The sequence below is a fragment of the Pseudomonas sp. Leaf15 genome, assembly GCF_001421425.1.
GTDB lineage: Bacteria > Pseudomonadota > Gammaproteobacteria > Pseudomonadales > Pseudomonadaceae > Aquipseudomonas > Aquipseudomonas salomonii.
In genome coordinates this window covers 1-107,831 of record NZ_LMKI01000036.1, presented here as the reverse complement: position 1 = coordinate 107,831, position 107,831 = coordinate 1, and the positions used below count along the sequence as shown (strand labels likewise).

The window sequence follows — 107,831 nt, the reverse complement described above, 5'->3', positions numbered from 1 at the left end:
GGCGTCAGGCTTGCCGGTGCCGTCCTCGATGATGAGTGTCATGCGTCAACTCGCTGGGATGGTTTGAAGACTGGCCGCCGGATCATCGACAGCCAGCATTATCACGCCTTGGGCAGATCAGCGACGATCTTTTCCAAGGATTCTTTCGAGGCGTTGGCCCGGTATGGCACCTTCGCTTCATCGAGCTTTGCTTTCAGTGCCTCAATTTCACCAGTCTCATCAGCAGGCGGCGCGATTGCGCCCTTCTTTAGCGCTTCGATCTCTCCCCGCAGCGCGGCGACCGTCTGGACCAGCCCATCGCGCTCGGTGGTCAACGCGCCAACCGAGTTATGGATGGTGCCCAGCACTTCAAACAAGCGCAACGCCAGGTCGCCGGACTCTGGACGATGGACTTCGCCAGCTTCCAGGCCGTCAACAAAGATCTGGATCGATCCATGCTCAGCACGCAAAGCCGCGACCACCTTTTCCAGTTCGGCTTCGTTGCCCGCACCAACAATCTGCGCCCACTTGGCTTCCTTCACCGACACATCGATGCCGGCTGCTTCGTACGCATTGACCACACTCGGCCAATCGCCAATCACCAGCACGCTGGTCACACCCGCTTCGGGCTTATCGAAGTGCTCCGGATTGCGGTAACGCTTCTCCGGGTCGAAGCCGTCGAGCTGGTTGCTATAAGTCAGTTCCATGTGTTTCTCCAAGGCGGCCATCGCTGACCGCGCGCTGAGTTTGAGGCTTAACCGCCAGTAACAGGAGGCGTTGCAGTGAGCGTGATCATCACGCCGGCGGTGACCTTGTTGCTGCCCGCGTGCTTGACCCAGTTGGCAGCGGAGCCAACGGCAGCCAGAGTCGGGTTGGAACCGCCAGTGGTGGCTTTCCAGCTGTAACCCAGCACATCGATATTGACGGTGCCTTCAGCGCGGTAGCCGATGCTCAGGTTCTCTTCGTCGTTCACTTCGTAGGAACGGAAGCCCGGTGCCTGCGACTCGGTGATGGTTACTGCGTTTGGCAGCAGACCGAAGATCACATCCGCCGGCGCGGTATCGGTCACCAGTACCGGCTTGCCCAACGTGCCCGGCAGGCCGCCGTAGATCACGACACCAGCTTCTTCGTAGATCTTGTTGGTGATGGCTTCGTCGACGATGTCGAAGTAGGCGCTGGAGTGCATGACCCACAACGCAATACGGCCGAACTTGTCGCCGAACTTTCGCATGCCACGGGTCAGCGTCTTCTTACCGTCGGTTTCGATGTTGGCCGAAACCACCATGTCAGCATTGGAGCCGATGGCGGCACGCAGGCCAGCAGTTGCGTACTGGATGAAGCCTTCCAGGGTCGCGTCAGCAACGTCGGCGCCGACGATCTGGGAGAACTCCTCGACCGGACGACCACGGCGCTTGAACGCCTCTTCGGTGGTCTGGTACGGGCCGTACTTCCAGGGAGCTTTGACGCCAACAGCTTCGCCGGCGCTGATCTTCTTGGCAGTTACCTTGCCGTCAGAGTTGACGTCGCGGTGCTCCAGAGAGCCGTTCAGCTTGTAGAGAGCGCGCTTGCGGAAGTCGCCTTCGATCAGTTCATTGTCCAGCACTATCGCGCCGTTGGACGATGCGTTGAACACATCCAGGTTGTCCTGGACACGCTCCAGGTATGCGGTTTGCGCCTCATCGTTGTAGATGATCAGGTCGCTGTTAACGGTTGTAGCCATGGGTCAATCCCCTTACTTGGGCAATGCGAGATATGCGGTTTGGCCGTGCTTGCGCTGAAAGTCGCGCTTCTGCTCGGAGGTCATTTCGGAGCGCTTGAATGCAGCCTTGCCGCCACCCCCGCCCGGGGCAAATGTCCCTGAAGCCCTTGGCCACAGATGAGGTGCGCTCTCGCGCAGAGATTCCGCCCATTCGAGCGGAGTCAGAGGGGTCTTGCCGTCTTTACCGAGGATGACCTGGCCGGATTCATCAACGGCGACTGCATCGCCATCTTCGTTAAGGGTGAACACGCCTTTGGCGCGCAGGATGATGTCGTCGGTTGCTTCAGGTAGAGCGCCAGCTTTCAGTGCTGCTCCGCGCACGGAGTCGCCCAGGACTTTGCCCTGGAACTTGGCCGCGAAGGACTCAGCCTTCTCGGCGCGCTCGCTGATGGTCTTCAACTGTTTGTCGTAGTCACCACGCAGACGCTCAGTGCGGCGGTTGAAGACCTCATCAACCTTCCCCTCGGTCAGCAGCTTGGTTTCTTCGTCCTGGCCGGCGCGACTGAGCAGCCCTTTCACGGCGTCGATGTCGATGCCTTCAAACTGTGTTTCGAACTGGGTCAGCTTGCCGGAGGTTTCCTTCAGCTTGCCCAGCAGCTCCGAGTTCTTGGTTTTCAAACCAGAAACGGATGCTTCAACGGCAGTCGCGATAGCGGCCTTGATTGCCGGATTTTCCAGGTCGATTTCGTTTTCTTCTGCCACGTTAATGCACCCCTTGGGTATGTTTAGCCCGCTTTGCAGGCATAAAAAAACCCGAAAAATCGGGTTAGAAATTCTTACTACTCATCTTGAATATCTGGTAAAAACGCCAGCCAACCAAAAGGAACTTGATAATGACTACGCCCACAACTCCAAATACGCCATCGACGCCAAACCATGCATCATCGAATAACCTGCAAAGCGGTAGCACCAACGTAGTTCCACCTGGAGGCGGACTACCGCCAAGCAACCATCATCACTCGCCTGCTCCCCCCCCTCCTCCTAACCCTGAACGAAATGCGCTCCGGAACGCGCTGATTATTGCCATATTGTCCTCTACGATGACTTTGGTCGGAGTTTTCGGCACTGGCTTGCTAGGATTGGAGTCCGCAAAACAAGCTACAGTTTCGGCTGAACGGACAAGTTGCAGGGTCGCTGTGGACACCCAGGTGAGCGCAATCCGCGATAAAGCTGATTCGTTCTATAAAGCGCTAGGCAGCATTGTTGCATCTGGCACTGAATCAAAATTTAACAGAGAACAGTTTTCACTGAGACTTGGCAGAGCTATTGAATCTGGATACTCCTTAGGAATATCTGCTTCGAAGGAGTTCGGCGATAAGACACTTACAATGACTAAACTGCTTCGCACGTCATTACAGCTCAAAGATAATGGCGAATTTGAATCCTCCGAGAAAGAGTTCGAGGATGCCAAAGACGCATGGACAAAAGCTTACTTCGAATACATTTCGGAGCTAGAGCAAAAGAAAACTAAATGCTAGATAAAATATTTGCTCGCTCAAAAGCTAGTGGCTCCAGCCTTCTCATTTGATTGAGGGAAAGCGGCGCAAAGTTGCGATCAAGCTGCAGTTCGGTGAAGCGCTCGACGGTAAGCCCGCCCTCCCGGAACAGCTTTGCCCGGACGGGGCCTATAGCTACGTCCTGAAAGGATGGCGGCTGCTGCTGGAGCCAGTGGTAGTAATCGAGACCAGCGCTGACCTGCTGTCCACCATTCGCCCCCACTGAAGCCCGCGTAGCGCCTTTGACGAACATAGCGCTGAGCTTGGTCAGCAGAATGAAGGTGGTTCGGCAATTCGGGTGAAACGGCGGCCTAGGGCCGGAATCCACCGGAAACTTACGCTTATCCATCGAGCGGCATTGCTGGCTGGTCTTGCTGTCCAGGGTCGCCACCATCTGGATCTCTTCGACGATGTCCGTATTGGCCTTGGCCACCTCCATCCTTGCCTGGGACGACACATGCTGAATAGCGGTGTGCACGACCGTGCTGGCATTACGGTTCGTGGTGGCCAGGATGCCGTCCTTGTAGCCGACTGCCTTGGTGCCGCGAATATTGCGGATGATCTGGAAGTTCGTCTGCCCCTCGAAGAAGCCCTGCCGGATCGTGCCGGCGATGCGCTCACGCTCTGCACCTGTCCAGCCCTTGATGAAGGCCTTTAGCAGCTTCCCGCCACCGGTGCCGCGCACGCTGAGCGGGTTGGTCAGTACTGCAGTACGGATTGCAGCTGCAGTCGGCGCGACCACATCGAGCGACACGCCAACCGGTGCCGACCTGGCAAGACTGGTCGCCTCAAACTCGGCCTCGTAGTTGGCAATGTCCACCAAGTCGAGATTCAGTTGCGCGCTGTAGCGGTCGAAGATGCCCAGCAGCAGGCTATCCACCTCCTTCAGCAGCGCTTCCAAGCGCTTCGTGTTGTACTCGGTCAGGTCTGACTGGGTGAGCCGTTCGCGGATCGAGCGGTCGATCTCCTTGAGAAAGGGAGCAAACTTACCCACCTCCCCGGCCTTCAGCTTTTCGAGGAAGACTGCGTGCCGGATCGTGGCGTCAAGGATTGCTTGGTTTGCCGCCATTTGGTTTGTCCTCGTCGTCCAGGTCCAGGCCGTCGCCCTGCTCTTCCAGCTCGCCGTCAATCTGCAGGTCGGTGCGCTCTGGCGCGATCAGACCCAGCTTGCGCAGGTAGGCCCGTAGATCAGCCTTGGCGAAGCCGCCTTGCTGCCACAAGCCAACCAAAGCCGTGATCATCTGCGGATCTGCCGTGAGTTCGACGAACTCCTGATTCACCTGGTAGGCGACCTTCTTGTCTGCAACGCCCATGTAGGCGCAGCACCACATGATTGCCCGGGTGTAGGCCTCGCTGACGTTTGCCACGCAGCCGGCCAGCACTGATGTGGACGCCGACTGATCGCCCCGGGCCTCGGTCGCCGTCTTGGACGACAGAGACGCAACCACCATCCGGGCGCCCAGTTCGATCATCATCTGGTTCTTGTCGGCCATCGCCTCTTTGACCAGCGTGTTCGGCAAGGGCTGCGCGTAACCAAACTGGCCGCCGGCAGGCAGCATCATCGGCGCCCTGGAGCCAACATAAACGCCGTTCTTCTCCATCCAGTCGCGCCACTGCTCATCAAGGCCGCTGATCCACGGCTGAGCCTGACCACACCAGAAGACACTGTCTTCGTAGTCGGCACTGTTCCGGTAATGGCCCAGGTTGATCATGGCGATGTCGTAGAGCGGCGATTCGTCGATGCTTGGGTCGTTGTTCTGCGCGCCCACGAAGGTGAACGGGATCTCCTTGAGGCGACCGGTTACGCCTTCGGGCTTGAACTCGTCGATGACTGCCAGCGGCCCTCCGCCTTTCGGCCCGGACCGACGCCAGACACGGCAGACAAAACCGTCACTCTCGAGCGCCAATTCGCGGTACTGCTCAGCTGTCTTGTAGCCGAAGCCGTCAGGAATCTCCGGAGACTCCCGCAGCACCACCAGCGTCAGCACGCTGTGACCGTTCACCATGCCCGTGCGCCAGTTGATGATGTCCTCGGCGCAGTACGACAGGATCACCGAGTGACCGCCGATGCCGTCATCCTGGTGATAGTCGACGTATAGGCCGTGACGGCCAGCCTCAAGCACCTTCTCAAGCGTGCCTTGTGAGTGCTGGTAAATACTCACCCCGGAGCCGTTGGCGTTGTCCTGCAGGTATTCCAGTTTCTTCGGCACCGTGAGTGTCGGATCCTTATGGAAGGCCAGGCCCAGCAGCCCGTTACGGGTGTGCCCGGTGGCGTTCTTGAACACCGCCCGCTCGCGGTAAGCCCGGTTCCGATCTTCGTTCTCCGGCGACTTGTCGTGCGCGTTGATGTACGGCAGCCGATCGACTACCCGGTGCTGGCCCGCGCAGACGTCGCGAACGGTCGCCCAGCGGTCCAGCACTGCCGTGTATTCCGCCCGCTTGAAGGAGACGTCGTTGCTCATCGGGCGTATCCCATTTTGATAGAAGTGACGATCGCTTTGATCGGATAGCGCTTGGCGATGAAGTAGCCGGCGGCGTCGTTCATATGGTCGTGACCCTTTTTCGGATCTTTGTCCGGCTCGCCCTTGTCGGTGTAGGTCTGTCGCTCCAGGCACAAGGTGAGCTGAGGGCACTGATCGATGTTGACCACCAGTCGTCGCTCGCCGTAGGCGTTCAGGAACATGGCGTTCACCGAGTTCACGCGGTCTTTCACGCCTGGGTTTGTGGAGTCGACGATCACCGTGAATTTTGCTTTCTTCAGCAGCGACAAGTCGGACTCGCTCGCGTTTTTGCTGCTGGTGTTCTGCCCGCTGGCGTCGGGATAGACCGCCACCGAGTGCCCAGGGAACCGTGTCTGGATCTTCTCGATCATCTCCGGTGTATCCCGAACACCGTGAAACTCATCCAGGGCCATTGGCAGATCGTTACGCACGACATAGACCACGGCCGCCATCTTCATGACGTTGAAGTCCATACCGATGTGCAACGCCTCGCCCGGCCTGATTCGCTCGCTGGTTCGGCACTCGTCGCGATTGAACGTGTAGTAGACAACGCCCGCGTAGTTCTCGAAGCCGGCCTCGTACTCTTGCCGGAAGGTGCGCGGATCCATTTTTCGGCGAGCCGCTTCAAGCTCTTCAGGAGGAACGTTGCCACCCTGTAATGACGTGTACTGCCAGCTCTTGTGATCAGGCTCGCCACCTGGCTTGCCGTCCAGGTACGTGTCGTAGCAGTGGTTGAAGCCCTTCGGAGTACCAATTCGAAGCGCATGGCCGCCCTTGCGCACGCCGACGCCCGGAATCGTGTACTGACAGGTAGACAGCATCGGCCTCAGCACTTCTTCCCATGCAGCCCACGGGCAGTCCGCCCATTCATCCACCAGGACGAAGAACAGACCGGAGCCGCGCAGGTTGTCGTAGTTGTCGAGCCCCACCACGCGCATGACGTGGCCGGACTTGAGCGTGATCGAGCATTCCGTCTCGTTCGGGCGGTGTGCACGCCACGCTTCGGGGATGGCCTGCTTCAGCCGACGCCAGAACACGCGCTTGGCCTGCTTGAAGGTCGGTGCGCCGTACCATATCTCGTCCTCGACGCTCACACCCCACTCGGCAGCCAGTCGTGCCGCGCGGCGCATCTCGGCCTTGCCCAGGAACGTCTTGCCGAACCGCCGGCCGCACACCGCATCACGGAAGCGGGCCTCTGGCTGGAACCCCCAGCAGTAAATGTTCGCCTGCTTGGGCGTCAGCTTTACCGGCGGGTCAAAGGTACGGGGTAGCGGGGACATTCTCATCAGGCTCCAAGGTGTACTCAGCAACGGCGTGCGGCTGGTCCGCTTGGGAGCCCAGAGGTTTTTCAGATTCGAGGCGACGATTCACGTAAACATCGCCCACCTCTTTGGCGGCCTGCTCCAGTAGCTGGGCAGTCAGCGCCATGTTCTTCATGTTCTCGGCCTTCTCGGCCATGCGTCCAAGCGCGCGCAGTCGATAGGCACGGTTGGCGATCGGGATCTCAGCGGTTTGTTCGCGAAACCGAGCTCGGGTGTCTTCGAAAAGGGTTCGCCACTTCAGGTGAAGGTTCCGCCCGACGTACTTGGTCGGGTCGTACGCCTCACACTGCTGGCGGGTAACATCGAGGCCATATTCCACTTTGACAGCCGTCACCACCTGGGATGGCGTGTCAAAGCAGGCTAGAGCCTGTACTACAAAGGCTTTCACCTCGTCTCTGAGTGCGGCCATAGATGGGCATCCGTCAAAGTACTGTCAAAGTCAGGCCGACTTGAGCAGACAGGTTCCGCAGGCCCTCGATATATTCAATTTCCCCACCTCAGCAGGACTGTTTGCAGCATCCACCAGAACCTGTACGTTAGGGCTTGCACCGTAGCGGCGGACAACGCCGACGAACTCTTCTACGTCGTGGCCCTGCAGCTTGATCTTCGGTGCACCGTCTTGGGTGAATGCTGGTTGACCATACTTGTCGGTCGCGTGAGCCAGGTGATACAGCTCGTGTTCCAGGAGCGCGCAGAACTCGAGGTCGCTGCACTGGGCGCAGTAGTCGGCAGCCAAGGTGATGATGTAGGCCGGTACCTCGCCGAACCAATCACGCATCTGTTGTTCCATCCGGGCTTTCTGCCAACCGCCGGCGCGGAACGCCACCTGCTCGGCCTGTCCCAGTACTGTCCTGCCCTGCTTCTCGAAGCTCGACGACGCCCACATGACCCGGATGTCTGCATCCAGTAGGTGGGCATGGTCTTCGTTTTGAATGCTGCCTGTGTCGGTGAGTATCTCGCGTTGTATCCACTCCCAGACTTCATGAGCTGGCGCCAAGGTCAGGAAAACTGAATCCAATAGACTGGAAGGCGGGATTGGTCGAATCACGGCCGTGCACTCAAGGTTGAAATTTTAAGGGTTAGCCCCATCTAGAGTTCCTCTACCCAAAACAGGAACCGCTGTGATGATCGATGAAGATGTGCAGGGATTGATCGTGTCGTATGTTGCGGCGAAGCTGGCAGTTGACCAAGAAAGCAAAATCTCAGAATCCAAACTTGAACTCGCAAAAAATGATCAAGCAACGGCATGGGTTGAATTGAGCAAGGCGGGCTTCTCGGGCAAAGCCAAGATTGGAACTGCAGTGGCCCTTTCCCCGAAAGACTTCCGCCCACTTTTGAGTGGCGGCCCGTCAGACTCGCTGATCATGATTAATGCCGATCAGAGCAAGTCTGTTGAAGTTCCTTGCTCGAAGGTTCTTGATCGATACTTATCCCGCTTCCAGTAACGTTCCACCGCCCCAAGCCGCAAACGCGTCGTACCCGTTCAGCGATCCTGAACCCGTTGAGCGGCTGACGCGCCATCAGTCAGCCTGAACAACCGTATCTCTCCGCCGGTGTAGATGTCTCGTTTCATGGCGGCGCGCACAGCGCCCTCTGCGCTTGCCCCCATATCCATTGCCGCCAGGGCATATGCAGCGCCGCTCCCAATGGCATCAGGATTGGTTAGCTCAAGCTCCTGTTTCCAGATACCAGTTTTGTCGTCGTGCCCGACCATCAAAAGCTTACCGCCATCGACGACATAGCCTGCGCACTCCACAGGAACTACCGATGGGGTGCCGAAATAGGCAGCGATCAAAGCCTTCTCGTCGCATACAGCGCCCGACAGGAAGAAGCTGACGCCATCTATCACCTGATACTTTGCCGCGCTGTCGGAAACGATGCGGTCGTTCCTGGTCTGGCGGCCGTCATAGGCGATCACGCCGTCTTTGTAGGCAATGGTCGTCATCGGTGTGCTGCTCCGGCTTGAACTGGTGAAAGGTTAACGGTATTGATAGTGGTAAAATCACAAGGAAGTCCACATGAGTGAAATGAAACAAGCGGTTCCTCTCCGCCCTAAACTCACAATCGCATTTTGGTCTTTTGCTCTTGGAGTGGGATCAACAATCGCGACAGTAGGGATTCACTACGGCCGCCAAGACAGCGACCTCATTAATGCCAGAGAACGAGTAGAAGACTTTAAAAAGACAAACGACGGCCTCAATACTTCACTAAACCAATGGATAGGGGCGTACAACAAGCAGTCAGCAACACTCGCCGCTTCAGAGGAGCGAGTGCGTCAGTTGGAAAACGATCGGTGTACGCCCATCAAATTGGATGTCGACGATATAAGGTCAGATATCAGCTCGGCAATGAAGTACTACCCCGAGAGGGTTGGTTCCCTTGAGGTAATGATGGAGCAATATCAACAGACCTTGCGCGCTTGCTACGCCGCAGCAACCAGTCCCACTCGCACGCCGTAGTAATCCCGCGCCACGATTTGGCACATTAGAAATGTGGCGCGGATTACTTGCTCCGTCGCTCGACACCGCCAAGTACCTTGTCACAGTTCAGGCAGTGCTCGCAGTTCAGCGTGCGGCACAGCCAAGCCTTGACTCGCTGCCAGTACGTGACCATGAAGATGTGCCGGGCACCGGCCATGGCCAGCGCGACATGCAGTGTCAGGCCAGCAGTGGTCGGGCCGAAGAAGATGTTCTGGCTACGTACCGACACAACAAACCCCGTGATGGCGATCGTGGTGTAGATCAGCTTCCCAAGGATGCCGTCTCTCACCTTCCCGCTCAGTACGCACCAGGCTGCCCACAGCGCGATAAGGCCGCAGGCTATGGAGTTGATCAGGTCAAGATTCATGGTGGATTGCCTCCCCCGAACCGCTGGCGAATAAGCGCCCAGAGGTCAGCGGATTTAATGGCTCGATTGATGGCCGCGAGGAGCGAGCCGCCGAAGGCACCCAGCAGGAAGCCGATACCGGCGACGATCTTCGGCTCTGTGACGCCGAGGTAGGTGCTGACCATGCTCGTCAGGTAGATCGAGCAGGCCATGCCAGTGATGAGGAAGATCATCCAGGCACGCCAGTCGTTCAAGTCGTCCTTGTGCCACCAACTGGCGATCACAGCGCCAACAAGGCCCGCAATCAGTAATTCGAACCTGTCGATCTTGTCGAGCAGGCGCTGTAGATACTCCATGCGCTCGACTCCGTGGGGCATGCTTGAAATAGGTCAGCCCCGGCGGCACTCCCTGCTTGGAGCGAAGGGTGTGGCGGGGCCGAAAATGAAAAAGCCCCGGCGAATGCCGAGGCTCTTGGTCGAGTTAAAAAGCGTTGTTCCAGTGATACGTGTAGAAAGTCGGGAGATCACCAGTACCGTGATCTGGATAGAAAACACCACGTGTCGGAACTGCGGTCGGGGTGAAGCCAAATCGAGCCCACCGAGGAACTCCATCTACAACGACAACGTTGCCGTCATCTTGCACCTGCAGGTAAGCGCGATCCGCAGCCCCGTTGATCCAATCACCCTGGGTTGCCCAGGTGCGACTACCTACACGGTCTACCAAAAAGGCAGAGCCTTGCATGTAGAAGCAAGTGACCAAATCTGTATTTGGACGGTTGTCTACATACGTGTAGGGAACGCTGCTATCAGCCACCCAGATTGGAACGCCGTTATCGTAGAGCCGTAGATTTCCATCAGCCTCTAGGATCAGCTTGTATCGTTTGCTTGGAGATTCGAGATACTGCCCCGCCACCAGACAGTTACGCGGAGGTAGGATAGCGGTGCCATTATTGGCGCTGTTAAAAAGGATAATACGAAAGCCACTATGGGACATTTTTTCACCTATTGAATCGAATGATTGATAGCGGAGGATTCCGCATTCATGTCGCTCAAAGGCGATTGCTCGAGGCTCGCGGCCTTCACATGATTCAGCGTTCCACATCGGGAACATTTGATCTGGAGCTCTGTAAACCCACCCGTACGGGCGAGAAGTCTTTTGCAATTACCGCATCTGATTTCTTTCAACATCTGCAAATTCCTTTTGCAATGTCTTTCTCGCGATCAAAAAAAGCCCTGCTGTAGCAGGGCGATTTTCAAAACACGTGGGATAAAACATCGAATCTCTTACCGGTAGCTAATGCTCCCAAATAGTCTGATCATGTTGGGCCGGGGAACGTCATCGGCTGAAGCAGCGGAGTCTTGCACACTGCTATTGCGTGTGCTGCGGCACCTAGTCTGTCGTTCTCCCCAAGGGTAATGTTGTAAGCCTTTGCCATATCAGCACGCACTTCAGTTGCCAGAGCATTCAGAGCAAGAACATCATGTGATCCACTCAAACCACTTGAGTCCAAATTTTTAACGGTAATTGCTGAAGCACCGGCCGCACCGCTGAACGCCGCAATCCAAGTCGCGTTCGCAGCAGCGTTTGCTGCGATCAACGCCGGGGCGACCACTGAGCCCGCGACTAGCCCGCCTATCGCGATCATATTCGTATTCCACGCCCGATCTTCTGCCTTCTTGCTTTTCACTCCTAAGATCTCAAAGCAAGGCTGAAGCATCTCGTCGACTTTTTTGGTCACCTCGAGAATCGTGTAACGGTCATCATTTTTAGCTTTGGCACCTAAACTCGCAGAATCCGGCTCGACTGGTTGACAACCAGAGGTCATGAAAAGAAAAACAGCAATAGAGCTTTTTTTCATCGGGGCAGCCCAACCATTCCGTTGAAAACTCTTAGTCCATTTTCGAAGATGATCAAAAGTGGAAGCCTCGGGGCTTCACCAGCCCAAAGTGCCATCATTACAATAGACAATTTATTGGGTCTTGCACTTCAAATAAAAACCCGGCGCAGCAGCCGGGCTTCTTAAGACATACAGAATCAATTGTCGGGATGCTCGCTCGCTACTGAATCAGCGGCGTCCACATCCGACATATCCTCTTCGAGAGGTGCATCGTCGTCCGGCGGCAGCGGGATCTTGTCCTCATCACGCCTAGGATCGTGCCCTGTCTCGTTATCAGTGCCGCGTGTGACTTCCTGTTGAGAAATGTTGCCTGGCGCACTCTTATCAATGTCCATGCTTGCTCTCCGCTCGTATGCTCGGGATATCCGGGCTTAAACATGTGAGCAAACAGACCGAAGCGAGTGCCGAGCAATGGACGAACGGAGGAAACAAAAAAGCCCAACACTGTGGTTGGGCTTTCTATCCAATCCCCGATAATCGCAGGAATGACAGGATGGGTAGATAATGGATCAATGGTTCATCCGCAGTCAAGCGACTTTTGTCCCAATTAGTCCCTCAGCATCCAAGACGGCCTGTACAGATACCAAGGCTTCATCTACCTCCCGTTCCAGCAACTTTCGAATATCTCTTCTCCACCGCTCCTGGGTCTTGATCGGGTGCGGCTCATCAGACCAGTTGTCCATCTCGTACCAGCCGGACGGGAGCACATTGGTGGAACGCTTGCCGTCTACTCCGGGAAGCTTTGGCAGCGCCCAAGTCACCACGGCGCAGTGCAGGAACCGTTCAGGCGCTGGCGATCGCACAGACCGGGTCAACTCTGCAATTGCGTCGTGCTTGCGCTCCTGGTGCGTCGAGTACTTCGCCACAAGTGCCCGCCAGTGCGCCGGCGTCAGCGCCCTGTGCAGCCGACCGAAAACCCAGCAGTCCTGGAGAAACGCCGCCTCCTTGCCGACGATCTCCCCCTTCTGCTTGGCGCACTGCACTTTGGGCTCGAAGTCGCAGCCGCCGGCGGAACTGATGGTCTCGGCCGCAAGGGCGCGAACTACTGCTGAAACAACGTTGCGATAGGTCATGCTGCAGCCCTCTTCAGTTCTTTGGTCTTTGCCCGGTAGTCGGCGGTCATCGCCTTCAACTCATCCACGGTGTACTTCTTGGCCTCATGAGGGCCTTCCAGCCAGTCGACAGCCTCGGCGCCGATACGCTTCACCAGCTCAATGCGGTAATTCACGATGTTCCCGGAAAGCCGGGTGTTGCATGGCGAACACTGGCGGTGGCAGTTCATCGGCTCGAAGCGCAATGCAGGATTGCTCCCCACGGTCCGATAGTGGCCAGCGTCATACTTGCCCTGGTGGTGCCGGCCGCAGCTGACGCACGGCAGTGCCGCGTCGCGGGCGCGCACCCAGGCGTTAAAGGCCTGCTGTGTGTCTTTGAGGTGATCCGCCCTGCTCTTCAGCCTCTCCTTACGGACCTTGATCTCGCGGCGCTCAACCAGGGCAAGCGACTTACGCGCCTTCGCCTGGTTCACATCCTTAATGGCCAGGCCACACTTGGGGCTGCATACGGCCTGGCCCAGTCGCTGCGGCCGGAAGCTGATGGCGCATGCCGGGTTCTTGCACTTCTTCGGTTTGGGTTGCTTGGCGATCATGCAGCCTCCTTGCTGAGTAGATCAGTGAAAACCACACCTTGGCCTGTGAAATAGGCGGCGATGCGGTCGGTGTAATTGATGCCCTGAGCGCGGTTGAACAGGCTGGTCACAGGGAAGCCATCCGGCCCGAACAAGTGGCACTCGCCCATCATGGCCAGCTTCGTTTCGTAAGGCAGATGACGCATGACCCGGTACCACTCGGCCTGAAAACCGGCATCCTCGTTCAGCAGGATCTGCACGCCGAAGTGCAGCTTGCAGTAACGCCGGGCGTCAGCCGCGTCACCGATCTGGGTCATTTCAGCGATGCGCTTGTACATCCCAAACCACAACCGGTTCTGGTCAAGCGTGCGGTCCTTGCCCGGGCGCAGTGTCACCACGACAAACTTCTTGTCTTTGTACATGGCGCTGATTTTGGTGATGACCTCGGAGAGCTTGGCCTGGCAGTTGACGCTGATTTTGTCGGACATCAGAAACCCTCCTTACCGCGCTGCGATTCCCACTCAAACGGAATGACGATCACCCCGCCCTCTCGAAGGCGATCAATGCAGCGCTCGCCGATGGCGGCCGGCAGCGACTGGCCGTCCAGGTTGGAAACGATGACCGTCGGGCGAAGTTCTTCGTAGCGGCCGTTGATGATTGCGAACAGCGTGGTCAGCTCGAAGTCGCTGGGCTTCTCCTTGCTGACGCCGATCTCGTCCAAGATGAGCAGCGAGGGGCTGATCAGGCTGGCCAGGATCTGGCTTTCGCTCTGGTCGCTGGAGTGGTCGTAGGTCGCACGGATGGCCTGCAGCACGGCGCCGATGGTGCGGTACACCGCCGTTGCACTGGACTTGGCCATGATCTCGTTGGCGATCGCCACGGACAGGTGCGTCTTGCCGGTACCGGGCTTGCCCAGCAGCAACAGGCAGCGGCCAGTCTCGGCGATCTGCGCGAACTCAGCGGCATACCGGCGGCTGGTGTTCAGCGCCTTGCGTTGCTCCGTGGTGGTGGCGACGTAGCCGTCCAGGGTCTTGCTGGCGAAGCGCTTGGGGATCAGCGCGGCACCGAGCTTGCGCTCCATGGACATGCGCAACTCCATCGCCTTGTTGGCCAACTCCGCAGCTTCAGCCTTCTCGCGAATGATCCGGCCGCACTCAGGGCAACCGCTTTTCAGCTCCTTGCCCAGCACCGGAAAAATCTTCTGGTCGTAGTGCCCGTGGGTCTCGCACTCGGCGGGCTGGATGCGGGTGCCCGGCGGCAGTTCAGGGGTTTGCTGGACCGGCTCAGATCGCATAGGAACCGTCCTCACGCTGAATCAGGCCATCGGTGTAGTTGCGCTCGGCAAACCCGGTGTGGCGTGACTGAGGGGCTGGTGCCGGTGCGGACTCAGCCAGGCGCTTGATCACCCACGAAGCCTTGAAACCCTGCCAGCCGGAATTCAGCGCTTCGGTGATTGCGTCCTCTGCAGTAATCCCGGCCTCGGCGCACTTATCCAGCTCGGTGTTCACGGTCGACCAGACGGTGGCGGTCACTGCAGCGCGCTTGGCCTTGCGCTGGGTCAGCCAGTCGGCCAGCAGTTGCTCAGGGACGTTGTGCGGGTTGTCGGCCAACAACTGCGCCATGCCGAACGGAGCCTTACGATCAGGCTTCGGAGGTTCGACTGGCTCCTGGGGCGGATTAATCTCTTTCGAAGAAAGAGTTAATAGGGGTTCTTTCTTTGTATAAAGAAGGGAGTGAGCAGTTTTGGTCTCACTCGCAGATGGTCTCAGTGAGACGATATTGGCTGAGTGAGACGTTTTGGTCTCAGTGAGACGTTGTTGTTTTTCTTCGAAGAAAGACCACTCACGGACTGGCGCGATGCCGATATCCCCACGGCTCCCGCCAACGCGGAAAATTATTCGGCGCTCAAGAAGATGGCTGATCGCCTTCGACGTAACGTCGCGGCGCAAGTTAGTCTGTTTGCCGATATCGTCGGCAGTCAGGCGTTTGGTTTCCAGTTGATAGCCGATGGTCTGGCGTGCAATGGCCATGAGAACGCGCAGTTCACGCGCTGGCAGATCAACCGTAGCCAAAGCCTCCATAAGGCTATTGTCCATACGGGTGAATCCCCGAGGGTTGTGTAACGCAACAATGTTTGGCATGATTTCTCTCGCATAAAGTTGTTGAAGAAGCCGACCTCGTACGTCGGCTTTTTTTTGCCTGGAATTCGGTGCGAAAGCGCCAACCTCCCCGCCCTGCTCCCCATTTCGCCCCTCTCAAACCCCACTGGATAAAACTCCAGCAACTTCAGGTTTCTTACTTCGCAGACCGTCTGGGCCGATACTGGCTACACCGATCAAGTGAGCGCGGGAGTCAGGCGACCGACTGGATGCCTCTTTGGCGCATACACAGCTCGCGAGCCGTTATCTGTCCGCCGGTTAACTCTTCAGCCTTAAATGCTTTTTCAGCGCCCATCGGATGAATCCCGGAAACCCAGTACGAAACCGCGGCCTGCGAGACGTCGAGCGCCAAAGCTGTTTTGGTTTGCCCGCCGAAGAAGTCGACGAGCCTTTCGATAGGGGTCATGAGAGCGCCCTCCTGATAAGTCTGCTTATATCCTAAGTAGAAGGACACTTATTTGCAAGGCAATAAGGGAACTTATAAATTTCAGTTCATGAGCACACTCGCCGAACGAATCAAAACCGCACGCAACCACGCCAAGCTGACGCAGAAGGCTCTCGCCTTAAAAGTGGGTGTTGAGCAGCCGGTAATCTCCCAGCTGGAGACCGGAAAAAACCTTCAAAGCGCACACCTCCCGAAGATCGCGCACGTGTGCGGTGTGAACGCTATTTGGCTCTCGGAAAACACCGGTCCAATGACTGGAGTGAGCGCCTCGGAATCGAACATTTCAGTTGCCGCCCAGCCCACCAAATCATTCCGCTACCCAGTAGTCAGCTGGGTTGCCGCCGGTGCCTGGTCGGAAGCCGTTGAGCCCTACCCGACCGGAATCTCGGACTCGTATGAGTTTTCGGAGTACGACGCCAAAGGCCCCGCTTTCTGGTTGACAGTCAAAGGCGACTCGATGACGGCGCCCGCCGGCCAGAGCATTACCGAGGGCACGCTAATCCTTGTGGACACCGAGGCTGAAGTCGCACCAGGTAAGCTGGTGGTGGCCAAGCTTCCGGACAGCAATGAAGCCACATTCAAGAAGCTGGTCAGCGATGGCGGCAGGCTGTTCCTGAAGCCACTGAACCCGAGCTACCCAATTGAGGCGGTAGACGAGAACTGCCGGATCGTGGGCGTGGTTGTGCAAGCGCTGCAGAAGTTTTACTGATCAAGAGATTTAACTCAATTTTGCAGGACATCTGAAAAGGAAATCGAGATGCGCATGCCCGTAGTTCTAATCTTGGTCGCGGCGCTTTCTGGCTGTGCCGACTCCCATCAGTGGCTACCAAATCAGTCTGGCTCTACTCAGCAGCTCAATCGAACGGACAAGATATACATAGCTACTCCGGTTGATGGTGAATACGGCAACCAGGTGTACAAAGGCTCCGGTCGTAATACAGCGCAAATCCTCTACGCGGCGTTCGCGCGAAGATCGGCAGCAGTAACGGTAGATCCAGAAGCCTCTAGCTATGATCTGGCCTTAGAAAAAGCGAAGCGCAGCGGGCAAGATATCTTGGTTCTTCCGGCTATCCTGCATTGGGAAGATCGCGCAACTGAATGGTCGATGATCCCTGACAAGGTAGAGGTCAAAATAAGCGTAATTCGGGTTTCTTCAGGGGCTGTAATCAGCTCCGGGATCGCGTCAGGTGAAAGCGGTATTGCAACATTTGGCGGGGATCACCCACAGGACTTGCTGCCCGAGCCGGTTGAGACATTCGTCTCATCTTTATACTGAGCCGGCGCCAGCGCCTATCGATTCGGAGAAAGTCCCGTGCCCCTCACCAAGCCAAACCAAGATCTCAAGCGCGACCTGCAAGGCGTCGCCTCCGACCTCAAGTGGTCAGCCGTAGAGCTCATGAGGATTGCGGAGCAGCTGAGCCTGGCGGGGAATGAGGCGGACGCCCAGGCCGTGCTGAAGATGTGCACGGTGCTTCATGCGGACGAGGATCGGCTGGCTGGGTATGCGGACGAGGTGAAGGCGGGGCAGATAAATCGAAGCAAGCCTGAATAGGCGCATAGTTTGGCGCGGAGGGATGCTGTAGCCTCTCGCTTTCGGACGGGCAGCCATAGTCTTAAATAGACAGAATCACGCACGGAAGCAACAATGGAAGACATGAGCAAAGCATCGCTACAAGTCGTTTATGACGGGCCCGCGCTTCAATCGCACGAGATGGAAGTGCGTGATCTTGCGCCCGCCCTTCTGGCTCTCGGGGAGCTTTTCGAAGAGGCAAACGCCACGCTCAACGATGGCCGAACCAAGCTCTCCGTCAGCGTCAAAGGATCATTTAAAACTGGCAGTTTTGGAATTGATCTTGGCGTAACGCAGAGTCTGATTCAGCAAGCCCAGGATCTTTTTGCCGGTAGCCCGGTTACCGCAGCGGCGAATCTGATCGCCCTGCTCGGCTTTACGAGCCTAACAACGAGGGGTGTTTTTCAGCTCATCAAGTGGGTTCGCAATCGAGATATCACAAAAGTTGAAATCCTTAGCGATGGCGTTGTCAGGGTTTTCTGCGATCAGGAGCATTTCGACACCGAGGAAAAGGTGTTAGCGCTGTTCCGAAATTGGAAGCTACGCAAGGCTTTCCAAGACGTAGTGCACAAACCGCTCCAGCGGCCGGGAGTTGATTACTTCGCCGTTCGCGAGCCTGATGGCGATTTCGTAGCGGCATCAGAAACGGAAGCCGAAAACTTCATCGCTCCCGAGCAGGAAGAGGAGCGACTTGATGAGAGTGAGCGAGTGGCCAGCCTTCAGTTGGTGAACATCGCCTTTCGCGACGAAAATAAATGGAGATTCCACGATGGCGCGTCCACGTTCTACGCGTCAATTGTTGATCCAAGTTTCCTTTCGATGATTGAGAGTGGCGATCTGCGATTTGGCAAGGGAGATATCTTAAGGGTTCGCCTAAAGGAAATTAAAACCCTTGTGGGCGATCAGTTGAAGGCCGAGCACCAAGTTTTGGAAGTGCTTGACCATCGCCGCTCTGGCACTCAGCTAAAGCTTCCAATTCAACACCCCGATTGAATCAAGCCCGGCCCAGCGCCGGGCTTCTTGTTTCTGCCCTCCCCGATCTGAATCCCTAGCCCGCCACCGAGCGGGCTTTTCTTCGCCTGCTAAAACCCCTTCTCGTAGCTCATGGTCTACATTAACCAGCGTCGAGTGACCACTCTCCCTTTGAAGCCCGACATTGGCCCGCGGATGCGGGCTTTTTATTTGTTGCGATCTGCACTGGCCCGACGGCCAATTCGGGCATGGTGCATGAGCGCGAATAGCCATCATGGCGCGTAACGGACTGATTTAGAGGAGATTCGCGATTTCCTGATTCTGGCACGCCGTATGCGATATCCATCCAGAAGTCGCCGACGCAGATCGGCAAAAAACACTCCGTGATAGCGAGATTAAAAGATGAACGCCATAGACCTGCTCAAAGCCGACCACGAAAAAGTCAAAGCCATTCTGACTCAGTTAAGCGAATCGACAGATCGCGCGGTGAAGAAGCGCACTGATCTTCTTGATAAATTGGAAATGGAAATCTCAATCCACACTCAGTTGGAAGAGCAAATCCTTTATCCAGCCTTCAAGGCAGCGGGTGGCAAGGAAGAAGCCGAGATGTACTACGAAGCAAAGGAAGAGCACCGCACAGTCGACTCACTGGTTCTGCCCGACCTTAAAGCTACAGACCCTACGACACCGGAATTTGCTGGTCGGGTCAAAGTGGTCAAGGAGCTGCTCGAGCATCACATAGAGGAAGAGGAAACTGACATGTTTCCAAAAGCCAAAAAACTCCTCGGCAAGTCCAAGCTCGATCAGCTCGGCGATCAAATGTTAGAGCTGAAGGCATCATTGAAAAAGAGCCTAAGCGCTTCCAAGCTCGCTGCATGACCTGTGCGTAGTCAGGCGTCCCGGCGCCAGAAAAAAGCCCGGCCCAGTGCCGGGTTTCTTGTATCCAACCCAGCTCCTGGAGAACCCTTTAAGCCCGCTACTCCCCGTCGCGGGCATTTCTTTTTCTGCGATTTGAGTTTCATTATTGCGTTCCGATTAGAGCTAGATCGCTTCAACCTTTCTACATTGAGAAATTTCGGGCAATGCTTGATCGGCAGAGACTTGATTCAGTTGCCATTTCAGCTCAACCGCAACCGCATTGAAGCGGTTTGCCTCCACTCTCCTGCCGCTGGATGTGAGGCTGACGTAAGACGCATTTGAGCTTTTAACGTCAACGACAGCTGTGGTGGTACCGCCCTCAAGATCGGTATTTCCTAAGATGCCAGCTTTCCATTTTTGAGTAATCGTGTGCTCACCTGGTGCTACAGGCACGGCTATGTAGCCACCGTTCTCTAGAGAGGCTACTTGCTTTCCATCCAAGGAAATCAAGGCGGACATTAGGCCCATATCGTAGTTACTGGGCCGGTATACGTAGAGAACACCACGTTGAGAATCCACGTTTTCAAGTGGCGTGAATTTTGGCCCTGTCATAGTGCAGGAGCTGAGGAGCCCCAACCAGAGAAATGCTGAAACCTTCCATACCCGTGTCATAACCGCTCCATTCTGATTAAGCGCTTTATGATCAGCAATGCAGGTCACTCAATCAAACCTTTTATGGTGATTTTGCACACGCCACACTCCCGTCAGGCTTCCCGCCAATGGTGGCTGTACGCCACGAATGGTAAAGTGCGCGCACAATTATGGGAGGGATCCAATGAAAAGATTTGGGACGTTTGCACTCATCGTCGGCGTCTGCTGGCTGATCTTCGCGGTGAGCATGGATGTGTCTGTGCCGACTGGCGCCGGCGGACGGGTGAACAACCTGGGCCTCATGGCGGACCGCCAGGTGCACACGATTGTCGGCGGAGTGATTGCACTGGCCGGCCTGCTCATGATTCTGCTTGGCGGGAAAAGCCAGCCTCTTGTCTCATCGGCAGAGAAAGACACGCGGCCCTGCCCTATGTGTGCCGAGAGCATCAAGACTGCTGCGATCAAGTGCAAGCACTGCGGGGCAGACGTTGAGCCCGCCGCAGCACCAAGGCTGAAAAACGGCTGGGTAGCATCCACGGCGTGCCGTGACGTGGAAGAGCAACAGCAAACAATGGAAGCCATCACCAGCGCCGGACTTCCAGTTGTTTCAATGATTGGCCTGGCCGTGGGCGCAGGTCCATTTGAAACTAAGGAGGAAGCCAAGCAGGCTCTGGCCACTATGCGCGACGGCCCCAGGCTATTCAGCGAAATCGTCTACAGGGATTCGGTCAGCGGAAAGTATCCACCGATTACCGACTGACCCTTCCAACTCCAGAATGCCCGCCATGTGCGGGCTTTTTCATGCCAAACAGAAAGCACGTAGCAAGCCAATATGCATTTATGCATGAAACTTCTTGTCGCCCTATTGCCAACATATGTCAGCGCCAATACTGTACGCACATACAGTATTCGCAAGGAGCGAGGCATGAACCAGGCACCCTACCCCACACCTAAACCGAGAAACTCCTACGAGCTTGTGGGCCACCGCCTGCAACGCTTGATCGCTTCTCCCCAGGTCCAGAGGATTCAGTTGGTGGAGGTATCCAGGCGCGACGATGAAAGCCCTGAAGCCTGGCACCAGGTAATCCAGGATATCGGCGACACCGCAGGCATAAGGATCGAGCATTTGGATGACGGCGCCGTCCGCATCGGCTGGCGCGAGTACTGCGATTCCTAAATGAGCCCGCCAGTGAGCGGGCTTTTTATCGCCCCCAGGAAAATATATAAGCCTGCTTATTGACGCTAAAAATAAGTTGGCTTATATTTCATCTCAAGCCAGCAACGAACATCGCCGGCCAGCAGCGAGAGCTGCGCCGCTCTTTAACAGTCAGCGCAATACAGAAATACCAACAGACCGCATTGCCTCTACCGGCGACCGGCGATCAGACGGGTCAGATAGCCCGCCCACGACAGGAACATCCTGTACGGCTGATCGAGAGCAAAACGCTCGAACCGTGCGAATGACCTGGCAAGCAATGCGCCCCGCGAATCCCAGCGGTAGAAGGGAGACTCAACTGAACAGAATTAGCGGTCCCGATAGCCTCGGCTGGGAACGCCGGACCTCATGCACCCTGCCCCACTCAGCCAGGGCATTCAGAGCTGTAGCGTGCATGTTGTAAGGACCTGTGATCCATGGCGAACAGATGCTGTTTGACGCTGTGAGTAGGAAGCTCGAAGCCCACACCGATGACGACCGGCCTGCCCTGCAATCAGCAGCGGGCAACGGGCCACACCGCTGCCGCAACAACCCCAGCCTGACGCCAGTAGCGAGGTCGGGGGTTTCACCGATAGTCCTTGGCAGCAGGGACTAACGGGAAACCAAACGAGGGTCACCACGATGGAAGCAACAATCATCAACGGTTCATGGAAAGGCCACCTCGGACGTGGCCTAGCGCCGCGAGAACTTCAGTTCCTTCTGTGGATTGCCCAGGGCTTCACCTCGAAAGAGATCGCCCGGGAAGCAGGCATTGAAGCTGGCACCGTCAAAAAGCGCCTAACCAATGCGATGTTCAAGCTGGGCGTTACGAAGCGTACTGCTTTGGTGGCTGAGGCCATGAAGCGCCAGATCATCACGCCGGTTTGTATTGTGCTGGCGGCGCTGATCGCAATGCACTCGATGATCAGTGACGACTCACTGCGTCGTGATCGCCGGGCGCCGGAAAGGCGAATGGCTCAGATGCGGACGGTGCGCAGGGCGGAATGCGCCGAGCTGTTCTCCTGATAGGTACGCAACAAACCCAGGCCGTCGCCAGTAGCGTGCCTGGGCACCCTTCCCCACCTCTATTACGTCAGCACTCCTCCCCCGCGCCCATCGGCAACCAGCGGGAGGCATGAGTGTTGACGAATACAGGTGAACAACCCGCCACCTTGGAGGCGACCATGAACGCAGCATTGAATATTTGCCAGGAGCGTTACGACGCTCAGTTGCCTCCAGAGGTCAGCGAGAGCGACGAGGTGACTGACTGGCTTGAGCATTCGGCGGAGCGCCTGGTTTGCGGCGTCGACATCAAGTGGAAGCGCCGCTACGGCCAGCCGCAGGTCGTGACGTTCGACCGGTTCTGCACGGTCCTGCAAGGCCACTTGAACCAGCGCCAGATAGACGGCCTGGATCAGCGCGATTCGTTTGCCCGCCTGCTGCTGTCGGCGATGCTCGGCAGCCAGAGCGATGCCCGGTCCCACGCCGCGGACCTGCTGGGCCAGCAACGCCCGATTGAAGCGGTCGAGAAGATCGCTGTAGCGCTGCTGCGGCCCTACGCCGAAGACGCTGTAGCAGCGGAACGGGAAGATCGCGAAGACGACGTGGATGCCGATGTATGAGCCCGCACATCCTGATCGATGAGGCGCTTGAATGCCTTGAGCACCCTGCCAGCGAGCCGGGCGCCCAGGTGGTCGTGCAACGAATGATCACGAACATGCTCACCGGCGATGCAATCACCGTCGAAGAATTCAACCACTACTGCCAGCGCCTGCTGAAGATCACCAGGCAGCGCAAGGAGGCCGCATGACCACCGCACCGGTTAAATCGCTTATCGACGAGCAGCTCGAAGACATCAGCGCTCACAACCTGCGTGAAGCCTACAGCCTTGCCGAGCGCCGTGGCTTCTACGGTGCACCGGTAGAGCAATACGCAGAACCTGGCTACGGCGGTCGCGTCCTCCAGGTCCTGCGCTACCGAGTTGAGCGGCAGAGCTGATCAGCCTTTGCCTTTGTTCTTGTTCTTCGCACTGCCCTGCCGCGCTTTGAATTTCGGATTGGATTTACAGATCACGTAGATTCGGCCACGGCGCATAACGATCTGACAGTCGCGGTGACGGTTTTTCGCTTCTTTGAGTGAGGACAGCACTTTCATAGGTGAGGCTCCTTGCGTTGAGTTGATATGTTATTACGTATCTTTAATACGAATAAGAACGTTTATCAACTCTTATTTCCCCTACCCTTTACATCGCTGCGAGCATCGCGGCAAGGATTCCCCATGTCCGCAGTAATGAAGCAGGACGACAACACGCCTGCGATGTCGGAGGCCGCGCTCGTTGAAGTGCTGAGCAGCAGCCTCTACCCCGGTGCAGAAAAGAACTCAGTCGTGATGGTGTTGGCTTACTGCCAGGCCGCGCACCTGGACCCAATGTTGAAGCCGGTGCACATCGTCCCAATCTGGAACTCGAAGACTAAAAAGATGCAGGACACGGTGATGCCTGGCATCGGTCTGTACCGCATCCAGGCGGCGCGCACCGGCCAGTACGCCGGAATCAGCGAGCCGGAATATGGCCCTCCAGTAACGGCGAAGCTGAGCGGCGTAGAAGTCACGTATCCCGAATGGTGCCGCGTGACCGTCAAGCGGCAGATGAGCAACGGCCTGGTTGCCGAATACACGGCCAATGAACGCTGGCTCGAAAACTACGCGACGTCGAGCAAGGACACTGCGGCGCCCAACGCCATGTGGAAGCGCCGGGCATTTGCCCAACTGGCCAAGTGCGCCGAGGCGCAGGCACTGCGCAAAGCATTCCCCGAAGTCGGATCTGCTCCAACGGCAGACGAGATGGAAGGAAAGACATTCGAGGAAGCCGCCAAAGACGTCTCGCCGGCGCGGCAGCCCCCACCGGAATCGGACGCCAAGCCTGCCTATCCCGACGAGCTGCTGGCTGAAAACATCGAGAAGTGGCAGCCACTGATCGACGCCGGTCGTACCAGTCCGGAACACATTATTTCCAACGTCATCAGCAAGTACTCATTGCGCGATGACCAGATCGAAACCATCACCAACCTCAAAGCCCTCGATGGAGATGCAGCATGAAAATTCACAACGTAGCTCAAGGCTCCGCCGAGTGGCTTGCCCTCCGCGCCAAATACCGCACCGCCTCCGAAGCCCCGGCAATGATGGGCGCCTCGAAGTACCAAACCCGCACAGACCTGCTGGCAGCCAAAAAGACCGGCATCACGCCCGATGTCACGCCGTCTCAGCAGTTCATCTTCGACAAGGGCCACGCTACTGAAGCCCTGGCCCGCCCACTGACTGAAGCGTTGATCGGCGAAGAGCTGTATCCGATCGTCGCGACCGAGGGCAACCTGCTGGCTTCCATGGACGGCGCCACGATGCTCGGCGAGACCCTGTTCGAACACAAGCTGTGGAATGAGTCGGTCGTGGCCCAGGTGAAAGCCGGCGATCTGGCTCCGCACTACTACTGGCAGCTTGAGCAGCAACTGCTGGTGAGCGGCGCTGAGCGGGTCATCTTTGTTTGCTCGGACGGCACGCCGGAGAACTTCGTGCACATGGAGTACCGGCCCGTCGCCGGCCGCGCGGCCCAGTTGATCGAAGGATGGAAGCAGTTCGAGGCAGACCTGGCCAACTTCGAGATGGCCGACGCTCCTTCAATCGTCGTCGGCAAGGCACCTGATGAGCTGCCAGCCCTACGCATCGAGCTGACCGGCATGGTGACTGCCAGCAACCTGAAGGTATTTGAAGACTCGGCCCTGGCCGTCATCGATTCGGTGAAAACCACACTCTCCACCGACCAGGACTTCGCTGATGCGAAGAAGGCAGTCAAATGGTGCGGCGATGTTGAAGAGGCTGTTGCCGTCGCCAAGAAGCAGGCCCTGTCGCAGACCCAAAGCATCGACGAGCTGTTTTCGTCATTGGATCGCATCAGTGCCCATGCTCGCGAGACTCGCCTGAAAGTCGACAAGCTGGTGAAGGCTCAAGAGCTGCTGGTGAAAACCTACATCAAGCAAAAAGCCGAGCTGGTGTTGGCGGATCACATCGCCGCAATCAACAAGACCCTTGGCAAAGTCACGCTGCCCCATGTCGTTTCGGACTTCGCCGGCGCCATGAAGAACAAGCGCACCATCGCCAGCCTCCAGGACGCAGTTGATACCGAACTGGCCCGGGCGAAGATCGATGCAAGTCAGGCTGCTGACGGCATCCGCTTGAACCTGACCAGCCTGGCGGAGCTCGCCGTTGATTACGCCTTCCTGTTCAACGACGTGCAGCAGCTGGTCACCAAGGCCAATGATGACCTGGTGACGCTGATCAAATTCCGAATATCCGAACACCAGAAGGCGGAGCAGGCAAAGGCCGACGCGAAGCGCATCGCCGAAGAGCAGGAAGCCGAGCGCTTAGCGGCCATCAAGCCAGAGCCGGTCGTGGAGAAAGTGGCGACACCAGAGCCTATCCGAACCAATCCGGTCCAGGCGGCGGCCACCGTCGGCCAGGCCACCAAGCCTGTGACGAGCCACACGGTGGAGCAGGTAGCGCTGCAGGCCAACGTGACGGACTTCGAGGCACTGATCAAGGCAGTGGCATATGGTCAGGCGCCGATCACGCTACTCCTGGTCAACTGGGAAGCGCTCGACGCAATGGTCGCAGCCCAGGGTTCAGCCTTCAGCATGGCCGGGGTGACACTCAGCAAGGCGACAGCATGAGATGGGACGCCCACAAGGCTGCTGAGCCGGAGGTAGCCGCCGCCCTTCCCCGTTACGTCGATGCAGGCATTCTTGCCGCATCGAAGGCTCTCGGAAGGTCCACGCGCTCACTTAACCGGATCGCGGCAGAGCATGGCATCGAGTTCGCAACCTGCACCGCCAAGACGATGGAGTCGCGACGGCGGGCCCGGGCTTCATTGATCGCTCAGGTCAAAGCGTTGGCTGAGTCACACTCCCACCAGGCAGAGATCTGTTCTGCCTTGGGTATCACCCGTGCGGCACTGCGCGAGATCGCTGAGATTAATCACATCAACATCGACAATCGTTCAAGAGGTGCCCGGAATGCATCCGACACTTGAAGTACACAATCAGGAACAGGCGAATCTGGAGACGGCGAAGGCTGCCTTCTTCGCTTCTGGCGGAACGGCCCAGTTCATCCGGCCAGGTGTTGGCAAGGACAGCCCAGGGATATCGCACGAGCCGAAGCGGCCATACGGCTACGCGCGCATTGCCCCGAAATCGAAGCGCGGCCGAGTCATCAACACGGACCACGAAGTGATGATCTGTGCCCAGCTCGTGGAGTGCAGAAAGGCTGGTATGACCCGGTACAAGGCAAGTAAGCACGTCGGCATCAGTGAGACGCTTTGTCGACGCCTGATTGCTGATCACTCGCTCGACTTTCCGAAGGCTGGCTGATGCGTCGTGTATCCAGACCCCAACAACGCAAACGTCAAACCTGGCTCGCACTGCCGGCCAGCGGAATAGAAGAGGTAGGCCATGGCTGCGGTACCGCAGAAAAAACGCTCCGAGAAAACTGCCAAGAAGCGCGTGGCGAATGCCGAAGAGGAGTTGAGGCCCCGGCACCCGTCAGGCATTGGCCGACCTGATGGAGTGGTCAGGCATTACTGAGCAGGGCGAGGCGATGACGCTGATGATTCATAACCTGCATGCACTTGGATCTAGCGGAGCATTACCGCTGCTAGAGCTTCCGCGCCACGAAATCACCTTGTCTGAAGACGTGGCGCAAGAATTTCATCGAAAAAGCCTGAGGATGATTCAGCAGGACCCGGGCGACGATATATTTACCTCTCTAGTAGCTGCAGCTAAACCGCTCTGAATATGCGCTCAACTTCATCCGCCAGATCTCTTTCCTGTTGGGAGATTTGGTTAGCGTCTCCATAGCTATGGATTTTTCGATTGATCGACAGCAATGCTTTTTTTTCAATGTCACTGATCGAATGCCCTTTAGCTTTTAGGCTTTCAAGGATCGCAGTAACGATCTTCTCTAACGCTTCCGTTGTGTTGTTGGAGCTCATAGTTAGCCCTCCTAGCTAAGTGTTGGGCCTAACATCAAACACTATCCCGAATTAATTTGCCACCACCGGCCACCGGAGGGCGGCGCCTGACTGGAGACAATCCATGGGCAAGCCAAAAGTCGATCCGGCATCGCGTAAGGTGCTGGCCTACTCCGTAGAGACCAACGACCCAGAAGAATCCAACATCCAGTTCGCCACCTCGAATGCAGCCGCTCGACGCCAGGGTGCAGACGAGATTGGCACAGACTTCGGCGCAGTGTCCTGCCGGCGCGCGCATTGGGCTGACCAGTATGCCGGCCAACGCTTAATCCCGGCGAAGGCTTACATCGATGCCGGCTGGTGGTTCGGCTGCAACCATTGCGGCGCCCGGTGCGACAGTGATGCCAGCTACTGGGATGAAGAAACCGAAACCGATATCGCACTGGACCTGGTGTTCGATGGCCGCGTGGTCTATTGCTCTGCGGACTGCAAGACTGGGCACGAAGCCGAGGTCTCGGCACGCAATGCAAGATTCGAAGAATTCAAGGTTCGGGTAGCAGCAGAGCGCCCCGGCGTTACCTTCACCGAGTTTACCGGTGGTTATCCATGGTGCGGCAACAAAGGGCTGTTCACTTTCCCTGGCGCCCAGTACGGCGGCTCGGTCACTGACACGGAAAAAGGCGAGGAACTGAAGTGGTACGTAGCCCAAGGCGATAAAGCAGCCTGGGACCACTTCATCGCCGAATAACCAGCCGCCTGAGCCACCACCCTTATCGGCTTTGAGCGAATGACTCACCAGAAAATAATCTGAAAGAAATGAGTGTCTTGTTCAGAAATTTAGCGATTTCCTCAGCCTGCTCCATGCTCGTCCCAGGCGGCAACTCAAAAACCGGAGGGTTATCGGGCAGACCGTCAACTGAGTCTTGAAACCACATTTGTAAATTGGGCTGCACAGGATCTAGCTCACCAATGGTGAATTTGATACGGGTCTTCTGGCTCATATCTGCCTCCTTGATCCGGCCCCATGCCGGTCACCCGTAATACCCCATATCACTAGACAGCGCCAGATGGCGGCAAGTGAGATGCGAGTGCTTTGTATGCTTCAGAGAAGTACCCCCTGAATCGCGGATCACCAGAAAACTTCACGCGGTAGTCTGCAATCTCTGGCTCATCCGTCATTTCAAATGTACTGAGAAAGGCATCCTGCTCAGAAATTAGTATCTCGGGCTGGTAGTAATCCTCAAATTGGCTGCCAGTGATATCTATCTGTAACGGTCCAAGTTTTAGCCAGACGTGAGAGCCAAGCTCGCCTCTTTGGCCACCACGTGCCCCAGAGATTCTAAGAGCACCTGGAAGCCCCTTGTCCGTTAGGTATGTTGCCAACAAGGCAGATGAGTCATCACAGCATCCTGCTGGAAACCTCTTACTAATCGATATCTGGAAAAAGAAACCGCTCTTCACCAATTCGTGAAGTGCGGACCTGAAGGTTTTCACCTCTTTAAGCAGTTCATTTCGATCCATCTGACATCTCCATTTCGAATCGCTCCGAATATACCTGCGAGGATCCCCTATGTCCGCACAACGACCAAGAATCGTTTGTCAGTTCAGTTGCGGCGCCGCCTCGGCGGTGGCTACCAAGCTGGCACTTGCGCAATACGGCGCGACGCACGACGTGCAGATCATCAATGCGTTTCTGGCAAACGAGCATGAAGACAACCGGCGGTTCTTGCTGGACTGCCAGAAGTGGTTCGGTCAGGAAGTCGTGCAGCTGCGCGACGAAAAGTACGGCGCAGACATCATTCAAGTTTTCCTGCGCGAGCGTTTCATGAAGGGCCGCACCGGTGCTCCCTGCACCAAGTTACTGAAACGCCGTCTGCTAGATGCATGGAAACAACCGGGCGACATCATGGTGTTCGGCTACACCGCCGAAGAGGTTGACCGCCTGGATGACTTCCGGGATCGAAACCCTGATCGTCCTGTTATTGCCCCGCTGATTGATGCGGGTCTCGGTAAGGATGATTGCAAGGCGATGATCCTGCGCGCCGGGATAGAGCTACCCTATATGTACCTTAAGGGATATGACAACGCTAACTGCATCGGCTGCGTAAAGGGTGGCGAGGGCTATTACCGGGCGATTCGCGAGGACTTCCCTGAGCAATTCGAAGAGCTTTGCAAGGTTCAAGACGAGCTTGGCCCAGGCAGCTACCTGCACCGTAACCGCAAAACGAACGAGCGGTTTTCGTTGCGCGACCTTGGCGATGGTCCTGTACGTCGCAACGAAAAACTTCCAGCCTGCTCTTTCTTTTGTGAGATTGCAGAATCGGAACTAAATCAGTCATTCGTCTAAACTATCGACATCCTCACCATTACCATACTTTTCCTCGCCAGTTGGCATTGGAGCACCTCTATTAGAAGCCTTATGGCAAATTCGGCTGGCGACTATCAGCAAATCTCTAGCCTCGTAGATAGATGTGGCAATCTGCCCATGCCAGAACACCTTCTGCATCATCGGAACGTTCTCCCATCCAACTGAATTTATTCTATCCACCAAAACATCGATACTTTCAATACAGCTCAGTGCTCTCGCTATTCGATGGGCACAGTTCTGTTCCAGACATGCCATTCGCACAAGACTCTCATGCGCGATGCTGCTTGCTAGCCGACCAAGAAAAACTAATTTCTCTAGCAAGTCCACTTTGACGTCATGATTTTCCTTAAATAAAAACGTGGCCTGAATCGAGTCTAGTTCTCTAACAAGAGATTCGAGAAGCGGAGAGACTCGGGCGGCCTCCAATTCCGCTATTACAACATCAGATTTAATCATCCGATTTTCTGTTTTGTGAGAAATCAACATTGCAACGGCAACAGCGCCCACAGTTCCAACAGCTGAAAAAAAGCTCAGCATTAATGTAAGAAATTGGCTATCTAGTGCCTTATCAAAAATCTGGAAGAAAATTCCACCGGCAATAAATAGACCAAAGCAACCGCCAAAAACGACTCTGTCGATTTTCATAAATAACTCATCTATTTTCGACGAACTATACCCGCGAGATATCCCTATGCCCACAGAAAACCTACAGGGCTGCGCCAGCAATCAGTGTTGACCCTACCTCACGCCCAGCAACTTGCGCCAGGCCACGGTCAACATAGGTTCGGTCAACGGCAACAACCGGCACCACCACCTCACCAGCTCGCTTTACCTCGACGTTGATACGCCAGGTCTACCGGCCTTCCTCGTCCATGTCGCACTCCAAGTAGTTCCAAACCTGAAAGCCTTCGATCTCATCGTAAATATCGTGCTTTGTCATGGTCCAGCCCATTTAGAGGAAGGGGCCATCGTAGCACCACACCCCGGGCGTGACCCCGCAAGGACTTCCTATGCTCACAGCAATCGACTTGTTTTCTGGTTTCGGCGGATGGACCCGCGGCGGGAAAGACGCCGGGCTCAACGTCCTCTGGGCAGCCAACCACTGGCCATCCGCTGTGGAGTGGCACACCAAGAACAACCCGGAAACTCTGCATGTGTGTCAAGACCTGCACCAGGCTGACTGGTCGCAGGTGCCAAAGCATGACGTGATGCTGGCCTCTCCGTGCTGCCAGGGCCACACAAAGGCGCGCGGCAAGGCGTCAGGCAACCCACAGCACGACAACTCGCGCTCAACGGCCTGGGCGCCGGTTGCGAACGCTGAAGTAAACCGTCCCGACTTCGCCATCATCGAAAACGTGCCGGAGTTCATGGACTGGATCCTATACCCGGCATGGGCGGATGCGATGCAGCGCCTGGGTTACTCGCTGGCACCGCATATCGTGGACTGTGCAGACCTCGGCGTGCCTCAGCATCGTGTGAGACTGTTCATGGTCTGCTCCCGCAGCAAGGCGCCGCTCCACCTGCAGCTCCAGCAGCACCAACATGTGCCCGCCAGCAAGATCATCGACTTCGATGCCGGCAAGTGGTCGCAGATCATAAAGCCAGGCCGCGCCGAATCCACGCTGACCCGTGTGAAGAATGGCCGAGAGCGATTCGGCGAACGGTTCGTGATGCCCTACTACGGTTCAGGGTCTGGCCTCACCGGCCGAAGCCTGGACCGCCCGATCGGGACTATAACCACATTGGATCGCTGGGCAGTGGTCGACGGCGACCGGATGCGCATGATTACCGCCGACGAGGCCATGGCTGCACAGTCCTTTCCAAAAGACACGCTGCGCCCAGATAACCACCGGCTAACCATGCACATGACTGGCAACGCGGTACCGCCGTTGGCCGGACAGCGAATCCTCGAAGCTCTGAAGGTCGCAGCTTAATTGACCGTCTTTATCACATCGCTGGTCTAGCAGCGTCCATCAGACTTTGCCGATTTTCAAAGTAGCCAGTCAAAAACTCAGAGCGCTTTGCCTTCATGGTCGCGGTAGCAGCCCTTACAGCCTCAACGCTTTCTGCAGATGCTAGCTGGTCATATGAGCGGGCCAAACACATGACCGTATATGCAAGCTCCCGATTCAAAAACGGCTGCAGCACCGCGGACTCTATATTCACCTTCTCAGCGATAACCCGAATCTTTTCCATTTCAAATTGCGGGTCTTGAGTAAGCCTATCCAACTGCTCAATCGCTGAGAAAAAAGCAGCTGACCTTTCTGCTTGCTGTGTCATTAGGGCAAGCGAACTTGAGGCATTCACGCTGAGCCTTGCCTGTTGCATTTGTAGCTGAGACGTATGAATCAAAGTCCGTCGATTCACTACAGAAACACCGATCGTGCCTAGCAAAGCAAGTACAGAACCAACAAAAGCAATCCAAGAGCCATCCATTCCTTTATCGCCTCGCGCAGTGATTTAGCTTCCATCGAGAGATATTTGCATGCCTAACGAGAAACGCCAAACGATCTAACTCAGCGGCCCCATGACCGGCCTGCCCGGCCTCAACTTCGCCGCCTTCCACGCCATGACCTCCAACCTGCGCGCCGGCGGCCACACCGTCACCAACCCCGCCGAACTAAACCCCGACGGAGGTACCTGGAACGACTGCATGCGCCGCGACATTGTGACGTTTCAGCCTTCCAATCGGTTGATCTAAACTATCACGCTGCTTATTACGGATAATCGTTAATTGTTTGTTTTACCTGACCCTGGCCCTGGTCGGAGCGAAGATAACTTACTGAAGGTATGCTTGATTTCGCTCCTTCCAACATTTGCATTAACGGGCTACCAATAATGCCCTCCTTATTTCCAATCACCAATATTGTTACAGTTTCACCTGGCAACAACCTCGAAAACTCTATTCGGGCGTGATCGAACAAAATTGGTTCTTTGTCCGTAGTGATCACATTAGCTACAGCAGGCATCACAACTACACGATCACCAAGCCTAACATTCAAGCCAAGTTCGACATTGGTTGCGTTCCCCCGACCAGTATTCTTAAGGGTATATGTACCGTTTGAAAGTTTTGCCTTTAACGCACTACCAGAGCCTGAAACCATAAGATCAGGCGCCGTATAGAAGCTAGTGAGCAGCGGAAAAGAAATCACCATTTGAGTAACGCTAACAGCGATTGCTACCCATGCAACAAACAGCGGCGAGCTCAATGATTTAGGGAGACTTTTGAAGCCCATATTTGCAAAACACCAATTTAATTCGAGGAATTTTTCATCAATGGCAAGCATACAAGAAAGATCCATTCTTTTCTCGGCGCCGATGGTGCGCGCCATCCTCGAAGGCAGAAAGACAGTCACGCGGCGGGCAGTTAAAGGCTCCGGCCTAAACTTCCTCGCCGACTTCACGCCTGAATACGTCGCCCTGCCAGAGAATCACTTCTGCCCCCACGGCAAGCCCGGCGACAGGCTGTGGGTGCGAGAAGCGTGGGCGCGGGTCGGTATTGCCCAGGCACCGGATCAGCAGTGGGTGGTTTATCGGGAGAGCGACAACCGAACCGACTACGGCGGTCCATGGAAACCCAGCATCCACATGCCCCGCTGGGCCAGCCGCATCCTGCTGGAGATCACCGACGTGCGCGTCGAGCGGTTGCAGGACATCAGCGACGAGCAGGCGCAGGCCGAGGGAATAATCCCGGTACCGAAAACCAAGGAAGGCTCACATCAGTTCTGGCGTGACTACCACCTTAGCGGCGACGGCACTTTCTGCGTGCGCACTCCCAAGGAGTCGTTCAAGTCGCTCTGGTGTCACGTCGCCGGCGGCTCATTCCCAAAAGGCGAGGCTGCGTACAAGGCATCGCCGCATAGCTGGGACGCCAACCCGTGGGTCTGGGTGGTCGAGTTCAAGCGGGTGACGCCATGATCGCCACCCTCTGGTTCGCCTACGTCTTCATCTACAAGGGGCCAAGTCCATGATTAACGGCAACCATGCAAAAACTTTTGCGTTGCACAACCCCTCTCATATATCTCTCCTCTTGATTTCAGGCGTCAAGGCGCGAATTGAGTCCAACTCTTTTTCTTCAGTAATGCAGTGTCGAGTGGCAATATTTAGCAAAGTAAAAAGGGACAGGGCAACTTCAGGAGTGTCATTAAGATTTAAAGTACCAGGATGAACGGATTCATTTCCAAAAATACGGATAGTATCAAACGCCTTCAAAACTCTTGAGGGAAGACCTTTTTCAACCAGCTCTCCAATCTGTTTGTGAATATCTCCTTTCTTTCCAAGTAGCTCTTGGCACAGCTTTTGAACGCAAAGCCTAAGCAAAGCGGCAGATGCGCGCGGCGAGTATTTATATACTTGGCGTGCCTCTTCAAAGTCAACCTTTATACTATCTGGCATATCCGCCTCAGCCATGGGGGCGATGCATGCGTCTGGATAAATAAGCTTATCCTTCGGATTCAAGAGAGTTCCTAGCGTTTTCGTTGCCGAGTTAGATTTATCCTCTCCCAACCAGACACTCGGCTGTTTGCAGCCATGACAAACGGAAAGACTTACCGGCGAATACTCATTTGGAGTCAGCAGTAGGTGATTCCATTTCATAGCTGAAAAGGTACCGCAACGAGGGCAGGTAAAGCTGTCCGAGCGATATACCGGCGCTGTGTAGTTACGACTCATAATTCTATTCTCGTAGATTTAACCCTTGAATCTTAGAGAGTTCTTGAGAGTTCAGCCAGACGTATATCGAAATAGTGGTTTTGGGCCGTTAACCTCAGATCGTGTAATTGTTGTGTCGGTACTCCGCCCATTTTAATCCCCCTACATGCCTGCCGGTGAGCTACATCAAGGCAGCTGGCTGTCGACCCATCGCTCAGCAGCAGACACCGCGTCATCAATGGCGGCCGGGTAGTCGGGCCAGGGTCCCGTCAGTTCGGCAGCGACTTCACCAAGGCCATGGATGGGCGCCTGCTCAATAATCTTAGCAGCGACCGGAGCATCGTCATTTGGGCGCCGCCAGACGAATTTGAGAAACATCGTTTGGCCGCGGTAAGCGTGCGCAATTGGCGCATCTAGTTGATGAGGCACGCGCCCTCCTGGCGACTGGGTGGGTTAAAAACCCGTTTTACACCAATCCATACAACACAGAAATCTAGGCATAACGCCACTACTCCATCCCCCTACATGCCTGCCAGTGAGCGGCGGGCGAGGTATTCCTATGTCCGAATTAACCTACGAACAGAAACTGGTCGATTACGCGACAGCGCCGAAAGCCACTGCGGGAATCATCAGCCAGATCGAGAATGGCCACTTCGTCAATCACTGGTGCGGAAAGCTGCGCGGTGAGTTCGTGCAAACCGGACTCACCTGGAAGGCATCCACTAAGCAGCAGGCGCTGGAATCAGCGCGACTGTTCCGGCAGCAATGCTGGGACGAAGCAAAAGCCAAAGGCCTTCTCCCCGTCTAACCCACCTTCTGCCGCCCAGCGCGGCAAGGACACCCCATGTTCGCAACAAAACTCACCCTGATCATGCTGGGCCTGGTGCTGTACGTTTCAGCCAGCATCTGCTGGTTCTTCTGGATCGGCCCCGGCCTGCTCATGGATGGCGAAACGGCCGACCTCATCGGCGCCTTTGCCGGCACCTGCACCTGGTTGCTGATCACCTTCAGCCTGGTCATTCAGATCATCAAGACAGCGCGGCCCGCGGCGGCCGGCCGGAGGTAGGTATGCAAGCAGAGATCCTGTCGGACGATGAGCTCGCCGACCTGACTGGTTACAAGCACCGTTCGCACCAGCGCAAGTGGCTGAAAGACCGGAACTGGGTGTTCATCGAGAGCCGTGGCGGCCGGCCGCTGGTTGGCCGGATGTTCGCCCGCATGAAGCTGGGCATGGTGAACGCCACAATCGCAGACCCTAACCCTCCGCCGGCGCGCCAGCCTTGGACGCCTGACTTCTCCAAGGTGAACTGATATGCGCCCCCGAAACACGGAAAACAGGGACTTGCCGCCAGGAATGGTACGCCGTAAGCGCCCAAGGAAAAATGGCAAGGTCTGGATCGGCTACTACTATCGTGACTCTGCGGGAAAAGAGATTCCGCTTGGAACTGACCTGAGCAAAGCCCGGCTGAAGTGGGCCGAACTGGAGGCCAAAGAAAAGCCGGCCGACCTGACAAAAATGAAGGGCATCTTCGACCGATATGTGCGCGACGTCATCCCAAAAAAGGGGGAGCGAACACAGAAGGACAACATGGCCGAACTGAAGCAGCTTCGTCCTACGTTTGATGAGGCGCCCATCGACTCAATCACGCCGTTCAACATCGCCGGTTACCGTGATGCCCGCTCAGCGAAGGTTCGTGCCAACCGCGAGATCGCGCTCCTGTCCCACGTTTTCAACATGGCCAGGGAGTGGGGGCTCACGGAGCGGGAGAACCCTTGCCAGGGCATCAGAAAGAACAAGGAGGCGCCGCGCGATTACTACGCCAACGCGGCTGTCTGGGATGCCGTCTACGCGGTCGCCGAACAAGAACTCAAGGAAGCCATGGACCTGGGCTATTTGACCGGGCAGCGGCCTGCTGACGTGTTGATCATGCGTAGTGACGATACCGAGGGTGACTTCTTCCTGGTGACACAGGGCAAGACCGGGCAGAAGCTCCGAATCCTGATGCGTACCGATGCAGGGGAAAATAGCTTGGGGAGATTGGTCAGGGAGATTGGTGAAAGGAATGTCGGGCATCCATCCAGGTACCTGTTGATCAACAGACACGGAAAGCGGATGACGAAGGGGATGTTGCGCTTGCGCTGGGACAGGGCGCGAGAGAAAGCAAAGCAGAACGCCATCGAACAAGGCGACCCGCTGCTCGCGGCCAAGATTGGAGGGTTTCAGTTCCGCGACATCCGGCCAAAGGCCGCGTCGGAGATCATCGATATCGGGGATGCCAGCCTGCTGCTCGGCCACAGCAAACAGGAGATCACCAAGCGGGTTTACAGGAGGATCGGTGCGACCGCGAAACCGTCCAAATAGGCAAAGTTTCGGAACTCCTACCCGAAAGTTTCGGAACTCCTGCTGTTTGCCCAACCTCGCCGACCAAACCCCAGAAACGCAAAAGCCCCGCAATCGCGGGGCTTTCGTGTAAATCTTGGCGGGAAACCAGGGATTCGAACCCTGGAGACGCTATTAACGTCCGCCGGTTTTCAAGACCGGTGCATTCAACCACTCTGCCAATTTCCCTTTTGCTTCACAGGATTATAGTAGCCCATCCCGTGTCAGCGGGCGCCATAATACCCGAATGAAACACACTGTCAAACTCTTGCCATGGCTTGTTACAGAGCGTCTGTTATGATCCTTGCGACTGAATGTTTCAAAACTGAAGGAGTGTCGCCATGCGCGAACAGAATTACGCACTGAATGGTAACGCGCAGGCTGAGCAGCTTGAAGTCAGCCGCGTGTTGCGCAACACCTACGGCTTGCTCGCCCTTACCCTCGCGTTCAGCGGCGTAATGGCGTATGTGGCGCAGCAGATGCGCGTCGGCTACCCGAATATCTTTGTCGTGTTGATCGGTTTCTACGGTCTGTTCTTCCTGACCAACAAACTGCGTGACTCGGCCTGGGGCCTGGTGTCGGCGTTTGCCTTGACCGGTTTCATGGGCTTTATCCTTGGCCCGATCCTCAACCGTTACCTCGGCATGGCCGGCGGCGCGGAAGTGGTCAGTTCGGCATTTGCCATGACTGCCCTGGTGTTTGGTGGTCTGTCGGCCTATGTGCTGATCAGCCGTAAGGACATGAGCTTTCTGGGTGGCTTCATTACCGCAGGCTTCTTCGTGTTGCTGGCTGCAGTGGTTGCCGGCATGTTCTTCCAGATCAGCGGCTTGCAGCTGGCGATCAGCGCAGGTTTTGTGCTGTTCTCCTCCGTGTGCATCCTGTTCCAGACCAGCGCCATCATCCACGGCGGTGAGCGTAACTACATCATGGCGACCATCAGCCTGTATGTATCGATCTACAACCTGTTCATCAGCCTGTTGCAGATCTTCGGCATCATGGGCCGTGATGACTGATTGCTGACGCAATAAAAAATGCCCCGTATCGAAAGATACGGGGCATTTTTGTTTTCACGGAAATGCTGGCGTTCAGTACCGGTTGGGTTCCATTTCCAGATCGACCTTGAAACGTTCGGCAATATCACGCTGGATGCGCAGCGCCAGGTTGGCAATGTCGTGCCCGGTGGCCGCGCCATAGTTGACCAGCACCAGTGCCTGCAGTTTATGCACGCCGGCATCGCCGTCGCGAAAGCCCTTCCAGCCGGCTTTATCGATCAGCCAGCCAGCGGCGAGCTTCATCTGCCCATCGGCCTGCGGGTAGGCCACCAGGTCCGGATACTGCGCCTTCAGCTCAGCCGCCAACACCTGGGATACCAGTGGGTTTTTGAAAAAGCTGCCGGCATTGCCGAGTTCTGCCGGGTCGGGCAGTTTTTCGCGGCGTATGCTGCAAATGGCACGGCTGACATCGCTCGGCGTCGCCTCAGTGATGCCCTGCCCGGCCAGGCGCTGCTGCACCGGGCCGTAGTCGAGCTTGAGGTGGCTGGCGCGGCTCAGGGCGAAACGCACGCGCAGGATCAGCCAGCGTCCGGTTTCGTGCTTGAACAGGCTGTCGCGGTAGGCGAAGTTGCATTCTTGCAGGCTGAAGTCGCGCAGCTCGCCGGTGTGGCGATCCAGCGCGGTGAGGCCGGCAAACACGTCCTTGATCTCCACGCCGTAGGCGCCGATGTTCTGCATCGGCGCAGCACCGACGGTGCCGGGGATAAGGCTGAGGTTCTCCAGGCCGCAGAAGCCGTGTTCCAACGTCCACAGTACAAAAGGATGCCAGGCTTCGCCCGCTTCGGCCTCGACCACCACGTGCACGCCATCATCCTGCAGCACCCGAATGCCCTGGGTGGCCATGCGCAATACCAACGCCTGGATATCCTGGGTCAACAGCAGGTTGCTGCCACCGCCGATCACCAACAGCGGTAATGACTGCGCCGCCGCATAGGCCAGGGCTTCACGCACATCGGCGTCGCTACGGGCCTCGGCAAACCACTGGGCGCGCACATCGATGCCGAAACTGTTGAATGGCTTGAGCGATACCTGCGCAAGCACTTGCAAGGTCATAACCGCCCCTTCAATTCGATCACCAATAAATCACAGGCCCGCTCGATCAGGTCCAGGACCCGCTCGAAGCCTTGCTCACCTTCGTAGTAAGGGTCTGGCACTTCGTCCACTTCGGCGTCATAGCGACGCAGGAACAAGTCCAGCTCGGCCTTGCCTTGGCCTGGGTGCAACGCCTTGAGGTTGCGCAGGTTGCTGTGGTCCATGGCCAGGATCAGGTCATATCGAGCAAAGTCTGCACGGGAAACCTGCTGGGCACGCTGGGCCGACAAGTCGTAACCGCGTACCAGCGCCGCACGCTGGCTGCGCTGGTCCGGCGGGTTGCCGACATGCCATTCACCCGTGCCGGCAGACGCCACTTCAACCTGGCCGGCCAACCCCGCTTCGCGCAGTTTATGGCGCAACACACCTTCGGCGGTGGGCGAGCGGCAGATATTGCCCAGGCAGACGAACAGAACCTCCATCAGGCCCCCAGCAAGCGACGGACGCGCTCAAGGTCTTCCTGGGTGTCGACACCGGCCGGCGGCGCTTCCAGCGCGTCGCCCACATGGATGCGCACGCCGTGCCACAGGGCACGCAACTGTTCCAGGGACTCGGTATTTTCCAGCCAGCACGGCCCCCAACTGACGAAGTCATGCAGGAAACCGGCGCGGTAGGCATAGATGCCGATATGGCGACGGTACGGCACGCTCTCGGGCAAGACGCCGGGCTGTTTGGCGAACGCATCACGCGCCCAAGGCAGGGTCGAGCGGCTGAAAGTCAGCGCAAGGCCATTGATATCGCTCACCACTTTGACCACGTTCGGGTTGAACAGGGTATCGATGTCTTCGATGGGTTCGGCCAGGGTGGCCATGCGCGCTTCGCCATGGGCGGCCAGGTTGGCGGCGACCTGATCGATCACACAGGGCGGGATCAGCGGTTCGTCACCTTGCACATTGACCACAATCGCATCAGGCGCCAGCCCCAGTTGCGTGGCGACTTCGGCCAGGCGGTCGGTGCCGGAGTTATGGTCTTCCCGGGTCAGCACCGCTTCAGCGCCGAAACCTTTGCAGGCCTCGATAATGCGCGGGTCATCGGTGGCAACCACCACGCGCTCGGCGCTGCTTTTGCAAGCCTGCTCCCACACCAGCTGGATCATCGGCTTGTTGCCGATCAGTTGCAGCGGCTTGCCCGGCAGGCGCGTGGAGGCGTAGCGCGAAGGAATGACAACGGTAAAGGCGGTGGTCATTTATCCAGGCGCTCATCGGTGGTCAGGGTACGGGCTTCGCTTTCCAGCATTACCGGGATGCCATCACGGATCGGGTAAGCCAGGCCGGCACCCTTGCTGATCAACTCGGTTTTGTCGGCGCTGAGCTTGAGCGGGCCTTTGCAGATTGGGCAAGCGAGGATGTCGAGCAGTTTGGTGTCCATGAGTATTTCCTGGAAAAAGCGGTTTAAGGCAAAAGTCGGGCGGGTAGCAGGCGCATCAATTGCGTGTCGAACCAGGCCACAAACGCCGGTGACGGCAGCGCATCCACTGCAAGGTACCACCAGTCGGGCTGGGCGAAGGCGCGGCACTTCACCGCGTCCTTTTCGGTCATCACCAACGGCAATGACGGTGTGAAATTCAACACCTCTGCGCTGTAGGGCGCATGGTCGGCAAACGCATGGGGAATCGGCTGCCAGTGTAGCGTTTCGAGGGTATTGAAGAAACGTTGCGGGTTACCGATACCCGCGACGGCATGGACCCGCTGGCCGGCGGCAAAATGCTCGACCGATCGGCGCTCACCGGTTTTCAAGTTGATCAGCGCCGTGGGTTGCAGGCGAAAGGCAAACCCGTCCTCGCGATCGGCCCCGGCGCCGTTGTACAACAGCGCATCCACGCTGTGCAGGCGCTCCACCGGTTCGCGCAAAGGCCCGGCAGGCAGGCAACGGCGGTTGCCCAGGCCACGGGCGGCATCGATCAGCACCAGTTCCAGGTCGCGGGCCAGGCGGTAATGCTGCAGGCCATCGTCGGAGAGGATCAGGTCCAGGGGCTCACTGGCCAGCAAGGCTTTGACGGCGCGGCTGCGGTCTGGATCGATCATCAGGGGTACGCCGCAACGCTGAACGATCAGCAACGGCTCATCGCCCGCTACTTCAGCGCTATGGCTGGCCTCGACCCGCCACGGCAACTGCGGCGGCTTGGCACCGTAGCCGCGGCTGACCACGCCGACCCGCAGGCCGCTGCGCCGGCAGTGTTCGATCAGCCACAGGATCAACGGCGTCTTGCCCGTGCCCCCAACGGTGATATTGCCCACCACCACCACAGGCACCGGCGATTGATAAATCTCACCCTCGCCCGCCAGGAAGCGCGCGCGTTTGCGCTGCACAACACGACGGTACAAAGCTTCCAGCGGCCGCAGCAGCGCGAGTGCCGCGTGGCCCTCGTACCACGCCTTGAGCAAACGATCGGACAAGGCCATCAGGGCGGGCTCGCCGCCTCGACGGTGGTCATGCGCAGATGGCTGAAGCCCAGCTTTCCGGCGGCGTCCATCGCAGTGATCACGGCTTGATGCTGGGTTTTACCATCAGCACTGATGGAGAGCGGCAGGTTGGTATCGCCGTCGGACTCTTTCTCCAGCGCCGCCATCAGGCTGGCAAGGTCATTTTTTTCGAGCAATTGGTTATTCACCGAAAACACCCCGTCGGCACTGATGGCAATGTCCAACTGCTTGGTTTGCTGGTCTTCGGCCGGTGAGCCACTGACTGCTTCGGGTAAATCAACCCGCAGTTGGGTTTCGCGGGTGAAGGTAGTCGTCACGACAAAAAACAGCAGCAGGATAAAGACCACGTCGATCAGCGACGCCAGGTTGATATCAACATTCTCCCGTTGCTTGCGGCGAAATTTCACGCTCGGCCCTCAACGAAATCGACATCACGATCGCCCTGCACCACTTCCACCAGCTTGATGGCTTCCTGTTCCATGCCGACCACCAGTTCATCGATGCGACGCTGCAGGAAACGGTGGAAAAACACCGACGGAATACCGACCATCAGGCCCGCTGCCGTGGTGATCAAGGCCTTGGAAATACCACCGGCCAGGACGGCGGCGTTGGTGGTCATGCCCGAGCCCATGAACGAGCTGAAAATGTCGATCATGCCCAGCACCGTACCCAACAGGCCAAGCAAAGGCGCCATGGCCGCGATGGTGCCGAGTGCATTGATATAGCGCTCCATTTCATGGATGACGCGGGCAGCGGCCTCTTCGATGCATTCTTTCATGATCTCGCGACCATGCTTCGAATTGGCGAGCCCCGCTGCAAGGATTTCACCCAACGGCGAGTTGGCGCGCAACTCCTTGAGTTTTTCTTTATCCAGCTGTTTGTTCTTGATCCAGCCCCACACCTGCCCCAGCAGATGCTCGGGGGTTATGCGGCTGGCGCGCAGGGTCCACAAACGTTCGGCAACGATGCCGAGTGCGGCGATGGAGCTCAAGATAATCGGCAACATCATCCAGCCGCCGGATTTGACCAATTCCCACACAGTGAATGTCCCCTCGAAAAAGTGCGCCACTTTACCATATAGGTTCACCCGCGTGGTTCGCAGGCGCCAGGCCCGCCTGTCGCGGGCCCGGGTGTTTGGTAAGCCTGTATTACGGTAACGCTTCGCGCCAGAAGCGCCGTTGACTGCGCGCAACAACCGGTGCTCTAAAACCGCCCAGTTGCACACGCACCGCACCTTGCTCGGCGCTGTCGTAGACGTGGCTGCCCAGCGCCTGGTAACGCGCCATCACCTGGGAATGGGGATGCCCGAAGGCGTTGCCACGACCACGGGAAATCAGCACCGCCTTGGGCGCAAGCCGCTGCAAAAACGCCCAGGACGAGGAGCTGCGGCTGCCATGGTGCGGCGCTTGCAGCCAATCGGTCGGCAGCGCCAAGGGCGAAGCGAGAAAGGCGTTTTCGGCCGCCTCATCAATATCGCCCGTCAGTAGCAACCGCTCGCCACGGGCCTGTACCTGCAAGACGCAGGATTTCGGATTGCTGCTGGTGGCGCCAGGCCATTGCCACAACTCAAATGACACGCCATCCCACTCCCAGCGCTCGCCACTGTTACAGGGTTGGGCCGCGAGCAAGGCCGGCAGCCCTTCGGTCTCTCCGCCGATAACCCGCCCGACGGGCAGCACACGGGCAACCGCTGCGGCACCGCCGGCATGGTCAGCGTGGGCGTGGCTGATGACCATCGCATCCAACGCCGCCGCCCCAAGCTTTTGCAGGGATGGCAGCACCACGCGCGCGCCCAGGTCAACCGCCCCCGAGCGTGGGCCTGCGTCGTAGAGCATGGCGTGATGGCGCGTGCGCAGGATCACCGCCAGCCCCTGGCCGATATCCAATTGCACCACCTCGACCTGCCCGTGCGGCACCAGTGTCTTGGGCGGGAAAACCGCCAACAGCAGCATCGGCCAGCCCAGCAGCCGCAATGGCACGCCTTTGGGCAAGAGCAAGAGCACCGCGCCCGTGACGCTGATCAACCAATAACCCAACGGCACGTCGGCGGGCACCCACGCTGCGCGCAGCCCGGCCAGCAGCGCCAAGCCTGTGAACAGGCCATCCAGTGCACCACCGGCCAGCCACAACAGGCCCTCTCCCACCCACGGCACCGCCAACAGTGCGGTGCCCAGCAGTGCCAACGGCAGCACCACCAGGCTGATCCACGGCACGGCAAACAGATTGGCCACCGGCGCGCTGAGGCTGATGGGCAAACCCAGCACCAGCAACACCGGAAACAACCCAATGGCGATCAGCCATTGGGGCCGGGTCCACGCCTGCCAGACGCTCCACGCGCCCAAACGCCCGCTGAACGCCAGCACCAGCACGGCCACGGCGGCAAACGACAACCAGAACCCCGGTTGCAAACTGGCCAGCGGCTCCAGCACCAGCACGGCATTGAACGCCAGTAATAACGGCCACCACACACCCAGGTGGCGAAACCGCAAACGCCACAGCAGCACCAACCCGACCATCACGCAGGCCCGTTGCACCGGCACACCGAACCCCGCCAGCAGGCCATACCCCAGCGCGGCAGTAAATGCCAGGCCGCAGGCCCACGGCAGCCAGGGCAAGGCGCGGGGCCAGCAACCGTAGCGCGCCAGCCCGGCCACCAGCGCGTAGATCAAACCGGCCAGCAAGCCAATGTGCTGGCCGGAAATCACCAGCAGGTGCACCGTGCCGGTGTCCTGCAACACCCGCCAATCCTCGGTTGCCAACCCCGAGCCGTCGCCCAGCACCAAGGCCGCCAGCCCCGCCTCGCGGCCCTGAGCATCCACCGCCAGCAGGCGTTGGCGGACGCTGTCACGCCAGGCATGGCGGGCCGGCGCCAGGCGCTGGCCATCTTTCACCGAGCCGGTGGCGCCGATGCGCTGGGCCAGCAGCCAGGCCTCGTAGTCAAACCCCTGAAAATTGAGCAGGCCCGCCGGCCGCTTGAGCGTAACCGCCAGACGCCAGCGCTCGCCGCTGTTAACCTGCGGGCCGCCATGCCAGGACAGGCGGATACGCTTGGGCAGCCGGGCCTTGCGTGACCGGCTGTCGGCCAGTTCGAAGCGCACGCCGGTGCCGGTGGTTTGCGGCAAGCCAATGACGCGCCCCTCAATCCAACGGGTCTGACCGTCCAGAGCCGGCCTTAGCCGGTCGTCCAACGCCCATTGCGCGCTCATGCACGCCAAGCTCACGCCCAACAGCAAAAACGCCAGCGGGTAGGTACGAAACGGCAGCAACATCAAGGCCGCTACCAACATGGCCAGCAGCCATGCGGTGGCCGGCAGTGCGGGTAAAAATCGCAGCGACAATAAGCCAAGTCCGAACGCGAACATTCCTGTTCTCATGAATCATCCTTTTCCAGTGATCCACTAGTCTTAGTCGGATACTTCCCGCGGCCTCTGATGTTTTGTCACAAAGTCTGAATTTTCTGTTTATAGAATGCGGGCATACTTGCCCCTCGAACTGACCTGGACCCCTTATGCCCCGGCGCTTATTCAAACGGTACATGCCCGACCCCACGAGTATCCGGGAACACAAGTCCTTACGATTTCTCGGCACGTTGCTGCATGACCCCAACCTCTGGCACCTAAACCGCCATTCCGTCGCACGCGCCATGGCAGTGGGCCTGTTCGCCGCGTTTATTCCGATTCCATTGCAGATGTTATTGGCGGCGGTCCTGGCGATCGCCGTGCGCGGGAATATGCCGATTGCCGTGAGCCTGGTATGGCTGACCAACCCAATCACCATGCCGGTGGTGTTCTTCTGCACCTACCTGACCGGCGCGTGGCTGATGAACACGCCGCCGCGCAGCCTGCCCGACAACCTGACCTGGGAGTGGATCAGCAGCCAGCTGGGCACGCTGTGGCAGCCGTTCCTGTTGGGTTCGGTGGTGTGCGGGCTGGTGTTGGCCGCGTTGGCCTATTGCCTGACGATGGGCTACTGGCGCTGGTGGGTCGCGCACCAGTGGAAGAAGCGCAAACAACGACGTGGCTGACGGTTAGCGCGCCGGCAGCCGCAGGTGCACGCACAAACCCTGCGCGGTGTTTTGCGCCCACAACGCCCCGCCCTGGCGCTGTACGGCATTGCGCGCGATGCTCAAGCCCAGGCCAAAACCGCCATCACCCGGCCGAGAGCCTTCAAGGCGGGTGAACGGCGCAAAGATACGTTCCAGGTCCTGCTCATCAATACCGCCGCCCTGGTCTTGCAGCCAGATATGCCAATCATCGCCCTCGCGACAGCCGTCCAGTGTCACCTGCCCCTGGGCGGGCGAATGCCGGATGGCATTGCGCAGAATATTTTCCAGGGCCTGGGCCAGCGCATTCAGGTTGCCGCGCACCCAACAATCGGCGGGCAACAGGCATGGCAGACGCGCTGCTGGCCAATCACTTTCATAACAGGCGTTTTCCCGCAGCATGTCCCACAAGGCCTGAAGCTGGATGGCTTCCTCGGGTAACGGCGTTCGCTCGCTGTCCAGCCAGGCCAGTTGCAGGCTGTCTTCCACCAAGCGCTGCATGGCGTCGATCTCCCGGCCCAGGCGCTCGCGCAACCGCGCTAGATCCTGCTCACTGTCACAGGCCACGCGCAAGCGACTCAACGGCGTGCGCAATTCATGGGACATGTCCCGCAATAACTGTTGCTGCAACTCTACCGTGCCCTGCAAACGCTCGGACATGTGGTCGAAGGCGCGGCCCAGCTCCCCCAATTCATCCTGGCGGCTGGTGGCCTCGCGGGACATGCGCGTATTCAATTGATCGGCGCGCCAGGCGTTGGCCTGCTCGCGCAACTGGTTCAGCGGCATGATTAACAGCCGATAAAGCCCCACGCACAACAGCAAGGTAAACAGGCCGGGGATCACACCGTTGGTCACCACGCGCCAGAACATCTGATAGCGCCCCGGCATAAAGCGCTGGGGCAATTCGATCACCAGCGAGCCGGCGCCAGGGTCGACCGGGAACGGGATTTTCACCCAGGGCAGGCCTTTGACGTGCCGGCTGACCGGCCACTCCAGCCCGCGCAGAAACGTCAGGCGCTGGCTTTCCTTGTCGCTCAGCGGCAAGCTGCTCAGCGACTGCAGGTTGTTGCCGATTACCCCGATCCAGGTGGATTCGCGCTTGGCCATCAGTCGCAACCAGGCGTCCACGCCAGCACTGCCCTGGGTACTCCAGGCCAATTCCGCGCCTGCGGCATAGCCGCGCAAAATCTCGCGGGACTCCTCGGCCACATAGGCGTTCTGCTCTTCCATGTAGCGGCCCCAGGACCAACTGAGCCAGATCATCAGCAAACAGAAGGCGATCAGCAGGCAGGCGAGCTTCCAGAATAACGAGTGCCGGCCGGGCAGCCGCTCAAAGCCCTTCATCATGACCGCTCAGCACATAACCCTTGCCCCACACCGTGCGCACTTCGCGCTCGCTGTAGCCGATGGCCTTGAGCTTGCGGCGGATCTGGCTGATATGCATGTCCAGGCTGCGGTCGTGGGGCGCATAGCCGCGCTGCAACACATGCTGGTAAAGGAAGGCTTTGCTGAGCACTTCATCGGCGCTACGGTGCAAGGTCTCGAGCAGGCGGTACTCGCTGCGCGTTAGCCCGGCCCAACGCTCTTGAAAGAACACGTCGTACAGCTCATCGTCAAAACGCAGGCTGCGTGCATCGTCGCGTGCCGGTAAACGCAGCGGCAACGGCCGCCGGTCCAGGGCCACGCGGCGCAGGATGGCTTCAATGCGCACGCGCAGTTCGACCATGCTGAACGGCTTGGGCAGGTAGTCATCCGCGCCCAGGCGAAAACCGCTGATGCGATCGGCTTCGGCGCCCAGCGCAGACATGAGGATGACCGGCGTCGCATGGTGCTGGCGCAAATGGGTAAGAATCGACAAACCGTCCATGCCCGGCAGCAGGATGTCCATCAACACTACGTCGAACGCTTGGTCACGTGCCATCTGCAGGCCCTGTTGGCCGTTCTGGCACCAGGTGACCTGAAAGCCACAGCGGCCCAGGTGCTCATTCACATAGGCGCCCAATACCGGGTCGTCTTCAATGGTCAGGATACTGGGTAGGCCAACTGCGGGATTCATTAGCGTCTGCAAGTCATTCTCAATCGCTGATTATTCAAGATTAAACGGTGACAGGCAATCGCCACCCGGCTGCCGATGCCTCGAAGATTGCGCTCGGCGATTGAAGTCGGAGATTGACGTCGATCATTAATTTGCGAGGTTCCATACCGCGCAAATGGCTACACTGCGCAGGTGGCGTGGGCCGGATGCCCGCGCAGATCATCGAAAACAGTGTGGTAGCAGGAGAGTGGCGTGCTTAGAAGAATGGGGATAAAAGGCCGCGTACTGTTGCTGACCTTATTACCGACCAGCCTGATGGCCCTGTTGTTGGGGGGCTATTTCACCTGGATGCAGCTGTCGGAGTTGCAGACCCAATTGCTGCAACGCGGCGAAATGATCGCCGAGCAACTGGCGCCGCTGGTGGCCCCGGCGTTGAGCAGCAAGAATACCGACTTGCTCGAACGCATCGCCACCCAATCGCTGGAGCAGCCGGATGTGCGCGCGGTGTCGTTCCTCGCACCGGACCGCTCGTCCCTGGCCCACGCCGGCCCGACCATGCTTAACCTCGCGCCGGTCGGCAACAGTTCGCACCTGCTGCAGCGCAGCGGCAATGACGCCACGCGCTACCTGCTGCCGGTGTTTGGGCGCCATCGCAACCTCGCTGGCGAATTGATCCCTGACGAGTCCGACCGCCTGCTGGGTTGGGTCGAAGTGGAGCTGTCGCACAATGGCATGTTGCTGCGCGGTTATCGCAGCCTGTTTGCCAGCCTGCTGCTGATCGCCATCGGCCTGATCTGCACGGCTGCCCTGGCATTGCGCATCAGCCGCACGATCAACTCGCCCATCGGCCAGATCAAGCAAGCCGTGGCCCAACTCAAGGACGGCAACCTCGAAACCCGCCTGCCACCCTTGGGCAGCCAGGAACTGGACCAATTGGCCTCGGGCATCAACCGCATGGCCGAAACCCTGCAAAATGCCCAGGAAGAGCTGCAACACAGCATCGATCAGGCCACCGAAGACGTGCGCCAGAACCTGGAAACCATCGAGATCCAGAACATCGAGCTGGACCTGGCGCGCAAGGAGGCCCTGGAGGCCAGCCGGATCAAGTCGGAGTTCCTGGCCAACATGAGCCATGAAATCCGCACGCCGCTCAACGGCATCCTGGGCTTCACTCACCTGCTGCAAAAAAGCGAGCTGTCGCCGCGCCAGCTGGATTACCTGGGCACCATCGAAAAATCCGCCGACAACCTGCTGGGCATCATTAACGAGATCCTCGACTTCTCGAAAATCGAAGCCGGCAAGCTGGTCCTCGACAGTGTGCCCTTCAACCTGCGCGATTTACTGCAAGACACCCTCACGATCCTCGCCCCCGCCGCCCATGCCAAACAGCTCGAGCTGGTGAGCCTGGTGTACCGCGACACGCCGCTGGCGCTGGTGGGCGACCCGTTGCGGCTCAAGCAGATCCTGACCAACCTGATCAGCAACGCGATCAAGTTCACCCGCGAAGGCACTATCGTTGCCCGCGCGATGGTCGAGGACGAACAGGAAGACAGCGTGCAACTGCGCATCAGTGTGCAAGACACCGGCATAGGCCTGTCGAACCAGGACGTGCGTGCGCTGTTCCAGGCCTTCAGCCAGGCCGACAACTCGCTGTCCCGCCAACCCGGCGGCACCGGCCTGGGCCTGGTGATTTCCAAACGGCTGATCGAGCAGATGGGCGGCGAGATCGGCGTCGACAGCACACCGGGCGAAGGCTCGGAGTTCTGGATCAGCCTGAGCCTGCCCAAGACCCGCGACGACGCCGAAGACCTGCCCTCCCCGCCGCTGCTCGGGCGTCGTGTGGCCGTGCTGGAAAACCACGAGCTGGCGCGCCAGGCCTTGCAACACCAACTGGAAGATTGCGGCCTGGAAGTGACACCGTTCAATACTCTGGAAAGCCTCACCAACGGCATCACCAGCGCACACCAGACTGAACAGGCAATCGACCTGGCGGTACTCGGCGTCACCGCCAATGACATACCGCCCGAACGCCTCAACCAGCATTTATGGGACCTGGAACACCTGGGCTGCAAGGTGCTGGTACTGTGCCCGACCACCGAACAGATGCTGTTCAACCAATCGGTGCCCAACCCCAACAGCCAGTTGCAGGCCAAACCTGCGTGCACGCGCAAACTGCGCCGCGCACTGGCCGACTTGATCAGCCCGCGCCCATTGCGCAGCGAACCCGGCGAACCGCTGTCCAGCCGAGCGCCGCGCGTACTTTGCGTGGACGACAACCCGGCCAACCTGTTGCTGGTGCAGACCTTGCTTGAAGACATGGGCGCCAAGGTGCAGGCGGTCGAAAGCGGTTATGCGGCTATTGACGCGGTGAAGCAGGAAACCTTCGATCTGGTGCTGATGGACGTACAAATGCCCGGCATGGACGGGCGCCAAAGCACCGAGGAGATCCGCCAGTGGGAAAGCGAGCGCCATGGCACGCCGCTGCCGGTGGTCGCGCTCACCGCCCACGCCATGGCCAACGAAAAACGCGCACTGCTGCAAAGCGGTATGGACGACTACCTGACCAAACCCATCAGCGAGCGGCAGTTGGCCCAAGTGGTGTTGAAGTGGACCGGCCTGGCCCTGCGCAATCAAGGCCCGGAGCGCGCGACTGACGGTTTGGCACCCGGCGTGCAACTGTTGGTACTCGATCATGAGGAAGGCCTGCGCCTGGCGGCCAACAAAGCCGACCTGGCCGCCGACATGCTTGCGATGCTGCTGGCTTCGCTGGAAGCCGATCGCCTGGCGATCACCGCCGCCCGTGAAGCCAAAGACAACAATGCGCTGATCGAACGCGTGCACCGCCTGCATGGCGCCACCCGCTACTGCGGCGTGCCGCAATTGCGCGCCGCCTGCCAGCGCGCGGAAACCTTGCTCAAGCAAGACGACGCCAAGGCCATCGCCGCACTGGACGAACTGGACATGGCGATTGCACGGCTGGCCAGTGAAGCGCGGGTCAGCGCCTGAATCCTCTCCAGGCTTGTGTAGAGCTGGCTTGTGTGGGAGCTGGCTTGCCTGCGATAGCATCAACTGGGTGTACCTGATGTACCGAGTTGCCCGCATCGCAGGCAAGCCAGCTCCCACAAAAAAGCCCGGTGCCCACATCGGCCTACCTAAAACTCAGTGACTGCAGGGAGCATTTTTAATGCGCGTCATTCTTTTCAGCAGCCAGACCTACGACCGCGACAGCTTTCTCGGCGAGCCGCTGCCGGCAGGTGTCGAGCTGCAATTCCAACCCGCCCGCCTGAACCTCGACACCGTGGCCCTGGCCGAACACCACGAAGTGGTCTGCGCCTTTATCAACGATGACCTCAGCGCGCCCGTGCTGGAACACCTGGCCGCCGGTGGCACGCGCCTGATTGCCTTGCGCTCGGCCGGTTACAACCATGTCGACCTGGCCGCCGCCCAGCGCCTGGGCCTGAGTGTCGTGCGCGTACCCGCCTACTCGCCCCACGCGGTGGCAGAGCACGCCGTCGCCTTGATCCTGGCCCTCAACCGTCGACTGCATCGCGCCTATAACCGCACCCGCGACGGAGATTTCAGCCTGCACGGCCTCACCGGTTTCGATCTGATCGGCAAAACCGTCGGCGTGGTCGGCACCGGGCAGATCGGCGCCACCTTTGCCAGGATCATGGCCGGGTTCGGCTGCCAGTTGCTCGCCTGCGACCCGTTCCCCAATCCGCAGGTCCAGGCCCTGGGTGCCCGCTATGTAGACCTGCCAGAGCTATTGGCCCAGGCACAGATCATCAGCCTGCACTGCCCGCTGACCGCCCACAGCAAACACCTGATCAACGCCCGTTCCCTGGCCCAGATGCAACCTGGCGCCATGCTGATCAACACCGGACGCGGTGGCCTGGTGGACACGCCTGCGCTGATCGAAGCCCTCAAGAACGGCCAACTCGGCTACCTGGGCCTGGATGTGTATGAGGAAGAGGCCCAGTTGTTTTTCGAGGATCGCTCCGACCTGCCGCTGCAAGACGACGTACTCGCACGCCTGCTGACCTTCCCCAACGTGATCATCACTGCCCACCAGGCGTTCCTCACCCGTGAAGCGCTGGCGGCAATCGCAGCCACCACGCTGGCCAACATTGCCGCGTGGGCCGATGGCCAGCCGCAGAACCTGGTGCAAGGTTGATCAGCGGTCACATACCAGGCCCATGATAGGCCGGCACCCGTGATAGGATGCCGCGCCTATTTGGAGGATCCATGGCCGAACACGATTTCCGCTTCAGCTTGCTGAGCCCGCAACACACCCTGATCGAATGCCGCGCCCTGGTGCCGGGCCGTTACCAGGTCACCGGCAACGGTGGTTCGATCAAGCATGGCGACGTCTTGATCGTCACCCTGCGCGGCAGTAAAACCCTGTCGATGCGCCTGACCGTCGAAGGTGACGCGCGCTATTCCATCCGCCCGGCGGGCCAGTGGGTCGCGATGGCCCTGGGGCCGAAATTCGGCGAGCTGGAAATTCACACCTGGAAGGTCAACTGCGACAGCTGCGACAGCCTGCTGGAGTTTGAATTCGCGGTGGAAACCAAGCTGGCCAAAGAGCCGCTACCACCGGCCGCCAATGCGCGCATCAAGGAACTGGGTTGGGCCAGCGAAGGCGACAAGCACCGTTGCCCGAAATGCCAGCAGGCTGCGCAATGAAAGGCCTGCTGCTCGCCGCTCTCGGTGTAGCCCTGACGGGCTGCGCCGCTGACGCGGTCAAGCTGCAGCAAGACCACAGCTACGTGGTGGAGTGGATTGGTGAGCGGCCATTGATGGATTACGCGCACCTGACCGTCACCCTCGGCGCCGATGGCCGCGCCTACGGCAATGGCGGCTGCAACCACTGGTTTGCACCGTACACCGTCGAAGGCCGGACGCTCAGTTTCGGCAAGATCGGCAGCACCCGCAAACTCTGCGCCGAAGCCTTGATGGAGCAGGAACAGCGCTTCTTCCAGGCCCTGCAAGGTGTGCAGCGCTGGGATATCTCACCGATCGAGCAAACCCGCTTCTGGCCGGCTGAAGGCAAGCCGATCCGCCTGTGGCTGGAAGAAGGCTGATCCAACGTCAGACCGGATCGGCTTTTCTGTGGGAGCTGGCTTGCCTGCGATAGCATCACCGCGGTGTACCTGATACAACCGCGCCAGCCGCATCGCAGGCAAGCCAGCTCCCACAGGTTTAACCACGCAAGGCTTTGAGCTTGGCCAACACGCCTTCCGCCGTCTGCTCACCCATCAGCTGTTCACGCACCTTGCCCTTGTCATCAATGATGTAAGTCACCGGCAGCGCCTCGCTGCGCGGAACATCGAAAATCTCTTCCGGGTTCTGCGCCAGCACCGTGAACTTGATCCCCAGCTTCTCGCTGGCGGCCTTGAGTTCTTCCCCCTGTACGTTGTCGAAATTGACCCCGAACACGCCCACGTTCTGGCCTTTCAGCTGTTCGGCCAAGGCATTCAGTTCCGGAATTTCCGTGCGGCACGGGCCACACCATTCGGCCCAGTAATTGACCACCACCCATTGTTTGTCCAGGCGTTCGGCCGCCACTTTCTTGCCATATTGGTCAACGCCGTAATCGTTACCGCAGCCGCTGAGCAGCAGGGTTGTGATGATCGCCAATGCACCGATCAGTCGCCTAGTCATGGGGTAATCCTTCGCAAAAAATGAACGTTGGCTGCGACCTATCGCCTCTTACGGTTTAAGGACGGGTCGCCGCGCAGGTAGAATACCCGCCACCTTACGCAAGATGCGACCCGCACATGACCGATCTGACGCTTTATCACAACCCGCGCTGCTCGAAATCGCGCGGTGCGCTCGAACTGCTGGAAGCCCGCGGCCTGAACCCGACCGTGGTGCGCTACCTCGAAACCCCGCTGGACGCCGCGCAACTCAAGGCCTTGCTCGGCAAGCTGAACATCAGCGCGCGCCAACTGCTGCGCACCGGCGAAGATGAATACAAAACCCTTAACCTGGCCGACGCCAGCCTCAGCGAAGCGCAGTTGATTGCCGCGATTGCCGCGCACCCGAAGCTGATGGAACGCCCGATCCTGGCAACCGCCGACAAAGCCGTCATCGGCCGCCCACCGGAAAACGTGCTGGAGTTGCTGCCGTGACCGCGCCCTATGTGCTGGTGCTGTATTACAGCCGCAATGGCTCGGTAAGCGAGATGGCTCGGCAGATTGCCCGGGGCATCGAACAAGGTGGCCTGGAAGCACGCCTGCGCACCGTACCGGCGATTTCCACCGAGTGCGAAGCCGTGGCGCCGAGCATCCCGGACGAAGGCGCGTTGTATGCAAGCCTGGATGACCTGAAGAATTGCTCGGGCCTGGCCCTGGGCAGCCCGACGCGCTTTGGCAACATGGCCGCGCCGCTCAAGTACTTCCTCGATGGCACCAGCAACCTGTGGCTCACCGGCGCACTCGTGGGCAAACCGGCTGGCGTGTTCACCTCCACCGCCAGCCTGCACGGCGGCCAGGAAACCACGCTGATGTCGATGCTGCTGCCGCTGCTGCACCACGGCATGCTGATCACCGGTCTGCCCTACAGCGAACAGGCCTTGCTCGACACCCAGGGAGGTGGCACGCCGTATGGCGCCAGCCACCATTCCGGGCCGGACGGCAAACGCCTGCTCGATCAGCACGAAATCACCCTGTGCCGCGCCCTCGGCCTGCGCCTGGCCACCACCGCCACGCTGCTGGAGAACGGCCGTGGCCAGAAAGCCTAAGGTCCTGCCGCCCCAGGCGTGGCTGGAACCACGGGTCAAGGCGGCACGCGTACTGAGCCTGTTGGCTTTTTTGGGGCTGGTGGGCTTGCTGTGCGTGTATTACCTGTTCATCGCCGACCTGCACGGGGCGCGCCCGTGGGTGATCCTGCTGATCGAGTTGGTGCCGCTGCTGGTGCTGGCGCCGGGCATGCTATTGGGCAGCGCGCGCGGGCATTCGTGGATGTGCTTTGTGGTGAACCTGTATTTCATCAAGGGCGCACTGGCGGCGTATGACCCTAACCGGCAGTGGTTCGGGGTGCTGGAGATGCTGGCGAGTCTGGCGGTGTTTTGTACCGCGCTGTTGTATGTGCGGTGGCGGCATCAGTTGAATCGGCGGTTGGCGCAAGTCTGATAGGAATTTGGCGCCGGACAGTCAGTCTTCGCGAGCAAGCCCGCTCCCACATCTATCCGAGTACATCCTTTGGAATGCGGTCGAATGTGGGAGCTGGCTTGCCTGCGATAGCCTCACCTCGGTCTCAATGATTCACCGTGTAGGCCAGCATCATCGACAGCTGGCACATCGGCCGCCCACTCTCGGCATGCCATTGATTAAACGCGCCCTGCACCGTCGCCAAGTCCCGCAGGCTGGTCGGCGCCTTGTCGACGATCTTCTGTGCATTCAACGCCGCGACCACGTCATCGCTCGGCACAAACGTATCCTTGCCCACCATGCGCAAAAACCGCGGCGCCGACAGCCCGCCCAACTGGTGCCCGTGCTTGCTCAGGTACTTCCACAAGCTGACGATATCGGTCACCGGCCATTCGGCGATAAACGCGCCGAAGCTGCCCTTTTCCTGCTCGATGTCCAGGATCATCTGCGCATTGCGCGGCACGCTTTTGAGTTTGCCCAGGTGGCGAATGATGCGTGTGTCCTGCATCAGGCGCTCCAGGCGCTCGGCGCCCATCAGCACGACTTTTTCCGGGTCGAAGCCGAAGAACACCTGCTCGAACGCCGGCCATTTGGCATCCACCACGCTGTGCTTCAAGCCCGCGCGAAATACCCGCAGCGCCAGGGTCGACAGGTAACGGTCATCACTGATCTTGCGCAATTGCGCCGGGGTCTTGGGTACAGGCAGGTGGGCTTCCAGCTCGGCTGCTGAACCAAAGCGGTTCAGACAATATTCGTGCAGCCACTTGTAATCGCGCATGCCCTCTCCTGGCAGTTGAATGGAAAACGGCGCCCGTAAGCGCCGTCTTTCAGAGCGTTGAAACGTCTTAGAGGTTCACCACATTGACGAAGCGCGACGCGGCGCTTTCGTCGATTTTCAGGCTGGTGAAATCGAACAGGTTGCGGTCGGCCAGCTGCGATGGCTGCACATTCTGCAAGCTGCGGAAGATGCTCTCGGTACGGCCCGGGGTCTTGCGCTCCCAGTCCACCAGCATGTCCTTGACCACCTGGCGCTGCAGGTTTTCCTGGGAGCCGCACAGGTTGCACGGGATGATCGGGAATTGCTTGAAGTCGGAGTAAGCCTGGATGTCCTTCTCGTTGCAATACGCCAGCGGACGGATCACCACGTTGCGGCCGTCATCGGCACGCAGCTTGGGCGGCATGGCCTTGAGCGAGCCGTTGAAGAACATATTGAGAAAAAAGGTCTCGACGATGTCATCGCGGTGATGCCCCAGGGCCATCTTGGTCGCGCCGATCTCATCGGCAAAGGTGTAAAGCGTGCCACGGCGCAGGCGTGAGCACAGCGAGCAGGTGGTCTTGCCCTCGGGGATCAGCTCCTTGACCACCGAGTAGGTATCTTTCTCGACGATGTGGTACTCCACGCCCAGCGCTTTGAGATAGGCCGGCAGCACGTGCTCCGGGAAGCCCGGTTGTTTCTGGTCCATGTTGACGGCAACGATCTGAAACTGGATCGGCGCGACCTTTTGCAGGTGCAGCAGCACGTCGAGCATGGTGTAGCTGTCTTTGCCGCCGGAGAGGCAGACCATGACCTTGTCGCCGTCCTCGATCATGTTGAAATCGGCGACCGCTTCCCCGGCCAGGCGACGCAGGCGTTTTTGCAGTTTGTTCTGGTTGACCGTAAGAGTGCCCATGGCGCTTGGATCCGCTAGAGGTGTGTGACGAAAAGCCGGGCATTTTACCGCTAAGACTGGCCGAGTTCCAATGTGGGAGCGGGCTTGCTCGCGAAGGCGCTGTACCTGTGATGAATGTATCAACTGACACGACGCTTTCGCGAGCAAGCCCGCTCCCACATTTCCAATCGCGCCTTGCCTGACAGACCTCACCGCGATTAGCGCCAATGTTTACAGCGCAATTTGCTCTAAAGCCCTACAGTTTTTCCGGTCATCACTTCCTATACTGCGACGTAAGGTCGCACAACTATCCAGGACCTTATGTGGCCATTTGGCCCGTGGGCGCTCCGATGGGGGGCGATGGTAATAACGACAGGAGTGACTGGCATGATCCATCACGTCGTGGGGCTGTTTACCCATCCCGACCAGGAATGGCGGGAAATTCGTGGCGATAAGGAAGAAAGTATCGGCCACATGTACCTCACTCACACTTTGATTCTCGCGGCGATCCCTGCCGTCTCGGCCTTTATCGGCACCACCCGGGTCGGCTGGGTTATCGGCAATCGCGCCCCGGTCATGTTGACCCAGGAAAGTGCGCTGTGGATGACTCTCATGTCCTACGCGGCAATGCTCGGCGGCGTGGCGGTGATGGGCGCCTTCATCCATTGGATGGCCCGTACCTACGATGCCAGCCCCAGCATGGCGCGTTGCGTCGCGTTTGCCACTTACACCGCGACCCCGTTGTTTATCGGCGGGCTGGCGGCGCTCTATCCGCATATGTGGCTGGGCATGGTCGTGGGCACGGCGGCTATCTGTTACACGGTGTACTTGCTGTATGTGGGGCTGCCGACGTTTATGAACATCGACCCGGACGAGGGCTTCCTGTTTTCCAGCTCGGTACTGGCCGTGGGCCTGGTGGTACTGGTGGCAATCATGGCGTTTACCGTGATCGTCTGGGGGCTGGGCGTAGGCCCGATCTACACCAACTAAGCGGATCAACCACAGGCAAAGCCACCGCAAGGTGGCTTTGTGCGTTATGCATGACCATTCGGCGCCTGACAGATTCGGAAACACCTGCTTTTGCGGCATACTGGACGTCTCTGGAGATATGGTCAGCATGCCCGAGCAACTCAATACCCGCGTCGAAGATTGTTTCCTGCAAGCCGAATCCTTTTTTAAACGAAGCTTCAAACGCCCCCAGGTCAGCCTCAAGCTGCGGGGCCAGAAGGCCGGTGTCGCGCATTTGCACGAGAACCTGCTGCGTTTCAACCCACAGTTGTACCGCGAAAACAGCCAACACTTCCTCAAGCAGACCGTGGCCCATGAGGTCGCGCACCTGATCGCCCACCAATTATTTGGCGAGCGCATCCAGCCCCATGGCGAGGAATGGCAGCTGATCATGCGCGGGGTGTACGAACTGCCGCCGGATCGTTGCCACACGTATGAGATCAAGCGCCGCCAGGTGACCCGGTATATCTACCGTTGCCCCTGTGCCGACAGCGATTTCCCGTTTTCGGCCCAGAGGCATGGACTGGTGAATCAGGGGCGGCGGTATTTGTGCAGGCGGTGTCGGCACACTTTGGTGTACACAGGGGAAACTCGGGTGGAGTGAGGGCCTCATCGCGGGCAAGCCCGCTCCCACATTTGACCGCGCCGCCTATCTAATGTGGGAGCTGGCTTGCCTGCGATGGCGTCAGATCAGGCACTAACCAACAACCTTGGCCCGCCGCAACTCGTCTATCCGCTGAGCACTAAACCCCAACTCAGCCAGCACTTCATCACTGTGCGCCCCCACCGCCACACCGATATGCCGAGGCTGCGGCAAACCCTCGGAAAACTTCAACGGGCAGGCCAGTTGCGCCTGGGTCGAGCCATCACCCCGTGGCACCTGGCTGACCAGCTCCCGCGCCTTCAACTGTGGGTGCTCCAGCGCTTCACTCAGGCTCAGCACCGGCTCGACACACGCATCCACTCCGGCGAACAACTCACACAGCTCATCAAAGCTGCGCTTCTCAAACTCGACCTGCAACGCCAGCTTCAGGGCTTTTTGCTGCTCGGGTTTGAGGCTTTGCATGGCTAGCTCCGGCCTTCCCAGCGCGTCGCACAACTGCCGCATAAACGCCGGTTCCAGGCTGCCCACCGACATCCAGCGCCCATCACGCGAGCGGTAGTAATCGTAGAAACTGCCGCCGTTGAGCACATGGTTCTCCCAATCAGGTTCCACACCACAGGCCAGGTAGCCCGCACCGGCCATGGCATTCAGGCTGAACGAACAGTCGGTCATGCTCACATCCAGGTATTGGCCGACGCCACTGTGCTGGCGGGCAATCACGGCGGCGAGCAACCCCACTACCGCGTGCAGCGACCCACCGCCGACATCCGCCAATTGCACGCCCAGCGGCAACGGCCCACTGTCCTGGCGACCGGTGTAGCTGGCCACGCCGGCCAACGCGAGGTAGTTGATATCGTGTCCGGCGCGGTCTTTATAAGGCCCCGTCTGACCGTAACCGGTGATCGACACATAAATCAGCCTGGGGTTGAGCGCCTTCAGCGCCTCATAACCCAGGCCAAGGCGTTCCATCACCCCGGGCCGGAACTGCTCGAGGACAATGTCGTAGTCCTTGACCAGCTCACGCACGATCTGCAGCGCCTCGGCCTGCTTGAGGTCCAGTGCCAGGCTGCGCTTGTTGCGATTGAGATACGCATGGCTCGCCGAGGTCCCTTGATCATGGGGCGGCAGCACACGCAACAGGTCCATGCGCGTGGCCGATTCAATACGCAGCACCTCGGCGCCCATGTCCGCCAGCATCAGGGACGCGAACGGGCCAGGCAGCAAGGTGGAAAAATCCAGCACTTTGAGGGACGCCAAGGGACCTGACATAAACACTCCATTTCGGTTGCGACTGCCCACAGCCTAGGCAGCCTTGCGCCTGGCGGCAATCGTCAGAACGATCAGCGACAGTGACCGTTTTGATCACGGCGGGCTTTTTCGCGGCGGCGGCTTTATCATTGGCCCACGTTTGCTGGCAGAGTGTTCCATGAAGTTTGCGATTGCAGTATTTTCCGCCGCCCATGCGCCCTCCTCGCGCCGCGCCTTGCTGTTCGCCCAGGCAGCGCTGGCCGGTGGGCATGAGATTGTGCGGCTGTTTTTTTATCAGGATGGCGTGTACAGCGCTGCCAATAACATCGTTGCGCCCCAGGATGAGCAGGACATTGCCCGCAAGTGGCGTGAGTTTGTCAGCCAGCATCAGCTCGACGGCGTGGTGTGCATCGCCGCTGCCTTGCGCCGTGGCGTACTCAATACAGAGGAAGCCACGCGCTACCAACGCAGTGCGGTGAACCTCGACGCGCCGTGGGCGTTGTCGGGCCTGGGGCAATTGCATGACGCCATCCAGGCTGCCGACCGCCTGATCTGTTTTGGAGGGCCGTGAGATGGCCAAGTCTTTATTGGTAATCAGCCGCCAGGCACCGTGGTCCGGGCCGAGCGCGCGCGAAGCGCTGGATATCGTATTGGCCGGTGGCGCCTTTGACCTGCCGATTGGCCTGCTGTTTATGGACGATGGCGTGTTCCAGCTGGCAACGCATCAGGACGCCAAGGCTGTGCAGCAAAAAGACCTCAGCGCCAACCTGCAGGCGCTGGGCCTGTTCGGCATTGATGAGGTGTTTGCTTGCAGCCACAGCCTTGCCGAGCGCAGCCTCGCGACACCTGCCGGCGCGCAGGCGCTGGACAACGCCGCGATCACCCAATTGATTGACCGTTATGACCAGGTGATGACCCTCTGATGTCGACTTTGCACGTGGTATCTCACTCCCCGTTTACCGATAGCCGCCTGGCCAGTTGCCTGCGCGTGTGCGGTGCCGAGGACGCCATCCTGCTGTGTGGCGACGGCGCCTACGGCCTGCACAACGCAGCCCTGCAAACCCGTGGCGTGAAGGTGTTTGTACTGGCCGAAGACATGCAGGCGCGCAACCTGCCCCTGCCGGACTGGGCCGACAGCGTCGACTACCCAGGTTTCGTGCAGCTGTCGATCGACTACAGCAAGGTCAACACCTGGCTATGAACACCCTGACCGTAGGCGAACGCACGCTTGAGCTGGACAAGGACGGCTACCTCGTCGACCTGAATGACTGGTCCACCGACGTGGCCATTGCCCTGGCCGCCGCTGAACCCCTGGAATTGACCGTCGAGCATTGGGAAATCCTCGAACTGCTGCGCGGGTTTTACGCCGAGTTCCAGCTGTCTCCGGCCACGCGCCCGCTGATCAAGTACACAGCTTTAAAGCTCGGCCCGCACAAGGGCAACAGCTTGCACCTCAACACACTGTTCAACGGCACTCCCGCCAAACTCGCCGCCAAGCTGGCGGGCCTGCCCAGGCCGACGAATTGCTTATGACCGACTTTGCCCCGCTGACCCTTGAAACCCCCGCCGAGCACCCGTTTGCGCAGTTCGTGCGCATCCTGGGCAAAGGCAAGCGCGGCGCGCGCAACCTCACCCGTGAGGAAGCCCGCGAAGCCATGGGCATGCTGCTCGACGAAAAAGTCGAAGACACTCAGCTCGGCGCCTTCCTGATGCTGCTGCGTCACAAAGAGGAGAGCCCGGAAGAACTCGCCGGTTTCACCGAAGCCGTGCGCGAACGCCTGAAGGCGCCGGGGCTGAATGTGGACATCGATTGGCCGACCTACGCCGGTAAAAAACGCCACCTGCCGTGGTATCTATTGGCGGCCAAGTGCCTGGCGCAAAACGGCGTGCGCATCCTGATGCACGGCGGCGGCGCCCATACGGCGGGCCGCTTGTACACCGAGCAATTGCTGCAAGGCCTGCAAATCCCGCTGTGTCGCAATTGGCAACAGGTCGAGACGGCGTTCGAGCAAGGCAACCTGGCGTTTATCCCGCTGGGTGACTGGGCGCCGCAACTGCAACGCATGATCGACTTGCGCAACACCCTGGGCCTGCGCTCACCTATTCATTCCCTGGCGCGCCTGCTCAACCCGCTGAATGCGCGTTGCGGCTTGCAAAGCATTTTCCACCCCGGTTACCAGGGCGTGCACCGCGATGCCAGCGGCCTGCTGGGCGATAACGTGATTGTGGTGAAAGGCGATGGCGGCGAAGTCGAGATCAACCCCGACACGATCAGCCACTTGTATGGCACCACCGGCGGTCAGAGTTGGGACGAAGAATGGCCCGCCCTCTCCGCCCAGCGCCACGTCAAACCGGCCAGCCTGGAACCCGAGCATTTAAAAGCCTTGTGGCGCGGCGATGTCGAGGACAGTTACCCGCAACTGGCGCTGATCGCGACCATGGCCCTGGCCCTGCGCGGCCTCGGCCACTCACGGGAGCAGGCGTTCGAATTGGCCCGGCAATTCTGGGATGCGCGGGATAAATCGATTTAATCGATAATTACCGCCCGGTCTTTGCGCTTTTAGTTCGAACTCATCCCTTTAGACTGGGCTCCAACGCTTATTAGCCAAGGAGCCAGTCATGGGTTTGCTGATCGAAGGACACTGGAAAGACCAGTGGTACGAAAGTAGCGCAGACGGCGCGTTCCAGCGCGAGCAGGCGCAACGCCGCAATTGGGTGACCGCCGATGGCGAGCCTGGCCCCAGTGGCGACGGCGGTTTCAAGGCCGAAGCCGGTCGTTACCACCTGTATGTGTCCCTGGCGTGCCCGTGGGCCCATCGCACGCTGATCCTGCGCAAACTCAAGGGTTTGGAGAGCCTGATCGACGTATCCGTGGTCAGTTGGCTGATGCTTGAAAACGGCTGGACCTTCGACAAGGCTCACGGCTCGACCGGTGATAAGCTCGACGGTTTCGACTTCATGCACCAACGTTATATCGCAGACACCGCCGATTACACCGGGCGTGTCACCGTGCCAGTGCTGTGGGACAAGAAGCTCAAGCGCATCGTCAGCAATGAATCAGCGGAGATCATCCGCATGTTCAACAGTGCGTTTAACGGGCTGACCGGCAATACCCTGGATTTCTACCCCGAAGCCCTGCGCTCGACAATCGATACGCTGAACGAGCGCATCTACCCCGCGGTGAACAACGGCGTGTACCGCGCAGGGTTTGCCACCTCGCAGCAGGCGTATGAAAGTGCATTTGATGATGTGTTTGCCGAACTGGATCACCTGGAACAGCACCTGGCTGAGCAGCGCTACCTGGCCGGTGAATACCTGACCGAAGCCGATGTGCGGCTGTTCACCACGCTGATTCGCTTTGATGCGGTGTATTACAGCCACTTCAAATGCAACCTGCGCCGGATTGCCGACTATCCGCATTTGTCGAACTGGCTAAGGGAGTTGTATCAGTGGCCGGGCGTGGCCGAGACGGTGGATTTTGCGCATATCAAGGGGCATTACTATGCGAGCCATCGGACCATCAACCCGACCGGGATTGTGCCGAAGGGGCCATTGCAGAGGTTTGATGCCGAGCATGATCGGGCGCGGTTGAGCGGTAAAGGTGTCTGGAACTGAGAACACCATGTGGCGAGGGAGCTTGCTCCCTCGCCACAGCGGCGATTTCAGACCTGGGATTGCGCGCCTTCAAACCACTTGAGTTTCTCGCGCAACACCACCACCTCACCGACAATCACCAGTGTCGGCGCATGCACTTCATGCTCCGCCACCATGCGTGGCAAGTCCGCCAGGGTGCCGGTAAACACGCGCTGGTTGGACGTGGTGCCCTGCTGGATCAACGCCGCCGGGGTATCTGCCGCGCGCCCGTGCTTGATCAGTTGCTCACAGATGATCGGCAAGCCGATCAGGCCCATGTAGAACACCAACGTTTGCGACGGCCCTACCAGGTCATGCCAGGGCAGGTCCGAGGTCCCGTTCTTTAAATGCCCGGTGATAAAGCGCACCGACTGCGCATAGTCACGGTGCGTCAGCGGAATCCCCGCATACGCCGCGCAACCGCTGGCTGCCGTGATCCCCGGCACCACCTGGAACGGGATGCCATGGGCCGCCAGTTCTTCGATCTCTTCGCCGCCACGGCCGAAGATGAACGGATCGCCACCTTTGAGTCGCAGCACACGCTTGCCCTGCTTGGCCAGGTCCACCAGTTGCTGGTTGATCTGGTCCTGCGGCACGGCATGGTCGGCGCGACGTTTGCCGACGTAGATACGCTCGGCGTCACGGCGGCACAGCTCAAGAATCGCCGGGGCCACCAGGCGGTCATACAGCACCACGTCGGCTTGCTGCATCAAGCGCAAGGCGCGGAAGGTCAGCAGGTCCGGATCACCCGGGCCTGCACCCACCAGATAGACTTCGCCCGGCGCATACGGCGGCGCGCCATTGACCTTTTCGATCAACAGACGCTCGGCTTCATCGCCCTGCCCGGCCAATTGACGGTCGGCGATCGGGCCTTGGAAAACCTCTTCCCAAAAAGCCCGACGCTGCTGCACATCCGGGTACAAACCTTTGACCTGGGCGCGAAAACGCGCCGCCAAACCGGCCAGTTGGCCATAGGTCGACGGAATCCAGGTTTCCAGCTTGGCGCGGATCAAGCGCGCCAGCACCGGCGCATCGCCGCCGCTGGACACCGCAATCACCAAGGGTGAACGGTCGACAATCGCCGGGAAGATCACGCTGCACAAGGCGGGCGCGTCCACCACATTGACCGGCACACAGCGGCGCTTGGCATCGCTGGACACTTGCGCATTCAGCGGTTCGTCGTCCGTGGCCGCGATAATCAGCACGCAGCCATCAAGGTCTGCCTCCTGATAACCGCGCAAAATCAGGTCCCCGCCACTGCCCAGCACCAGCTCTCGCAACTGGTCTTCGATCTGGGGAGCAACCACCCGCAGCAATGCACCGGCGTCGGCCAGCAGCCGGGATTTGCGCAAGGCAATCTCCCCGCCACCGACGACCAACACACGACTGCCGCGCAGGTTATGAAACAGCGGCAGAAATTCCATTTAGCCGATGACCTCAACGCCGCCCATGTACGGCTTGAGCACTTCCGGCACGCGGATGGAACCATCGGCCTGCTGGTAGTTTTCCAGCACGGCCACCAGGGTACGACCTACGGCCAGGCCCGAGCCGTTGAGGGTATGCACCAGTTCCGGCTTGCCGGTTTCCGGGTTACGGAAACGCGCCTGCATGCGACGGGCCTGGAAATCACCGCAGTTGGAGCACGACGAAATCTCGCGGTACTTGTCCTGGCTCGGCACCCACACTTCGAGGTCGTAGGTTTTCACGGCGCTGAAACCCATGTCGCCAGTGCACAGCGCCAGTACGCGGTACGGCAGCTCCAGCAGTTGCAGGACGCGCTCGGCGTTGGCGGTCAGGCCTTCCAGGGCTTCCATGGAGGTCGACGGCTCTACAACCTGCACCATTTCAACCTTGTCGAACTGGTGCTGACGGATCATGCCGCGCGTGTCACGGCCCGAGGCACCGGCTTCGCTACGGAAGCACGGGCTGTGAGCCACGAACTTGATCGGCAGTTGCTTGGCGTCGAGGATTTCACCGGCGACGATATTGGTCAGCGACACTTCGGCGGTCGGGATCAGGTACAGGTCGGCTTCGCCGTCGCGGCTGATCTTGAACAGGTCTTCTTCGAACTTCGGCAGCTGGCTGGTGCCCATCAGCGCCGGCGCCTGCACCAGATACGGCGTGTACACTTCTTCGTAGCCGTGTTCAGCGGTGTGCAGGTTGATCATGAACTGCGCCAGGGCACGGTGCATGCGCGCAATCGGGCCGCGCAGCAGAGCAAAGCGTGCGCCGGACATTTTGGCAGCGGTTTCGAAGTCCAGGCCGCCGGTCAGTTCGCCCAACGCAACGTGGTCCTTGATCTCGAAATCGAAGGCTTTTGGCGTGCCCCAGCGGCGCACTTCGACGTTGCCGTCTTCGTCTTCGCCAATTGGCACGGATTCGTGCGGAATATTCGGGATGCCCAGCAGGATCGAATCCAGCTCGGTCTGAATGCCTTCCAGCTCGACTTTGCCGTCGGACAGCTCGGTGCCCATACGCTCGACGTCCGCCATCAACGGCGCGATGTCTTCGCCGCGCTGCTTGGCCTGACCGATGGATTTGGAACGCGCATTACGCTCAGCCTGCAGTGCTTCGGTGCGGGTCTGGACGGTCTTGCGCTGTTCTTCCAGCGCTTCGATGCGCGCAACATCCAAGGCAAAGCCACGGGATGCCAGGCGGTCCGCTACGTCCTGAAGGTTGCTACGTAACAGTTTGGAATCGAGCATGTCGGTCTCTCGTTTATCAAAGTTTGGTCAAGGACAGGCCGGCCCAGGTGGCGAGCAGCCCGCCGAACACGCTGATGCCCAGGTAACCGAAAGCTACCAAAGCTTGCCCGCTTTCCAGCAGGCGCAGCGTATCCAGTGAAAAGGATGAAAAGGTCGTAAGACCGCCTACAAAGCCGACAATCAAGCCGGCGCGAATCTCAATCGGCACTTCGGGACGCAACAGGAACCAGCCGTACAACAGGCCGATAATCAGGCAACCCACCAGGTTGACCGCCAGGGTCGCCGCATAAAAATGCTTCGGCCAGTTGGCGCTGACCCAAGTGCCGGTGGCGAAACGCAATAATGTACCAGCGATACCCGCGGCGGACACGGCAAGAATGGTCTTGAGCACTACTTTCTCCGCTGTTTTGGGCTGAGGCGGTCGAGTTGGGCGAGGTGATTGAGCTTTTCACCGATTTTCAGCTCCAGGCCACGGGGCACCGGCTGATAAAGCGGCAAGGGCTCAAGCTCATCGGGGAAGTAGTCTTCGCCGGCCGCGTAGGCGTCCGGCTCATCGTGGGCATAGCGATACTCGTCGCCATACCCCAATTGTTTCATCAGCTTGGTCGGCGCATTGCGCAGGTGCATCGGCACTTCAAGGGAGCCGTATTCGGCAGCGGCGCGCAGGGCGGATTTGAAACCCATGTACACCGCGTTGCTTTTTGGCGCACAGGCCAGGTAGGTGATGGCCTGGGCCACGGCCAACTCGCCTTCCGGGCTGCCGAGGCGCTCCTGCACATCCCAGGCGGCCAGGCACAGGCTCAGGGCACGCGGGTCGGCGTTGCCGATGTCTTCGCTGGCCATGCGCACCACGCGGCGCGCCAGGTACAGAGGGTCGCACCCGCCGTCGATCATGCGCGCAAACCAGTACAACGCGCCGTCGGGGTTGGAACCGCGCACCGATTTGTGCAGCGCCGATATCTGGTCGTAGAAGGCTTCGCCGCCCTTGTCGAAACGGCGGCGCGTGTCGCCAAGCAGGCTTTGCAACAGGTCGACGCCAATCTCGTGGCCGTCTTCGGCCAGGTCCGAGGCGTTCTCCAGCAGGTTCAGAAAGCGCCGGCCATCGCCATCGGCGGCGGCCAGCAGAATCTTGAAGCCTTCTTCGCTGACACTCAGCTGGCGCTTGCCCAAGCCCTTGTCTTCGCTCAGGGCCCTGTGCAGCAGCTTTTGCATCGCCGCTTCGTCCAGGCTCTTGAGCACATAGACACGCGCTCGCGAGAGCAAGGCGTTGTTGAGTTCAAACGAAGGGTTTTCGGTGGTCGCGCCAATGAATATCAAAGTGCCGTCTTCAACGTACGGCAAAAAAGCATCCTGCTGCGACTTGTTGAAGCGATGCACTTCGTCGACGAACAGGATGGTGCGCTTGCCATACTGACCAGCTTGTTGCTTGGCGACTTCTACCGCCTGGCGAATCTCCTTGACCCCGGCCAGCACCGCCGAGACTGTTTCGAAGTGCGCATCCGAGACTTTCGCCAGCAGCCGCGCCAGGGTGGTTTTACCCACACCCGGCGGCCCCCAGAAAATCATCGAGTGCAGCGCCCCCTGCTCCAGGGCTTCGCGCAGAGGCTTGCCGCGAGCGAGCAGGTGTTCTTGCCCGACGTACTCGTCCAGGTTGGTGGAACGCAAGCGCGCCGCCAGGGGCTGAGCAATCGGGTCACTTCGAAACAAATCCATGGGCAGCGTTTGAAACCTCTAGTTTATTCCTGGATCACGTCGGCACCCTTGGGGATGACAAACTTGAACTTGGATGCATCCACCGGCTGGTTAGCCTTGACGCCGGAGAACAGGATATCGGTGCGTTGGCCAACACTGTCGATCAGGCGCATGTTGTTGATCACGCCGTTGCCGAACGACAGGTTCAGGCTGTCAAACAGCGTGTCCTTGGATTTGGGCTTGAGGGTGAACTCAATCACGTTGCTGGTTTGCTTGGAGGTGATGTCGAAGCTGTCGTTGATCTTCGACACATCGCCCGACAGCAGCAGCGCCGGCGTCTGGTTCAAACGCGGATCGAGCTTCTTGATGGTCGCCTGTTCCAGGTCCGGGTCCCACAGGGTGACCTTCTGGCCATCGGAAACGATGGTCTGCTCGGCCTTGCCTTCGGTGTGCCAATAGAACAGCCCAGGGCGCTGCACGGCCATTTCGCCTTCGGTTTGCTGCAACTGGGTACCACCGGCATCCAGGGTCAGTTGGGAGAAGCGCGCGGTCAGGGTCTTGGATTTGTCCAACAGGTTGGTCAGGCTGGCCACCGAGGCCGGATCAGCGTGGGCCGAAACAGCAGTCAGGGCCAGTGCAGGCAACAACAGCATGCGGATAAAGCGCATGGGAATCCTCATTGAGTCGTCAGGACGCGCCGCGTGTTGCCACGCGGCACGGGGTCAGTCGCGCATCTGCCCGGGGGCGATGACTTCACGCGAACCGTTGGTGTTCATGGCGGTCACGACGCCGGCATTTTCCATGGATTCGATCATGCGGGCGGCGCGGTTGTAGCCGATTTTGAGCTTGCGCTGCACCGCAGAGATCGAGGCGCGACGGCTTTCGAGTACGAACGCCACGGCTTCGTCGTAGAGCGCGTCGGTTTCGGCATCGTCATCACCGCCGCTGCCGCCGTCGAAGCCGCTGCCGGCCTCTTCCACGCCCGCGAGGATGTCGTCGTTGTATTCCGGCGCGCCACGCAGTTTCCAGGCTTCGACCACGCGATGCACTTCGTCATCGGAGACGAACGCACCGTGCACGCGAATCGGCAGACTGGTGCCCGGCGGCATGTAGAGCATGTCACCGTGGCCGAGCAGTTGCTCGGCGCCACCCTGGTCGATGATGGTGCGCGAGTCGATCTTGCTGGAGACCTGGAACGCCATCCGCGTTGGAATGTTGGCCTTGATCAAGCCGGTGATCACATCCACCGACGGCCGCTGGGTCGCGAGGATCAAGTGAATACCGGCCGCACGCGCCTTTTGGGCGATACGCGCGATCAGTTCTTCAACCTTTTTGCCGACGATCATCATCATGTCGGCAAACTCGTCGACCACCACCACGATGGTCGGCAGCTTGGTCAGCAGCGGCGCTTCGTCGTGGATGCTTTCACGCTTGTACAGCGGGTCGGTCAGCGGTGTACCGGCGTCCTGGGCTTCCTTGACCTTGGCATTGAAGCCCGACAGGTTACGCACGCCCATCTTCGCCATCAGCTTGTAGCGGCGCTCCATCTCGGCGACGCTCCAGCGCAGGGCGTTGGCGGCGTCCTTCATGTCAGTCACCACCGGGCACAGCAGGTGCGGGATGCCTTCGTAGATCGACAATTCGAGCATCTTCGGGTCGATCATGATCAGCTTGGCGTCATCCGGGCCGGACTTGAACAGGATCGACAGGATCATCGCGTTCACGCCCACCGACTTACCGGAACCGGTGGTACCGGCCACCAGCAAGTGCGGCATTTTCGCAAGGTCGGTGATCACCGGCTTGCCGCCGATATCGTGGCCGAGGGCCAGGGTGACCGGCGATTTGAAGTTGTCGTATTCCGGGGTCGACAGCACCTCGGAGAAGCGCACGATCTGGCGGTCTTCGTTGGGAATCTCGATGCCGACGGTGGTCTTGCCGGGGATCACTTCCACCACACGCACACTGGTCACGGCCAGGGAACGGGCCAGGTCTTTGGCCAGGTTGGAGATACGGCTGACCTTGACGCCGGCGGCCGGCTGGATTTCGTAACGGGTAATCACCGGGCCTGGGTGGATCGAATCCACCGAGACTTCGACGCCGAATTCCTTGAGCTTGATTTCCAGCAGATGGCCAACCGCCGCCAGGGATTCCGGGGAATAGTTGAGTTGTTTCTTTTCGGCCGGGTCGAGAATCGAGATCGGCGGCAAGGTGCCTTCGACGGCGCTGTCGACAAACAACGGCGCCTGCTTCTCTTTCTGCACACGATGGCTCGGCTCGGGCGCTTTGGGCGGTGCCGGGGCAATCACCGGCGGCACCTGCTTCTCGCGGTCCGACATGTGCTTGCTCAGGGCCTGCTCGCGCTCGATAAGGCGTTCCTTGACCTTGGCCTGCTCGCGGCGGTCCGGCGTACTCGGGGCCACCACTTCGTTAACGCGGGTGTCCACCTCGCGCAGTTGCGCGACCATGCGCTTGCGATCGACTCGGGCCGACCACCAACGGTTGGCCGCGCCCTGGAACAGCTCGAGCAGGTCCAGGGTGATCTTGCCGGTCACGTCCATCACCTTGAACCACGACAGGTCGGTGAACACGGTGAGGCCGAACAGGAACAGCGCGATAAACATCAAGGTACTGCCCTGGATGTTCAGGGTCTTGCGCGCCAGGTCGCCGAGGCTTTCGCCCAACGCCCCGCCCGCGCCCGCCGGCAGGCCGGTAGGTGCATGAAAATGGATGTGCGCCAGCGCCGCGCCGGACAACACCAGGAACACCAGGCCGATCAGGCGCCAGGAGAACAGCCAGCCGCTCCACTGCCACGGTTCGTGACGCTGGCGGAAGATCTGCCAGGTCTTGATCGCCAGCAACAGCGGGAAGATATAGGCAAAGTAGCCCAGCACCATAAACAGGATATCGGCGCTGTAGGAACCGGCGGGGCCGCCGAAGTTCTGCACGTCTTCGATCTTGCTGTTGTGGCTCCAGCCCGGATCGTCCTTGCCATAGGTGAGCAAGGCCATCATCAGGAACAGGCACAGGGCGCCAATAGCGATCAGCGCGCCTTCCTTGAGTCGATAATGCAGGTGCTGGCGCCAGGCCGGCACGACTGCTGCTTTAGGTGTTGCGGCGGATTTCTTCAAAACGGGTCTATTCCTGCGCCTTTAGCGCGTCCATCTGTTGAATGACTGCATACTGCTCAATCCGAGCAGCTGAAAAATGAACGAATGTCGCTGAAACTACTTTTAACATTGGGTGATGAACAGGTGAAAGGGCGATAACGCCACAATGCCCGCATTGTACGGGTTTGCGTCGGCGATGCCACGTACTTGCCCTCACCCGACGGCCTGCACAGATGATGTGTCACAGCCTGTTCAATTTGAGCATGCATTGCCTTTGCTGACAAAGGCTTATGCGCTGTTTTTATCAAAGCAGGCAAGCTTGGCAATTGGCCTGCATCGCCCAGACCCGATTACGACCGCACCTGTGGGGCAGAGTTGCAGAAACACCCGTTAACGCTATTGCGCGCCGATGCCCGATTCGGGCTGGCCCCACAGCGGCTTGTCGACAATAATCACCCCACATGCGGCAGGCGTCATACCTGCCACTCCCCTCCCCTACCGTAAGCCTGGATGCCATGCTGACCTGGTTGCAACGCGATTCCCTGACTTTCCCGCCGCTGGCCAAGGCCATGCGCGAACCCAATGGCTTGCTGGCTGCCGGCGGCGACCTGTCGGCCGAGCGACTGATCCAGGCCTATCGCCATGGCTGCTTCCCGTGGTTCTCCGACGGCCAGCCGATCCTCTGGTGGTCTCCAGACCCACGCACGGTGATATTCCCCGACGAACTGCACGTATCACGCAGCCTGGGCAAACTGTTGCGCCAGCAGCGCTACAGCGTGACCTTCGACCAGGACTTTGCCGCCGTCATCCAGGCCTGCGCCGCGCCCCGCGCTTATGCGGACGGCACCTGGATCACCGAAGGCATCCAAAGTGCCTACCTGGAACTGCACCGGCGCGGTTACGCGCACTCCGTTGAAGTGTGGGATGACGGCAAGCTGGTCGGCGGCCTGTATGGCCTGGCCATGGGCCGATTGTTTTTTGGCGAATCGATGTTCAGCCGCGCCGACAATGCCTCCAAGTTCGGCTTTGCCACACTGACCCGCCAGTTGCAGGCCTGGGGTTTTGTACTGATCGACTGCCAGATGCCCAATGACCACCTGCACAGCCTCGGCGCCCTCGCCATACCACGCAGTGAATTTGCCGATTTCCTGCGTAACCATTTGGACCAACCCAGCTCTGGCCCGTGGGTTTCCTAGGCGACTTGCGCGTACCTGGCATACACTTATTTCAAAGCTTAACCCGAGGGTTGATCATGACCGAGCTGGCGCGCTTGAAGTTTTATGCCACTCAAGCCCACTCTTGCAGCTATCTGCCTGACGAGCAGGCCACCACACTGTTCCTCGACCCCAGCCAGCCGATGGACGTGCATGTGTATGCCGACCTTTCGGAGATGGGCTTTCGGCGCAGTGGCGATCACCTGTACCGGCCCCATTGCCAGAATTGCAATGCGTGCGTGCCTGCGCGCATCCCGGTTGCGCAGTTTTTGCCGGACCGTAACCAGAAACGCATTCTCAAACGCAACGCCGACCTGACGGTCACGGCCACCAAGCCACAGTACAGCGAAGAATATTTCGATCTTTACCAGCGTTACATCGAACAACGCCACGCAGATGGCGACATGTTCCCGCCCAGCCGTGATCAGTTTTCGACCTTCCTGGTGCGCGACCTGCCCTTCTCACGCTTCTATGAGTTTCGCCTGGACGGCCGCCTGCTGGCGGTGGCGGTGACCGACCTGCTGCCCAACGGCCTGTCGGCGGTCTACACCTTCTATGAGCCGGCCGAAGAACGCCGCAGCCTTGGGCGCTTTGCGATTTTGTGGCAAATCGGTGAAGCCCTGCGCCTGGAACTGGAGGCGGTGTACCTCGGATACTGGATCAAGAACTGCAAAAAGATGAACTACAAGACCCAATATCGGCCCATTGAGCTGCTGATTAATCAAAGATGGGTAACGCTTAACTAGAACCCCTTGGCTTAAACACCCTTTTTCGGGCACAATGCACGCCGCTTTTGCCTGGCGCAGTTGCACCGGGCCATTCACTGGATACCGAGGGCTTTACTGCATGTCGAAAGAAGACAGCTTCGAAATGGAAGGCACTGTCGTCGACACCCTGCCCAACACCATGTTTCGTGTGGAGTTGGAAAATGGGCACGTCGTAACCGCGCATATCTCCGGCAAGATGCGCAAGAACTACATTCGTATTCTTACCGGTGACAAAGTGCGCGTCGAGCTGACGCCCTATGACTTGAGCAAAGGGCGCATCACTTACCGCGCTCGTTAAGCAAGTCAATACAAAACGCCCGGTTATGCCGGGCGTTTTTGTGTGTGCGTTATTTATGCAGCACCACAAATACCTGTGGGAGCTGGCTTGCCTGCGATAGCGGTGTTTCTGCTGGTGCATCTCTAGCTGACCCACCGCTATCGCAGGCAAGCCAGCTCCCACAGTAGATCCCCAGCGAGTTCGAGACAGCAAAAAGGCGCCTTGCGGCGCCTTTTGCGTTGTTGCGATCAGCTATCAGGCCATTTCGGCCGTGGTTTCGAACTCGAAGGTCAGCTCGCCATCCTTCAGGTCGATATGCACCACGCCGCCATGGTCGGAAAGCTCGCCAAACAGGATCTCTTCGGCCAGTGGCCGCTTGATCTTGTCCTGGATCAGACGCGCCATTGGGCGAGCGCCCATTGCCGAGTCGTAGCCGCCTTCGGCCAGCCAGTTGCGCGCCGCATCCGTCACTTCCAGCTGCACGCGCTTGTCTTCCAGCTGCGCTTGAAGCTCGGTAAGGAACTTGTCCACCACGCTTTTGATGACCTCATGGCTGAGGCGACCAAACTGGATAATGGTGTCCAGACGGTTGCGGAACTCCGGCGTAAAGCTCTTCTTGATCACTTCCATCGCGTCGGATGAGTGATCCTGATGCGTGAAGCCAATGGAGGCCCGCGCAGCAGTCTCGGCACCGGCGTTGGTGGTCATGATCACGATGACGTTGCGGAAGTCCGCCTTGCGCCCGTTGTTGTCGGTCAGGGTGCCGTGGTCCATGACCTGCAGCAGCAGGTTGAAGACTTCCGGGTGGGCCTTCTCGATTTCATCGAGCAGCAACACGCAGTGCGGCTGCTTGGTGATGGCTTCGGTCAGCAGGCCGCCCTGGTCGAACCCGACATAGCCCGGAGGCGCGCCGATCAGGCGCGACACGGTGTGGCGCTCCATGTATTCGGACATGTCGAAACGTACCAGTTCAATGCCCATGGCCTTGGCCAGTTGGCGCGCAGCTTCGGTCTTGCCGACGCCGGTCGGGCCTGCGAACAGGAACGAACCGACCGGTTTGTCCGGCGACTTGAGGCCCGCGCGCGACAATTTGATCGCAGTGGACAACGCGTCGATAGCCGCATCCTGACCGAACACCGTGAGCTTGAGGTCGCGCTCCAGGTTACGCAGCAGCTCCTTGTCGGAACTGTTGACGTGCTTAGGCGGAATACGTGCGATCTTGGCCACGATGTCCTCGACTTGAGGCACGTCGATGCGCTTCACACGCTTCTCGACCGGCTGCAGGCGCTGGTAGGCACCCGCCTCGTCGATCACGTCGATGGCCTTGTCCGGCATATGCCGGTCATTGATGTAGCGCGATGCCAGCTCCGCAGCGGCACGCAGGGCTTCATCGGTGTACTCGATGCCGTGGTGGGCCTCGAAGCGCCCCTTGAGGCCGCGCAGGATGCCGATGGTGTCTTCAACCGAAGGCTCGGACACGTCGACTTTCTGGAAGCGACGCGCCAGGGCACGGTCTTTTTCGAAGATGCCGCGAAATTCCTGGAAGGTGGTCGAACCGATGCAACGGATATCACCCGACGACAGCAGCGGCTTGAGCAGGTTGGAGGCGTCCATCACCCCACCCGACGCCGCACCGGCGCCAATGATGGTGTGGATTTCATCGATAAACAGGATCGCCTGCGGGCGTTTTTTAAGCTCGCCGAGCAACGCCTTGAAGCGTTTCTCGAAATCGCCACGGTACTTGGTCCCGGCGAGCAGCGCGCCCAGGTCAAGGGAGTAGACGACGCTGTTGGCCAGCAGATCCGGCACCTGGTTATCCACGATGCGCTTGGCCAGGCCTTCGGCAATCGCGGTTTTACCCACGCCCGCCTCGCCCACCAGCAATGGGTTGTTCTTGCGACGACGCGCGAGGATCTGCGCTACACGCTCAACCTCAAGCTCACGCCCCACCAGCGGATCGATCCGCCCCTGGCGCGCCAGTTCGTTAAGGTTGCTGGCATAGGCATCCAGTGGATTGCCCGAAGAAGAAGACTCACCGCCCTCGTCGTCCTGCATATCCTGCTCACCCTCGGAATGATCGCCGTGCCCTGGCACCTTGGAGATACCGTGGGCGATGTAGTTGACGACATCAATACGGGCAACGCTCTGCTGCTTGAGCAGGAACACTGCCTGGCTTTCCTGCTCGCTGAAAATCGCCACCAGCACATTGGCGCCCGTGACCTCACGCTTACCGGAGCTCTGTACGTGGAAGACAGCACGCTGCAACACCCGCTGGAAGCCCAGGGTTGGCTGGGTCTCACGGTCCTCGTCATGCACGGGGATCAGTGGCGTGGTGGAGTCGATAAACTCCTGCAGGTCATGCTTGAGTTTGTCGAGGTTGGCGCCGCACGCACGCAGAACGGTGGCGGCAGCTTCGTTATCCAAAAGTGCCAGCAGCAGGTGTTCGACGGTCATGAATTCATGACGCTTCGAACGGGCCTCCTTGAAGGCAAGATTGAGGGTGACTTCGAGCTCGCGGTTTAACATAGCTTCACCTCATACCCAAGTGGTCGGCGTTAACCGTCCTTCTCGATTTCACAGAGTAGCGGATGCTGGCTTTCCCTGGCGTACTGGTTGACCTGCATGGCCTTTGTCTCGGCGATGTCACGGGTAAACACTCCACATACTGCCCGTCCTTCTGTGTGAACGGCCAGCATTACCTTGGTCGCCAGCTCGCGGTTCAGGTTAAAAAACACCTCGAGCACTTCGACGACGAAATCCATCGGTGTGTAGTCATCATTAAACAAAACCACCTTGTACATCGGCGGCGCCTGTAGAGCAGGCTTCGCCTCCTGGACAGCAATGCCTGCAGAACCGTCGTCATCGTGTTCCTGATCCGGGCGATCCTGATTGAATGTTAGTCGAATCTGGCTGTTTGCATGCATGGAAAGAAAGGTTCGTCAGTGGTTCAAATACAGTGGTGGGGGCGACCTGTCAGATTTTCAACTACTGACCGGTTGGTCGCCTTGACTATCGGCGAAACGGTGTTACAACCAATAGAACCCACAGTGGGTAAAAAAGGTCCGCGCAGTCAACCTTATTTATTCGGGTTAGGACGGATAAACTGGATGATACTCCAGTGATGGAGTCTGGTGCAGAGGGATATGGTTATGTCTGGCGTCAAGATCAGTGGCAAGGTCAAGTGGTTCAACAATGCCAAGGGGTACGGGTTCATTATTGCGGACAGCAACCCTTATGAAGACCTCTTCGCGCATTTCTCAGCGATTACCATGGATGGGTACAAGACACTAAAAGCGGGCCAACCAGTAGAGTTTGATATTATCCAGGGCCCGAAAGGCATGCATGCTGTCGCAATCTGCACCGCATGCGCAGCCGCACCCGGAACAGCCCACGACCAATCTCACGAAACGAAGGCCAAGGCAGATCAGCCCTCTCAATCAAAAAAGAAGCAACCGGCCTGATCAGCTTTTAAGCAAGTCACCTGAATAAAAAACCGGCCTTCCTGACTCAGTCAGGAGGGCCGGTTTTTTTATAAGCTTCTTTTACATATGCGAAATCAACGCATCACCAAAGCCCGACGACGAGACCAATTTCGCCCCATCCATCAGACGCTCGAAGTCATAGGTCACGGTCTTCGCCGAAATCGCACCATTGGTACCCTTGATGATCAGATCCGCCGCTTCCGTCCAACCCATGTGCCGCAGCATCATCTCCGCCGACAGAATCAACGAACCCGGATTGACCTGATCCTTGCCTGCATATTTAGGCGCAGTACCGTGGGTGGCTTCGAACATCGCCACGGTGTCGGAAAGGTTGGCCCCCGGCGCAATACCAATGCCACCTACTTCCGCCGCCAGCGCGTCAGACAGGTAGTCACCGTTAAGGTTAAGCGTGGCAATCACATCATATTCCGCCGGACGCAACAGAATCTGCTGGAGCATGGCGTCGGCAATCGCGTCCTTGACCACTACATTCTTGCCGGTTTTGGGGTTTTTGAACTGCATCCACGGGCCGCCGTCGAGCAGGGTCGCGCCAAATTCCTTTTCGGCAATACCGTACGCCCACTCTTTGAAGGCACCTTCGGTGAACTTCATGATGTTGCCTTTGTGCACAATGGTCAGCGAATCGCGGTCATTATCCACTACATATTGCAGGGCTTTGCGCGCCAGTCGCTCAGTGCCTTCTTTGGAAACCGGCTTGATGCCAATCCCGCAGTCCTGGTCGAAACGGATCTTGGTAACGCCCATTTCTTCCTTGAGGAACTTGATCACCTTGATCGCTTCCGGCGACCCGGCCTTCCACTCGATACCGGCATAAATGTCTTCGGAGTTTTCACGGAAGATGGTCATGTCCACATCGCCAGGCTTCTTGACCGGGCTGGGCACACCTTCAAACCAGCGCACCGGGCGCAGGCACACATACAAATCGAGCTGCTGACGCAGGGCCACGTTCAGCGAACGGATGCCGCCGCCCACCGGCGTGGTCAGCGGGCCTTTGATGGAAACCACGTAATCCTTGACCGCATCCAGGGTTTCCTGGGGCAGCCAGGTGTCCTGGTCGTAGACTTGAGTCGCCTTCTCGCCGGCATACACCTCCATCCAGGAGATTTTGCGCTTACCGCCGTAGGCCTTTTCAACAGCTGCGTCGACCACCTTGATCATCACCGGGCTGATGTCGACGCCAATACCGTCGCCTTCTATATAAGGGATGATCGGTTGGTCAGGAACATTGAGAGAATGGTCTGCATTGACGGTGATTTTGTCGCCGACTGCCGGAACCTGAATCTTCTTGTATCCCATGCTGAACTCCATCTATGGATTGAACATCTGGCTGCGTTCGAGCCTACTCCAGATAAATGGCGACTGAAACCTCACGCCATGCTCATTTGCATCGAAAACAGCATAATTTGTCGCCTACAAGCCTGAAAGCAAAGACAAAATCGCCAATCTTGAGCACATCGTGCGACTTTGGTCGCAGTCTGGGCCCTGCGACCTTTAGACCAATGGACGACACACCTTTTGTATGAAGGCTCGGCGTAAGCATAGCGACCTATGTATAATGCCGCCGCTGACCAAAGAGTCACGACGGCGGACCGCTCTAGAACAAAGCCTTCCGCTACAAAGCAGGACTAATACAATAGTCCACCCGCTTGACGCTCGACTGATGCAAACCAACATCACCGCGAAGAAACCTCGACATTTCGCTCATGGATGACTTTGAACGAACGCGCTCCACCCGGCGCATCTCGAGTTTCTGCGCACGCTTTCAGCAAAGAAGAGAGTTAATCCGAATATGCCCACCCGCTCGAAGATCATCTACACCTTCACCGACGAAGCCCCAGCCCTCGCCACCTATTCACTGCTGCCTATCGTAGAGGCCTTCACCGCTTCCGCTGATATTGCTGTGGAAACCCGCGACATTTCCCTGGCCGCGCGCATCCTCGCAAGCTTCCCCGAGCAACTGGGCAACAAGGCAATCGCGGACCACCTCGCCGAACTGGGCGACCTGGCCGTTACGCCTGAAGCCAACATCATCAAGCTGCCTAACATCAGCGCCTCGACCCCGCAGCTGCAAGCGGCGATCAAGGAACTGCAAGCCCAGGGCTACGCCCTGCCGGACTACCCGGAAACCGTAACCACCGACGCGGAAAAAGAAACCCGCGCACGTTACGACAAGGTCAAGGGCAGCGCCGTGAACCCGGTACTGCGCGAAGGCAACTCCGACCGCCGCGCCCCGCTGTCGGTTAAGAACTACGCGCGCAAGCACCCGCACAAAATGGGCGCCTGGGCTGCCGACTCCAAGTCGCACATCGCACACATGAGCAACGGCGACTTCTACGGCAGCGAAAAAGCCGTGCAGATCGAAGCCGCTGACGCGGTAAAAATAGAACTGATCGCCAAAGACGGCACTGCGACCGTCTTGAAAGAAAAGACCTCGGTACAAGCCGGCGAAATCATCGACACCGCCGTGCTGAGCAAAAAAGCCCTGCGCGCGTTCATCGCCGCTGAAATCGAAGACGCCAAGCAGCAAGGCGTGCTGCTGTCCGTTCACTTGAAAGCCACCATGATGAAGGTCTCCGACCCGATCATGTTCGGCCAGATCGTTGCCGAGTTCTATAAAGACGCCCTCGCCAAGCACGCTACCGTGCTGGAACAGATCGGCTTCAACCTGAACAACGGCATCGGCGACCTGTACGCTCGCATCAAGGCGTTGCCGGCCGAGCAACAAGCGCAGATCGAAGCTGACATTCAGGCGGTCTACGCCGCTCGCCCTTCCCTGGCGATGGTCAACTCCGACAAAGGCATCACCAACCTGCACGTGCCGAGCGACGTCATCGTCGACGCCTCGATGCCGGCCATGATCCGTGACTCCGGCAAAATGTGGGGCACCGACGGCCAGCTGCACGACACCAAGGCGGTGATTCCGGATCGCTGCTACGCCACCATCTACCAAGCCGTCATCGAAGACTGCAAGGCCCATGGCGCTTTCGACCCAACCACCATGGGCAGCGTGCCAAACGTTGGCTTGATGGCCAAGAAAGCCGAAGAGTACGGTTCCCACGACAAGACCTTCCAGATCAAGGCTGACGGCGTAGTCCGCGTCACCGACAGCAAGGGCACCCTGCTGATGGAACAGGCTGTTGAAGCCGGCGACATCTTCCGCATGTGCCAGACCAAAGACGCGCCGATCCAGGATTGGGTCAAGCTCGCCGTCAACCGTGCTCGCGCCAGCAACACCCCGGCCATCTTCTGGCTGGACCCACAGCGCGCGCACGATGGCGTGGTGGTCGAGAAAGTTCAGGCTTACCTGAAAGACCACAACACCGAAGGCCTGGACATCCGCATCATGTCGCCTGTCGACGCGATGAAGTTCACTCTGGAGCGCACCCGCAAGGGCCTGGACACCATCTCGGTGACCGGTAACGTACTGCGCGACTACCTGACCGACCTGTTCCCGATCATGGAGCTGGGCACCAGCGCCAAGATGCTGTCGATCGTGCCGCTGATGAACGGTGGCGGCCTGTTCGAAACCGGCGCCGGCGGTTCGGCGCCGAAACACGTGCAGCAACTGGTTGAAGAGAACTTCCTGCGCTGGGATTCCCTGGGTGAGTTCCTGGCCCTGGCCGCATCCCTTGAGCATTTGGGTGTCACCTACAACAACCCGAAAGCCCTGGTGCTGTCCAAGACCCTGGACCAGGCCACTGGCCAGTTCCTGGACAACAACAAGTCGCCATCGCGCAAAGTCGGCAACATCGACAACCGCGGCAGCCACTTCTACCTGGCGCTGTACTGGGCTCAAGCCCTGGCCGCTCAGACTGAAGATACTGCACTGCAAGCGCAGTTCGGCGAACTGGCCAAAACCCTGGCCGACAATGAGGCAACCATCGTTGCCGAGTTGAACGCCGTACAGGGCAAGCCAGTGGACATCGGCGGCTACTACGCGCCGAACCCGGAGCTGACCAGCAAAGCCATGCGCCCAAGCAACACCCTCAATGCGGCGATTGCCAAGTTGAAGTAAGGTTGTAAGGATGCAAAGAAGCCCCGGCCATGTGCCGGGGTTTCTGTTTGTACCTATCACCTATTTGATTGAAGAAACCCAATCAAACTGTGGGAGCGGGCTTGCTCGCGAAAGCGGTGTACCAGTCACCGATGCATAAATTGACCCACCGTATTCGCGAGCAAGCCCGCTCCCACACTGACTGTAATCCGGCCCAAAGACCGCGTCGCATCCTGAATCGAGGCATCCAATGACCTGGCAACCCCACATCACCGTCGCCACTATCGTCGAAGACAACGGCCGCTTCCTGATGGTCGAGGAGCTCAAGGGCGGCCGCGCCGTGCTCAACCAGCCGGCTGGCCATCTGGACCCACATGAAACCCTCACCGAAGCGGCCGTGCGCGAAACCCTCGAAGAAACCGGCTGGGACGTCGAGGCCACCGGTATTGTCGGCATCTACCTGTACACAGCGCCCAGCAATGGCGTGACTTATCAGCGCGTATGCTTTACCGCCAAAGCCTTGAAACATCACCCCGACTACACACTCGATGAAGGCATTGTCCGCGCCCGCTGGCTGACCCGTGAGGAGCTGATGGCCCTGCGCGACGACTGGCGCAGTGAGCTGATCATCCGCTGTATCGACGATTATCTGGCCGGCCAGCGCCATAGCCTCGAATTGATCCGCCCTTCTCTTTAGCCTTGCGGGCGTGAGCCTGTTAGAATCGCGTCCTTTTTCAAGACACCCGTTGAAACCCTATGCGTGATCCAGCCCCTTCTGACACACAAAAGAAGCGCGTCATCGTCGGCATGTCCGGCGGCGTGGATTCTTCCGTTTCCGCCGTTCTGCTCATGGAGCAGGGTTATGAGGTGGAAGGCCTGTTCATGAAGAACTGGGAAGAAGACGATGGAACGGAATATTGCACCGCCATGGACGACCTGGCCGACGCCCAGGCCGTGTGCGACAAGATCGGCATCAAGCTGCACACCGCCAACTTCGCCGCCGAGTACTGGGACAACGTGTTCGAACACTTCCTCGCCGAATACAAGGCCGGTCGTACGCCGAACCCGGACATCCTGTGTAACCGCGAAATCAAGTTCAAGGCGTTCCTCGACTACGCCATGATCCTCGGCGCCGACCTGATTGCTACGGGCCACTACGTGCGCCGTCGCGACGTCGATAACCGCACCGAACTGCTCAAAGGCCTGGACCCGAACAAGGACCAGAGTTACTTCCTGCACGCCGTCGGCGGCGAACAGATCGCCAAGACCCTGTTCCCGGTCGGCGAGCTGGAAAAACCCGAAGTGCGCAAGATCGCCGAAAAACACGGCCTGGCCACCGCCAAGAAAAAGGATTCCACCGGGATCTGCTTTATCGGCGAGCGCCGCTTCAGCGACTTCCTCAAGCAATACCTGCCGGCGCAACCGGGCGAAATCAAAACCACCGACGGCGAAGTGATCGGCCGCCACCATGGCCTGATGTACCACACCATCGGCCAGCGCCAGGGCTTGGGCATCGGCGGACTGAAAGACGCCGGCGAAGAGCCGTGGTACGTACTGGTCAAGGACCTGGAAAACAATGTGCTGGTGGTGGGCCAGGGCAATGAGCACCCACTGCTGTTCTCGGGCGCCCTGCTGGCCTCGGAAATCTATTGGGTCAACCCGATCGACCTGAGCACGCCACGCCGCCTGACCGCCAAAGTGCGCTATCGCCAGAGCGACCAGCCCTGCACCCTGGAAAAAACCGCCAGCGGCTACCGCGCCACGTTTGATGACCCGCAACGCGCGGTCACGCCGGGCCAATCGGTGGTGTTTTATGACGGCGAAATTTGCCTGGGCGGCGGCGTGATTGAAGTCGCCGAAGCCTGGAGCAACCCGGCATGAGCCCGACCCAGGAGCAATTGACGGCACTCGGCGGGGTCTTCCTCGCCGCCGTGCTGGTCGACAAGATCGCCAAGACCGGCCAGGTGACCGAAGCAGGCCTGACCTGCATGCTCGGCAGCCTGCTGATCCGCGACCCCAAGGACACCCTGGAGGTGTATGGCGGTGACGACCTGGCGCTGCGTGAAGGTTACCGTGCGCTGATCGGCGCCCTTGAGCGCGACCCAAGCACCTTGCAACGAGAGCCGCTGCGCTATGCGCTGTCGATGCTCGGCCTTGAGCGGCAACTGGCCAAGCGCGACGACCTGCTCGAAACCATCGGCAAACGCCTGCCGCAGATTCAATCCCAGGTGGAACACTTCGGCCCGGCCCACGAAAACGTGATTGCCGCCTGTGGTGCGCTGTACCAAGACACGCTGAGCACCTTGCGCCAGCGCATCCAGGTGCACGGCGACATGCGCAACCTGCAGCAACCGAACAACGCCTCGAAAATCCGCGCCCTGCTCCTGGCCGGTATTCGTTCGGCGCGGTTGTGGCGTCAGTTGGGCGGTCACCGCTGGCAGTTGGTGATCAGCCGACGCAAATTGCTCAAAGAGCTTTACCCGTTGATGCGCAACGAATAAGTCGCAGCAACCCGCTTTTTTATAGCCTCACGCGTAATACGCCGGTCAGTTGGCGACGGACCGGCGAATTTTTTCATGTATGATACGCGCCCCATTTCGTTGCCCGACTGTCCGAGAACACCCCATGCAGCTCTCTTCGCTCACTGCGGTTTCCCCTGTTGACGGCCGCTACGCCGGCAAAACCCAGGCCCTGCGCCCTATTTTCAGCGAATACGGCCTGATCCGTGCTCGCGTTCTGGTTGAAGTGCGCTGGCTCCAGCGCCTGGCCGCTCACCCTGCCATCAGCGAAGTGCCGGCGTTTTCCGCCGAAGCCAACGCTGTATTGAACACCCTGGCGGAAAACTTCTCCCTGGAGCACGCCGAGCGTGTGAAAGAGATCGAGCGCACCACCAACCACGACGTCAAAGCCATCGAATACCTGCTCAAAGAGCAAGCGGCCAAGCTGCCGGAACTGGCCCAGGTCAGCGAGTTCATCCACTTTGCCTGCACCAGCGAGGACATCAACAACCTGTCCCACGCCCTGATGCTGCGCGAAGGCCGTGATGACGTGATGCTGCCACTGATGCGCCAGACCGCCAACGCTATCCGCGAGCTGGCCATCCGCTTCGCTGACGTGCCGATGCTGTCGCGCACCCACGGCCAACCGGCTTCGCCGACTACCTTGGGCAAAGAACTGGCCAACGTGGTGTATCGCCTGGAGCGCCAGATCGCTCAAGTCGCGGCCGTGCCGCTGCTGGGCAAAATCAACGGCGCCGTGGGCAACTACAACGCCCACCTGTCGGCCTACCCGGAAATCGACTGGGAAGAAAACGCCCGCGCCTTCATCGAAGACGAGCTGGGCCTGGGCTTCAACCCCTACACCACGCAGATCGAACCCCACGACTACATCGCCGAGCTGTTCGACGCGATTGCGCGCTTCAACACCATCCTGATCGACTTCGATCGCGATATCTGGGGTTACATCTCCCTGGGCTACTTCAAGCAGCGCACCATCGCCGGCGAGATCGGTTCGTCGACCATGCCGCACAAGGTCAACCCGATCGACTTCGAAAACTCAGAAGGCAACCTCGGTATCGCCAACGCCCTGTTCCAGCACCTGGCCAGCAAGTTGCCGATCTCGCGCTGGCAGCGTGACCTGACCGACTCCACCGTACTGCGTAACCTCGGCGTGGGCTTTGCCCACAGCGTGATCGCCTACGAAGCCAGCCTCAAAGGCATCAGCAAGCTTGAGCTCAACGCGCAGAAGATCGCCGCTGACCTGGATGCCTGCTGGGAAGTGCTGGCAGAGCCGATCCAGACCGTGATGCGTCGCTACAACATCGAAAACCCGTACGAGAAGCTGAAAGAGTTGACGCGCGGCAAGGGCATCAGCCCTGAAGCGCTGCAAACTTTCATCGATGGCCTGGACATGCCAGCCGCTGCCAAGGCCGAGCTGAAACTGCTCACCCCGGCCAACTACATCGGCAACGCGGTAGAGCAAGCCAAGCGCATCTGATCAGCGCGCGACCCTTTGAGACGCCCGGCCGCGCCGGGCGTTTTTATTCCTGTCTTAAAAGTGCTTTCTTTCAATAGGTTACACATGAATCCTGATATTCCTCTTCAACTTCTGGGCGGCATCACGGCACGGGAATTCCTGCGCGACTACTGGCAGAAAAAACCGCTGCTGATCCGTCAGGCCATCCCTGATTTCGAAAGCCCGATCGACGCCGACGAACTGGCCGGCCTGGCCCTGGAAGAAGAAGTTGACTCGCGCCTGGTGATCGAACACGGCGAGCGCCCATGGGAACTGCGCCGCGGCCCGTTCGCCGAAGATGCGTTCAGCACGTTGCCAGAGCGCGAGTGGACCCTGCTGGTGCAGGCCGTCGACCAATTCGTACCCGAAGTTGCCGAGCTGCTGGGGCACTTCCGCTTTCTGCCGAGCTGGCGCATTGACGATGTAATGATCAGCTTCGCCGCACCCGGTGGCAGTGTGGGTCCGCACTTCGACAACTACGACGTGTTCCTGCTGCAGGCCCAAGGCAAGCGCAACTGGAAAATCGGCCAGATGTGCAATTCCGAAAGCCCGCTGCTGCAACACGCCGACCTGCGCATCCTGGCGGAATTCGAACAGAGCGAAGAATGGGTACTGGAACCGGGCGACATGCTTTACCTGCCGCCGCGCCTGGCACACTTCGGCATCGCCGAAGATGACTGCATGACCTATTCGGTGGGCTTCCGCGCACCGAGCGCTGCCGAAGTGCTGACCCACTTCACTGACTTCCTCAGCCAGTATCTGACCGACGAAGAGCGCTATACCGACGCCGACGCCCAACCGGTCAGCGACCCACACCAGATTCAGGCGGACGCACTCGACCGCCTCAAAGGCCTGCTGGCCGAGCACATGAGCGACGAGCGCATGCTGCTGACCTGGTTCGGCCAGTTCATGACCGAGCCGCGCTACCCGGAACTGGTCGCCGGTGAAGAGCTGGGTGAAGAAGACTTTATCAGCAGCCTGGAAAACGGCGCGATTCTGATCCGCAACCCGAGCGCGCGTATGGCGTGGTCTGAAGTCGACGATGACGTACTGCTGTTTGCCAGCGGCCAGAGTCGTTACCTGCCAGGCAAACTGCGCGAACTGTTGAAACTGGTCTGCTCGGCCGACGCCCTGCACAGCGAAAACCTCGGCACCTGGCTGGCCGACGAAGACGGTCGTGACCTGCTGTGCGAACTGGTCAAGCAAGGAAGCCTGGGATTTGCCGATGAATAAGATTCACGTAAGTGTCGCGGACTGGCAAAAGGATATCGCTGAGATTCGGCGCATTCGTGAGGCGGTGTTTATCGCTGAACAATCGGTTCCACCGGAGCTGGAGTGGGATGCGGATGACGCCGACGCGATGCATTTTCTTGCATTCGAAGGCGATTTTCCGATTGGCACCGCTCGCCTGCTGCCTAGCGGCGAGATTGGTCGCGTGTCGGTACTCAAGGACTGGCGCGGGCTGAAGGTCGGCGACAAACTGATGGAAGCCGTGATCGGCGCGGCCGAGAAACGTGGCCAGACCAGGCAGTTCCTGAGTGCGCAGGTGTACGCGGCGCCATTTTATGAGCGGCTGGGTTTCACGATCGTCAGCGATGAGTTCCTGGAAGTCGGGATTCCGCACGTCGATATGGTGCGCGAGGGCTGATTCGAGATCGAGTCGCCCCTATCGCAGGCAAGCCAGCTCCCACATTTGGAATGCATTCCTCTGTGGGAGCTGGCTTGCCTGCGATAGCGCCATCAGCAACTCCCAAAATGCCCTGCCTGCCAGGGCATTTTGCCGTCTACGATTCAACTTGCGACCTGCCAGGCCGACAAACTGGCACTATCACGCCTAATTGACTCGCAGAGATAACGGACATGTCCCTACGCACCCTGCTCACCGCCCTCCTCTTCACTGCCAGCGCCTGCGTCATGGCCGACACCGAAGTCGTCAACCTGAGCAACCGCACCAGCGCCGACCTGCTGCCCGTTGCGCAAAACTTTATCGGCAAGGACGGCACCGTCAGCGCCTACGGCAACCAGCTTATTGTTAAAGCGGACCCCGGCAAGATCCAGGACCTGCGTGCCTTGCTTGCACAGCTGGACACACCCGCCAAGCGCCTGCTGATCACCGTCGACAGCAACGAAAACAACCAACAAAACAGCGGCGACAGCCAAACCCGCATCATCAGTTACGGCACCGCCAGCCGCGACGGCGGCATTCAGCAGATCCAGGCCAGTGAGGGCGTGCCCGCGCTGATCCAGGTCGGCCAGAGCGTGCCACTGACCACCACGCAGCCAGACGCCTACGGTCGCCCGCAAAACCAGACCCAGTATCGCAACGTCACCCAGGGCTTTTACGTCACTGCCAGCGTCACGGGCGAGACCGTACACCTGGCCATCAGTACCAACCGTGACCGAATGAGCCAGGAACGTCCCGATGTAGTGAATGTGCAAAGTACCGACACAACGGTCAGTGGCCGCCTGGGTGAATGGATTCCACTGGCAGGCATCAATCGCGAGACCCAGGCCGACAAATCCTCTACAACCCGCAGCTACTCTACTCAGGGCCGCGATGACCTGACTTTGCGGGTCAAGGTCGATACGCTGAACTAAAGCACCAAAAACTGACTGGCGAGTCGCATTAGACTAAAGATGTAGTGCCTGAAAAAAAGCACTACAAAACATTTGACGAGCCAAAAAAGCCTGTGCATGATGGCCTCGCTCCCGCTAATCAGGGGCCCTGGCAAGGGCCTTCGGATCGCCGCTCTAAGCTACCCACCTGAGCCGATTCGTGTCTGTACCGCCCACAAGGTGTGTTTGACGTTGGTTGCGACTGGAACGAAGTTGTCCCGAGGGACGGAAGCTAACCAGGTAACCCGGCTACACACTGATGGATCGTACCAAGGCCCACGACGCCCGAAGACTGTTCGCAGTTTGCCCTTACCTGCTCAATTCCTCCTCTCGCAACGCGTTCATCCCGTCGCCTTCCCCGTCGAACCTGACTTGGCCGCCCAAGCTTCTGGTCAGCGAGCCGCCACAACCACGCACTTGATACGTGGCTGGCAAATGGAATTTTCCACCCAGACCTATGCGACGAGGTTTTCCCCATGGCACTGACACGCGAACAGCAAATTGCAGCCCTTGAAAAAGACTGGGCTGAAAACCCACGCTGGAAAGGCGTAACCCGCGCTTATTCCGCTGCTGACGTCGTCCGCCTGCGTGGCTCGGTTCAACCTGAGCACACCTTTGCAAAACTCGGCGCCGAGAAGCTGTGGAAGCTGGTCACCCAGGGTGCCAAGCCGTCCTTCCGTCCCGAAAAAGATTTCGTCAACTGCATGGGCGCCCTCACTGGCGGCCAGGCAGTTCAACAGGTAAAAGCCGGTATCCAGGCGATCTACCTGTCCGGCTGGCAAGTGGCTGCGGACAACAACTCCGCAGAATCCATGTACCCCGACCAATCGCTGTACCCGGTGGACTCCGTGCCGACCGTGGTCAAACGCATCAACAACTCGTTCCGCCGCGCCGACCAGATCCAGTGGAAAGCCGGTAAAGGCCCGGGCGACGAAGGCTACATCGACTACTTCGCGCCAATCGTGGCTGACGCAGAAGCCGGTTTCGGCGGCGTACTCAACGCCTACGAACTGATGAAGAGCATGATCGAGGCAGGCGCTGCCGGCGTGCACTTCGAAGACCAACTGGCGTCGGTGAAAAAATGCGGCCACATGGGCGGCAAGGTACTGGTTCCGACCCAGGAAGCCGTACAAAAGCTGACTGCTGCACGCTTGGCCGCTGACGTTGCCGGCACGCCGACCATCATCCTGGCGCGTACCGACGCCAACGCGGCCGACTTGCTGACCTCCGACTGCGACCCGTACGACCAGCCATTCGTGACTGGCGAACGCACCCAGGAAGGCTTCTATAAAGTACGCGCCGGTCTCGACCAGGCGATCGCCCGTGGCCTGGCTTACGCGCCGTATGCTGACCTGATCTGGTGCGAAACCGCCAAGCCGGACCTGGACGAAGCGCGTCGCTTTGCTGAGGCGATCAAGAAGGAATACCCGGACCAGCTGCTGTCCTACAACTGCTCGCCTTCTTTCAACTGGAAGAAGAACCTGGACGACGCGACCATCGCCAAGTTCCAGCGCGAACTGTCGGCCATGGGCTACAAGCACCAGTTCATCACCCTGGCCGGCATTCACAACATGTGGCACAGCATGTTCAACCTGGCGCACGACTACGCCCGCAACGACATGACTGCCTACGTGAAACTGCAGGAGCAAGAGTTCGCTGATGCCGCCAAGGGTTACACCTTTGTGGCGCACCAGCAGGAAGTGGGCACCGGCTACTTCGACGACATGACCACCGTGATCCAGGGCGGCACCTCGTCCGTGACCGCGCTGACCGGCTCGACCGAAGAAGAGCAGTTCCACTAAGCAGCGAGTACACGGCCAGTGCGGCCCCACGGAAGACCTAACCGCACTGCCGCTTGATCTGACGCCCCGACTGGTTCGGGGCGTTTTTTTGCCTGCTTGAAAACACCACACGCCTACTGTGGGAGCTGGCTTGCCTGCGATAGCGGTAGATCAGTTGAAAATCTGCCACTGACCCACCGCTATCGCAGGCAAGCCAGCTCCCACCTTAACCGTGTCGAATCTTAGGGGTTTTGCGCAAAACATTGACCCAGAGCGGTATTTGCCTGAATCAAATCGGTTAAAAGATCCCCTCCAGCAACTAGCCGCAATCAAGCAAGTAACAATAACTTCCCACGCCACACGAGAAACATTCGCTTAAACCCCGCGCAAACAATATTCATTATCATTTGGCCGATGAAAACTTCTTTACCGCTTAAACAAAACACATTTGATTAAATGCCCGCTAATCCCCGCCCCACAAGGGCTACAGCCCCAAGAAGGTGCACTATGTGCTTATTCCATCGAATAATTTCGCTATAGGAATTTTACTTGCCCGGTGTTTAGCCATAAAATCACCGCGATTGATTGCGCTGCGACATATCGTCACTGCATCGTTACTTTTTCGAGCTCAGAGACCTTTGCTCTCTGTTAAGGATTTCCAGCATGACCGAAGCGACAGGACTCATGGCCCACAACTGGGGCTTTGCCATTTTCCTCCTCGGTGTTGTCGGCCTTTGCGCCTTCATGCTCGGCGTCTCCAGCCTCCTCGGGTCAAAAGCCTGGGGCCGCAGCAAAAATGAACCGTTCGAGTCCGGCATGCTGCCTACAGGTGGCGCCCGCTTGCGGCTCTCAGCCAAATTCTATCTGGTCGCGATGCTGTTCGTGATCTTCGATATCGAAGCCCTCTTTCTCTTTGCCTGGTCTGTGTCCGTCCGCGAAAGCGGCTGGACCGGATTCGTCGAAGCCCTCGTTTTCATAGCAATTCTGTTGGCAGGCCTTGTCTACCTATTCCGAGTGGGCGCCCTTGACTGGGCTCCGGAAGCTCGTCGTAAGCGGCAAGCGAAGCTGAAACAATGAGGCTTTGGCGATGCAATACAATCTCACCAGGATCGACCCGGATGCTCCTAACGATCAGTACCCTATCGGCGAACGGGAAACCGTTTCCGATCCGTTAGAAGATCAAGTCCACAAAAACATTTACATGGGCAAACTCGAAGACGTGCTGAGTGGCGCGGTCAACTGGGGGCGTAAAAACTCCCTGTGGCCGTACAACTTCGGCCTTTCGTGCTGCTACGTGGAAATGACCACCGCCTTCACGGCGCCCCACGACATCGCGCGCTTTGGCGCCGAAGTTATCCGGGCATCACCGCGCCAGGCGGATTTCATGGTTATCGCCGGCACCTGCTTTATCAAGATGGCGCCGATCATTCAGCGTCTCTACGAGCAAATGCTCGAGCCAAAGTGGGTTATCTCCATGGGTTCGTGCGCCAACTCCGGTGGCATGTACGACATCTACTCCGTCGTTCAAGGGGTGGACAAGTTCCTGCCCGTGGACGTCTACGTGCCTGGCTGCCCGCCCCGCCCTGAAGCTTTTCTGCAAGGCTTGATGCTGTTGCAGGAGTCGATTGGCAAGGAGCGTCGTCCGCTTTCCTGGGTGGTCGGTGATCAAGGCGTTTATCGCGCCGAGATGCCGTCACAAAAGGAACAGCGCCGCGAACAGCGAATCGCAGTCACCAACCTGCGCAGCCCCGACGAAGTCTGATCCAGCCCGCTTCTTTTATAGAACGAAAACCTGGCTTCATTCTTTACGTTGACCGAAAGCGATAAAAAACCATGACTACAGGCAGTGCTCGACGCATCCCGCCTTATAAGGCAGACGACCAGGATGTGGTTGTCGAACTCAATAACCGTTTTGGCCCTGACGCCTTCACCGCCCAGGCCACACGCACCGGCATGCCGGTGCTGTGGGTGGCGCGGGCCAAGCTCGTCGAAGTCCTGAGCTTCCTGCGCAACCTGCCCAAGCCGTACGTCATGCTCTATGACCTGCATGGCGTGGACGAGCGTCTGCGCACCAAGCGTCAAGGTTTGCCGAGCGGTGCCGATTTCACCGTGTTCTACCACTTGATGTCGCTGGAACGTAACAGCGACGTGATGATCAAGGTCGCGCTGTCCGAAAGCGACTTGAGCATCCCGACCGTCACCGGTATCTGGCCGAATGCCAGCTGGTACGAGCGCGAAGTCTGGGACATGTTCGGTATCGACTTCCCGGGCCACCCGCACCTGACGCGCATCATGATGCCGCCGACCTGGGAAGGTCACCCGCTGCGCAAGGACTTCCCTGCGCGCGCCACCGAATTCGACCCGTTCAGCCTCAACCTCGCCAAGCAACAGCTTGAAGAAGAGGCTGCACGCTTCCGTCCGGAAGACTGGGGCATGAAGCGCTCCGGCACCAACGAGGACTACATGTTCCTCAACCTGGGCCCGAACCACCCTTCGGCTCACGGTGCCTTCCGTATCATCCTGCAACTGGACGGCGAAGAAATCGTCGACTGCGTGCCGGACATCGGCTACCACCACCGTGGTGCCGAGAAGATGGCCGAGCGCCAGTCCTGGCACAGCTTCATCCCGTACACCGACCGTATCGACTACCTCGGCGGCGTGATGAACAACCTGCCGTACGTGCTGTCGGTCGAGAAGCTGGCCGGTATCAAGGTGCCGGACCGCGTCGACACCATCCGCATCATGATGGCCGAGTTCTTCCGCATCACCAGCCACCTGCTGTTCCTGGGTACTTACATCCAGGACGTTGGCGCCATGACCCCGGTGTTCTTCACCTTCACCGACCGTCAACGCGCCTACAAGGTCATCGAAGCCATCACCGGTTTCCGCCTGCACCCGGCGTGGTACCGCATCGGCGGTGTGGCCCACGACCTGCCGAACGGCTGGGAGCGCCTGGTCAAGGAATTCATCGACTGGATGCCCAAGCGTCTGGACGAGTACCAAAAGGCTGCGCTGGACAACAGCATCCTCAAGGGCCGTACCATCGGCGTCGCGCAGTACAACACCAAAGAAGCCCTGGAATGGGGCGTCACCGGTGCCGGCCTGCGTTCGACCGGTTGCGACTTCGACCTGCGTAAAGCGCGCCCGTACTCGGGCTACGAGAACTTCGAGTTCGAAGTACCGCTGGCGGCCAATGGCGATGCCTACGACCGTTGCATCGTGCGCGTCGAAGAAATGCGCCAGAGCCTGAAGATCATCGAGCAGTGCATGCGCAACATGCCAGCCGGCCCGTACAAGGCGGATCACCCGCTGACCACGCCGCCGCCCAAAGAGCGCACGCTGCAGCACATCGAAACCCTGATCACGCACTTCCTGCAAGTTTCGTGGGGCCCGGTGATGCCGGCCAACGAATCCTTCCAGATGATCGAAGCGACCAAGGGTATCAACAGTTATTACCTGACGAGCGATGGCGGCACCATGAGCTACCGCACCCGGATTCGTACCCCAAGCTTTGCCCACTTGCAGCAGATCCCTTCGGTGATCAAAGGCGAGATGGTCGCGGACTTGATTGCGTACCTGGGTAGTATCGATTTCGTTATGGCCGACGTGGACCGCTAAGCATGAACAGCACGCTTATCCAAACAGATCGTTTCACCCTGAGTGAAACCGAGCGCTCGGCCATCGAGCACGAGCTGCATCACTACGAAGACCCGCGCGCGGCGTCGATCGAAGCCTTGAAGATCGTCCAGAAGGAACGTGGCTGGGTGCCGGACGGCGCCCTCTACGCCATCGGCGAAATCCTCGGCATCCCCGCCAGCGACGTTGAAGGGGTGGCCACGTTCTACAGCCAGATCTTCCGTCAGCCGGTCGGCCGCCACATCATTCGCGTGTGCGACAGCATGGTCTGCTACATCGGCGGCCACGAATCGGTGGTCAGCGAGATCCAGAACAAGCTGGGCATCGGCCTTGGCCAAACCACTGCGGACGGCCGCTTCACGCTGCTGCCGGTGTGCTGCCTGGGCAACTGCGACAAGGCGCCGGCGTTGATGATCGACGACGACACATTCGGTGACGTGCAGCCTGCTGGCGTCACCCAATTGCTTGAGGGCTACCCATGACCCTTACATCTTTCGGCCCGGCCAACCTGATCAAGCGTTCGCCTGAGACCCACCCGCTGACCTGGCGCCTGCGTGACGACGGCGAGCCGGTATGGCTCGACGAGTACCAGGCCAAGAACGGTTACGCGGCGGCGCGCAAGGCCTTCGCCGACATGGCTCAGGACGATATCGTCCAGACCGTCAAAGACGCCGGCCTCAAAGGTCGCGGCGGTGCAGGCTTCCCCACGGGTGTGAAGTGGGGCCTGATGCCTAAGGACGAATCCATCAATATCCGCTACCTGCTGTGCAACGCGGACGAGATGGAGCCCAACACCTGGAAAGACCGCATGCTGATGGAGCAACTGCCCCATCTGCTGATCGAAGGCATGCTGATCAGCGCCCGCGCGCTGAAAACCTACCGGGGCTACATCTTCCTGCGTGGCGAATACACCACCGCCGCCAAGCACCTCAACCGTGCCGTGGAAGAAGCCAAGGCCGCAGGCCTGTTGGGCAAGAACATCCTCGGTTCGGGTTTTGACTTCGAACTGTTCGTGCACACCGGCGCCGGGCGTTACATCTGCGGTGAAGAAACCGCACTGATCAACTCCCTCGAAGGCCGCCGCGCCAACCCGCGCTCCAAGCCGCCCTTCCCTGCCGCCGTCGGCGTGTGGGGCAAGCCGACTTGCGTGAACAACGTTGAAACCCTGTGCAACGTGCCGGCGATCATCGCCGACGGCGTTGACTGGTACAAATCGTTGGCGCGCGAAGGCAGCGAAGACATGGGCACCAAGCTCATGGGCTTCTCCGGCAAGGTCAAGAACCCTGGCCTGTGGGAGCTGCCGTTCGGCGTCACCGCACGCGAGCTGTTCGAGGACTACGCCGGTGGCATGCGCGACGGCTACACCTTGAAAGCCTGGCAGCCAGGTGGCGCCGGTACCGGTTTCCTGCTCCCCGAGCACCTCGACGCACAAATGTATGCCGGCGGCATCGGCAAGGTCGGTACCCGTATGGGCACTGGCCTGGCGATGGCGGTGGACAACACCGTGAACATGGTTTCGTTGCTGCGCAACATGGAGCAGTTCTTTGCCCGTGAATCCTGCGGCTTCTGCACCCCGTGCCGTGACGGCTTACCCTGGAGCGTCAAGCTGTTGATGGCGATCGAGAACGGTGAAGGCCAGCCAGGCGACATCGAGACCCTGCTGGGTCTGGTCGGTTTCCTCGGCCCAGGCAAGACCTTCTGTGCTCACGCACCGGGCGCCGTGGAGCCATTGGGCAGCGCAATCAAATACTTCCGCTCGGAGTTCGAAGCCGGCATCGCGCCTGTCAGCGCCGCCGTCCCGCCTCTGGCAAGGCCGATCGTAGTCGGCGCGTAACGCTTTAAAAGGCGAAGGGTCCGTGCCCTTCGCTTTCTCATGGGCTGACGCCGTAAAGGCTGTGTTGATGCCCATGAATAACAAGATTCCATTAGCCACGCCCGCTGACAACGGGCCAACGAAGAACTTTGAACCATGGCCACTATCCACGTAGACGGCAAAGCGCTCGAAGTCGATGGGGCAGACAACCTGTTACAGGCATGTCTCTCACTAGGCCTCGACATCCCGTATTTCTGCTGGCACCCCGCGCTTGGTAGCGTTGGTGCCTGTCGCCAGTGCGCGGTCAAGCAGTACACCGACGAGAACGACACCCGTGGTCGTATCGTCATGTCCTGCATGACCCCAGCCACCGACAACACCTGGATCTCCATCGAAGATGAAGAATCCAAGGCGTTCCGCGCCAGTGTCGTCGAATGGCTGATGACCAACCACCCGCATGACTGCCCGGTCTGTGAGGAAGGCGGTCACTGCCACCTGCAAGACATGACGGTGATGACCGGCCACAACGAGCGCCGTTATCGCTTCACCAAGCGCACCCACCAGAACCAGGACCTCGGCCCGTTCATTTCCCACGAAATGAACCGCTGCATTGCCTGCTACCGTTGCGTGCGTTTCTATAAAGACTACGCCGGCGGCACCGACCTGGGCGTCTTCGGCGCCCACGACAACGTGTACTTCGGTCGCGTTGAAGACGGCGTGCTCGAAAGCGAGTTCTCCGGCAACCTCACCGAGGTCTGCCCGACCGGTGTGTTCACCGACAAGACTCACTCCGAGCGCTACAACCGTAAGTGGGACATGCAGTTCTCGCCGAGCATCTGCCATGGCTGCTCCAGCGGTTGCAACATCTCCCCGGGCGAGCGCTACGGCGAACTGCGTCGCATCGAAAACCGCTTTAACGGTTCGGTCAACCAGTACTTCCTGTGCGACCGTGGCCGTTTCGGCTATGGCTACGTCAACCGCGAAGACCGCCCACGCCAGCCGCTGTTGGCCGGTGGCGCCAAGCTGAGCCTGGACGACGCGCTGGATAAAGCCGCCGACCTGCTGCGCGGCCGCAACATCGTCGGTATCGGTTCGCCGCGCGCCAGCCTCGAAAGCAACTACGCGTTGCGCGAGCTGGTGGGTGCCGAGCACTTCTACTCCGGTATCGAAGCCGCTGAGTTGGAGCGCATCCGTCTGGTCCTGCAAGTGCTGAACGACAGCCCGCTGCCAGTGCCGAACATGCGCGACATCGAAGACCACGATGCGATCTTTGTCCTCGGCGAAGACCTGACCCAGACCGCCGCGCGTATTGCGCTGTCGCTGCGTCAGTCGGTCAAAGGCAAGGCCGAAGACATGGCCGACGCCATGCGTGTTCAGCCCTGGCTTGACGCCGCGGTAAAAAACATCGGCCAGCACGCGCTGAACCCGCTGTTTATCGCAAGCCTGGCTGAAACCAAGCTCGACGACATCGCCGAAGAATGCGTTCACGCAGCGCCGGATGACCTGGCCCGCATCGGTTTCGCCGTGGCCCACGCCCTCGACGCCAGCGCGCCTGCTGTCGACGGCCTGGACACTGAAGCCGTTGAACTGGCCCAGCGCATCGCCGACGCCCTGCTCGCGGCCAAGCGCCCGTTGATCATTGCCGGTACCTCGTTGGGTTCCAAGGCACTGATTGAGGCTGCTGCGAATATCGCGAAGGCCTTGAAGCTGCGCGACAAGAACGGTTCCATCAGCCTGGTCGTGCCGGAAGCCAACAGCCTTGGCCTGGCCATGCTCGGTGGCGAGTCCCTGGACGCGGCCCTGCAAGCGGTGATCGACGGCAATGCCGACGCCATCGTGGTGCTGGAAAACGACCTGTACACCCGCACCGATTCGGCCAAGGTCGACGCTGCGCTGGACGCCGCCAAAGTACTGATCGTGGCCGACCACCAGAAGACCGCCACCAGCGAGCGTGCCGACCTGGTACTGCCAGCCGCCACCTTCGCCGAAGGCGACGGTACGCTGGTCAGCCAGGAAGGCCGCGCCCAGCGTTTCTTCCAGGTGTTCGACCCGAAATACATGGACGCCAGCATCCTGGTTCACGAAGGCTGGCGCTGGCTGCATGCCCTGCGCGCCACTCTGCTGAACCAGCCAATCGACTGGACCCAGCTCGACCACGTAACGGCTGCCGTCGCCGCAAGCGCGCCGCAGTTGGCCCGTATCGTCGACGCTGCACCGTCCGCCGCGTTCCGCATCAAGGGCATGAAACTGGCCCGTGAACCGCTGCGTTACTCCGGTCGTACCGCCATGCGCGCCAACATCAGCGTGCACGAACCGCGTACCCCGCAAGACCCGGACACCGCGTTCGCCTTCTCCATGGAAGGTTACTCGGGCTCGGTCGAGCCACGTCAGCAGGTGCCATTTGCCTGGTCGCCGGGCTGGAACTCGCCGCAAGCCTGGAACAAGTTCCAGGACGAAGTCGGTGGTCACATCCGCGCTGGCGACCCGGGCACCCGCCTGATCGAAAGCACCGGTGACGCGCTGAACTGGTTCGCTGCAGTACCGCGTCCGTTCAACCCGGCCCAGGGCACCTGGCAGGTTGTGCCGTTCTTCCACCTGTTCGGCAGCGAAGAAACCTCTTCCAAAGCCGCGCCGGTGCAAAGTCGCATTCCTGAAGCCTACGTGTCAGTGGCCAAGTCCGAAGCCGACCGCCTGGGCGTCAACGACGGTGCCTTGCTCAGCCTGAACGTGGCCGGCCAGACCCTGCGTCTGCCGCTGCGTATCAACGATGAGTTGGGTGCTGGCCTGGTTGCACTGCCTAAAGGCCTGGCGGGTATTCCGCCTGCGATTTTCGGCAAAACCGTTGACGGTCTGCAGGAGGCAGCGCAATGACTTGGTTCACGCCGGAAGTAATTGACGTGATCATTTCGGTGGTCAAGGCCATCGTGATCCTGTTGGCCGTAGTCGTTGCGGGCGCCCTGCTCAGCTTCGTCGAACGTCGCCTGCTGGGCTGGTGGCAGGACCGTTACGGTCCGAACCGCGTTGGCCCATTCGGCATGTTCCAGATCGCCGCCGACATGCTGAAAATGTTCTTCAAGGAAGACTGGACCCCACCGTTTGCCGACAAGGTGATCTTCACCCTGGCACCGGTCGTGGCCATGAGTGCCTTGCTGATCGCCTTCGCGATCATCCCGATCACCCCGACCTGGGGCGTGGCGGACCTGAACATCGGCTTGCTGTTCTTCTTCGCCATGGCCGGTTTGTCGGTCTACGCGGTGCTGTTCGCCGGTTGGTCGAGCAACAACAAGTTCGCCCTGTTGGGCAGCTTGCGGGCCTCGGCCCAGACCGTGTCCTACGAAGTGTTCATGGGCCTGGCGCTGATGGGCATCGTGGTGCAGGTCGGCTCGTTCAACATGCGCGACATCGTCGAGTACCAGGCGCAGAACCTGTGGTTCATCATTCCGCAGTTCTTCGGCTTCTGCACCTTCTTCATTGCTGGCGTCGCCGTGACTCACCGTCACCCGTTCGACCAGCCGGAAGCGGAACAGGAACTGGCTGACGGTTACCACATTGAATACGCCGGCATGAAATGGGGCATGTTCTTCGTTGGCGAGTACATCGGCATCATCTTGATCTCGGCCCTGCTGGTCACGCTGTTCTTCGGCGGCTGGCACGGTCCGTTCGGCATCCTGCCGCAGTTGGCGTTCTTCTGGTTCTTCCTGAAGACCGCGTTCTTCATCATGTTGTTTATCCTGCTGCGCGCTTCCATTCCGCGTCCACGATACGACCAGGTGATGGATTTCAGCTGGCGCTTCTGCCTGCCGCTGACCCTGATCAATTTGCTGGTGACGGCTGCCGTTGTGTTGTTGAACACGCCAGCCGGCGCGGTTCAGTGAGGATTTGACCCATGTTCAAATATATTGGCGACATCGTTAAGGGTACCGGTACCCAGTTGCGAAGCCTGGTGATGGTGTTCGGTCACGGCTTTCGCAAACGCGACACCTTGCAATACCCGGAAGAAGCGGTGTACCTGCCGCCGCGTTATCGCGGCCGTATCGTACTGACCCGCGACCCCGATGGCGAAGAGCGTTGTGTAGCCTGCAACCTGTGCGCCGTAGCGTGCCCGGTGGGTTGCATCTCCCTGCAGAAAGCTGAAACCGAAGACGGTCGCTGGTACCCGGACTTCTTCCGCATCAACTTCTCGCGCTGCATTTTCTGCGGCCTCTGCGAGGAAGCTTGCCCGACCACCGCGATCCAGCTGACACCGGATTTCGAGATGGCCGAGTTCAAACGTCAGGACCTGGTGTACGAGAAAGAAGATCTGCTGATCTCTGGTCCCGGTAAAAACCCTGATTACAACTTCTATCGTGTTGCAGGTATGGCCGTTGCCGGTAAGCCCAAGGGCGCCGCACAAAACGAAGCCGAGCCGATCAACGTGAAGAGCTTGCTGCCTTAAGGAAGAAAGATGGAATTCGCTTTCTATTTCGCGTCCGGTATTGCAGTGGTGTCCACGCTTCGCGTGATCACCAATACCAATCCTGTGCACGCCCTGCTCTACCTGATCATTTCGTTGATCGCCGTGGCCATGACGTTTTTCAGCCTCGGCGCACCGTTCGCCGGTGTGCTGGAAGTGATCGCCTACGCCGGCGCCATCATGGTGCTGTTCGTGTTTGTGGTGATGATGCTCAACCTGGGGCCGGCTTCGGTCGCCCAGGAGCGCGTCTGGCTCAAGCCCGGCATCTGGCTCGGCCCGGTCATCCTGGCAGCCCTGCTGCTGGGTGAACTGCTGTATGTGCTGTTCGCTCACCAGAGCGGCCAGGCCATCGGCCACACCACCGTAGACGCGAAAGCCGTGGGCGTCAGCCTGTTCGGCCCGTACCTGCTGGTGGTCGAACTGGCTTCGATGCTGCTGCTTGCGGCAGCCATCACCGCCTTCCACTTGGGCCGCAACGAAGCCAAGGAGCAATGACGATGCCTGCTATCCCTTTGGAGCATGGTCTGGCGGTCGCCGGCATCCTGTTCTGCCTTGGCCTGGTCGGCCTGATGGTTCGCCGTAACATTCTGTTTGTGTTGATGAGCCTGGAAATCATGATGAACGCCGCCGCACTGGCGTTCGTTGTTGCAGGTAGCCGATGGGCGCAGCCGGATGGGCAAGTCATGTTCATCCTGGTGATCAGCCTGGCAGCCGCCGAGGCCAGTATTGGCCTGGCGATCCTGCTGCAACTGTATCGTCGCTTCCACACGCTTGATATCGACGCTGCCAGTGAGATGCGCGGATGAACATGATCTTTCTGACTTTCGTATTTCCCCTGATCGGTTTCCTGCTGCTGTCGTTCTCCCGTGGACGCTGGTCGGAAAACCTGTCTGCCCTGATCGGTGTGGGTTCCATTGGCCTGTCGGCCATCGTGGCCGCCTACGTCATCTGGCAATTCAACGTGGCGCCGCCGGAAGGCGGTCACTACACCCTGGTGCTGTGGCAGTGGATGTCGGTGGACGGCTTCAAGCCCAACTTCGCCCTCTACGTCGACGGCCTGTCGATCACCATGCTCGGCGTTGTGGTGGGTGTAGGCTTCCTGATCCACCTGTTTGCGTCCTGGTACATGCGCGGTGAAGCGGGCTACTCGCGCTTCTTTTCGTACACCAACCTGTTTATCGCCAGCATGCTGTTCCTGGTCCTCGGCGATAACCTGTTGTTCCTGTACTTCGGCTGGGAAGGCGTGGGCCTGTGCTCGTACCTGTTGATCGGTTTCTACTACAGCAATCGCAACAACGGTAACGCGGCACTCAAGGCCTTTATCGTCACCCGTATCGGCGACGTGTTCATGGCCATCGGCCTGTTTATCCTGTTCCAACAGGTGGGCACGCTGAACATCCAGGAACTGCTGGTGCTGGCACCGCAGAAATTCCAGGTCGGCGACTTCTGGATCACCCTCGCAACCCTGATGCTGCTGGGCGGCGCCGTGGGTAAATCCGCGCAACTGCCGCTGCAAACCTGGCTGGCGGACGCGATGGCCGGTCCTACGCCGGTGTCGGCGCTGATCCACGCCGCAACCATGGTGACTGCGGGTGTCTACCTGATCGCACGTACCCACGGCCTGTTCACCCTGGCGCCGGAAATCCTGCACCTTGTAGGGCTGGTCGGTGGTGTGACCCTGGTTCTGGCGGGCTTTGCCGCGCTGGTGCAGACCGACATCAAGCGTATCCTCGCCTACTCGACCATGAGCCAGATCGGCTACATGTTCCTGGCCCTGGGCGTCGGCGCCTGGGACGCGGCGATCTTCCACCTGATGACCCACGCCTTCTTCAAGGCCCTGCTGTTCCTTGCCTCCGGTGCGGTGATCGTTGCCTGCCACCACGAGCAGAACATCTTCAAGATGGGCGGCCTGTGGAAGAAACTGCCGTTGGCCTACGCCAGCTTCATCGTCGGTGGTGCCGCCCTGGCAGCCCTGCCGTTGGTGACCGCAGGCTTCTACTCGAAAGATGAAATCCTCTGGGAAGCCTTCGCCAGCGGTAACCAGAACCTGCTGTATGCAGGCCTGGTGGGCGCGTTCATGACCTCGCTGTACACCTTCCGCCTGATCTTCATCACCTTCCACGGTGAAGCCAAGACCGAAGCACACGCAGGCCACGGCATCTCCCACTGGTTGCCACTGTCGGTGCTGATCATCCTATCGACCTTCATCGGCGCCATGATCACCCCGCCTCTGGCCGGTGTACTACCGGAAAGCGCCGGCCATGCCGGTGGCGCCGCCAAGCACAGCCTGGAAATCGCCTCGGGCGCCATCGCCATCGCCGGTATCCTGCTGGCCGCCCTGCTGTTCCTCGGCAAGCGTCGCTTTGTGACGGCGGTGGCCAACAGTGGCATAGGTCGCTTCCTCTCGGCCTGGTGGTTCGCCGCCTGGGGCTTCGACTGGATCTACGACAAACTGTTCGTCAAGCCTTACCTGGCCATCAGCCACGTACTGCGCAAAGACCCGCTCGACCAGACCATCGGTTTGATCCCGCGCGCCGCCAAGGCCGGTCACACCGCCCTGAGCCGCAGCGAGACCGGTCAACTGCGTTGGTATGCAGCCTCCATGGCCATCGGTGCCGTGCTGGTGATCGGCGCCATCGTTGTGGTAGCGGTCTGACTATGAACCTTTTGAACTTTGCGAACCTGCGAAAGGAAACGAGCCTGTCATGATTCTGCCCTGGCTAATCCTGATCCCCTTTATCGGCGGCCTGCTCTGCTGGATGGGTGAACGCTTCGGCGCCACCCTCCCCCGCTGGATTGCGTTGCTGACCATGTCCCTGGAACTCGCGCTCGGCCTCTGGCTGTGGGCCCACGGTGACTATTCATTCGCTCCGGCACCGGGTGTCGATCCCACCTTCGCGCTTGAATTCAAGCACGTGTGGATCCAGCGCTTCGGCATCAACGTGCACCTGGCCCTCGACGGCCTGTCGCTGTTGATGATTTTGCTGACCGGCTTGCTGGGTATCCTCTCGGTACTCTGCTCCTGGAAAGAAATTCAGCGTCACGTGGGCTTCTTCCACCTGAACCTGATGTGGATTTTGGGCGGTGTTGTCGGCGTGTTCCTGGCGCTGGACCTGTTCATGTTCTTCTTCTTCTGGGAAATGATGCTGGTGCCGATGTACTTCCTCATCGCGCTCTGGGGCCACAGTTCTTCGGACGGCAAGAAAACCCGGATCTACGCGGCGACCAAGTTCTTCATCTTCACCCAGGCTTCCGGCCTGATCATGTTGGTGGCGATCCTGGGTCTGGTACTGGTCAACTTCAACAACACCGGCGTGATTACCTTCAACTACGCCGACCTGTTGAAGACCAAGATGTCCCTGACCACCGAGTACATCCTGATGCTGGGCTTCTTCATCGCCTTTGCGGTGAAGCTGCCGGTGGTGCCGTTTCACTCCTGGCTGCCTGACGCTCACGCCCAGGCGCCGACCGCAGGTTCCGTCGACCTCGCCGGTATCCTGCTGAAGACTGCTGCTTATGGTCTGCTGCGTTTCGCCCTGCCGCTGTTCCCGAATGCCTCGGCCGAGTTCGCGCCGATCGCCATGACCCTGGGTCTGATCGGGATCTTCTACGGTGCGTTCCTGGCTTTTGCGCAAACCGACATCAAGCGTCTGATTGCCTTCTCGTCCGTTTCCCACATGGGTTTCGTACTGATCGGCATCTACTCCGGCAGCCAGCTGGCGCTGCAAGGCGCGGTGATCCAGATGTTGGCCCACGGTGTTTCGGCCGCCGCACTGTTTATCCTCAGTGGTCAGCTGTACGAGCGCCTGCACACCCGTGACATGCGTGAAATGGGTGGCGTGTGGTCGCGCATCGCGTACCTGCCGGCCATCAGCCTGTTCTTCGCCGCCGCATCCCTGGGCTTGCCGGGCACCGGTAACTTCATCGGCGAGTTCCTGATCCTGATGGGTTCGTTCGTGCACACGCCGTGGATCAGCGCCATTGCTACCTCGGGCCTGGTGTTCGGTTCGGTCTACTCGCTGATCATGATCCACCGCGCCTACTTCGGCCCGGCCAAGTCCGACACCGTCCTGCAAGGGATGGATGCTCGCGAACTGATCATGGTGCTCGGCCTTGCGGTGCTGCTGATCTACATCGGTGTGTACCCGCAACCGTTCCTGGACACTTCTGCCGCGACGATGCATGGCGTGCAGCAGTGGATCGGCACCGCCTTCTCTCAACTCGCTTCGGCCCGGTAAGAGCGCTATGGAATTCACGATCCAACACTTTATCGCGCTTGCGCCGCTGCTGATTACCAGCCTCACCGTTGTGGCGGTGATGCTGGCAATCGCCTGGCGCCGCAATCATTCGCAAACGTTCCTGCTGTCCTGTGCCGGGCTTAACCTGGCCCTGCTGTCGATCATCCCGGCACTCAAGGTCGCGCCATTGGCCGTGACCCCACTGATGATGGTCGATGACTTCGCGCTGCTGTACATCGCGTTGATCCTGGTTGCCACCCTGGCCTGCGTCACCCTCGCCCACGCCTATCTCGGCGAAGGCGGCACCGGCTATCCTGGCAACAAGGAAGAGCTGTACCTGCTGATCCTGCTGGCTGCGGCCGGTGGCATCGTGCTGGTCAGCGCTCAGCACCTGGCCGGCTTGTTCATCGGTCTGGAACTGCTGTCGATCCCGACTTACGGCCTGGTGGCCTACGCCTTCTTCAACAAGCGCTCGCTGGAAGCCGGCATCAAGTACATGGTGCTGTCGGCTGCCGGTTCCGCGTTCCTGTTGTTCGGTATGGCCCTGCTCTACGCCGAAGCCGGCAACCTGAGCTTCACCGGTATCGGTCACGCCCTGGCGGCCACCAACATGCCCGCGCCGATTGCCCAACTGGGCCTGGCGATGATGTTGATCGGCCTGGCGTTCAAGCTGTCCCTGGTGCCGTTCCACCTGTGGACCCCGGACGTGTACGAAGGCGCCCCGGCGCCAGTGGCTGCATTTCTGGCCACCGCGTCGAAGGTTGCCGTGTTTGCGGTGATGGTGCGTCTGTTCCAGATCTCGCCTGCGGCCAACACCGGCGTGCTGAGCACCGTGCTGACCGTGATCGCCATTGCGTCGATCCTGTTCGGTAACCTGCTGGCCCTGACCCAGAACAACCTCAAGCGTCTGCTGGGTTACTCCTCCATCGCGCACTTCGGCTACCTGCTGATCGCCCTGGTGGCGAGCAAAGGCCTGGCCGTGGAAGCCATGGGCGTGTACCTGGTCACCTACGTGATCACCAGCCTCGGTGCATTCGGCGTGATTACGCTGATGTCCTCGCCGTTCAAAGGCCGTGACGCCGACGCCCTGTACGAATACCGCGGCCTGTTCTGGCGCCGTCCGTACCTGACCGCCGTGCTCACCGTGATGATGCTGTCCCTGGCCGGTATCCCGCTGACCGCAGGCTTTATCGGCAAGTTCTACATCGTGGCTACCGGTGTTGAAGCCCACGAATGGTGGCTGGTTGCCTCGTTGGTACTGGGCAGCGCCATCGGCGTGTTCTACTACCTGCGCGTGATGGTCACCCTGTACCTGATCGAGCCAAACCTGCGCCGCGTAGACGCCGAGCTGCATTGGGAACAGAAGGCAGGCGGCGTGATGCTGCTGGCCATCGCCCTGCTCGCGTTCTTCCTGGGCGTATACCCACAACCGTTGCTCACCCTGGTGCAGCACGCGGTGCTGGGCGTTTGATCGCTTAGCGTGACGCGGTAAACAAAACGGCGCCTTCGGGCGCCGTTTTGCGTTTCTGAGGGTCAGTTCTTTTACCTGCTCTTACTGTAGAAATTTCCTTCCTCCTCTACCTATTCGTCTGGCATCTACTCGCTGAAGGCGGCCTTATGGTGGTTGCGTTTTAGGAAAGTTCCCACAGCCCGGTCACTTGACCCAAGGCGCGTGGGCCACCACACTATACGCAGGCTACGTACAGAACATGGATGCTCTATTTATCGAATTGCCGGCCTTTGAACGGCATCGCAGGGACTATCTGAGTGACGAGCTATTCCAGGGCTTTCAACAGGAGTTGATGAAGAATCCGCAAGCGGGCGACGTCATCGAGGGAACCGGCGGGTTGCGCAAGGTCCGTTTCGTCGATGAGCGACGCAACAAAGGCAAACGCGGAGGCTTGCGGGTCATTTACTACTGGTGGTCGGGCGGCACGCAGTTCTGGTTATTCACCCTGTACGGCAAACACGAACAGGATGACCTTACCCCCAACCACAAGAAAGCCTTAAAACTCCTGCTGGACAGGGAAATCAAAGCGAGAACACATCATGAAACGTGAAATCTTTTCCGAACTGGTCGAAGGCTTCGACGCCCTGGCCGAAGAACGCCAAGGCAAAGTCACCCTGCGGACCCACAAGGTCCATCTCAACAACCTGGCCCCGCTGAGCGCCGAAGAAGTGGTGGCCGTGCGCCAACAACTCAACCTCTCGCGCTCGGTGTTCGCCATGTACCTGCGCACCAACGTGCGCACCCTGGAAAACTGGGAACAAGGCCGCGCCAAACCCAACGCCCAGGCCACCACCTTGATTCGGCTGGTGGCACGCTTTCCGGAAACCGTGGCGCAGCTTGCTGCACTAGGCTAAACAAGCACCTCGTGGTGAACCGGCTTGCAGTGCTGAACGGCTGGTTGTGGCGAGCGGGCTTGTTGTGGTGAGGAGGGTTTGTAGTAGCGCGGGCTTGTTGTGGCGAGCGGGCTTGCCCCGCGTTGGAGCGCGCAGCGCTCCCAGCAAAACACAAAGTCACCCCGCTCGTGGGCAATCCCAGACCCGATCGGCACAACCCCAAGCCGGTTATCACGTACGTACCAGGCAATCGGCGCGCTTTTTAATTCGCCAAACACCAGGGCTCGGGCGGGCAATCGAATGCGGGGCGTTGGCCGCCCCGCATTCAGGCGTGCGCTTAAAACGCGATACCGACTTTAAAACCGTACTCGTCGCGCTTGAGCTTGGTGTTGTCGGCGACATAGGAGTCGTCGTCGAGCTTGTATTCGGTGCGGGTGTAATACAGGCCCGCCATCACCGGCAAGTCACCTTTCTGGTTCATCAGCAGGCTGACTTCGGCGTACGGGTTGGTGCGGTCCTTGAGGTCCACCGTGTCGCTGCCCAGGCCATCGACCTTGAGCTTGGCCCGGCCATCAATGGTGCGGCGGGCACCGGCTTCGACGCGCAGGGTCATGTCATCGAACTGGTGGTTGTAACCCAGCGCGGCCTTGGCGAACGGCGATTTGTTGGTGAGCTTGACGTCGTAATCGTTGGTGTCCGGCTCGTAACGGGTCCAGCTGTAGCCACCACCGACGATCACGTCGACGAAGTTGCGCGCGTCCAGCGCGGCACGCCAGCCAAGGTCGAGGTCAGCCTGGCCTTCCTTGAGTTTATTGCTACTTTTTTCGCCGTATTTGGCTTCGATACCGGCTTGGTAAATAAAGCCGGACTCGGCGGTGAGCTTATTGCCGAAGTTGTAGAACAGGCCCGCTTCGGGCATGTGGTCCTTGTCGCTTTCGCTGCCACCTTCGAGTTTGAAGTCGTTATAGCTGCCCTGCAGGCCCAGGACGGAAATCGGGCCAGTCGGTGCGGCGGCGAACACCACAGCAGGCGCGGTGACCAGCGCCAGCAGCGAGGAACCCTTGAGGAATTTTCCGAATAGCTTGGACATCGTTTTACATCTCCTTGTCTGGTGAGCAAATTATTCAGGAAACGGTTCGAACCTCGGCGTTTGCCAAAGGTTCGAATTAATTTGCATCGACATGAAGGTAAAACGGTTCAGCGAAGGCTCTAGCTCAGGGCTCCCTGGAGTTTGCCACTACCAAGCCATCAAGGGCTTGGCGAAGTTTCGGATGCTTCGGCAAACGAATACCGAAGGTGCCCTGCAGCAATTCCAGTAACTCATCGGCACTTTCGACGACGCGTTTTTCGCTGGGCTGGTCAAGGCAATGAACTGCGTAATTGGCATTGGCCAAGGTATGCCGTTTACCCGGCGCCAACCGCGCCGCTTTCAGTTGCCCGACGAAAACGGAAGCCGGGTGCGTCGACACGTACCAATTGCCGATGGTGTAGTCGATATCGGCCTGCACTTGCAGGTCGAACACATATAAACCTCGCCATTCCTCGCCCACCTGCGCCCACAGGGTGTAATCGGCACCGTTGAAGGTCAGGCGATAAGGTTCATGGGCGGTGGCCTGGGGCACCTCGGTGTCCAGCTGCAACGGGCTGCTGGGCACCATGCCGCCGAAGCCGACATCGGTGACGTAACGCACGCCGTCCAGGGTCACCAGGCTCAGGCGATGGGTGCGCCCGGTGCGCGCATCAGGCGGCCCGCCCATCACCACCCAGCCGGTAAGCCCGCAGGCGTCGAAACCCAGCTCCTGCAACAGCGCCAGGAACAGGTAGTTAAGCTCGAAACAGTAACCGCCACGCCCGTCCAGCAGGACCTTTTGCTCAATGCTGGGCAGGTCGATCGGCACCGGTGAGTGCAGCAATGTCGACAGGCTCTCGAAGGCGAAGGTGCAGACGTGCCGCAACTGCAGGTCCTGCAGGGTTTTGAGCGTGGGCGGCGGGGCTGAGTCGTAGCCCAGACGCTGCAGGTAGAGCTGGCTGTGAGTCAATCGGGACATGGCGCGATCCTTGGGCGCGTGACGAGTGCGTCACTATGACGCGCCAGCGTACGACTTGTCATTTTGAGTGAACCTTTTTGAAAGCCCGCCTATCCATCTATAACAAGACAGGGAGGCAACATGAGTACCGCAAAAATCTACACCATTCACTATCAACTGCACGGTCAACCGAAATCCTTTGTGGTGCGCGCCGAGGTGATGAATAACGCTGAAGCGTGGCATTGGGCGGCGGTCGATGCCGATATTGCCCATGTCAGCCGCATAGGGCGCGTGGGGCATGAGCAGGTCAAGAAAACCACCCGGCCCTGGGCGGAGAAGTTTGGGATCAGCGAGGTTACCTGGGTGCCGCCCAAGTAGGTTTCGCTTGGATGTGATCAGGCCCCGCTTTTGCGGGGTTTGGTTTTTGGGGGTGTTGGTGGTGGTGTGCATATCCGTTATTTAGGTAACGGCGGCCTAGGGTTCCGCCCTGACGGCGGGTCACTTTTGCAAAGACGCAAAAGTAACCAAAAAGTCCTCGTCCCAACACTCGGTGCCTCGCTGTGGCTCGGCATGCCCTCAATCCGACAGTGATTTGGGGGGCGATTTCAGATCAAGATCAAGATCAAAAGCGCAGATCAAAAGACCGCTGACTTCGTCATCGAAAAGGATGTAAGGGCCAGAGCAACAGCAACAGCANGGGCGATTTCAGATCAAGATCAAGATCAAAAGCGCAGATCAAAAGACCGCTGACTTCGTCATCGAAAAGGATGTAAGGGCCAGAGCAACAGCAACAGCAGAGCCATACTCGGTCAAAGGTGGGAGCTTGCCTGCGATAGCATCAACCGGTTGTACCTGATGTACCGAGGTGTCTGCATCGCAGGCAAGCCAGCTCCCACAGAAAAGCAGATCCCAGGTGTATGCAAATCCGCTTTTCGCTTTTGATCCAACCACTCAGGTCGGCTTTCAGGCCGCCGTGCTGTAGATCTTGATCTTGATTTTGATCTGAGGCGCCCCGTCAACCACGATGGCCGAACGCAGGCTTG

Annotated in this window: 131 protein-coding genes and 1 tRNA gene (1 of these 132 running past the window's edge); 74 read left to right on the top strand and 58 right to left on the bottom strand. The window is 59.1% G+C overall.

What is annotated here, in order from left to right:
- The 4 genes in view from ASE80_RS28150 to ASE80_RS28135 are tightly spaced (at most 59 nt apart) and all read right to left on the bottom strand, a layout consistent with a single transcriptional unit that may run on beyond the window.
- On the bottom strand, positions 1–42 hold the beginning of the coding sequence (locus ASE80_RS28150; RefSeq protein ID WP_056861785.1) for a DnaT-like ssDNA-binding protein. 462 nt of this gene lie to the left of the window's left edge; only the first 42 of its 504 coding nucleotides appear in the window; its start codon is at positions 40–42; its stop codon lies beyond the left edge, outside the window.
- Between the two features lie 59 nt (positions 43–101).
- Positions 102–686, bottom strand: a complete 585-nt coding sequence (locus ASE80_RS28145; protein WP_056861784.1) for a hypothetical protein — start codon at positions 684–686, stop codon at positions 102–104.
- 47 nt (positions 687–733) lie between these two features.
- Positions 734–1,699 (bottom strand): major capsid protein, encoded by a 966-nt coding sequence (locus tag ASE80_RS28140; RefSeq protein WP_056861783.1) that lies wholly within the window; start codon positions 1,697–1,699, stop codon positions 734–736.
- Between the two features lie 12 nt (positions 1,700–1,711).
- The gene (locus ASE80_RS28135) at positions 1,712–2,440 is read right to left on the bottom strand and encodes a hypothetical protein (protein ID WP_017479625.1); all 729 of its coding nucleotides are present in this window, start codon (positions 2,438–2,440) and stop codon (positions 1,712–1,714) included.
- Positions 2,441–2,571: 131 nt separating this feature from the next.
- Between ASE80_RS28135 and ASE80_RS30990 the strand changes: the two genes are divergently transcribed.
- Complete coding sequence (locus ASE80_RS30990) at positions 2,572–3,216, top strand: hypothetical protein (protein WP_133257325.1); 645 nt, start codon at positions 2,572–2,574, stop codon at positions 3,214–3,216.
- Here ASE80_RS30990 and ASE80_RS28130 read toward each other — a convergent pair.
- Genes ASE80_RS28130 through ASE80_RS28110 form a run of 5 tightly spaced genes read right to left on the bottom strand, consistent with a single transcriptional unit; the run spans position 3,206 to position 8,105 of the window.
- Positions 3,206–4,303 carry a minor capsid protein gene (locus tag ASE80_RS28130; protein WP_056861782.1) on the bottom strand — a complete coding sequence of 366 codons (1,098 nt, stop codon included), beginning with the start codon at positions 4,301–4,303 and terminating at the stop codon, positions 3,206–3,208. The two genes, ASE80_RS30990 and ASE80_RS28130, sit on opposite strands and share 11 nt — an antisense overlap.
- On the bottom strand, positions 4,278–5,696 hold the full coding sequence (locus ASE80_RS28125) for a DUF4055 domain-containing protein (protein WP_056861781.1): 1,419 nt from the start codon (positions 5,694–5,696) through the stop codon (positions 4,278–4,280). The genes ASE80_RS28130 and ASE80_RS28125 overlap by 26 nt, the downstream gene beginning before the upstream one ends.
- The gene (locus ASE80_RS28120) at positions 5,693–7,015 is read right to left on the bottom strand and encodes a phage terminase large subunit family protein (protein ID WP_056861780.1); all 1,323 of its coding nucleotides are present in this window, start codon (positions 7,013–7,015) and stop codon (positions 5,693–5,695) included. Before ASE80_RS28120 ends, ASE80_RS28125 begins: the two co-directional genes overlap by 4 nt.
- Positions 6,990–7,466, bottom strand: a complete 477-nt coding sequence (locus ASE80_RS28115; protein ID WP_056861779.1) for a DUF2280 domain-containing protein — start codon at positions 7,464–7,466, stop codon at positions 6,990–6,992. Before ASE80_RS28115 ends, ASE80_RS28120 begins: the two co-directional genes overlap by 26 nt.
- 30 nt (positions 7,467–7,496) lie before the next feature.
- Positions 7,497–8,105 (bottom strand): putative metallopeptidase, encoded by a 609-nt coding sequence (locus ASE80_RS28110; RefSeq protein WP_056861778.1) that lies wholly within the window; start codon positions 8,103–8,105, stop codon positions 7,497–7,499.
- Positions 8,106–8,181: 76 nt separating this feature from the next.
- Here ASE80_RS28110 and ASE80_RS28105 point away from each other — a divergent pair, with 76 nt between their 5' ends.
- Positions 8,182–8,502, top strand: coding sequence for a hypothetical protein (locus ASE80_RS28105; protein WP_056861777.1), 321 nt, complete (start codon positions 8,182–8,184; stop codon positions 8,500–8,502).
- Positions 8,503–8,540: 38 nt separating this feature from the next.
- Here ASE80_RS28105 and ASE80_RS28100 read toward each other — a convergent pair whose 3' ends face one another.
- Positions 8,541–9,002: a hypothetical protein gene (locus tag ASE80_RS28100; protein WP_056861776.1), complete on the bottom strand. Its 462-nt coding sequence runs from the start codon at positions 9,000–9,002 to the stop codon at positions 8,541–8,543.
- A 73-nt stretch (positions 9,003–9,075) separates the two neighbouring features.
- Here ASE80_RS28100 and ASE80_RS28095 point away from each other — a divergent pair, with 73 nt between their 5' ends.
- Positions 9,076–9,516 (top strand): hypothetical protein, encoded by a 441-nt coding sequence (locus ASE80_RS28095; protein ID WP_056861775.1) that lies wholly within the window; start codon positions 9,076–9,078, stop codon positions 9,514–9,516.
- 43 nt (positions 9,517–9,559) lie between these two features.
- On the opposite strand, the gene ASE80_RS28090 is transcribed toward ASE80_RS28095, so the two are convergent.
- From ASE80_RS28090 to ASE80_RS28040, 12 genes are all read right to left on the bottom strand, one after another.
- Positions 9,560–9,904, bottom strand: a complete 345-nt coding sequence (locus ASE80_RS28090; RefSeq protein WP_056861774.1) for a hypothetical protein — start codon at positions 9,902–9,904, stop codon at positions 9,560–9,562.
- Positions 9,901–10,239 (bottom strand): hypothetical protein, encoded by a 339-nt coding sequence (locus ASE80_RS28085; RefSeq protein ID WP_003218335.1) that lies wholly within the window; start codon positions 10,237–10,239, stop codon positions 9,901–9,903. The genes ASE80_RS28090 and ASE80_RS28085 overlap by 4 nt, the downstream gene beginning before the upstream one ends.
- Before the next feature lie 124 nt (positions 10,240–10,363).
- The gene (locus tag ASE80_RS30985; protein WP_133257326.1) at positions 10,364–10,876 is read right to left on the bottom strand and encodes a hypothetical protein; all 513 of its coding nucleotides are present in this window, start codon (positions 10,874–10,876) and stop codon (positions 10,364–10,366) included.
- 8 nt (positions 10,877–10,884) lie between these two features.
- Positions 10,885–11,070, bottom strand: coding sequence for a zinc finger domain-containing protein (locus ASE80_RS30545; protein WP_371919097.1), 186 nt, complete (start codon positions 11,068–11,070; stop codon positions 10,885–10,887).
- 128 nt (positions 11,071–11,198) lie between these two features.
- Positions 11,199–11,741 (bottom strand): hypothetical protein, encoded by a 543-nt coding sequence (locus ASE80_RS28075; RefSeq protein WP_056861772.1) that lies wholly within the window; start codon positions 11,739–11,741, stop codon positions 11,199–11,201.
- A 176-nt stretch (positions 11,742–11,917) separates the two neighbouring features.
- Complete coding sequence (locus ASE80_RS28070; RefSeq protein ID WP_056861771.1) at positions 11,918–12,115, bottom strand: hypothetical protein; 198 nt, start codon at positions 12,113–12,115, stop codon at positions 11,918–11,920.
- A gap of 192 nt (positions 12,116–12,307) precedes the next feature.
- A complete protein-coding gene (locus ASE80_RS28065) occupies positions 12,308–12,853 on the bottom strand; it encodes a hypothetical protein (protein WP_056861770.1) in 546 nt (181 codons plus the stop codon).
- Positions 12,850–13,425 (bottom strand): recombination protein NinG, encoded by a 576-nt coding sequence (locus tag ASE80_RS28060; RefSeq protein ID WP_056861769.1) that lies wholly within the window; start codon positions 13,423–13,425, stop codon positions 12,850–12,852. Before ASE80_RS28060 ends, ASE80_RS28065 begins: the two co-directional genes overlap by 4 nt.
- Complete coding sequence (locus ASE80_RS28055) at positions 13,422–13,892, bottom strand: hypothetical protein (RefSeq protein ID WP_056861768.1); 471 nt, start codon at positions 13,890–13,892, stop codon at positions 13,422–13,424. The genes ASE80_RS28060 and ASE80_RS28055 overlap by 4 nt, the downstream gene beginning before the upstream one ends.
- Positions 13,892–14,698, bottom strand: coding sequence for an ATP-binding protein (locus tag ASE80_RS28050; protein ID WP_056861767.1), 807 nt, complete (start codon positions 14,696–14,698; stop codon positions 13,892–13,894). The genes ASE80_RS28055 and ASE80_RS28050 overlap by 1 nt, the downstream gene beginning before the upstream one ends.
- Positions 14,688–15,545: a replication protein gene (locus ASE80_RS31985; protein ID WP_056861766.1), complete on the bottom strand. Its 858-nt coding sequence runs from the start codon at positions 15,543–15,545 to the stop codon at positions 14,688–14,690. Before ASE80_RS31985 ends, ASE80_RS28050 begins: the two co-directional genes overlap by 11 nt.
- A gap of 211 nt (positions 15,546–15,756) precedes the next feature.
- A complete protein-coding gene (locus ASE80_RS28040) occupies positions 15,757–15,969 on the bottom strand; it encodes a transcriptional regulator (protein WP_056861765.1) in 213 nt (70 codons plus the stop codon).
- A gap of 88 nt (positions 15,970–16,057) precedes the next feature.
- On the opposite strand from ASE80_RS28040, the gene ASE80_RS28035 reads away from it, so the two are divergent.
- From ASE80_RS28035 to ASE80_RS28015, 5 genes are all read left to right on the top strand, one after another.
- Complete coding sequence (locus ASE80_RS28035; RefSeq protein WP_082463697.1) at positions 16,058–16,717, top strand: LexA family protein; 660 nt, start codon at positions 16,058–16,060, stop codon at positions 16,715–16,717.
- A 48-nt stretch (positions 16,718–16,765) separates the two neighbouring features.
- Positions 16,766–17,284 (top strand): DUF4823 domain-containing protein, encoded by a 519-nt coding sequence (locus ASE80_RS28030; RefSeq protein ID WP_056861764.1) that lies wholly within the window; start codon positions 16,766–16,768, stop codon positions 17,282–17,284.
- A 36-nt stretch (positions 17,285–17,320) separates the two neighbouring features.
- On the top strand, positions 17,321–17,560 hold the full coding sequence (locus ASE80_RS28025; protein WP_056861763.1) for a hypothetical protein: 240 nt from the start codon (positions 17,321–17,323) through the stop codon (positions 17,558–17,560).
- A 93-nt stretch (positions 17,561–17,653) separates the two neighbouring features.
- Complete coding sequence (locus ASE80_RS28020) at positions 17,654–18,571, top strand: hypothetical protein (protein WP_056861762.1); 918 nt, start codon at positions 17,654–17,656, stop codon at positions 18,569–18,571.
- Between the two features lie 381 nt (positions 18,572–18,952).
- The gene (locus tag ASE80_RS28015) at positions 18,953–19,429 is read left to right on the top strand and encodes a hemerythrin domain-containing protein (protein WP_056861761.1); all 477 of its coding nucleotides are present in this window, start codon (positions 18,953–18,955) and stop codon (positions 19,427–19,429) included.
- A 162-nt stretch (positions 19,430–19,591) separates the two neighbouring features.
- Here the strand turns inward: ASE80_RS28015 and ASE80_RS28010 are convergent, their stop codons facing one another.
- On the bottom strand, positions 19,592–20,020 hold the full coding sequence (locus tag ASE80_RS28010) for a DUF2846 domain-containing protein (protein ID WP_256598301.1): 429 nt from the start codon (positions 20,018–20,020) through the stop codon (positions 19,592–19,594).
- Between the two features lie 223 nt (positions 20,021–20,243).
- On the opposite strand from ASE80_RS28010, the gene ASE80_RS31585 reads away from it, so the two are divergent.
- The 6 genes from ASE80_RS31585 (at position 20,244) to ASE80_RS27980 (ending at position 23,252) form a co-directional block, all read left to right on the top strand.
- The gene (locus tag ASE80_RS31585) at positions 20,244–20,819 is read left to right on the top strand and encodes a hypothetical protein (protein WP_056861759.1); all 576 of its coding nucleotides are present in this window, start codon (positions 20,244–20,246) and stop codon (positions 20,817–20,819) included.
- 165 nt (positions 20,820–20,984) lie between these two features.
- The gene (locus ASE80_RS28000) at positions 20,985–21,236 is read left to right on the top strand and encodes a DUF1654 domain-containing protein (RefSeq protein ID WP_056861758.1); all 252 of its coding nucleotides are present in this window, start codon (positions 20,985–20,987) and stop codon (positions 21,234–21,236) included.
- Positions 21,237–21,896: 660 nt separating this feature from the next.
- A complete protein-coding gene (locus ASE80_RS27995) occupies positions 21,897–22,280 on the top strand; it encodes a response regulator transcription factor (protein WP_056861757.1) in 384 nt (127 codons plus the stop codon).
- Positions 22,281–22,438: 158 nt separating this feature from the next.
- Positions 22,439–22,876: a hypothetical protein gene (locus ASE80_RS27990; protein WP_056861756.1), complete on the top strand. Its 438-nt coding sequence runs from the start codon at positions 22,439–22,441 to the stop codon at positions 22,874–22,876.
- Positions 22,873–23,064, top strand: a complete 192-nt coding sequence (locus ASE80_RS27985; RefSeq protein ID WP_056861755.1) for a hypothetical protein — start codon at positions 22,873–22,875, stop codon at positions 23,062–23,064. The genes ASE80_RS27990 and ASE80_RS27985 overlap by 4 nt, the downstream gene beginning before the upstream one ends.
- Positions 23,061–23,252 (top strand): hypothetical protein, encoded by a 192-nt coding sequence (locus ASE80_RS27980; RefSeq protein WP_056861754.1) that lies wholly within the window; start codon positions 23,061–23,063, stop codon positions 23,250–23,252. The genes ASE80_RS27985 and ASE80_RS27980 overlap by 4 nt, the downstream gene beginning before the upstream one ends.
- Here the strand turns inward: ASE80_RS27980 and ykgO are convergent, their stop codons facing one another.
- Positions 23,253–23,408 carry a type B 50S ribosomal protein L36 gene (gene ykgO, locus ASE80_RS27975; protein WP_019816741.1) on the bottom strand — a complete coding sequence of 52 codons (156 nt, stop codon included), beginning with the start codon at positions 23,406–23,408 and terminating at the stop codon, positions 23,253–23,255.
- A gap of 135 nt (positions 23,409–23,543) precedes the next feature.
- On the opposite strand from ykgO, the gene bet reads away from it, so the two are divergent.
- The 5 genes from bet to ASE80_RS27950 all read left to right on the top strand — a co-directional run bounded on the left by bet (position 23,544) and on the right by ASE80_RS27950 (position 27,092).
- Complete coding sequence (gene bet / locus ASE80_RS27970) at positions 23,544–24,350, top strand: phage recombination protein Bet (protein ID WP_056861753.1); 807 nt, start codon at positions 23,544–23,546, stop codon at positions 24,348–24,350.
- A complete protein-coding gene (locus ASE80_RS27965; RefSeq protein ID WP_056861752.1) occupies positions 24,347–25,975 on the top strand; it encodes a YqaJ viral recombinase family protein in 1,629 nt (542 codons plus the stop codon). The genes bet and ASE80_RS27965 overlap by 4 nt, the downstream gene beginning before the upstream one ends.
- Positions 25,972–26,334, top strand: coding sequence for a hypothetical protein (locus ASE80_RS27960; RefSeq protein WP_056861751.1), 363 nt, complete (start codon positions 25,972–25,974; stop codon positions 26,332–26,334). The genes ASE80_RS27965 and ASE80_RS27960 overlap by 4 nt, the downstream gene beginning before the upstream one ends.
- Positions 26,318–26,671, top strand: a complete 354-nt coding sequence (locus tag ASE80_RS27955) for a hypothetical protein (RefSeq protein ID WP_056861750.1) — start codon at positions 26,318–26,320, stop codon at positions 26,669–26,671. Before ASE80_RS27960 ends, ASE80_RS27955 begins: the two co-directional genes overlap by 17 nt.
- A 178-nt stretch (positions 26,672–26,849) precedes the next feature.
- On the top strand, positions 26,850–27,092 hold the full coding sequence (locus ASE80_RS27950; protein WP_371920505.1) for a hypothetical protein: 243 nt from the start codon (positions 26,850–26,852) through the stop codon (positions 27,090–27,092).
- Here ASE80_RS27950 and ASE80_RS27945 read toward each other — a convergent pair.
- On the bottom strand, positions 27,079–27,291 hold the full coding sequence (locus ASE80_RS27945) for a hypothetical protein (RefSeq protein WP_056861749.1): 213 nt from the start codon (positions 27,289–27,291) through the stop codon (positions 27,079–27,081). The genes ASE80_RS27950 and ASE80_RS27945 overlap by 14 nt on opposite strands.
- A 103-nt stretch (positions 27,292–27,394) precedes the next feature.
- Between ASE80_RS27945 and ASE80_RS27940 the strand changes: the two genes are divergently transcribed.
- A complete protein-coding gene (locus tag ASE80_RS27940; RefSeq protein ID WP_056861748.1) occupies positions 27,395–28,018 on the top strand; it encodes a hypothetical protein in 624 nt (207 codons plus the stop codon).
- A 22-nt stretch (positions 28,019–28,040) separates the two neighbouring features.
- On the opposite strand, the gene ASE80_RS27935 is transcribed toward ASE80_RS27940, so the two are convergent.
- Together ASE80_RS27935 and ASE80_RS27930 are read right to left on the bottom strand one after the other, a co-directional pair.
- Positions 28,041–28,271: a hypothetical protein gene (locus tag ASE80_RS27935; protein WP_056861747.1), complete on the bottom strand. Its 231-nt coding sequence runs from the start codon at positions 28,269–28,271 to the stop codon at positions 28,041–28,043.
- Between the two features lie 52 nt (positions 28,272–28,323).
- Complete coding sequence (locus ASE80_RS27930) at positions 28,324–28,791, bottom strand: hypothetical protein (RefSeq protein WP_056861746.1); 468 nt, start codon at positions 28,789–28,791, stop codon at positions 28,324–28,326.
- A 49-nt stretch (positions 28,792–28,840) separates the two neighbouring features.
- Between ASE80_RS27930 and ASE80_RS27925 the strand changes: the two genes are divergently transcribed.
- Complete coding sequence (locus ASE80_RS27925; RefSeq protein WP_056861745.1) at positions 28,841–29,617, top strand: hypothetical protein; 777 nt, start codon at positions 28,841–28,843, stop codon at positions 29,615–29,617.
- Here the strand turns inward: ASE80_RS27925 and ASE80_RS27920 are convergent.
- On the bottom strand, positions 29,606–30,283 hold the full coding sequence (locus ASE80_RS27920; protein ID WP_056861744.1) for a hypothetical protein: 678 nt from the start codon (positions 30,281–30,283) through the stop codon (positions 29,606–29,608). The two genes, ASE80_RS27925 and ASE80_RS27920, sit on opposite strands and share 12 nt — an antisense overlap.
- Before the next feature lie 365 nt (positions 30,284–30,648).
- Between ASE80_RS27920 and ASE80_RS27910 the strand changes: the two genes are divergently transcribed.
- Entirely contained in the window at positions 30,649–31,572 is a 924-nt protein-coding gene (locus tag ASE80_RS27910) for a DNA cytosine methyltransferase (protein WP_056861743.1), read from the top strand.
- A 13-nt stretch (positions 31,573–31,585) separates the two neighbouring features.
- Here ASE80_RS27910 and ASE80_RS27905 read toward each other — a convergent pair whose 3' ends face one another.
- Entirely contained in the window at positions 31,586–32,074 is a 489-nt protein-coding gene (locus ASE80_RS27905; protein ID WP_056861742.1) for a hypothetical protein, read from the bottom strand.
- 91 nt (positions 32,075–32,165) lie between these two features.
- Here ASE80_RS27905 and ASE80_RS27900 point away from each other — a divergent pair, with 91 nt between their 5' ends.
- A complete protein-coding gene (locus ASE80_RS27900) occupies positions 32,166–32,339 on the top strand; it encodes a DUF4406 domain-containing protein (protein ID WP_236708872.1) in 174 nt (57 codons plus the stop codon).
- 16 nt (positions 32,340–32,355) lie between these two features.
- Here ASE80_RS27900 and ASE80_RS27895 read toward each other — a convergent pair whose 3' ends face one another.
- Positions 32,356–32,925 (bottom strand): hypothetical protein, encoded by a 570-nt coding sequence (locus ASE80_RS27895; protein WP_056861741.1) that lies wholly within the window; start codon positions 32,923–32,925, stop codon positions 32,356–32,358.
- Here ASE80_RS27895 and ASE80_RS27890 point away from each other — a divergent pair.
- Complete coding sequence (locus ASE80_RS27890; RefSeq protein WP_056861740.1) at positions 32,915–33,556, top strand: hypothetical protein; 642 nt, start codon at positions 32,915–32,917, stop codon at positions 33,554–33,556. The genes ASE80_RS27895 and ASE80_RS27890 overlap by 11 nt on opposite strands.
- Positions 33,557–33,652: 96 nt before the next feature.
- Here ASE80_RS27890 and ASE80_RS31580 read toward each other — a convergent pair whose 3' ends face one another.
- Together ASE80_RS31580 and ASE80_RS27880 are read right to left on the bottom strand one after the other, a co-directional pair.
- The gene (locus ASE80_RS31580) at positions 33,653–34,309 is read right to left on the bottom strand and encodes a DUF4145 domain-containing protein (RefSeq protein WP_082463690.1); all 657 of its coding nucleotides are present in this window, start codon (positions 34,307–34,309) and stop codon (positions 33,653–33,655) included.
- A 165-nt stretch (positions 34,310–34,474) separates the two neighbouring features.
- Complete coding sequence (locus ASE80_RS27880; RefSeq protein WP_056861738.1) at positions 34,475–34,717, bottom strand: hypothetical protein; 243 nt, start codon at positions 34,715–34,717, stop codon at positions 34,475–34,477.
- Between the two features lie 130 nt (positions 34,718–34,847).
- Here ASE80_RS27880 and ASE80_RS27875 point away from each other — a divergent pair, with 130 nt between their 5' ends.
- Genes ASE80_RS27875 through ASE80_RS27860 form a run of 4 tightly spaced genes read left to right on the top strand, consistent with a single transcriptional unit; the run spans position 34,848 to position 36,650 of the window.
- Positions 34,848–35,096, top strand: a complete 249-nt coding sequence (locus ASE80_RS27875) for a hypothetical protein (RefSeq protein ID WP_056861737.1) — start codon at positions 34,848–34,850, stop codon at positions 35,094–35,096.
- A 36-nt stretch (positions 35,097–35,132) separates the two neighbouring features.
- The gene (locus ASE80_RS27870; RefSeq protein ID WP_056861736.1) at positions 35,133–35,354 is read left to right on the top strand and encodes a hypothetical protein; all 222 of its coding nucleotides are present in this window, start codon (positions 35,133–35,135) and stop codon (positions 35,352–35,354) included.
- A gap of 2 nt (positions 35,355–35,356) precedes the next feature.
- Positions 35,357–35,599, top strand: a complete 243-nt coding sequence (locus ASE80_RS27865) for a DUF4224 domain-containing protein (RefSeq protein ID WP_056861735.1) — start codon at positions 35,357–35,359, stop codon at positions 35,597–35,599.
- A 1-nt stretch (position 35,600) separates the two neighbouring features.
- A complete protein-coding gene (locus tag ASE80_RS27860; protein WP_056861734.1) occupies positions 35,601–36,650 on the top strand; it encodes a tyrosine-type recombinase/integrase in 1,050 nt (349 codons plus the stop codon).
- Positions 36,651–36,766: 116 nt separating this feature from the next.
- On the opposite strand, the gene ASE80_RS27855 is transcribed toward ASE80_RS27860, so the two are convergent.
- Positions 36,767–36,857: transfer RNA gene (locus ASE80_RS27855), tRNA-Ser, on the bottom strand.
- Positions 36,858–37,009: 152 nt separating this feature from the next.
- Here ASE80_RS27855 and ASE80_RS27850 point away from each other — a divergent pair.
- Positions 37,010–37,681, top strand: coding sequence for a Bax inhibitor-1/YccA family protein (locus ASE80_RS27850; protein ID WP_056861733.1), 672 nt, complete (start codon positions 37,010–37,012; stop codon positions 37,679–37,681).
- A gap of 72 nt (positions 37,682–37,753) precedes the next feature.
- Here the strand turns inward: ASE80_RS27850 and murB are convergent, their stop codons facing one another.
- The 8 genes from murB to ASE80_RS27810 all read right to left on the bottom strand — a co-directional run bounded on the left by murB (position 37,754) and on the right by ASE80_RS27810 (position 44,609).
- On the bottom strand, positions 37,754–38,773 hold the full coding sequence (gene murB, locus ASE80_RS27845; RefSeq protein ID WP_056861732.1) for a UDP-N-acetylmuramate dehydrogenase: 1,020 nt from the start codon (positions 38,771–38,773) through the stop codon (positions 37,754–37,756).
- Positions 38,770–39,234, bottom strand: a complete 465-nt coding sequence (locus ASE80_RS27840) for a low molecular weight protein-tyrosine-phosphatase (RefSeq protein WP_056861731.1) — start codon at positions 39,232–39,234, stop codon at positions 38,770–38,772. Before ASE80_RS27840 ends, murB begins: the two co-directional genes overlap by 4 nt.
- Positions 39,234–39,998, bottom strand: a complete 765-nt coding sequence (gene kdsB / locus ASE80_RS27835; protein ID WP_056861730.1) for a 3-deoxy-manno-octulosonate cytidylyltransferase — start codon at positions 39,996–39,998, stop codon at positions 39,234–39,236. Before kdsB ends, ASE80_RS27840 begins: the two co-directional genes overlap by 1 nt.
- Positions 39,995–40,180 (bottom strand): Trm112 family protein, encoded by a 186-nt coding sequence (locus ASE80_RS27830; protein ID WP_003174668.1) that lies wholly within the window; start codon positions 40,178–40,180, stop codon positions 39,995–39,997. Before ASE80_RS27830 ends, kdsB begins: the two co-directional genes overlap by 4 nt.
- Before the next feature lie 23 nt (positions 40,181–40,203).
- Complete coding sequence (gene lpxK, locus ASE80_RS27825) at positions 40,204–41,214, bottom strand: tetraacyldisaccharide 4'-kinase (RefSeq protein WP_056861729.1); 1,011 nt, start codon at positions 41,212–41,214, stop codon at positions 40,204–40,206.
- A complete protein-coding gene (locus tag ASE80_RS27820) occupies positions 41,214–41,642 on the bottom strand; it encodes an ExbD/TolR family protein (RefSeq protein ID WP_056861728.1) in 429 nt (142 codons plus the stop codon). Before ASE80_RS27820 ends, lpxK begins: the two co-directional genes overlap by 1 nt.
- The gene (locus ASE80_RS27815) at positions 41,639–42,274 is read right to left on the bottom strand and encodes a MotA/TolQ/ExbB proton channel family protein (RefSeq protein WP_016969293.1); all 636 of its coding nucleotides are present in this window, start codon (positions 42,272–42,274) and stop codon (positions 41,639–41,641) included. The genes ASE80_RS27820 and ASE80_RS27815 overlap by 4 nt, the downstream gene beginning before the upstream one ends.
- 109 nt (positions 42,275–42,383) lie before the next feature.
- Positions 42,384–44,609, bottom strand: a complete 2,226-nt coding sequence (locus tag ASE80_RS27810) for a DNA internalization-related competence protein ComEC/Rec2 (protein ID WP_056861727.1) — start codon at positions 44,607–44,609, stop codon at positions 42,384–42,386.
- 134 nt (positions 44,610–44,743) lie between these two features.
- On the opposite strand from ASE80_RS27810, the gene ASE80_RS27805 reads away from it, so the two are divergent.
- Positions 44,744–45,259: a DUF2062 domain-containing protein gene (locus ASE80_RS27805; RefSeq protein ID WP_056861726.1), complete on the top strand. Its 516-nt coding sequence runs from the start codon at positions 44,744–44,746 to the stop codon at positions 45,257–45,259.
- A gap of 3 nt (positions 45,260–45,262) precedes the next feature.
- Here ASE80_RS27805 and ASE80_RS27800 read toward each other — a convergent pair whose 3' ends face one another.
- Together ASE80_RS27800 and ASE80_RS27795 are read right to left on the bottom strand one after the other, a co-directional pair.
- A complete protein-coding gene (locus ASE80_RS27800) occupies positions 45,263–46,621 on the bottom strand; it encodes a sensor histidine kinase (protein ID WP_056861725.1) in 1,359 nt (452 codons plus the stop codon).
- The gene (locus tag ASE80_RS27795; protein ID WP_056861724.1) at positions 46,608–47,333 is read right to left on the bottom strand and encodes a response regulator transcription factor; all 726 of its coding nucleotides are present in this window, start codon (positions 47,331–47,333) and stop codon (positions 46,608–46,610) included. The genes ASE80_RS27800 and ASE80_RS27795 overlap by 14 nt, the downstream gene beginning before the upstream one ends.
- 231 nt (positions 47,334–47,564) lie before the next feature.
- Here ASE80_RS27795 and ASE80_RS27790 point away from each other — a divergent pair, with 231 nt between their 5' ends.
- The 4 genes from ASE80_RS27790 to ASE80_RS27775 all read left to right on the top strand — a co-directional run bounded on the left by ASE80_RS27790 (position 47,565) and on the right by ASE80_RS27775 (position 52,396).
- Positions 47,565–50,318 carry a response regulator gene (locus tag ASE80_RS27790; RefSeq protein ID WP_056861723.1) on the top strand — a complete coding sequence of 918 codons (2,754 nt, stop codon included), beginning with the start codon at positions 47,565–47,567 and terminating at the stop codon, positions 50,316–50,318.
- A gap of 178 nt (positions 50,319–50,496) precedes the next feature.
- Entirely contained in the window at positions 50,497–51,486 is a 990-nt protein-coding gene (locus ASE80_RS27785; RefSeq protein WP_056861722.1) for a 2-hydroxyacid dehydrogenase, read from the top strand.
- Between the two features lie 71 nt (positions 51,487–51,557).
- A complete protein-coding gene (locus tag ASE80_RS27780) occupies positions 51,558–51,998 on the top strand; it encodes a hypothetical protein (protein WP_056861721.1) in 441 nt (146 codons plus the stop codon).
- Complete coding sequence (locus ASE80_RS27775; RefSeq protein ID WP_056861720.1) at positions 51,995–52,396, top strand: META domain-containing protein; 402 nt, start codon at positions 51,995–51,997, stop codon at positions 52,394–52,396. Before ASE80_RS27780 ends, ASE80_RS27775 begins: the two co-directional genes overlap by 4 nt.
- A gap of 118 nt (positions 52,397–52,514) precedes the next feature.
- Here ASE80_RS27775 and ASE80_RS27770 read toward each other — a convergent pair whose 3' ends face one another.
- Entirely contained in the window at positions 52,515–52,976 is a 462-nt protein-coding gene (locus ASE80_RS27770) for a TlpA family protein disulfide reductase (RefSeq protein ID WP_056861719.1), read from the bottom strand.
- Between the two features lie 116 nt (positions 52,977–53,092).
- On the opposite strand from ASE80_RS27770, the gene arsC reads away from it, so the two are divergent.
- From arsC to ASE80_RS27755, 3 genes are read left to right on the top strand one after another with little or no spacing between them, the layout of a single operon-like run.
- Complete coding sequence (gene arsC, locus ASE80_RS27765; protein WP_056861718.1) at positions 53,093–53,446, top strand: arsenate reductase (glutaredoxin); 354 nt, start codon at positions 53,093–53,095, stop codon at positions 53,444–53,446.
- The gene (wrbA, locus tag ASE80_RS27760; RefSeq protein WP_056861717.1) at positions 53,443–54,057 is read left to right on the top strand and encodes an NAD(P)H:quinone oxidoreductase; all 615 of its coding nucleotides are present in this window, start codon (positions 53,443–53,445) and stop codon (positions 54,055–54,057) included. The genes arsC and wrbA overlap by 4 nt, the downstream gene beginning before the upstream one ends.
- Positions 54,041–54,448 carry a DUF2069 domain-containing protein gene (locus tag ASE80_RS27755; RefSeq protein ID WP_056861716.1) on the top strand — a complete coding sequence of 136 codons (408 nt, stop codon included), beginning with the start codon at positions 54,041–54,043 and terminating at the stop codon, positions 54,446–54,448. The genes wrbA and ASE80_RS27755 overlap by 17 nt, the downstream gene beginning before the upstream one ends.
- A gap of 124 nt (positions 54,449–54,572) precedes the next feature.
- Here ASE80_RS27755 and ASE80_RS27750 read toward each other — a convergent pair whose 3' ends face one another.
- Positions 54,573–55,244, bottom strand: a complete 672-nt coding sequence (locus tag ASE80_RS27750) for a DNA-3-methyladenine glycosylase I (protein ID WP_056861715.1) — start codon at positions 55,242–55,244, stop codon at positions 54,573–54,575.
- A gap of 67 nt (positions 55,245–55,311) precedes the next feature.
- Entirely contained in the window at positions 55,312–56,136 is an 825-nt protein-coding gene (gene ttcA / locus ASE80_RS27745) for a tRNA 2-thiocytidine(32) synthetase TtcA (RefSeq protein ID WP_056861714.1), read from the bottom strand.
- A gap of 366 nt (positions 56,137–56,502) precedes the next feature.
- Here ttcA and ASE80_RS27740 point away from each other — a divergent pair, with 366 nt between their 5' ends.
- Positions 56,503–57,105, top strand: coding sequence for a Yip1 family protein (locus ASE80_RS27740; RefSeq protein ID WP_056861713.1), 603 nt, complete (start codon positions 56,503–56,505; stop codon positions 57,103–57,105).
- A 127-nt stretch (positions 57,106–57,232) separates the two neighbouring features.
- Entirely contained in the window at positions 57,233–57,727 is a 495-nt protein-coding gene (locus tag ASE80_RS27735) for a SprT family zinc-dependent metalloprotease (RefSeq protein WP_056861886.1), read from the top strand.
- Positions 57,728–57,820: 93 nt separating this feature from the next.
- Here the strand turns inward: ASE80_RS27735 and ASE80_RS27730 are convergent, their stop codons facing one another.
- A complete protein-coding gene (locus ASE80_RS27730; protein WP_056861712.1) occupies positions 57,821–58,996 on the bottom strand; it encodes a CaiB/BaiF CoA transferase family protein in 1,176 nt (391 codons plus the stop codon).
- 157 nt (positions 58,997–59,153) lie between these two features.
- Between ASE80_RS27730 and tusD the strand changes: the two genes are divergently transcribed.
- The 6 genes from tusD (at position 59,154) to ASE80_RS27700 (ending at position 62,590) form a co-directional block, all read left to right on the top strand.
- Positions 59,154–59,546 (top strand): sulfurtransferase complex subunit TusD, encoded by a 393-nt coding sequence (gene tusD / locus ASE80_RS27725; RefSeq protein WP_056861885.1) that lies wholly within the window; start codon positions 59,154–59,156, stop codon positions 59,544–59,546.
- A gap of 1 nt (position 59,547) precedes the next feature.
- Positions 59,548–59,898 (top strand): sulfurtransferase complex subunit TusC, encoded by a 351-nt coding sequence (tusC, locus tag ASE80_RS27720; protein ID WP_056861711.1) that lies wholly within the window; start codon positions 59,548–59,550, stop codon positions 59,896–59,898.
- On the top strand, positions 59,898–60,176 hold the full coding sequence (gene tusB / locus ASE80_RS27715; RefSeq protein ID WP_017136584.1) for a sulfurtransferase complex subunit TusB: 279 nt from the start codon (positions 59,898–59,900) through the stop codon (positions 60,174–60,176). The genes tusC and tusB overlap by 1 nt, the downstream gene beginning before the upstream one ends.
- Positions 60,173–60,508 carry a TusE/DsrC/DsvC family sulfur relay protein gene (locus tag ASE80_RS27710; RefSeq protein WP_056861710.1) on the top strand — a complete coding sequence of 112 codons (336 nt, stop codon included), beginning with the start codon at positions 60,173–60,175 and terminating at the stop codon, positions 60,506–60,508. Before tusB ends, ASE80_RS27710 begins: the two co-directional genes overlap by 4 nt.
- The gene (locus ASE80_RS27705; protein ID WP_056861709.1) at positions 60,505–61,506 is read left to right on the top strand and encodes a glycosyl transferase family protein; all 1,002 of its coding nucleotides are present in this window, start codon (positions 60,505–60,507) and stop codon (positions 61,504–61,506) included. Before ASE80_RS27710 ends, ASE80_RS27705 begins: the two co-directional genes overlap by 4 nt.
- Before the next feature lie 88 nt (positions 61,507–61,594).
- Positions 61,595–62,590, top strand: coding sequence for a glutathione S-transferase family protein (locus ASE80_RS27700; protein WP_056861708.1), 996 nt, complete (start codon positions 61,595–61,597; stop codon positions 62,588–62,590).
- Positions 62,591–62,637: 47 nt separating this feature from the next.
- Here ASE80_RS27700 and cysG read toward each other — a convergent pair whose 3' ends face one another.
- Genes cysG through ASE80_RS27670 form a run of 6 tightly spaced genes read right to left on the bottom strand, consistent with a single transcriptional unit; the run spans position 62,638 to position 70,133 of the window.
- The gene (cysG, locus tag ASE80_RS27695; protein WP_017137497.1) at positions 62,638–64,032 is read right to left on the bottom strand and encodes a siroheme synthase CysG; all 1,395 of its coding nucleotides are present in this window, start codon (positions 64,030–64,032) and stop codon (positions 62,638–62,640) included.
- Positions 64,033–65,313: a serine--tRNA ligase gene (serS, locus tag ASE80_RS27690; RefSeq protein ID WP_056861707.1), complete on the bottom strand. Its 1,281-nt coding sequence runs from the start codon at positions 65,311–65,313 to the stop codon at positions 64,033–64,035.
- 16 nt (positions 65,314–65,329) lie between these two features.
- Positions 65,330–65,704, bottom strand: coding sequence for a fluoride efflux transporter CrcB (gene crcB, locus ASE80_RS27685; RefSeq protein WP_003232122.1), 375 nt, complete (start codon positions 65,702–65,704; stop codon positions 65,330–65,332).
- Positions 65,704–67,026 (bottom strand): replication-associated recombination protein A, encoded by a 1,323-nt coding sequence (locus ASE80_RS27680; protein ID WP_017137500.1) that lies wholly within the window; start codon positions 67,024–67,026, stop codon positions 65,704–65,706. The genes crcB and ASE80_RS27680 overlap by 1 nt, the downstream gene beginning before the upstream one ends.
- Positions 67,027–67,049: 23 nt before the next feature.
- Positions 67,050–67,673, bottom strand: coding sequence for an outer membrane lipoprotein chaperone LolA (gene lolA, locus ASE80_RS27675; RefSeq protein ID WP_017137501.1), 624 nt, complete (start codon positions 67,671–67,673; stop codon positions 67,050–67,052).
- A 54-nt stretch (positions 67,674–67,727) separates the two neighbouring features.
- Entirely contained in the window at positions 67,728–70,133 is a 2,406-nt protein-coding gene (locus ASE80_RS27670) for a DNA translocase FtsK (RefSeq protein WP_056861706.1), read from the bottom strand.
- A 494-nt stretch (positions 70,134–70,627) separates the two neighbouring features.
- On the opposite strand from ASE80_RS27670, the gene aat reads away from it, so the two are divergent.
- The 3 genes from aat (at position 70,628) to infA (ending at position 72,391) form a co-directional block, all read left to right on the top strand.
- Positions 70,628–71,308, top strand: coding sequence for a leucyl/phenylalanyl-tRNA--protein transferase (gene aat / locus ASE80_RS27665; RefSeq protein WP_056861705.1), 681 nt, complete (start codon positions 70,628–70,630; stop codon positions 71,306–71,308).
- A gap of 56 nt (positions 71,309–71,364) precedes the next feature.
- A complete protein-coding gene (locus ASE80_RS27660; RefSeq protein WP_056861704.1) occupies positions 71,365–72,072 on the top strand; it encodes an arginyltransferase in 708 nt (235 codons plus the stop codon).
- 100 nt (positions 72,073–72,172) lie between these two features.
- The gene (infA, locus tag ASE80_RS27655; protein WP_002553999.1) at positions 72,173–72,391 is read left to right on the top strand and encodes a translation initiation factor IF-1; all 219 of its coding nucleotides are present in this window, start codon (positions 72,173–72,175) and stop codon (positions 72,389–72,391) included.
- A 234-nt stretch (positions 72,392–72,625) separates the two neighbouring features.
- Here infA and clpA read toward each other — a convergent pair whose 3' ends face one another.
- Positions 72,626–74,896 (bottom strand): ATP-dependent Clp protease ATP-binding subunit ClpA, encoded by a 2,271-nt coding sequence (gene clpA, locus ASE80_RS27650; protein ID WP_056861703.1) that lies wholly within the window; start codon positions 74,894–74,896, stop codon positions 72,626–72,628.
- 29 nt (positions 74,897–74,925) lie between these two features.
- Positions 74,926–75,294, bottom strand: coding sequence for an ATP-dependent Clp protease adapter ClpS (gene clpS, locus ASE80_RS27645; RefSeq protein ID WP_005789091.1), 369 nt, complete (start codon positions 75,292–75,294; stop codon positions 74,926–74,928).
- Positions 75,295–75,519: 225 nt separating this feature from the next.
- On the opposite strand from clpS, the gene ASE80_RS31630 reads away from it, so the two are divergent.
- Positions 75,520–75,831 (top strand): cold shock domain-containing protein, encoded by a 312-nt coding sequence (locus tag ASE80_RS31630; RefSeq protein WP_056861884.1) that lies wholly within the window; start codon positions 75,520–75,522, stop codon positions 75,829–75,831.
- Positions 75,832–75,912: 81 nt separating this feature from the next.
- Here the strand turns inward: ASE80_RS31630 and icd are convergent, their stop codons facing one another.
- Positions 75,913–77,169 carry an NADP-dependent isocitrate dehydrogenase gene (gene icd / locus ASE80_RS27635; RefSeq protein ID WP_056861702.1) on the bottom strand — a complete coding sequence of 419 codons (1,257 nt, stop codon included), beginning with the start codon at positions 77,167–77,169 and terminating at the stop codon, positions 75,913–75,915.
- A gap of 493 nt (positions 77,170–77,662) precedes the next feature.
- On the opposite strand from icd, the gene ASE80_RS27630 reads away from it, so the two are divergent.
- The 24 genes from ASE80_RS27630 to ASE80_RS27515 all read left to right on the top strand — a co-directional run bounded on the left by ASE80_RS27630 (position 77,663) and on the right by ASE80_RS27515 (position 104,782).
- Positions 77,663–79,888 carry an NADP-dependent isocitrate dehydrogenase gene (locus tag ASE80_RS27630; protein WP_056861701.1) on the top strand — a complete coding sequence of 742 codons (2,226 nt, stop codon included), beginning with the start codon at positions 77,663–77,665 and terminating at the stop codon, positions 79,886–79,888.
- 229 nt (positions 79,889–80,117) lie between these two features.
- Positions 80,118–80,564, top strand: a complete 447-nt coding sequence (locus ASE80_RS27625) for an NUDIX hydrolase (protein WP_056861700.1) — start codon at positions 80,118–80,120, stop codon at positions 80,562–80,564.
- 59 nt (positions 80,565–80,623) lie between these two features.
- Complete coding sequence (gene mnmA, locus ASE80_RS27620) at positions 80,624–81,748, top strand: tRNA 2-thiouridine(34) synthase MnmA (RefSeq protein WP_056861699.1); 1,125 nt, start codon at positions 80,624–80,626, stop codon at positions 81,746–81,748.
- The gene (hflD, locus tag ASE80_RS27615; RefSeq protein WP_017137510.1) at positions 81,745–82,368 is read left to right on the top strand and encodes a high frequency lysogenization protein HflD; all 624 of its coding nucleotides are present in this window, start codon (positions 81,745–81,747) and stop codon (positions 82,366–82,368) included. Before mnmA ends, hflD begins: the two co-directional genes overlap by 4 nt.
- A gap of 124 nt (positions 82,369–82,492) precedes the next feature.
- A complete protein-coding gene (gene purB / locus ASE80_RS27610) occupies positions 82,493–83,863 on the top strand; it encodes an adenylosuccinate lyase (protein ID WP_017737156.1) in 1,371 nt (456 codons plus the stop codon).
- Positions 83,864–83,947: 84 nt separating this feature from the next.
- Complete coding sequence (locus ASE80_RS27605) at positions 83,948–85,114, top strand: ribosomal protein uL16 3-hydroxylase (RefSeq protein WP_056861698.1); 1,167 nt, start codon at positions 83,948–83,950, stop codon at positions 85,112–85,114.
- Positions 85,107–85,529, top strand: a complete 423-nt coding sequence (locus ASE80_RS27600; RefSeq protein WP_056861697.1) for a GNAT family N-acetyltransferase — start codon at positions 85,107–85,109, stop codon at positions 85,527–85,529. Before ASE80_RS27605 ends, ASE80_RS27600 begins: the two co-directional genes overlap by 8 nt.
- A 212-nt stretch (positions 85,530–85,741) precedes the next feature.
- Positions 85,742–86,479: a secretin N-terminal domain-containing protein gene (locus ASE80_RS27595; RefSeq protein WP_056861696.1), complete on the top strand. Its 738-nt coding sequence runs from the start codon at positions 85,742–85,744 to the stop codon at positions 86,477–86,479.
- A 494-nt stretch (positions 86,480–86,973) separates the two neighbouring features.
- Positions 86,974–88,299 carry an isocitrate lyase gene (gene aceA / locus ASE80_RS27590; protein WP_003219577.1) on the top strand — a complete coding sequence of 442 codons (1,326 nt, stop codon included), beginning with the start codon at positions 86,974–86,976 and terminating at the stop codon, positions 88,297–88,299.
- A 642-nt stretch (positions 88,300–88,941) separates the two neighbouring features.
- Positions 88,942–89,355, top strand: coding sequence for an NADH-quinone oxidoreductase subunit A (locus tag ASE80_RS27585; protein ID WP_003219575.1), 414 nt, complete (start codon positions 88,942–88,944; stop codon positions 89,353–89,355).
- A gap of 10 nt (positions 89,356–89,365) precedes the next feature.
- Positions 89,366–90,040, top strand: a complete 675-nt coding sequence (locus ASE80_RS27580) for a NuoB/complex I 20 kDa subunit family protein (RefSeq protein ID WP_012724951.1) — start codon at positions 89,366–89,368, stop codon at positions 90,038–90,040.
- A 71-nt stretch (positions 90,041–90,111) separates the two neighbouring features.
- Positions 90,112–91,896 (top strand): NADH-quinone oxidoreductase subunit C/D, encoded by a 1,785-nt coding sequence (gene nuoC, locus ASE80_RS27575; RefSeq protein ID WP_056861695.1) that lies wholly within the window; start codon positions 90,112–90,114, stop codon positions 91,894–91,896.
- A gap of 2 nt (positions 91,897–91,898) precedes the next feature.
- The gene (gene nuoE / locus ASE80_RS27570; RefSeq protein WP_056861694.1) at positions 91,899–92,396 is read left to right on the top strand and encodes an NADH-quinone oxidoreductase subunit NuoE; all 498 of its coding nucleotides are present in this window, start codon (positions 91,899–91,901) and stop codon (positions 92,394–92,396) included.
- Positions 92,393–93,748, top strand: coding sequence for an NADH-quinone oxidoreductase subunit NuoF (nuoF, locus tag ASE80_RS27565; protein ID WP_017137516.1), 1,356 nt, complete (start codon positions 92,393–92,395; stop codon positions 93,746–93,748). Before nuoE ends, nuoF begins: the two co-directional genes overlap by 4 nt.
- Before the next feature lie 135 nt (positions 93,749–93,883).
- Complete coding sequence (gene nuoG, locus ASE80_RS27560) at positions 93,884–96,598, top strand: NADH-quinone oxidoreductase subunit NuoG (RefSeq protein ID WP_056861693.1); 2,715 nt, start codon at positions 93,884–93,886, stop codon at positions 96,596–96,598.
- Complete coding sequence (gene nuoH, locus ASE80_RS27555) at positions 96,595–97,602, top strand: NADH-quinone oxidoreductase subunit NuoH (protein ID WP_017137518.1); 1,008 nt, start codon at positions 96,595–96,597, stop codon at positions 97,600–97,602. Before nuoG ends, nuoH begins: the two co-directional genes overlap by 4 nt.
- 11 nt (positions 97,603–97,613) lie before the next feature.
- Positions 97,614–98,162 carry an NADH-quinone oxidoreductase subunit NuoI gene (nuoI, locus tag ASE80_RS27550; RefSeq protein ID WP_003174725.1) on the top strand — a complete coding sequence of 183 codons (549 nt, stop codon included), beginning with the start codon at positions 97,614–97,616 and terminating at the stop codon, positions 98,160–98,162.
- A gap of 9 nt (positions 98,163–98,171) precedes the next feature.
- Positions 98,172–98,675 (top strand): NADH-quinone oxidoreductase subunit J, encoded by a 504-nt coding sequence (gene nuoJ / locus ASE80_RS27545; protein ID WP_017137519.1) that lies wholly within the window; start codon positions 98,172–98,174, stop codon positions 98,673–98,675.
- A 2-nt stretch (positions 98,676–98,677) separates the two neighbouring features.
- Positions 98,678–98,986, top strand: a complete 309-nt coding sequence (gene nuoK / locus ASE80_RS27540) for an NADH-quinone oxidoreductase subunit NuoK (RefSeq protein ID WP_017137520.1) — start codon at positions 98,678–98,680, stop codon at positions 98,984–98,986.
- Positions 98,983–100,836 carry an NADH-quinone oxidoreductase subunit L gene (gene nuoL / locus ASE80_RS27535; RefSeq protein ID WP_017137521.1) on the top strand — a complete coding sequence of 618 codons (1,854 nt, stop codon included), beginning with the start codon at positions 98,983–98,985 and terminating at the stop codon, positions 100,834–100,836. Before nuoK ends, nuoL begins: the two co-directional genes overlap by 4 nt.
- A 49-nt stretch (positions 100,837–100,885) precedes the next feature.
- Positions 100,886–102,418, top strand: a complete 1,533-nt coding sequence (nuoM, locus tag ASE80_RS27530; RefSeq protein WP_017137522.1) for an NADH-quinone oxidoreductase subunit M — start codon at positions 100,886–100,888, stop codon at positions 102,416–102,418.
- A 7-nt stretch (positions 102,419–102,425) separates the two neighbouring features.
- Positions 102,426–103,889, top strand: a complete 1,464-nt coding sequence (gene nuoN / locus ASE80_RS27525; RefSeq protein ID WP_017137523.1) for an NADH-quinone oxidoreductase subunit NuoN — start codon at positions 102,426–102,428, stop codon at positions 103,887–103,889.
- A 238-nt stretch (positions 103,890–104,127) separates the two neighbouring features.
- Positions 104,128–104,478, top strand: a complete 351-nt coding sequence (locus ASE80_RS27520; protein ID WP_056861883.1) for a hypothetical protein — start codon at positions 104,128–104,130, stop codon at positions 104,476–104,478.
- Positions 104,468–104,782: a helix-turn-helix domain-containing protein gene (locus ASE80_RS27515; RefSeq protein WP_017137525.1), complete on the top strand. Its 315-nt coding sequence runs from the start codon at positions 104,468–104,470 to the stop codon at positions 104,780–104,782. The genes ASE80_RS27520 and ASE80_RS27515 overlap by 11 nt, the downstream gene beginning before the upstream one ends.
- 316 nt (positions 104,783–105,098) lie before the next feature.
- Here ASE80_RS27515 and ASE80_RS27510 read toward each other — a convergent pair whose 3' ends face one another.
- Both ASE80_RS27510 and ASE80_RS27505 read right to left on the bottom strand, forming a co-directional pair.
- Complete coding sequence (locus ASE80_RS27510; protein WP_056861692.1) at positions 105,099–105,851, bottom strand: outer membrane beta-barrel protein; 753 nt, start codon at positions 105,849–105,851, stop codon at positions 105,099–105,101.
- Between the two features lie 124 nt (positions 105,852–105,975).
- Positions 105,976–106,809 carry an arylamine N-acetyltransferase family protein gene (locus ASE80_RS27505; RefSeq protein WP_056861691.1) on the bottom strand — a complete coding sequence of 278 codons (834 nt, stop codon included), beginning with the start codon at positions 106,807–106,809 and terminating at the stop codon, positions 105,976–105,978.
- A gap of 120 nt (positions 106,810–106,929) precedes the next feature.
- On the opposite strand from ASE80_RS27505, the gene ASE80_RS27500 reads away from it, so the two are divergent.
- Entirely contained in the window at positions 106,930–107,166 is a 237-nt protein-coding gene (locus ASE80_RS27500) for a DUF6555 family protein (RefSeq protein WP_017137532.1), read from the top strand.
- The last annotated feature ends 665 nt before the right edge of the window (positions 107,167–107,831 follow it).

Coding starts and splice junctions, on each gene's coding strand:
- ASE80_RS28145 (WP_056861784.1), bottom strand. CDS start 686: ATGGAACTGACTTATAGCAACCAGCTCGACGGCTTCGACCCGGAGAAG.
- ASE80_RS28140 (WP_056861783.1), bottom strand. CDS start 1,699: ATGGCTACAACCGTTAACAGCGACCTGATCATCTACAACGATGAGGCG.
- ASE80_RS30990 (WP_133257325.1), top strand. CDS start 2,572: ATGACTACGCCCACAACTCCAAATACGCCATCGACGCCAAACCATGCA.
- ASE80_RS28130 (WP_056861782.1), bottom strand. CDS start 4,303: ATGGCGGCAAACCAAGCAATCCTTGACGCCACGATCCGGCACGCAGTC.
- ASE80_RS28125 (WP_056861781.1), bottom strand. CDS start 5,696: ATGAGCAACGACGTCTCCTTCAAGCGGGCGGAATACACGGCAGTGCTG.
- ASE80_RS28120 (WP_056861780.1), bottom strand. CDS start 7,015: ATGTCCCCGCTACCCCGTACCTTTGACCCGCCGGTAAAGCTGACGCCC.
- ASE80_RS28115 (WP_056861779.1), bottom strand. CDS start 7,466: ATGGCCGCACTCAGAGACGAGGTGAAAGCCTTTGTAGTACAGGCTCTA.
- ASE80_RS28105 (WP_056861777.1), top strand. CDS start 8,182: ATGATCGATGAAGATGTGCAGGGATTGATCGTGTCGTATGTTGCGGCG.
- ASE80_RS28100 (WP_056861776.1), bottom strand. CDS start 9,002: ATGACGACCATTGCCTACAAAGACGGCGTGATCGCCTATGACGGCCGC.
- ASE80_RS28095 (WP_056861775.1), top strand. CDS start 9,076: ATGAGTGAAATGAAACAAGCGGTTCCTCTCCGCCCTAAACTCACAATC.
- ASE80_RS28090 (WP_056861774.1), bottom strand. CDS start 9,904: ATGAATCTTGACCTGATCAACTCCATAGCCTGCGGCCTTATCGCGCTG.
- ASE80_RS28085 (WP_003218335.1), bottom strand. CDS start 10,239: ATGGAGTATCTACAGCGCCTGCTCGACAAGATCGACAGGTTCGAATTA.
- ASE80_RS30985 (WP_133257326.1), bottom strand. CDS start 10,876: ATGTCCCATAGTGGCTTTCGTATTATCCTTTTTAACAGCGCCAATAAT.
- ASE80_RS30545 (WP_371919097.1), bottom strand. CDS start 11,070: ATGTTGAAAGAAATCAGATGCGGTAATTGCAAAAGACTTCTCGCCCGT.
- ASE80_RS28075 (WP_056861772.1), bottom strand. CDS start 11,741: ATGAAAAAAAGCTCTATTGCTGTTTTTCTTTTCATGACCTCTGGTTGT.
- ASE80_RS28070 (WP_056861771.1), bottom strand. CDS start 12,115: ATGGACATTGATAAGAGTGCGCCAGGCAACATTTCTCAACAGGAAGTC.
- ASE80_RS28065 (WP_056861770.1), bottom strand. CDS start 12,853: ATGACCTATCGCAACGTTGTTTCAGCAGTAGTTCGCGCCCTTGCGGCC.
- ASE80_RS28060 (WP_056861769.1), bottom strand. CDS start 13,425: ATGATCGCCAAGCAACCCAAACCGAAGAAGTGCAAGAACCCGGCATGC.
- ASE80_RS28055 (WP_056861768.1), bottom strand. CDS start 13,892: ATGTCCGACAAAATCAGCGTCAACTGCCAGGCCAAGCTCTCCGAGGTC.
- ASE80_RS28050 (WP_056861767.1), bottom strand. CDS start 14,698: ATGCGATCTGAGCCGGTCCAGCAAACCCCTGAACTGCCGCCGGGCACC.
- ASE80_RS31985 (WP_056861766.1), bottom strand. CDS start 15,545: ATGCCAAACATTGTTGCGTTACACAACCCTCGGGGATTCACCCGTATG.
- ASE80_RS28040 (WP_056861765.1), bottom strand. CDS start 15,969: ATGACCCCTATCGAAAGGCTCGTCGACTTCTTCGGCGGGCAAACCAAA.
- ASE80_RS28035 (WP_082463697.1), top strand. CDS start 16,058: ATGAGCACACTCGCCGAACGAATCAAAACCGCACGCAACCACGCCAAG.
- ASE80_RS28030 (WP_056861764.1), top strand. CDS start 16,766: ATGCGCATGCCCGTAGTTCTAATCTTGGTCGCGGCGCTTTCTGGCTGT.
- ASE80_RS28020 (WP_056861762.1), top strand. CDS start 17,654: ATGGAAGACATGAGCAAAGCATCGCTACAAGTCGTTTATGACGGGCCC.
- ASE80_RS28015 (WP_056861761.1), top strand. CDS start 18,953: ATGAACGCCATAGACCTGCTCAAAGCCGACCACGAAAAAGTCAAAGCC.
- ASE80_RS28010 (WP_256598301.1), bottom strand. CDS start 20,020: ATGACAGGGCCAAAATTCACGCCACTTGAAAACGTGGATTCTCAACGT.
- ASE80_RS31585 (WP_056861759.1), top strand. CDS start 20,244: ATGAAAAGATTTGGGACGTTTGCACTCATCGTCGGCGTCTGCTGGCTG.
- ASE80_RS28000 (WP_056861758.1), top strand. CDS start 20,985: ATGAACCAGGCACCCTACCCCACACCTAAACCGAGAAACTCCTACGAG.
- ASE80_RS27995 (WP_056861757.1), top strand. CDS start 21,897: ATGGAAGCAACAATCATCAACGGTTCATGGAAAGGCCACCTCGGACGT.
- ASE80_RS27990 (WP_056861756.1), top strand. CDS start 22,439: ATGAACGCAGCATTGAATATTTGCCAGGAGCGTTACGACGCTCAGTTG.
- ASE80_RS27985 (WP_056861755.1), top strand. CDS start 22,873: ATGAGCCCGCACATCCTGATCGATGAGGCGCTTGAATGCCTTGAGCAC.
- ASE80_RS27980 (WP_056861754.1), top strand. CDS start 23,061: ATGACCACCGCACCGGTTAAATCGCTTATCGACGAGCAGCTCGAAGAC.
- ykgO (WP_019816741.1), bottom strand. CDS start 23,408: ATGAAAGTGCTGTCCTCACTCAAAGAAGCGAAAAACCGTCACCGCGAC.
- bet (WP_056861753.1), top strand. CDS start 23,544: ATGAAGCAGGACGACAACACGCCTGCGATGTCGGAGGCCGCGCTCGTT.
- ASE80_RS27965 (WP_056861752.1), top strand. CDS start 24,347: ATGAAAATTCACAACGTAGCTCAAGGCTCCGCCGAGTGGCTTGCCCTC.
- ASE80_RS27960 (WP_056861751.1), top strand. CDS start 25,972: ATGAGATGGGACGCCCACAAGGCTGCTGAGCCGGAGGTAGCCGCCGCC.
- ASE80_RS27955 (WP_056861750.1), top strand. CDS start 26,318: ATGCATCCGACACTTGAAGTACACAATCAGGAACAGGCGAATCTGGAG.
- ASE80_RS27945 (WP_056861749.1), bottom strand. CDS start 27,291: ATGAGCTCCAACAACACAACGGAAGCGTTAGAGAAGATCGTTACTGCG.
- ASE80_RS27940 (WP_056861748.1), top strand. CDS start 27,395: ATGGGCAAGCCAAAAGTCGATCCGGCATCGCGTAAGGTGCTGGCCTAC.
- ASE80_RS27935 (WP_056861747.1), bottom strand. CDS start 28,271: ATGAGCCAGAAGACCCGTATCAAATTCACCATTGGTGAGCTAGATCCT.
- ASE80_RS27930 (WP_056861746.1), bottom strand. CDS start 28,791: ATGGATCGAAATGAACTGCTTAAAGAGGTGAAAACCTTCAGGTCCGCA.
- ASE80_RS27925 (WP_056861745.1), top strand. CDS start 28,841: ATGTCCGCACAACGACCAAGAATCGTTTGTCAGTTCAGTTGCGGCGCC.
- ASE80_RS27920 (WP_056861744.1), bottom strand. CDS start 30,283: ATGAAAATCGACAGAGTCGTTTTTGGCGGTTGCTTTGGTCTATTTATT.
- ASE80_RS27910 (WP_056861743.1), top strand. CDS start 30,649: ATGCTCACAGCAATCGACTTGTTTTCTGGTTTCGGCGGATGGACCCGC.
- ASE80_RS27905 (WP_056861742.1), bottom strand. CDS start 32,074: ATGGATGGCTCTTGGATTGCTTTTGTTGGTTCTGTACTTGCTTTGCTA.
- ASE80_RS27900 (WP_236708872.1), top strand. CDS start 32,166: ATGACCGGCCTGCCCGGCCTCAACTTCGCCGCCTTCCACGCCATGACC.
- ASE80_RS27890 (WP_056861740.1), top strand. CDS start 32,915: ATGGCAAGCATACAAGAAAGATCCATTCTTTTCTCGGCGCCGATGGTG.
- ASE80_RS27895 (WP_056861741.1), bottom strand. CDS start 32,925: ATGCTTGCCATTGATGAAAAATTCCTCGAATTAAATTGGTGTTTTGCA.
- ASE80_RS31580 (WP_082463690.1), bottom strand. CDS start 34,309: ATGAGTCGTAACTACACAGCGCCGGTATATCGCTCGGACAGCTTTACC.
- ASE80_RS27875 (WP_056861737.1), top strand. CDS start 34,848: ATGTCCGAATTAACCTACGAACAGAAACTGGTCGATTACGCGACAGCG.
- ASE80_RS27870 (WP_056861736.1), top strand. CDS start 35,133: ATGTTCGCAACAAAACTCACCCTGATCATGCTGGGCCTGGTGCTGTAC.
- ASE80_RS27865 (WP_056861735.1), top strand. CDS start 35,357: ATGCAAGCAGAGATCCTGTCGGACGATGAGCTCGCCGACCTGACTGGT.
- ASE80_RS27860 (WP_056861734.1), top strand. CDS start 35,601: ATGCGCCCCCGAAACACGGAAAACAGGGACTTGCCGCCAGGAATGGTA.
- ASE80_RS27850 (WP_056861733.1), top strand. CDS start 37,010: ATGCGCGAACAGAATTACGCACTGAATGGTAACGCGCAGGCTGAGCAG.
- murB (WP_056861732.1), bottom strand. CDS start 38,773: ATGACCTTGCAAGTGCTTGCGCAGGTATCGCTCAAGCCATTCAACAGT.
- ASE80_RS27840 (WP_056861731.1), bottom strand. CDS start 39,234: ATGGAGGTTCTGTTCGTCTGCCTGGGCAATATCTGCCGCTCGCCCACC.
- kdsB (WP_056861730.1), bottom strand. CDS start 39,998: ATGACCACCGCCTTTACCGTTGTCATTCCTTCGCGCTACGCCTCCACG.
- ASE80_RS27830 (WP_003174668.1), bottom strand. CDS start 40,180: ATGGACACCAAACTGCTCGACATCCTCGCTTGCCCAATCTGCAAAGGC.
- lpxK (WP_056861729.1), bottom strand. CDS start 41,214: ATGGCCTTGTCCGATCGTTTGCTCAAGGCGTGGTACGAGGGCCACGCG.
- ASE80_RS27810 (WP_056861727.1), bottom strand. CDS start 44,609: ATGAGAACAGGAATGTTCGCGTTCGGACTTGGCTTATTGTCGCTGCGA.
- ASE80_RS27805 (WP_056861726.1), top strand. CDS start 44,744: ATGCCCCGGCGCTTATTCAAACGGTACATGCCCGACCCCACGAGTATC.
- ASE80_RS27800 (WP_056861725.1), bottom strand. CDS start 46,621: ATGAAGGGCTTTGAGCGGCTGCCCGGCCGGCACTCGTTATTCTGGAAG.
- ASE80_RS27795 (WP_056861724.1), bottom strand. CDS start 47,333: ATGAATCCCGCAGTTGGCCTACCCAGTATCCTGACCATTGAAGACGAC.
- ASE80_RS27785 (WP_056861722.1), top strand. CDS start 50,497: ATGCGCGTCATTCTTTTCAGCAGCCAGACCTACGACCGCGACAGCTTT.
- ASE80_RS27780 (WP_056861721.1), top strand. CDS start 51,558: ATGGCCGAACACGATTTCCGCTTCAGCTTGCTGAGCCCGCAACACACC.
- ASE80_RS27775 (WP_056861720.1), top strand. CDS start 51,995: ATGAAAGGCCTGCTGCTCGCCGCTCTCGGTGTAGCCCTGACGGGCTGC.
- ASE80_RS27770 (WP_056861719.1), bottom strand. CDS start 52,976: ATGACTAGGCGACTGATCGGTGCATTGGCGATCATCACAACCCTGCTG.
- arsC (WP_056861718.1), top strand. CDS start 53,093: ATGACCGATCTGACGCTTTATCACAACCCGCGCTGCTCGAAATCGCGC.
- ASE80_RS27750 (WP_056861715.1), bottom strand. CDS start 55,244: ATGCGCGATTACAAGTGGCTGCACGAATATTGTCTGAACCGCTTTGGT.
- ttcA (WP_056861714.1), bottom strand. CDS start 56,136: ATGGGCACTCTTACGGTCAACCAGAACAAACTGCAAAAACGCCTGCGT.
- ASE80_RS27740 (WP_056861713.1), top strand. CDS start 56,503: ATGATCCATCACGTCGTGGGGCTGTTTACCCATCCCGACCAGGAATGG.
- ASE80_RS27735 (WP_056861886.1), top strand. CDS start 57,233: ATGCCCGAGCAACTCAATACCCGCGTCGAAGATTGTTTCCTGCAAGCC.
- ASE80_RS27730 (WP_056861712.1), bottom strand. CDS start 58,996: ATGTCAGGTCCCTTGGCGTCCCTCAAAGTGCTGGATTTTTCCACCTTG.
- tusD (WP_056861885.1), top strand. CDS start 59,154: ATGAAGTTTGCGATTGCAGTATTTTCCGCCGCCCATGCGCCCTCCTCG.
- tusC (WP_056861711.1), top strand. CDS start 59,548: ATGGCCAAGTCTTTATTGGTAATCAGCCGCCAGGCACCGTGGTCCGGG.
- tusB (WP_017136584.1), top strand. CDS start 59,898: ATGTCGACTTTGCACGTGGTATCTCACTCCCCGTTTACCGATAGCCGC.
- ASE80_RS27710 (WP_056861710.1), top strand. CDS start 60,173: ATGAACACCCTGACCGTAGGCGAACGCACGCTTGAGCTGGACAAGGAC.
- ASE80_RS27705 (WP_056861709.1), top strand. CDS start 60,505: ATGACCGACTTTGCCCCGCTGACCCTTGAAACCCCCGCCGAGCACCCG.
- ASE80_RS27700 (WP_056861708.1), top strand. CDS start 61,595: ATGGGTTTGCTGATCGAAGGACACTGGAAAGACCAGTGGTACGAAAGT.
- cysG (WP_017137497.1), bottom strand. CDS start 64,032: ATGGAATTTCTGCCGCTGTTTCATAACCTGCGCGGCAGTCGTGTGTTG.
- serS (WP_056861707.1), bottom strand. CDS start 65,313: ATGCTCGATTCCAAACTGTTACGTAGCAACCTTCAGGACGTAGCGGAC.
- ASE80_RS27680 (WP_017137500.1), bottom strand. CDS start 67,026: ATGGATTTGTTTCGAAGTGACCCGATTGCTCAGCCCCTGGCGGCGCGC.
- lolA (WP_017137501.1), bottom strand. CDS start 67,673: ATGCGCTTTATCCGCATGCTGTTGTTGCCTGCACTGGCCCTGACTGCT.
- aat (WP_056861705.1), top strand. CDS start 70,628: ATGCTGACCTGGTTGCAACGCGATTCCCTGACTTTCCCGCCGCTGGCC.
- ASE80_RS27660 (WP_056861704.1), top strand. CDS start 71,365: ATGACCGAGCTGGCGCGCTTGAAGTTTTATGCCACTCAAGCCCACTCT.
- infA (WP_002553999.1), top strand. CDS start 72,173: ATGTCGAAAGAAGACAGCTTCGAAATGGAAGGCACTGTCGTCGACACC.
- clpA (WP_056861703.1), bottom strand. CDS start 74,896: ATGTTAAACCGCGAGCTCGAAGTCACCCTCAATCTTGCCTTCAAGGAG.
- clpS (WP_005789091.1), bottom strand. CDS start 75,294: ATGCATGCAAACAGCCAGATTCGACTAACATTCAATCAGGATCGCCCG.
- ASE80_RS31630 (WP_056861884.1), top strand. CDS start 75,520: ATGTCTGGCGTCAAGATCAGTGGCAAGGTCAAGTGGTTCAACAATGCC.
- icd (WP_056861702.1), bottom strand. CDS start 77,169: ATGGGATACAAGAAGATTCAGGTTCCGGCAGTCGGCGACAAAATCACC.
- ASE80_RS27630 (WP_056861701.1), top strand. CDS start 77,663: ATGCCCACCCGCTCGAAGATCATCTACACCTTCACCGACGAAGCCCCA.
- ASE80_RS27625 (WP_056861700.1), top strand. CDS start 80,118: ATGACCTGGCAACCCCACATCACCGTCGCCACTATCGTCGAAGACAAC.
- mnmA (WP_056861699.1), top strand. CDS start 80,624: ATGCGTGATCCAGCCCCTTCTGACACACAAAAGAAGCGCGTCATCGTC.
- hflD (WP_017137510.1), top strand. CDS start 81,745: ATGAGCCCGACCCAGGAGCAATTGACGGCACTCGGCGGGGTCTTCCTC.
- purB (WP_017737156.1), top strand. CDS start 82,493: ATGCAGCTCTCTTCGCTCACTGCGGTTTCCCCTGTTGACGGCCGCTAC.
- ASE80_RS27605 (WP_056861698.1), top strand. CDS start 83,948: ATGAATCCTGATATTCCTCTTCAACTTCTGGGCGGCATCACGGCACGG.
- ASE80_RS27600 (WP_056861697.1), top strand. CDS start 85,107: ATGAATAAGATTCACGTAAGTGTCGCGGACTGGCAAAAGGATATCGCT.
- ASE80_RS27595 (WP_056861696.1), top strand. CDS start 85,742: ATGTCCCTACGCACCCTGCTCACCGCCCTCCTCTTCACTGCCAGCGCC.
- aceA (WP_003219577.1), top strand. CDS start 86,974: ATGGCACTGACACGCGAACAGCAAATTGCAGCCCTTGAAAAAGACTGG.
- ASE80_RS27585 (WP_003219575.1), top strand. CDS start 88,942: ATGACCGAAGCGACAGGACTCATGGCCCACAACTGGGGCTTTGCCATT.
- ASE80_RS27580 (WP_012724951.1), top strand. CDS start 89,366: ATGCAATACAATCTCACCAGGATCGACCCGGATGCTCCTAACGATCAG.
- nuoC (WP_056861695.1), top strand. CDS start 90,112: ATGACTACAGGCAGTGCTCGACGCATCCCGCCTTATAAGGCAGACGAC.
- nuoE (WP_056861694.1), top strand. CDS start 91,899: ATGAACAGCACGCTTATCCAAACAGATCGTTTCACCCTGAGTGAAACC.
- nuoF (WP_017137516.1), top strand. CDS start 92,393: ATGACCCTTACATCTTTCGGCCCGGCCAACCTGATCAAGCGTTCGCCT.
- nuoG (WP_056861693.1), top strand. CDS start 93,884: ATGGCCACTATCCACGTAGACGGCAAAGCGCTCGAAGTCGATGGGGCA.
- nuoH (WP_017137518.1), top strand. CDS start 96,595: ATGACTTGGTTCACGCCGGAAGTAATTGACGTGATCATTTCGGTGGTC.
- nuoI (WP_003174725.1), top strand. CDS start 97,614: ATGTTCAAATATATTGGCGACATCGTTAAGGGTACCGGTACCCAGTTG.
- nuoJ (WP_017137519.1), top strand. CDS start 98,172: ATGGAATTCGCTTTCTATTTCGCGTCCGGTATTGCAGTGGTGTCCACG.
- nuoK (WP_017137520.1), top strand. CDS start 98,678: ATGCCTGCTATCCCTTTGGAGCATGGTCTGGCGGTCGCCGGCATCCTG.
- nuoL (WP_017137521.1), top strand. CDS start 98,983: ATGAACATGATCTTTCTGACTTTCGTATTTCCCCTGATCGGTTTCCTG.
- nuoM (WP_017137522.1), top strand. CDS start 100,886: ATGATTCTGCCCTGGCTAATCCTGATCCCCTTTATCGGCGGCCTGCTC.
- nuoN (WP_017137523.1), top strand. CDS start 102,426: ATGGAATTCACGATCCAACACTTTATCGCGCTTGCGCCGCTGCTGATT.
- ASE80_RS27520 (WP_056861883.1), top strand. CDS start 104,128: ATGGATGCTCTATTTATCGAATTGCCGGCCTTTGAACGGCATCGCAGG.
- ASE80_RS27515 (WP_017137525.1), top strand. CDS start 104,468: ATGAAACGTGAAATCTTTTCCGAACTGGTCGAAGGCTTCGACGCCCTG.
- ASE80_RS27510 (WP_056861692.1), bottom strand. CDS start 105,851: ATGTCCAAGCTATTCGGAAAATTCCTCAAGGGTTCCTCGCTGCTGGCG.
- ASE80_RS27505 (WP_056861691.1), bottom strand. CDS start 106,809: ATGTCCCGATTGACTCACAGCCAGCTCTACCTGCAGCGTCTGGGCTAC.
- ASE80_RS27500 (WP_017137532.1), top strand. CDS start 106,930: ATGAGTACCGCAAAAATCTACACCATTCACTATCAACTGCACGGTCAA.